The following is an 88203-nucleotide window of genomic DNA, read 5'->3' on the forward strand; positions in this document are numbered from 1 at the left end:
TGAGTAAATAAATGAGTTGAGTGAGTAAGCTCTATCCTTGTTATATCAAAGAAACGGGGCCAAATTATTTGCCCCGTTACTTATTCTGTTTAATCTCAATGAGTAGTTGGTAAGGCGACTCATTTCTCTCAATTACAGATACTTCTCAATCGGTAGTAATTGATAGAAACGAGACTGAAAACGCTGCCAACGACCTACTTCAGGTTCTGTCGTCCAGCTCTCCCCTTCCGAATACCAGCGCACCTTGCCTTCAACCAATTCTAGGTGCCAACTGTGCTCTTCGTTAATCACCTCATCAATATCATCGGCTAAACTCGCGGCGATCTCCTCGTCTTCAATCACCAACACAGATTCGGTATTGAGGTACGTTGAACGTAGGTTGAAATTGAACGATCCTATAGTTGCTACTTTGCGATCAAAGACCGCTGACTTCGAGTGCAGCCCATACGGCACTGCAGGGGCACACTTAGATTCGTCTTTGGTGGACTCTTGGCATAGATCGGAATCTGGCTTGAGCTCAAACAACTCGATTCCATGCTCAAGCATGTCTTTGCGGCGGCCAGCGTAGGCAGAGTGGTTAGTCACCAGATCGTTGGATTCCATCGAGTTAGTAAAGGCTTTTACTACAACCCCCTCTTCCACCAAATCTTGCCATGCCGCTAACTGGCGATCATCAAACACCAAGTAGGCCGACTCCAACAACACTTCCTGCTGAGACTGCTGCGCTAATTTAGCCAGCAACACCGCGGTCTGTTTTGGCACATCGGTATTGCCTTCATCTTCGGGTACGGGTTCATCAGACACAAAGTAAGCATCCACCCATTTCATTTGTTGGGTCACATTACCAAGCAGCTGTTTGGCTTGCTCCGTATTAGCCGGAAGCGCAGGATAATTGGCGTACGCTGGCGCTTCCACAGCATTGATCATGTCAACATAATCAATGGCCTCGCCGCCTAGTAAGGTGACTGGGTAAGACCAGCGGCTATCCCAGTACTTATCGAAGTTATCTGAAATCTGTTCGACGACTGCACCAGCCACCAATACGTCACGATCTCGGAAGTTAATTTCATCAGACAAATCAAAATACTCATCACCAATATTTCGACCACCAACGACCGAGAACGCGCCGTCTACCGTAAACGACTTATTGTGCATGCGTCGATTTAAGCGTGAGAAGTCGCCTAAAAAGCTCAACCATTTGCTTACACCACTTCGGCTTGGTGTGGGGTTAAAAATTCGAATTTCAGCATTGGGGTGAGAATCAAGGGCAGTGAGCAGGTCTTCACGTTCGTTCAGGTTGATGTCATCGAGCATCACTCTCACATGCACGCCTCTGTCAGCAGCCGCTAGCAGACGTTTCGCCAAGTAGTGCCCAGAATGATCCGAGTTCCAAATATAGTATTGAATATCAATGCTTTTCTGCGCGGTTTCAATTAGAGCCAAGCGCTGTGCAAGTGCATCCCAGCCTGAATCTTGAATCTGTACGGAGCTTTGCTCAACTTGATGTTGCTGCCAGTTTAAATGGGCAAGTTCGCTCAACGCCGTTTGACTTTCTTTGTTAGATAAAGCGTCCTGCGTTGACGTAGCTTGCTCATTTGACGCCGAGTCGTGCAAGATTTCTTCGGGCAGAAAAGAACATCCACCAACGGAGAAGGCGAGCAGCACTGACAGCGCAATACGTGAAATCGAAACCATGAACAAAGTATCCCTAAATGATGAACAACAGATGCTTCCTCATCTATCGAACAGTGTTTAATTATAACGGCAGTATATCAAAGAATAAGACCAGTCCGAGTCATGAATCTTAGAATTCATTTCAATTGATTGCTAAATAGGCTTCGTTTAATGAGAATGGCAACAGAATTTCGTTAGAGAAAAACGCCAGATGCCAATCAAATCTGATTTCACCGTCAATGAAAACCAGTGGACTTCACTACCCAACGGCGAGCTGTTCTGGGCACCGAACTTTATGCCGCGTTACGAGGCCGAGCAGCATTTCGACTCGCTCAGGCAACAAATCAAATGGCGTCATGACCAAATTACCCTCTTTGGTAAAACTCTGCCGATTCCTCGCTTACAGGCTTGGTATGGGGATGCCCCTTACTGCTATTCCAACCTCACCATGCAACCTGAACCATGGTTTGACGAACTGCTGAATCTAAAAATCCAATGTGAACAAGTGGCGAATGCGCCGTTAAATTCGGTATTGGCAAACCTATACCGCGATGGAAGCGACTCAAACGGTTGGCACAGCGACGACGAGCCTGAATTGGGAACACAACCGATTATTGCTTCTATGAGCTTTGGCGAAACACGCACGTTTCACCTTAAACACAAACAGAGTGGTCAGAAAATCTCTTTAGAACTCACACCAGGCAGCTTATTGGTAATGGCGGGTGACATGCAAAAGCACTGGCAGCACACGGTACCTAAAACGAAAAAGCCGAAAGGTGAGAGAATTAATCTCACCTTTAGGTATGTGTTTGAGAAATAGGTTCAATTTAAGGAAACATACTCTAGTATGCCAAGCCCGTCACCAGCACCAGAATTAGTCGCCTATAAACTCGTATTGGCTTGCAATAAACTCTTCAAATCCATGAGATCTAGCAGCCTTAAAACAACCATAAGTCTTGGATGATGAGCCATCTTTCATGTACCCAATCGAGCGATTTGCCTCATCCATCAGAAAATTTACCGATTCAGTGTAAGGATCATGCTTTGTTTCAAACGTTTCTTCGTTTTGAACAATCCTGTAGTTACCTCTGCCCATGAATGACAGCGATCGTTTAGTGAACTTCAAATCCTCAGCCAACTCGCTATCAGGATCCACAGCAACAAGGCAACTGACTAGCGCGTAATCTTTTAGATTATTTCTTGCTTCAAGTGTCTGCTCACTGACGTGACTCGGGGAATACGCACACCCGACCACAAACACTACTGCTACTGCCATTACTAGTTGTTTCAATCTTCTTTCACCTTTTCGATATACATGAGAATCGAGCTGCTATTGAGCTAAGTTAGCCGCCGTCTGCTTACCCATTTCAATCAATTTGTCGAGAATTCGCTCCCCATCTACTCGCAGCCCGTTATGTTCATACTCATTGGTGATCCACGCTTTGGCATTGGGCATCAGCGCGAGCGTCTCACGGCTAATATCCATTTCCACAAACATATCATCGGCGTACACTGCGCAGCTCACAGGTACGATATTCTTTGCCAGCACATCTGCACTATACAGCACTGGCCAATCGGATCTTTCTGCGAGCAGCTCAGCGGCTTGCTTAAGGGGTTGTAGGCTTATGTATTGATCAAACATCCATGGGAAAACCATCTCACCAGTAAAGTAAAACGCTTTTCCTTTCGAGTAGTTAAACTCATCTCGATTTTGGCGTACTCGATGCGCACTCCAATTAGAGGCGAAACCTTGACAGTAGATGGACTCATGAAGCAGCGCATAGATAGGGTTAGTTTGGAAATTTTGATCCATCAGCATGCTATTGAGAAATTCATAACGCAGCCGACGCACGCCATTAATCTCGATGAACGCGTTTTCTAGCGCATAGTAGGTCGGTAAAAAGGAATCACTGACGCCAAAGTTAATGCCGATTTGCTGAAACTGCTCGACAGTGAAATGCTGGCCATTCGGTAGTACTTCTTCTACTTCCATTAGGTGGTCAGCAATGTTTTTACACATGGTTTGCGCATTCGGGAACTGCTCAAAAAAGGCTTGGTTCTTATCCATTGTGCGCTTGAAGGTTGCCTCATACACATCGTCAGGGTGACGAGAGATAGACGGCACACCACCTGTGATATAGCTGGCCGTTAAGCTTTGTGGAAACAGAGACAAATAGGTTAACGAGCAGAAACCACCAAAGCTCTGACCTAGGATTGACCACTTATCTACACCCAGTTTCTCACGGATAAATTCGGCATCTCGAACTATGTTATCGGCGCGAAAATGCACTAGGTAATCGGCCTGTTGCTGAGGTGAAAGATGCGCTAAGGTTTGCTCGCTAATGACTGAGCTGTTACCTGTACCGCGCTGGTCCAGCAGTAATACTCGAAACTCTTGAAGTGCGCGCTTTACCCAACCATTGGTGCCATTTTGCCTTGGAGATGGAAAGCCAGGGCCTCCTTGAAAATACACAAGCCAAGGCTTTTGAACATCACCATCGCTTACCAAGGAAAGCTCGCGAGCGAATACCTCAATGGAATCTGATTTAGGCGCGTTGTAATTAAGAGGAACTTGAAAATAGTGCGGCGTGTATTTCACTCCCGCTTCGACAAAGGATTGTGCTTTGATCATTGTTGTTATTGCATCTGTAGCTGACTGAAGCGGTCATAGTAGCTTGTTCTCGTGTCACAACCAATACGCGCTATCTCTTAGTTGTGGACTTGAATGAGCCAAACACAACCTGCCTGCGTATTAATCTGGGAACTAATAAAGTACTAACTGAAACGGAGCCCATTATGTTCTCACTTTTTCGTAGAAACCCGACCAAGAAACTCAAGAAAAAACACTCGACATTACTAGAACAAGCAATGCAAGCACAACGACGTGGCGATATCAAAACCTACTCTTTACTCACTGCTGAAGCAGAAGACGTATTCGCCGAAATCAAAAAAATTCACTCGTCCGAGCGCTAATATTCACTGTTTCACCCCTCCCCCAGCCTAGCTACTTAAGCCCATTCATAACTGCACTACAATGATGCTTTCTCAGCGATGCTTGTATTGAGTTGGGCAGTAACCTCTACTGATACCTGGGCTGCGTAACTTCTCGTGTTTAGTTTTGCGCCCAGAGACCCTAGCTCGCCAGATTCGAAAGCTGCTCGGTTTTAATTGCTGGCGCATAAATCGGATGACTTCTGGCTCACTCATACCGAACTGCAGCTCAATCGCTTCAAAAGGTGTTCTATCCTCCACGCCATCTCAACAATTCGTGACTCATTCTCTTCTTTATCATAGGCCATCTTTTCAATACCTCTCTACACTAAGTAAAGCCCTAGAAAACAGTCCAATAGATACGCAGGTTGATTGTGATTCGTTCATTCGCAAAGGCAATTTACAGTGCAAATTCAGCAAATCATGAAGCGTAACAGGCGAAGTCCCCCGCAAAATTACTATGCAAACCTTATGAAACTAAAATGCGCACTTATTCTCCCATCTTTCAAATATTTATCTAGGAAACAATTTGATACATTGTTTGATGATTTTCAACGAGTTGCATATTTGGCAACCTCATTTAACTCGATGAAAATTCAATCAAGGAGACAACATGCAAGGTAGAGGCTTAGGACAGAGTTTGAAAGTGGAAGAGAGACGTAATTTACTTCATAAGATTATTAAAGGGGCGGTTTTTGGTTTACCCCTGCTAGGGATTGGCTTAACCATTAACAGCTCTGTGATCATGACAGATGCGGGTTATAGCTATGTGCATCAGAACAACATTACCGGCGAACTAGACGTTTTTACTGAGCCAGGCATTCACTTTCGAATGCCATTTTTATCAAAACTCACCAAGTACGATCAGGTCATCACCGTATCATTTGGCAATAATGCTGGGGAAGATTTTTACCAGCGTTTAGATGCCGTACAAGTAAGATTTGCCGACACCTACATTGGTGAAATTCCCGTCACTTACCGGTTCAAACTCAGTAATGACCCTGAGGCGATGAAGAAGATGCACAAAGAGTTTCGAAATAACAGTAACTTGATTGATGCTCTTTTGGTGAAGAACGCACGTAACGTGACCGTAATTACCGCCACCCAATACACGGGGGAAGAGTTCTTCCAAGGTGGGTTGAACCAGTTCAAATCCAAGCTTGGCGACCAGCTTCGTGAAGGTATTTACCTTACCGAGCGCCGTCAGGTGGAAGTGGAGCAGCTTGATCTAGCGCCCGTTGGCGCAAACCAAGCCAATGCGAATCAACTCCAGCGCACCAATCAATTGGTATGGAAAACCGTCCCCGTGGTAGACAATACGGGTCAACCGATCCGCCAAGACAACCCACTTCAGCAATACGGTATTCAGGTTACTCAGGTCACCATTGGCGACCCTCAACCAGAGAAACAACTCGATCAGCTACTGGCGGATAAAAAGCGTCTGGTGGCAGACCGTATCCGAGCAATTCAAGAGCAAGAGACCTCGAAGGCACAAGCTGAAACCGAACAGTTACGCAAAGAGATCCAACGTACTCGTGAAGTTCAAGATGCGCAGCGTAAGAAAGAGCTCGCCATTATTGCTCAGCAAAAAGAGGTAGAAGTTGCACGCCAAATCGCTGAGCGCGAAATCGTGGAAGTCGAAAAGACCAAGCGATTGGCAGAGGTTGAAAAAGAGAAAGAACTTGCGATTGCCGAAGCTAACCTTGCCATCCAAAAAGCCAATGCGCTTTCAGCCGAATTCGAAGCAAAAGCCATTTTGGAAAAAGGCCGCGCCGAAGCCGAAGTATTGAATGCTAAGTACGCGGCACTGGGTGCAAACCACGAGGTTTACCTAGCAGAGCTTAACCGCGACGTTGCTAATGCGCTGTATAAGAACCTGAAGAACTTCAAAGTTCAAATGCCACAAAACTACATAGGTGGTAGCGATGCATCAGGTTTGCATACCAACCTAGACGTAATTACAGGATTTGGGGCATTGGGCTTAATGGATCAAACCAAGAAAATCACTCAAACCCAAGAGCGTAAAAAATAGTCTTTTACCTATCCCTTAGGGCACCAATCTACACATCAATCGAAGGCTGGTGTTCATCACCAGCCTTTTTACTCTCACAAGCGCATTGTCATTCCATTTTTTAGGCAGCAACACAGACATCATTAATCAGTTCGACCTGCCTTTGTGTCACATTCTGCACAGCAACTTATTTTCCTGGTGAAATTTTCAGAATTTTCATCCATACAAGCTCTCTATAATCCCTGCTTTTACGTATATCCTGCACAACAATCCACATAAAATCTGGTCATACCAGCGTGCATTTGTTACAAATCATTAATGAGAGGGTGAATCATTCGCATTTCCGTAATAAAACGAAACAACTATTAATAAAAATGACAATAAAGACATTAGTATTTACCAAATAAATACAAAAGGCAGCAAAGTTCATCATGGAAAAATCATTTATAGCAAGGCAACCTATTCTCGATAGCAAAGGCAGCTTGATCGGCTACGAATTACTGTTTCGCGAGGGGAATGATAACCAATTTCCAGATGTTGACCCTGATTTAGCAACTTCGAAAGTCTTAACGAGTGTGTACTTCAACAGTGATAGCTGCGAGCGTGTACTCCAAGATAAGCTAGGGTTTATTAACTTCCCATACAATAGTCTTGTGAGGCTCATCCCTTCTCTATTACCTAAGCACAAGATAGTGGTAGAAGTATTGGAAGCATGCGAGCCTACCGATGAGCTCCTTTGCGCTCTGAAAGAGCTCAAAGGGCTTGGTTACAAAATTGCGTTGGATGACTTCATGCCCACACCTGCTTGGCGACGCTTTCTCCCTTTTGTCGATATCATCAAATTTGATATCACCGTAGTTCCTTTGAACAAAACAGCCAATTTGATCAAAAAGCTCAGCCACAAAATCTCATTCGTCGCTGAGCGAGTAGAGTCACGCGAAGATTATCTAAAATGCAAAGAGATAGGGTTTCACTATTTTCAAGGTTATTACTTTTCTAAACCAGAAGTCATCCAGCAAAAAGCGATCAGCGCCTCTCAGTTATCTATTCTAAAACTTTGCCAAGAGGTAGCCAAAGAAGAGCTTGAAATCAAACGCTTAGAGAGCCTTTTTGCATCAGATGTTGCACTTTCCTTTAAACTGTTTCGCTACGTTAACTCTTCTAATTTGAGCGTTGAGATCCGCTCATTTAGGCAAGCACTTGTCTATTTAGGCGAAGACAAAATTCGGTTGTTTGTCTCACTCATTGCACTTTCAGCTGACAAAAGCAACGAACCTAAACCGATTTACCTCATGGCAATTCAGAGAGCTTATTTCTGTTCACTAGTCGCAGAGCATTTAAAAATAGGCCGTACGGATGCTTATTTAGTGGGGCTTTTCTCTCTGTTAGATACCATGTTTAAAGTCAGCTTTGAAACTATCTTCGCCTCAATCAAAATAAGTCCTGCAGTCAGTAGCGCTATCCTAGAGCGGGATGGAGTACTCGGAAATATGCTGAGCTTAGTAGAAGCCTATGAAAAAGCGGAATGGCCATCAATTACCCAATTGAACAAAGAATTAGAAGTTTGTCCGCAGATATCGAGTGAATGTTTCACTGAATCTTTGAATTGGGGAAAGCCAAAAAGCAAGGCAAAAAGTAGCGAATGATTTTCAAGGACAATTATTTGCGCTACCTCTTAGTATCATACTGATTTTTGGTGGATAAATAGGCTCAAACTGAGGGAGTGATTATAGTGGTTTTTCCATATCGACAAGACAAGGAAGCACTATGGCGGTAGAAGATCAGCATCACCCTCTAACGGATTTCATTGAGTACCCACCTCAAGAGATGGCGACTCGCTCTGCCGAGAACTTTGCGCATTTAAAGCGTCGCCACTCCATTCGCAGCTTTTCCGATCGCCCTGTTGCCAAAGAAGTCATTGAAAACTGTATTCGCGCGGCAGGCACAGCGCCCAGCGGGGCTAACCACCAACCTTGGCATTTTGTCGCCATTAACAGTGCAGAAGTCAAAGGACAAATTCGTGAAGCGGCTGAAGAGTTGGAGCGCTCTTTTTATGAAGGGCGTGCTGGTCAGGAGTGGTTAGATGCATTAAAGCCGCTCGGCACCGGAGCCAATAAACCTTATCTAGAAAAAGCCCCTTGGCTGATTGCTGTGTTCTCGCAGAAAAAAGGGGGCTTAAGCAATGATGGCGAGCAAACCAACTATTATGTTCATGAGTCTGTGGGCATCGCGACAGGCTTTTTGATTCAAGCCCTTCACAATGCCGGCCTAGGGACGCTGACACATACACCAAAACCCATGAGCTTTCTAAGTAAGATATGCGGCAGAGACAACAGTATCGACCGCCCTTATATGCTGATCGTCACTGGCTACCCAGCAGAAGACGCGACCATTCCAGAACATGCAATGTGTAAAAAGTCACTCGAAGAGATCGCCACTTTTCTGGAAGATTAGTATTGGGAAACCAACGCACAAAAGTTGGAAAGAAAAGCTGGCTCATCGCCAGCTTTTTGTTTTCGGCACCCTATACATGCTCGATACACGCCAGTGTTTGTTCTCTAAGAGCTACAATAATAACAACACGATACGATTTTAAATCTAATCGCCTAAGCAGGGACGTTGCGAGACCCAAATCACTACAACTTTGCTCAATTTTAGCGATTGCGCTCTCGCAAATGATAATAGTTATCAATTATTATTTTAGTATTGAAAGAACACGATACAGGTAATGACGATGAAGGAACTTCTACAACAATGGTTGGAACGCGACCCCGACCCACGGACACGAGAAGAGTTACAAAAACTCGTCGACGAAAATCAACAGTCTGAACTGGAAGACAGATTCAAAACTCGCTTGGAGTTTGGTACTGCGGGCCTGCGTGGCAAAGTGGGCTGCGGCTACAACCGAATGAATCGCTTGGTCATTCAAGAGACAGCGACAGGATTAGGCCACTACCTTATCGATACCGTCAGCAACGCACGTGAACGCGGCGTGGTGATTGGTTACGATGGCCGCCCTGATTCTAAGCAGTTCGCTCACGATACGACATCGGTGCTGACAGCCTTAGGCATTAAGGTTTATCTCACTTACCAAGTTGCGCCAACACCCGTGGTGGCTTTCGGAATCGAGAAGTTCAACGCTGCCGCTGCTGTAGTAGTGACTGCCAGTCATAACCCACCAGAATACAACGGCTTTAAGGTTTACTGGGAGAATGGCGCGCAAATCATTCCACCGCATGATTTAGGTATCGCGGGTGCCATTGATGTCGCCGCAAGTAAACCTATTCCGCTGATGTCTCTGGACGACGCGCATTCAAAGCAGCTTTTAGAATGGCTCGAAGCCGATTACTACCAAGCCTACCGCGAAACCATGAATCAAAGCTCTCTGCTATCGAATCATACCGATCCAAGTGCCATCACTATTGCGTACACGGCAATGCACGGCGTTGGCGGGCAAATGGCTGAAACATTACTTAGTGATGCGGGCTTTAAACACTTCCACAGTGTCAAGGAGCAGCATGAACCTGATGGCACGTTCCCTACCGTTAACTTTCCAAACCCTGAAGAAGCGGGCGCAATGGATATGGTCACTGCTTTAGCCGAATCGGTTGGTGCCCAGTTGGCGTGTGCCAACGACCCTGACGCGGATCGCTTTGCCGTTGCGGTAAGGCTTCCTGAAGGAGGCTATCGCATGTTAACCGGGGATCAAGTGGGTGCGCTGTTCGGTCAGTATTTGCTTGAACAAAGTGGTGGTAAACCGAAATTGGTCGGTAACACCATTGTTTCCTCTAGCCTACTCAGCCGAATTGCGAAAGTTCACGGAGCCACTTACTACCAAACATTAACGGGCTTTAAATGGCTTACCAACATCGCAATGAACGAGCAAACCGAAGAAACGCCTTTCTTGTTTGCCTATGAAGAAGCGCTAGGTTACACGGTTGGTAATGCAGTTTGGGATAAAGATGGCCTATCGGCCATGGTCGCTTTTGCTCAGCTTGCTGCTGAGATTTATAGCAAAGGGCAAACCATCTGGGACAAACTTGAGTCACTCTATCGCGAACATGGCATGTACGTGAATGCACAACGCAGCATTGCCCTATCGCCAGATTCCCCACCCGTTGGAGATCAGCTCAGAGCGAAACCGCCTAAAGAGATTGGCGGGCGCAAAGTTAAAGTTATCGAAGATCTCAAAGCAGGACTTAGATTCGATATGACCACAGGCCGAACCGATGCGATTGCTCTGCCATCAAGTGATGTGCTGATCTACCGTCTCGAAGGTGATGCAAGAGTGATCGTAAGGCCATCTGGCACTGAGCCTAAACTCAAGTGTTACTACGAAGTGATTGAAGCGTTTGAGCAACAAGATACGTTTGCATCGGCACAGAAACAAGCCGACGATGCCATGGCGAAGCTGATTAAAGATCATCAAGCCAGCCTTTAATTCACTCATTAGTGAAGTATAAGTCCGCTTTCTTAAAGGCGGATTTATACTTTCGCACTTCATTCTCCTACTTTTCGGTGCCTTATGTCGCACTAGGTGAGCCATGAAAAGCTAACCGGTTACCATGTTGAAAAGTCGGTTCATATCTCGCAGGCGCGAAGCGTACACCATTCATCACTAGTAAAATAAATACAACTTAACCTATCTTTAATTATTTAAACCTGTATAGTTGCCCTTGCTCTGACAAAGAGTTGTTTCAAGATAAACATATTAAAGTAAGTTTTCCAGCGTCATCCCTAGCAAGTTTTTCTCTGTAATTTCCCTTAATTCTCTATCCCAAAATGATACTTATAGTCAGTGCACCTTAATTTAAATTTATATAAGGGGCATAGTATGTCTAATCAAGTAACTGGCACAGTAAAGTGGTTCAACGAAACTAAAGGTTTCGGATTTATTTCTCAAGACAACGGTGACGACCTATTCGTTCACTTCAGAAGCATCGTTGGCGATGGCTTTAAAAAGCTTGTTGAAGGAGAGAAAGTTTCCTTCACTGTAGGCAAAGGACCTAAAGGTCTTCAAGCTGAAAATGTAACACCATTGTAGTCTTACATTTTAAAAATTTTACTTCCTTATCATGCATGTGATAAGGAAGTTGCTCTGACAAAGAGTTGTTTCAAGATAAAATTATAAAGTAAGTTATCCAGCGTCATCCCTAGCAAGTTTCTCTCTGTAATACCTCTTCATTCTCTATCCTATAAATAATGTCTATGTACAGTGCACCTTAATTAAAATAACTAACAAGGGGCATAATATGTCTAATAAAACATCGAATAAAATCGTTTTCACTCAGAACAGCAAGAGCACTACAAACGTCAAATCTTCCATGCACAAAAATAAGCCGGTAGATCAGTTACTTCAAAGAATATCGAGCGGCCAGAGTGGCGTTGTATTGGAGGAGTTATTTTGAGATCTAATGGTAGAAAGAAAATTTGGTTCAAACTCAAAAATGGAAAATCAAACCAAAGAACTCGCGCACTTGAATCACATCAAATACTCTAGGCCAGAGTCTCTGACTAAACAGAGCTCCGACCTTATTCTTATTGTGCCCCTTCTCCGTCTTACATGAAAAAGGAGCTACCATAACACCTTAGTTACACTCTACTTTTTCAATGTTTGGCATCACCCAAGAGTGATCATACCAAGTGTCCGTTGCACCATAGATTCTGAAGAACGGGAAGAAACCTTCGCCTTCATTGGTTTGAATAGCGTTCGCCACGTTATCAACGTTTGGGCCCCAAATAATGGTGTAAGTACCGTCATCATTTTGTACTAAATCTTCCATAAAGCTGTTAACCCCCAATGAAAGTGGTCGTTCTGAACCATTGAGCGATCTGGCGCATTGTAAGTGACTATCGACCAGAAGTTCTTATAAGGGACTTCTGCTGGAATATCCAATTGGTAACAGTGTGAACCATTTAGAAACTCATCGTTTGAGTCCTTGTACGCTGCAACGTAAACGGCACCTGCCCCTTTTGGAGGATTCGCCATCGCTGCCGATGTAAATGTTGCTTGGTGTGCCCAAGTGATCTGCGCTACGGGATCAACCATGTCAAATGTACGGTGCGTCCAGTTTTCATCTTTTGACGTGTTCGGAAGCGCCCAGTTGCTATCTTCCCACTTGTAGGCGTTTTGCTCACGGTTAGTAAACGTCATGGTTAGGATGCGCTCCCAAGCAGTATCTACTGCTTCGTTAACCATATCCTCATCGGCTGTGCCATCAAAAAATCCAGCGTGATATAGGTGAGCGGTGTTATAGCTGTGCTTCTCTTCACCGTAACCGTTTAACTCGTAGTACATTTTAACCAAACGCGTAATGTCGTCACGATCGAACAGCATGTCTTGGTAACCACCATCTTCATAGACCGGCGCTGATGTATTATAGAACGTCGTCGCAGGTGGATTAGCCGCATCGTCTAATGAGTATGTACGAATGCCTTGTTGAAGATCACGCACTGCTCCTGGCATGCCTTCTTCACCCTGGAACCCTCGGATGAGCCAAACGATGGTATTGGTTGGTGATGGTGCATGAATCATCTCTTCAGGTACCTCGCCGTCCCAGCCCGGACCCGTTAGCAGATATGTACCACCTTGGCCGCGATCTGGGCCAGTCAGACCAAAGTCAGCAAATGATGTCCAACCCGGACCATTGGCCATGCCCATCACGCCAGCCGGTACTTCGAGCACAACCGCTCCGCCCTGTGCGGCTAGGTTTACTGGGTGTACTGCGTAGATAGTTTCAGAATTTGCCGTTAGTACGATTTGACGTGAGTCAACGGACGTTTCCATGATACCGATATTTTGTTCAGTCGAACCCGCGCCAAGATATGAATCATAGAGCGCCATGAATGCAGCTTCCGGTTGTAGGTCAACAAACGCACGTGTTAAGTTTTCACGGTCCATTTGAGCATAGACAGCTTGTGTATCTTGCACAGGGTAGCCGGCAGGGATGTCTGCTGCGATAGCGTTAAATGAAAGCGCTGCAATAGCCGCTGAAATAATCGTCTTTTTCATGGTAGTCACTCTAAATTCTTAATGGTTAAATTAGTCATGAATCTAGCGAATGAAGTACCCGCTGCGATTCGATAAATGCACTATACTCAGAATAAAATGAAAGTGAGGAAATATAGACTTGAAGAAAAGGAAAATTGATATTGATTTAAACTTGCTACGTATTGTTTTAATCATGTGCGAAATGAAATCACTCAAAGCGGTAGGACGTAAATTCAATCGGAGTGAAAGTGCAATCAGTAAATCGCTGGCAAAGGCCAGTGAAGAACTCGGGCAAACACTGTTTGTTCGAACAGCGGAAGGGTTAGTACCCACGCATTACACAAAGTCGATTTACCCTCAGCTCAAATCCGCCCTTATTCACGTTGAAAATGCTCTGGACTTGGAAAGCTTTGACCCTAAACAACATACGCACCCGATTCATATTGCAATGTTGGCCCAACCGATGCAAAAATACGGCGCACGGATCCTTGCCAAGCTCAACCAACTGTTTCCCAATACCCAAATTGAGCTGAGCATATGGAACAACAGCAGCCCCGAGAAAATCATCAACAATGACATCCAGTTGGGTGTTTATGCCTTCAACGAAGCGTTACCCTCTAATATTTATCAACGACCGATCATCAATGATGAGCTCACGCTGGTTGTTTCCCAAAAACACCGTGATGCCACTTGGGAAACCGTGAAAAATTGGTCATTTATCATGACTCGAACTCCCAGCTGGAACGATGACCAGTTCAAAATTCAAGCACTACTCGCCCAGCAGGACATCAAAATTTCAGCCCCATTTGTTGTTGATGATATCAACATCTGTATTGACCTTCTCCAGCAAGGCGAGTTTGCTGCTGCCTACTCGCAGCATTGCATTTTGGACTCGATGCAAGAGGTGCTCTTACCCTCATTTGCTCGACTGCCGATAAAGCTGACTTGCTGTATGAATTTAAGCGATCGTGACGCGCCTTTACAAAAACTGCTCCTTGATACTGTTCTCACGATCATGAAGGAAAAGTCGTCATTGAATGAAGATAAGCCATAGATTCATCTTCACTTATTTCCCTACATTGTATGTCCAATATCGTGGTAAACAGATCGCATAAACATAGTAATATGGACCGACTTGAGCGATCCCGAGCAGCATGTTGGACAAACTTCAATATCTATCATCAGCTTAGGCTGTGGAGTCTCAATCCCGAGCTTGGCAGGCTCTCTCACTTGTCATCAAGATTTGCCGAATAATAAAAAGATTGTTGTGCTCATAGATTACTTAGCTAAGTGTTTCGAGTATCCACACCATACGTACTTCTAAAACCTAGTTCGAAAAGCATCCTATGCTCTAGTAGTCATTAGCCCAATCCGTTATCAATAAAGGTTTTCGAATACGCTTTGTCTTCAGACATGATGTGGGTTCTGAGCCAATCTTTTAGAAACGACAGCAGCTCTTCGCCAATATCTTCGCCCGATTCAACTCGTTTTTGAAACTCAAGCACTTGCCCAACCAAGTTGTTGTGTTTTTCAATGTGGGCCTTGGTGCCAGAATAGCCCACTTGCTCAAACAAGATCTCTTCATACTTGAAATGGTTAGCGGTGTAGCCAATCAAACCTTGAACCACTCGTTTCACCGAAGCGAGGCCGTAGTTGTGTTTGAGTAAATGATTAAGTTCATTGATTAAATGAAGCAAGGTTTGGTGCTGACGATTAATTTCAGCTAAACCGATGTCTAACTCCGAACTCCACTCCATCAATTTGTCACGTTTCTTCTCTTCAGCCGTGACTTGGTTTTCATCGAGAGCAAATCGGTGCAGTAACGAATCAATCTCTCCCGATAGGTTTCGTACGGTTATACTGGCAATCAGAGTTTCTTGCGTCGCTCTTACATTGTTATCGGACTCTTCCGCAACCAAATGCAAACAGCGATTGAGCTCTTCGGTTTGTGACAATTGCTGCTCGGAAGAGCTCGCAATGTTTTGACCATTCAAACTTAGCTCTTCAATTTGCTCACTCAACGCTTTAAAAGAGAGCTCAGCTTCCGATGCGATATTGAGGGACTCTTCCATACTGGATTTATTCTCTTGCATGGTTTGTAGCACATCGTCGGTTTTAAGTTGAAGGTTGTTAATCTTTGTTCGGATCTCTTCGGTCGCTTCTTGGGTTCGCATCGCAAGGGATCGCACTTCATCAGCCACTACCGCAAAACCGCGGCCTTGCTCTCCGGCTCGGGCACTTTCTATTGCCGCATTGAGTGCCAATAGATTGGTTTGCTCTGCAATGCCGCTGATAGTCTCCATCACTTGGCTGATCTGAGTGGTCTCTTCCATCAAGGATTGGAAGTGCTCGTTTGAGTTGTCGATATGTTGATTGGCATTGGCCAAGGACTCTTCAAGCTTAACCATATCTTCGATGCCTTTTGCGGCCTTTTCTTTGGCTTCAAAGGCGAGCTGAGCGGTTGATTCACAGTTATGCGAGACCTGTTCGGTGATGCTAGTGAGCTGGTCTATAGCGTTCTTGGCAGTATCAACGTCTCTTTTCTGCCCTAGTGCACCTTCACGTGATAGTTCAGAGTCGGTCTGAACTTGATTCGCCACCTCAAGCAAACGAGCGGTGGATTTTCCCAAGGCACTCACGGTTCTTGAGACATCCTCACCAATACGATTAAAGGTCTTGTATAAAGGCTTGCCTACCGAACTGTCACTGTTAATACGAACCGTCAGATCGCCTTCCGACAAGTGCACTGATGCATCTCGAAGGCGTCTTAACATATCGTTGATGGCGACCAGTAAGCTGATCACAATCAATTGATAGATCAGATAAAGCGCCACGCTTATCCACGACTGTTCGTAAACCAAACTCACTATCAACGGGCTTGCAAGGCCAATCAATAATAGTGTCCACTTTGCACCCGAGTAGGTGCTCACTTTTTCAATCACACTGCCAAACATACGCCAACCTTTTGTCCTTTGATTTAACGTCGTAAAGACCCCGAGACTCCGCCTATAAAATTATATTAGCGACTACTTTAATAGTGAGCGACCGATGCCAATTGTTCAAAATTTGAGATCAAAAAAAGCGCTAAAATGTTAGCGCTTTATCTTAAATCGTTATCTCGGCTCGTTATCGTCTGATTAGCGCAATTTCTACGTCGCGATCAGCAATCATCCACCAACGATTACCATACTGGTTGTCGTAACCCACCATAGGGTAGTCTTCACAGCCCGCTTGCGGTTGCAGATCCAAGAAACTCTCTTGCCAAGAGCTATCAATGACACAATCTATTGGTGCCACCATCTCCCAAGAACCATCTACAAGCATGCCTAGTGCGACTTTGTCTGCATCAATATTAGTATTAGCCGTAAACTGAATGCCATAGCGGTCACCGACGATCTCTTCTACGTTCCAGTTTTGAGTTGCTGTAGGTGGCAGTGGATGCGGCTGCTTTGCCGTCCCATCAGGTTGAGAGCCATCTAGACCAACATCCGTTGTGAGATCCTTTGTCGCACCATAAGCACTTTGGTATACGCCACCATGCACTTGCATCCCGCTAACAATTAAGCGATCGGATTCTGTATTTCGATCCGCTTTCTGCCAGCTTAACGTCACGTGTTTCTTCATGTCGATCGTCGTAGCTGGAACAACCACATTACCCTGCCTTGCACCAGTGCCATCAAAACCATTGTCACCTTCAATAATACGATTCTGCGCGTTCAGGTTTGGATCCCAACCTTGGTTTTTCGTAAACAGGAAGCGGTAAGCCAAACGCTGCAAGTCGTTCATAGACTCTGCGCGCTTAAAGCCTTCGTGGAAGCTTAGTGTTCGCTGTGTGGTATCAACGCGGTTAAAGGTATTGTTTGTACCGCCAACCAGTTTCGCCGAACCACCATCGAAGCTCTGACAATCTGCCGTCTTGTACTCAACAATATGGTTTAAGATAGGACGTTGCCCCTCAGGAATTGAGTTCGGGTAAATCAACACTTCACAACGATCCAGTGTCCGGCTAAAGGTATCCATTAACGTCCATTGCGGGTTTGCTAGCTCTTTCGGGCCATCTTCGTTGCGCTCAATCGTATGTGGCGCTGAATAAGCGAAGTAATCAACTCGGTCTCCTGTGAAAGATAGCACTGGAGCGTTAACATCGTAATGCTCAGAGCCTTCCTTCATGGTGTCCATCTTATGTAGAACCACATCTTGAATCAGTTCGCGCTCACCGTAACGGTACTCATACCCCTTGTAAGAGGCGTTACCAGAGATGATTTGCGTGTAAGATGGCATGCGGTAGTTACCACCACTTGGCGTTGACGCCAAAGTATCAACACTTGAACGGCCACCAGGATCGTTCGAGCCGTAAACGCGCGCATGGATCTGGGAACGCTGATACATATGCTCGTGGCCTTGCACCCAGATGACATCGTGCTCGGCAAAGGTTTCACGGATCTCTTTGTGGATATCAAACAGGCGATTATCATCCTTCTCACCCTCTACGATCTGCTCACGTGTTTCACCATATTTCGCGCCGACTAAGCCGTCGTGACTGGCGATTACTACGTGATCAAACTTACCTTCATTGTCAGCCAGTACTTCTTGAATCCAGCCAAACGCGATCGGTAAATTGTAGTATGCCAAGCCAATCATCAACACGTTTTCACGGATGATGTAGTAGTTCAGCCATTCCGCACTTGGCATATGGATCGCGTCTTCTGGAATGAAGTGGCGCATATTTTCAATCCACTCCACTGTGTAAGCCCAACTCGTCTCATGGTTCCCCATCACGGGTAAGAATTCCATGCCTGCTTCACGATATTTGGTTGCTACGCCTACCCATTGTTCCCACTCGTGCGTTGAACCGTTATCCGTTAAATCCCCCACTGGAATAACAACATTCACTCCTTCTTCCTGCTGCTTAGCCAGTGCAGCTTCCATTGGGTGCACCGCGACATTCCAGCCGCCACCTTGCGTATCTGGCAAAAGACCTAGCTTTACTGAGCCCGGCACTAATTCAATGTCGTCTTTACGTGAAGAATCATCACTTGAGTTTTTACAAGCACTCAAGCTTGCGATGATGCCTAAAGCCACCGCTGTTTTTAGTTTGTTTTTTATCATTACTCACAACCAATTATGTTTTAATCGGCTGAGAAAACTACATTCCAATTATTACAAAATAATTAACTAAATAATAAATTAGAAATTAATAAAACTTTAATAAATTAAAAATACCATCCAACAAACCTTTAAATAAACCCTTTAAACATCGATGAAACTTATCATTAAATCACTAACAATTATAGGGCATTAATAACCCCTCTTTATTCACAGGCACAATATATCAGCCCAGAAAGAGCAGTGTACGAACTGAATGAAGAGGCGATGTGCATGGTTGCTGCTAAGTATCTAGGCCACGAAAGGTATAACACCCATAAGGATAGGTTTGAAGAGCTCACTGTCGAATACAGTGTGCCGGAGGACCTAAAGAAAAATATTATCGAATATAATCAATCTCAATATAATCACTTTATATCAAGAGCAGAAAAAAGATACGATGAAGATATATATCCTTCAATGCTTAAATCTGCGTTTACTCATAAATGTTTATTTATGAATGGATATGAAGCCAGAAGGCCATTTAACTCAGAACCACCAAAAATATAATTATAAATAGTTATTATTAATGAAATAATATAAATAAGGCAGATGATTTTATCTGCCTTATTTTAGATTATTCCTAGAGATTAACTTTTTAGGTTATCCAACAACTGCTCGCATTGCGCTTTGAGATGAATGAGCTCACCTTCACTCATCTTTGACAAACAGAACATATCCATAGGAACATGTTGAGCTTGCTCTTTTAGTGCCATACCTTCATCAGTTAGAGTGATCACCCGAACTCGCTCATCTTCTGCACTGCGCGTTCGCAGTACATAACCTTTAGCCTCCATTCGCTTGAGCATTGGCGTCAGCGTGCCCGAATCCAAGTGGGTTTTCTGCCCCAGAGTCTTTACGTTGATCTCTTTGTGCTCCCATAGCACCATCATCACGATGTATTGCAGGTAGGTGAGATCAAGCGCTTTCAACAGGGGTTGATACGCGCGGCTCATCGCATTCGATGCGCTGTATAACGCAAAGCAGACCTGATTATCCAACTTCAAATACTCGTCTTGCTCACTCATCTTAAACCTACACTTCAAATTACATTGTGCACAATATACTTGCACACTTTAAATTTATCAATTATGCTCATTTCAAAATTAAGTTGTGTGCAATATAATTTTGTACAACTTTAATATCGATTAAATGAAGGAAGAGCATCATGGCAACACTTTACACAACTTCTGCAACTGCAACAGCAGGCCGCAATGGTCAAGTTTCAACTGACGACAACCTACTTTCAGTTGCACTCAGCTACCCTAAAGAGATGGGCGGTTCTGGCGAAGCGACCAACCCAGAACAGCTTTTTGCAGCTGGCTACTCTGCCTGTTTTTCTAATGCGCTATTGCACGTTGCGAAAGAGATGAAGATCAAGCTCGCTTCTGCACCAACCAAAGCAACAGTGGGTATTGGCCCGAACGAGCAAGGGGCTTTGCCTTGACGGTAGCCCTAGCAGTAGAGCTAGACCTAGAGCAAGAACAGGCAGAAACATTGGTGAAAACCGCACACCAAGTTTGCCCATATTCAAACGCAGTGCGTGGCAACATTGATGTCGCTCTGTCGGTAAACGGCCAAGCGCTGTAATTAATAACAAATACAAGAAATCATAAGGATACGTCATGCGCGCAGTACGAATTCACCAATACGGTGGCACCGAGACTCTGAAACTTGAGCAAATTGAAAAACCACAGCTCAACGACGACGACATTTTGATCCAAGTAAAGTCAGCGGCCATCAACCCAGTGGATTGGAAGATCCGTGAAGGTTACTTAAAAGAGTTCATCCCTTATTCACTACCAGTGACATTAGGTTGGGATGTAGCGGGCATTGTCACCGAAGTCGGTGCAAAGGTGACAGGTTTTGCTATTGGTGATGAAGTGTTTAGCCGACCAAACATCGCTCGCGATGGTAGCTACGCCGACTTTATTGCGATAAAAGCAGACGAAGCTGTACTCAAGTCGCCTAAACTCGATTTCGCACAAGCCGCAGCCCTGCCACTTGCAGGCATTACGGCTTGGCAGTGTTTGGTTGATGTAGCCGACATTCAAGCTGGTCAGCGTGTATTGGTTCACGCGGGGGCTGGCGGCGTCGGTCACCTAGCGATTCAAATTGCGAAAGCGAAGGGCGCAACCGTGATTGCTACGGCTTCAACGGCTAACTTGCCACTATTGAAAGAGTTAGGTGCAGATGAAACGATTGATTACACGCAAGGTGCTTTGAGTGAGCAAATCGAAAAGGTGGATGTCGTACTCGACACCATGGGCGGCGAAGTACAAAAATCATCTTGGGCATTGCTCAACACAAATGGCATGCTCGTTTCCGTGGTAGAGCCGCCAAGCGAAGAAATCACGAAGGAACACAATGTTCGTGCAGCATTCGTATTCATCGAGCCAAGTGCCCGTATTCTTGGTGAACTAAACGCGTTGGTGGAATCGGATCAACTGCGTCCTGTCATTGAACATCGCTTCCCACTCGAAAAGATTGTAGAAGCACATGAGCAAAGCCAATCAGGCCGTACACGTGGCAAGATCATTGTTGATGTGAGTTAAGAGCAATACTTCTTAATAGCGCCATTCCTCATTAGCGCCCAACATACAAGTTGGGCGTTTATATTGTATCTTTTAGCCTTTTCCTATGATCAATGTAGGTAGAACAAAAAGCTAAAAATAACTCATATTAAAAACCGTACATTAGCCACAAAATACAGTAGTTACTAAAAGTTAACTAATTGCACTTATTATCTATAAGCGCCATAGGTACCGCAGATAGGCCTGCGTCATCTTGATAAACGTTTAAAAAGGAATCTTAATGAGCAACGTACTAACCATCAATGCACACGAACCTTCAATGTAGACAGAGAAGCTTGGCGTTTCAAGTAGTTAACAATTAGTAACCTAGGTGAGGTTTGGCTTAATTCAATCGTGCGATATCTGATCACGTCCAGCATGTTTGGCAGCATATAACAGGTCATCAGCGCGGTTTAAGATATCGCCAACGCTCTCCCCTGGCTTAAACTGAACCAGCCCAATACTGACAGTGAGCGTTAATCGCTCTGCTGGATCTGGAAGTTGTGCTTCTTTCAATTTACTCATTAGGCGCTTCAAAACAGCTTGCGCTTCTTCAAGTTCGGTTTCAGGAAACACGACTAGGAACTCTTCGCCCCCCACCGACCATAGAGATCCATTTTTCGGCCCACTTTTGGTGCAATCGAGCCAAACAACTTCAACACATCATCCCCAATAGCATGACCGTAGGTATCATTGATGAGTTTAAAATGGTCAAAATCAATCAGAGCTACCGACAAAGCCATACCCGAGTCATTGGCACGTTTAACCAACTGATGAAGCGCCTCCTCAACGAAGCGTCGGTTATTTAATCCCGTCAGCGCGTCGGTATTGGCCATGATTTTCATTTTCTCTGTGAGAATTTCCATTGCGCGGATATCGCGCGTTCTGGCCACTTCATGCCCTACCCACTCGGCAAACAACTTAACCAGTTCGTAGTCTTGACGAATAAACGGTCTACACGGCTTAGGGCTGGAAAAGTTTAGGGTTCCGTAGCGCTCACCATCGACAAAAATAGGCGCGTAGATAGGCTTCCAATCCAAAATTAATAAAGCATGGATGCGTGGCAATGGTACTGTGAGAAACATGGGGAAAACCTTGTACGTCGTTCGCCGCATAGACATGCGAGCAGTAGGTTCCCTCCAAATCGAAAGCCATGCCTTCTTCGAGTGCATCCTCTGGATGCACAGCGTGCTGTACAACGTAATTGGAACCCTCTATTTGACTAAAGATCCCAATCGGAAGGTGGAACAGTTCTGTGCCCAACTTTAAAATCGCTTTCACGCGATCTTCAAAACTAAGGTGACGAGAAGAGGTAATGGTGTGGAGTTTGTTCAAGGCCTCTTCGACCGCCAGCCTCGCAGACTCATCCGAAATTAACGCGACAAAACCGATCGGTTTGCCACTGGCATCTTTCAAAGGCCCACCGTGGGTCGAACCGAAAAATTCGCGACCATTTTTGTCACGGTATTTTACCGTCGTTGACCCTTTATTGTCAGTGAAATCGGGCCTGTAACGTGTATTACCTAAACGTTCATAGTCGCTCGCATAAGCATAAAGTATCTGCGTACTCTGACCCTTTAACTCAGAAGGAGAGTAGCCAAACAGATCTTGGCCTTTTTGATTCAAGTCGAGAATTTTACGATCCAACGACGCGACAATCGCCGCCTGATCAATGTATTCAAAACTTCTGATCAATACTGCAAGCTCTTCTTGGTTGAGGCTATTGGCTTCCTTTGCCGACATGTTCACCCTTAAACTCATTCACATAATCTATAGTAACTTTAGCGAACAACGCACTGATTCGACAGCTATTGATTCATTACTAATTGCGCTTAATAGATCTGGTGCACAAAAGTCGGAAGAAGAAAAACCATGGTATTATCATCCACTTTGATTCAATCAATCCTGATAATACCTCTCTAGGTCGTGGTGCCATTCAAAAAATGAGAAAAAGCGGTCAAAGCTATCCGTATTAATTGCTAGTACATTTGTAATCATTACCCTAATAACCCTATACAGCTTTCTGAAGGTGTAACAATTTAGATTCCTGTTACACACTGCAAATTCTGCACACAATTCATCTCAATTTTGTCTGAACTGCTGGGCAAATTTGAAGTCCAACAAACCAGTAAAAAGTCTTACAGCAACGATGGTCATAATGGCCTACACTTAGGGACTTGTTGGCTAAACTATTGAAGGAAAAAGGTTTGATCTTTACTACTACAGAAAACGTACCTGGCCATGAAATCACCGCTATACTAGGGGTGGTTACAGGGAACGTAGTTCAGTCGAAACATATCGGAAGAGACATCATGCTGGCCTGAAAGGCATCGTCGGGGGTGAGTTAAAGGGTTACACCGAAATGCTTACCGATGCTCGTAATACTTCTATTTCGCGCTTAGTGGATGAAGCTGCAAAGCTTGACGCAGATGCCATAGTGGGTATTCGCTTTACGACAAGCGCTATCATGGATGGCTCTTCGGAAATTCTGGCCTACGGTACGGCAGTTAAGTTAATTAAAAACTAAGGTGTGACTAAACGCTTTATGGCTATTCTAATAAGAAAATATCAACCTTCTGATGCCCCTGCGCTTTGGAAACTTTTCTATCACACGATCCGCTTTGTCAACATTCGTGACTACAGCCTCGTTGAAGTAGAAGCCTGGGCTCCAGACAACTTCAATTTTGAAATTTGGCAGAAAAAGATGCTGTCAATTGATCCTTTCGTTGCCGAGATAAACGACGAAGTAGTAGGTTATTGCGACCTACAAATCGACGGTAAAATTGACCATTTCTTTTGTCACCATGAACACCAAGGTGAAGGGGTTGGCCGGGCATTGATGAACCATGTATTTGAGATGGCTAAACAACAAGGACGTACACGTTTTTATTCAGAGGTGAGTATTACCGCCCGCCCCTTCTTTGAGCACTTTGGCTTTAAGACAATCAAAGAGCAGAAAGTCGAAATACGCGGACAGATGCTAACCAACTTCGTCATGGAAAAGTACAACTAGCCTTTTTCTATTTTACGAAACAGCTACCAATGAAAAAGCCCGCAGAATGAAACTCTGCGGGCTTTTCATTTTCTGTAGGCTTAGCCTACGAACTTGTAGAACACAGTCGCTAACGGCGGGATTCGCAGAGCTAAAGACTGATCTAGCCCTTCACTTTCAACTTGCTCTGTTTTCGCGGATCGAATCACTTCAAACTCACTGCCATGGTAGGCTTTGTCATCCGTGTTAAGTAGTAACTCATAACGTCCTTCAAATGGCACACCTAAGCGGAATGCTTCGTGTGGCACTGGGGTAAAGTTCGTTACGACAAGAACACGCTCACCGTCTTCGCTGATACGCTCATGCGCCAAAATGCTCGCTTGCGCAGCATCTTGTAAACGCCACTCGAAGCCTTTTGGCTCAGCATCAAGCTCAAATAGCGCTTTTTCATCACGGTACAGCTTGTTCAAATCACGCGTCAGGTTTTGCACGCCTTGGTGACGTTCAAACTCTAGCAAGAACCATTGCAATTGATCATCGTGGTTCCATTCAGCGGTTTGACCAAACTCTGCACCCATGAAGTTAAGCTTCTTGCCCGGCTGTGCATACATGTAGCCCAGGTAAGCACGTAAGTTAGCCGTTTGCTGCCACTCATCACCAGGCATCTTATTGTGGATAGAGCCTTTTCCATAAACCACTTCATCGTGCGACAGCGACAGCACGTAATTCTCGCTATGAGCGTAAACCAGCGGGAAGGTAATGGTGTTGTGATGGTATTGACGATGAATCGGATCTTCTTGAATGTACGAAAGGCTGTCGTGCATCCAACCCATGTTCCACTTGAAGCCAAAGCCCAAGCCTCCCATGAAAGTTGGCGCAGAAACACCTGGGAACGCAGTTGATTCTTCAGCAATCGTCATCGCATTCGGGAAGTGTTTGTAAACTTCTTCGTTCATCCACTTCAATGTTGCGATAGCATCGTAGTTCTCGTTACCACCATCGATGTTTGGTATCCATTGGTCGTGGCTACGCGAGTAATCAAGATAAAGCATTGAAGCCACCGCATCCACGCGGATGCCGTCAATGTGGAACTGTTCAAACCAATATAGCGCGTTAGAGACTAGGAAACGGCGGACGTGCTCACGCCCCATGTCATAGATGTAAGAGTTCCAATCTTGGTGCCAGCCACGACGTGGATCTGGATCGTGGAATAGTGGCGTACCATCAAAGTTTGCCAAACCGTGATCATCAGATGGGAAGTGTGCAGGTACCCAATCTAGCACAACGCCAAGGCCAGCTTGGTGACAAGCATCAACGAAGTACTTAAAGTCATCTGGCGAACCAAAACGACTGGTTGGCGCAAACAGGCCTACTGGCTGATAACCCCAAGAGCCGTAGAACGGGTGCTCAGACACAGGCATGAGCTCGACGTGGGTGTAACCCATATCTACTAGGTATGGTACTAATTGCTCAGCAAGCTCGCGATAGTTAAGAAATTCGCCTTGCTTGTTGCGACGCCAAGAACCCGCATGCAGCTCGTAGAAAGACAGCGCTTCTTTGCGTTTTTCCGTTACCGGTCTTGATTGCCATTGGCTATCTTGCCATTGGTAGCGATCGTGATTGTAAGTCACTGAGGCGAATGAAGGGTGCTGCTCAGCATAGAAACCCCAAGGGTCTGCTTTGTGTGGTAAGCCTTCACCGTTTGGACCTTTGAGTTCAAACTTGTACTGAGTACCTTCTGGTAGATTCGGAACGAAAATGCCCCAAATACCGTAATCTAAACGTTGCATTGGGCAGCGGCGACCGTCCCAATTGTTGAAAGCGCCGACAAGGCTACATGCTGATGCGTGCGGTGCGTAAACAAGAAAACGCGTACCTGATATGGTTTCTCCATCGCGCTCCAGTGTGACAAACTGAGCACCTAAGTGGTGGTACATCTCTTTTGGCGTGTGCAACGCATCATACTCGGCATACAGCGCATGATACTGATATGGGTCGTCTACAAGCTGTTCGTTGCCAGCCCAATCAACTGCCAACTGATAATGTGTAAAACGTAAATCTCTGTCGCTACGTAATACAAAACCTGAGGCACCTTCGCGCTCAAGTTCAATTCGAGGTTCCCCAGCAATCGCAAGCTCAACGCGATCCGCACCCGGCATCCAAACTCGTAGGCTCAACTCTTTGTCTGAAACATAAGGGCCTAAAAATGAGAAAGGGTCAGCAAACGAAGCGTGCGAAAGTTGGTTATACGCCGTGATCTTTTGGTCTTTAATCTTGGTTTCCAAGGTGTATCTCTCCCTAACCTAACTTCCAATTTGTTCTTTAAATATACCAACACGGTTTTAAGTTTAAGTATCCTAGTGTTAGCAAAAAAGCCCGCTAAAATAGCGGGCTAATAAAAGCATGGATACTGTACCGTATTATGCATTTAGTTTGAGTGACGTAGACGATAGTTTTTGCTACTCGAACATAAAATTAACGGCTAGCTTTCGCTCGCACTTCAGTCAAACGAGCCGCGATTCTATTCACCTCAGGGCGAGAGAAAATCTCATCCAAATTCATCGACAGTTTACGTCTCCAGTTCGGGTATTCATTCACCGTACCTGGAATGTTGACTGGCTTATCCATCTCTAGCCAATCTTCTAACTGTACGCTCAACAGCGTTGAAGCACCCGCAGCAACATGAAGTTGAAGGGCTTCGCTCAAGTATGAATCCATTGGAACCATGCTTGCGTCGCGGCCAACACCTTCTGGCAATAATCCGTGCCAAGCTACTGAATCAAGGATGCCCTGTTTACACTGTAAACGGTCATCGAATAGACCATCCAACTGTTCTTGATCTGGGTATAGGCCAATCTCTTTACCCATCTTCAAATCATCACAGTGCCAGAAACCGCGAAGTGTCGGCATATCGTGAGTACACAGTGCCGCCATGGATTGAGGCGCGTAATGGCTTGGTGAGATAAAGCCGCCGTCGTCTTCCGATGTTTCGAAGAAGAAAACTTTGTATGAATGCACGCCAGCATCACGAAGAATATCTACGATTTCATCAGGCACGGTACCTAAATCTTCACCGATAACCGAACACTGATGACGGTGTGATTCAAGCGCTAAGATTGCCAGCATGTCTTCAACTGGGTAGTAGATGTAAGCGCCTTTCGTCGCGTCTTCACCTTTTGGAATCCACCAAAGACGAAGTAGACCCAATACATGGTCGATACGCAGGGATCCACAATGCTTCATATTGGCGCGAAGTAGCTTGATGTAAGCATCGTAGCTAGTCGCTTTCAGTACTTGTGGGTTAAGTGGCGGTAGACCCCAGTTTTGACCCAGTGGACCGAGAATATCTGGTGGAGCACCGATACTTGCATCCAGTACTAGGTTGCCTTCATCCGCCCAAGTTTCAGAGCCTGAATCAGCAACACCGACTGCAAGGTCACGGTATAGGCCAACCGACATACCTTTCTCTTCAGCCAAAGCTTGCGCCTCGTTGATCTGGTTGTCTGCTACCCACTGTAGGTACATGTACAGGTGAACTTTGTCTTGGTTCTGCTTAATAAACTGCTGAACCGCTTTGTCTTCGAAACGGCGGAACTCTTCTGGGAAAACAGGCCAGCCCCAAACCGAATCGTCTTTTGCGTGCAGTTCTGCATGCAGCGCATCGAAGGTGGCTTGATGCAATAGGCTATCACCGCCTTGCTCAACAAACGCCAAGAAGCGCTGAGCGCGTTCGCTATTTTTATCAAGATGGCGCGCTTTAAACTCGTCAAATAACAGCGGTAGTACGCTCATTTTTAGGCTAGCGACTTCAGTGTAGTTAACCCAATGTGCATCACGCGCTTTTTGCAGACGCTGTTGGAATTCTGCACTGCCAACCATTTGCTGCGCTTTTGCGCTCAACGAGAACTCAGACACTGAGCTCACATCAATGTAAAGAATGTTCAACCAACGACGAGAAGACGGGCTGTACGGGCTTGCGCCTTCTGGGTTAGTTGGGAAAAGTGAGTGAATTGGGTTCAAGCCCACAAAGTCACCGCCGCGAGATGCGATATCCGCGACTAACTGTTTTAGATCGCCAAAATCACCTATACCCCAGTTGTGCTGCGTACGAAGCGTATAAAGCTGAACACTCGGGCCCCACATCTTCTTGCCTTGCTCAATCTTAGGCTGCTTGTAACAAGACTTAGGCGTGACGATCAGAGTCATTTCGTATGGCGCTTTACGGCGCTTACGTATGATGTATAGCTTGTGGTAACCAAGCTCAAGATTTTTCGGCAACTCAAATACTAAAGGGCCACCCTCTGCACGCTCATCACGAACGATTTGAGATTGAAGATAACCTTCAAGTACGTCTCCCTGCTCTGTCTCTAAACGCCAGCTAAACTCACTTTCACGAGCACTTACGCCAAGGTTTAGTGCCACTTCAACAGGCTTGTCTTGGTGGATGACTAATACCGGATCCAGTACATCTTTCTTGTGCATCTTCTCTGCTGATTTCAGCAAAGTTTCGTCATTTTTGGTGTCGTAGCCAAGCGAAGTTAATAGTGAGCGAATAGTCTCTTCTTCGACTTTCGCTTCATCTCCCCATGCACTTACATAGCTATCGGCAATTCTTGCCATATCGGCGACTTGTTTTAGTACGCTTTGTTCTTTCATCGCTCTCTCCGAAGGACTGCTTAACCTTCTTTTAGGTAGGGTTTTTCTGTTGTCAAAATCGACTGAGCCAAGGTGAACAGTCACCTTGGCTCTTTGCGAAACTTAGCGATTTACCGCTTCTAGTTTCCAAATGTTGTTCACGTAGTCTCGAATACTACGGTCGGAACTGAACTTACCGACTAAGGCGGTGTTCAGAATGGCTTTCTTCGCCCATCCCGCTTGGTCGCGGTATTGAGCATCCATGTCTTCATGCGCTTTCACGTAAGAGGCAAAGTCTGCTAGACATAGGTATGGGTCACCGCCGTCTAGTAGGCTGTCGAACGTTGCACGCAGTAGGCCCGGTTGACCTGGTGTGAATTCTTCACCAATTAGTAGGTCTAAAGATGCTTTTAGTAGTGGGTCTGCGTGGTAGTAGTCGTATGGGTTGTAACCTGCCGCTTGCGTGCGTTTTACACCTTCAACGTCTAGGCCGAAGATGTAGATGTTTTCATCACCTACTTCTTCACGGATCTCAACGTTCGCACCGTCCATCGTACCGATAGTCAACGCGCCGTTAAGAGCCATCTTCATGTTACCTGTACCTGATGCTTCTTTACCTGCCATAGAGATTTGCTGAGAAACGTCAGCGGCTGGAATCAACATTTCAGCCATGCTTACACGGTAATCAGGGATGAATACCACTTTCAGCTTACCGCCTAGGCGTGGATCGTTGTTTACTTTTTCAGCAACCTTGTTAATCGCAAAGATGATCTCTTTCGCTAGGTGGTAACCTGGTGCAGCTTTAGAGCCGAAGAAGACAACGCGTGGAGCCATATCAAATGTTGGGTCATTTAATAGGCGGTGGTATAGAGACAGTACGTGTAGCAAATCTAGTTGCTGACGCTTGTACTCGTGTAAACGCTTGATCATCACATCAAAGATGGCATTCGTGTCTAACTCAATACCCATGTTCTCTTGAACCCAATCAGCAAGGCGCTGTTTGTTTTCTTTCTTAACCGCCATGAATTCTTTTTGGAATTTCGCATCTGTCGCGTATTGAGAAATGCCTTCTAGCTGCTCTAGTTTCGCAGGCCATTCTGGGCCCACTTTTTCAGTGATCAGCTTAGAAAGACCTGGGTTACAGAACTTCAACCAACGACGTGGCGTGATACCGTTCGTTACGTTGTGTAGACGAGTTGGGTACATCTCGTGGAACTCAGGGAACAGGTCTGTTTTCACGAGTTGTGAGTGAAGTGCGGCTACACCGTTAACGGCGTATGAACCGATAACACATAGGTTAGCCATGCGAACCATGCGGTTGAAACCTTCTTGGATGATAGAAAGCTTAGCTTGCTTCTCACCGTCACCCGGCCACATTTTACGAACTTCTTGTAGGAAGCGGTGGTTGATTTCAAAGATAATTTCCATATGACGTGGAAGTAGACGCTGAATTAGCGACTCTGGCCATGTCTCTAGTGCTTCTGGAAGTAGTGTGTGGTTCGTGTATGCGAACGTGTTTGCACTGATTTCCCACGCTTTATCCCAAGATAGGTTTTTCTCATCGATTAGAATGCGCATCAGTTCAGGAATAGCGATGGTTGGGTGCGTATCGTTAAGCTGGATTGTCTCTTGCTTAGGCAGATCCGCGAGTGCGAAACCAGCCGCTTCGTGACGACGAAGAATATCGCGAACCGACGCTGCAGAGTGGAAGTACTGCTGCATTAGTCGAAGAGTCTTACCTTTCTCGTGGTTGTCGTTCGGGTATAGTACTTTGGTGATGTTACCGGCATCGATAAGGGCGTGCTGTGCTTCGAAGTAATCACCGTTGTTGAAGCTCTCTAGTGAGAATGGTGCGATTGCCTGACATTCCCATAGGCGTAGCGGATAAACGGTGTCTGATTCGTAACCTACGATTGGAAGATCCCAAGGCATGGCTTTAACCGTCATACCCGGAACCCATTTGCGAACTTCTTTACCGTTCACGTATTCCACTTCAACTTTTCCGTAGAAACCGATTTCTTGTGCAAGCTCAGGGCGAGCTACTTCCCAAGGGTAACCTTCAACACAGCGCCATGCATCTGGTGCCTCTTGCTGACGACCATCTTTGAATGACTGTTTGAATAGGCCATACTCGTAGTGTAGGCCATAACCTACCGTTGGGAATTCTTGCGCTGCACATGAATCCATGAAACAAGCGGCTAAACGGCCAAGACCACCGTTACCCAGTGATGGGTCACGCTCTTCTTCAAGAAGGTCAGTTAGGTTTTGACCCAACTCTTCCATCGCTTCTGTAATTTGCTCGTACAAACCTAGGCTGATTAGGTTGTTACCAGTAAGACGACCAATTAGGAATTCTAAAGATAGGTAGTTAACGCTTTTTGCGTTTTTGATCTTCTCATCTTGCTCTGTTGCAAGGAGATCGAAAGTCGTGATTTCTGCAAGTGCGCGGCCCATTGCTAGGTACCATGCACGGCTTCCTGCTGTTTCAACGGTTGTTGCGTAGGTAGCAGAGAGATGTTTCTTCACACTGTTTTGGAACGACACTTTGTCAAAAGCTTTTTGCTGCGTAGGTTTCATTTCGAAATCTCACTTGTTTTTCGTTTTAATCTGTCTAAGCCATATCCTGCATTGGCACTGTATTCAAAACATCCTCCCACCAAGGTGGAGGAGTAGGAGTAGAGCTCAGGGCGTAGAGGGTGGGAACAAAACAACCTCGTGATCAAACTCTCATTAACTTGGGCTGACGCCATTAAGACGAGTGAGAAAGATCACACCACCGCGGAATTTACCCTACCAACGGTGTATGAAACTTCTGTGTTAATAAAAACTGCTGATGAACAAATATGCATAATCGATCACATAAAATTTAAGGATATTCTGCAAATTTCATAGTTTTTCGTAGTCAGTGGGAATTTCAGACAGCCAAATGCCCACAAACAAAGTGATGAGCATCACATTTATAGGGCGTAGACTTACCCATTGTGTGAATTATCCGAAAATCTAGTGATAGAGACATCAACCCTTCCATTTCCATGGAGTAACATCCATGTCGTCAGATCAGATGAGCCATTATAAAAAAGCACTCTGCTCGACTGACCAACGTATAATGAACAGGGTTCGTGAGCTTTTCGGTGTAAGACACCGTAGAAGTTCAACAAACCTAATTATTGGGATGATTAATATGTGGATTCCTTCGAAACTCACTCGTCCAGGCCGCTTACATAATGCGATTGTTCGCCCACGTGTGTTGGACTTACTCCAACAAGCTCCGTGTTATAAGCTGATTTTATTTCGCTCGCCTGCCGGATATGGCAAAACGACAATGGCCGCACAATGGCTTTCAGACAAAGCTCATGTGGGCTGGTACAGCATTGATGAGAGCGATAACGATCCGTTTCGCTTCATCAACTACCTGCTTCAAGCACTCAACAAAGCCACAGATAACGCCTGTCCAAATGCACAAAAACTGGCTGAAAAGCGCCAATTTTCGTCGCTTCACACTCTGTTTAGCGAAGTGTTCGCCGAACTGAGTCATTTTGGTCAAGAAGGCTACTTGGTGCTGGATGATTATCACCTAATTCAAGATGATGAAATTCATGAAGCCATGCGCTTTTTTATCAAGCACATGCCAGACAACTTTACGCTGGTTGTTACCAGTCGCGCCGCACCACCATTGGGTACCGCAAACTTACGCGTACGCGACCTCATGATTGAGATCGGTAATGATTTACTGGCCTTCGATACCGAAGAGACACTCGCTTCTTTAACCAGCGCGTGACCGATGGCATCGATGATGACACTGCCGACAACCTGCGTAGCTACGTTGAAGGTTGGCCTTCCGCTTTGCAACTGATTGCCCTGCAAGCACAGCATCATAAACGCACATTGGCGCAATCGGCAGAGTCCGTTTCTCAATTTAACCATGCTCATTTATGGGACTACCTTGTCGAAGAAGTGTTTGACTTACTGGATCAAGAAACTCGCCAGTTCCTCATGCAATGCTCGGTGTTGGATCACTTCAATGATTCACTGGTAACCGCGCTCACCAAACGTGATGATGCATTAAGCATGATTGAATCACTCAACCGCTACGGTCTCTTCATTTATCCGCTTGAAGGAGAGCAAAACTGGTATCGCTTCCATAATCTGTTTGCCGATTTCTTGGAGCACGAGCGTAATGCGCGTATTCCACAGCAAGAAGCGATTTTGCACCAAGACGCAGCCAAAGCGTGGCTGCTAGAAGATGCGCCTCATCAAGCACTCAGTCATGCGCACAAAGCTCGCGATCCACAGTTGACGGCTGATATCTTGTCGCGTTTTGGGTGGAAGATGTTCAATAGTGGCGAGCTTAAAACCCTTGAGCAAGCATTAACCTTCTGAGCCCAGAACAGCTTTATAGCGAACCGAAACTGTGCATGTTGCAAGCTTGGCTAGCACAAAGCCAACACCGTTATAACGATGTCGGCGATCTGCTTGCCAAAGCCAAAGACGAAATGGCAAGGCTCAACGTACAACTCAGCAGTAAAGAGCAAGGCGAGTTCAATGCGCTCCGCGCACAGGTGGCGATCAACCAAAACGAACCGGAAAAAGCGCTTGAGTTGGCAGAGCTGTCACTGAGCCAGCCCGATGCCTCCATCTACCGCAGCCGCATTGTGGCAACATCGGTTGTTGGCGAGGTTAATCATGTCCTTGGCGATTTAAGTCGTGCTCTTCCTATGATGCAGCAAACTGAAAAGCTCGCAAGGCAATATCAGGTTTACCATCAAGCACTCTGGGCACTATTACAGCAAAGTGAAATCTTAATTGCTCAAGGCTATGTGCAAGCTGCGTTTGAGATCCAAGATAACGCATTCAAACTGGTCGAAGAGCATCAACTGCATCAACTGCCAATGCACGAATTCTTGCTCAGACTTCGCGCTCAACTGTTTTGGTGTTGGAACCGATTGGACGAAGCAGAAGAGTGCGCATACAAAGGATTAGACATCCTTGGTTCACACTCTGAAAGTAAGCACTTACATAGCTACTCTATGTTGGCTCGCATTGCCATTGGCCGTGGTGAGCTCGACAAAGCAGGCAAGTTTATCGATCAAATCGTCCACTTGCTTAAACAGTCGACCTATCACGTTGATTGGACAGCGAACGCTTCGCTGTCGTTGATCCTCTACTGGCAAGCCAAAGGCGACACTAAGTCAATTTCACACTGGTTAGACACCACCAGCCGACCAGAAGTGGCATGTAACCACTTCACTCAGCTGCAGTGGCGCAACATTGCTCGTGCGTACATTAATCTTGAAGAGTACGACAAGGCCCAAGAGACGTTGGACTTCTTGCAAGAGCAGGCTAAATCGCACAGCCTAGTCACCGATACCAATCGTAACTTGATTGTACAAGCTGTATTGCAAGTTAGCCGTGGCGACGAAGACCAAGCTTCAGCCTTGCTCAAAGAAGCCCTCGAGATGACCAACCAAACGGGCATCATCAGCAACTTCTTAATTGATGGCGCTAAGATTGGCCACCTACTGCAAGGGCTAACGAGTCAGTCTAAGCTTGGCGATTTAGAGCGACACCGTGCCCAGCAGTTGATGAAAGACATCTCAACCACGCAGCGCAGCCGCTCGGTGCATTTCGATGAAGACTTTGTCGAAAAACTGGTGAATCACCCGAACATTCCAGAGCTTGTGCGCACCAGTCCACTCACTCAACGTGAATGGCAGGTACTTGGGTTAATCTACTCAGGCTTTAGCAATGAGCAAATTGCCCAAGAGCTGGATGTAGCTGGCACCACCATCAAAACGCACATCCGCAATCTGTATCAAAAACTCAACATCGCGAATCGAAAAGAAGCGATTAAAACCGCAGAGAACCTACTGCAGTTGATGGGGTTTTGACGTTCTCTTTATCAAATTGACCATAGTAAAAGAGCTCTCATAATTGAGAGCTCTTTCTTTATCAATTTGCTGCAGCCTGCCCCATCGCCCATTCATTGAACACTTGGAACTTAGTGCGTGTCTCCATGCCCTTTGGACAAACAAGATCGTAACCCTTTCCTGAACTGATGGACGGAAATGGCGCAACCAAGCTACCGCTATCGATCATGGGTTTTACGAACTCTAATCGACCAAGCGCAACACCCATAGAGTGTATCGCCGCTTCCACTGCTAATAAGTTGTCGCTGTAGAGGTCACTGCGTTGTTCGCAGTCTGCCTTCATACCGACTTGATCCAGCCAGAAATGCCACGCCGACGTATCGCCACTATGAATAAAGTTCGCCTGAGCTAAGCTTTCGGGGTTGTTATCCAATTCCAACAACTTGGCGTAGTCTGGCGAGCAAACTGGTGTACGCGTCCCTTCAAACAAACGTTGACTGAAATGATTAGGGTATTGACCTGAACTATAGAAAATCGCGACGTCGTAAGGGTCGAACTGAAAGTCATTTTGATTCTGCTTTGTTTGCAGTTTGACGGCTAAATTAGGGTACTGGGCTCGAAAACTGGCAAGCCTAGGCATCAGCCATGCAGATGCAAAATACGGTGACGTCGCAATGTAGAGCTCACCACTGAGTTCACCGGTTTGAATATCCACAAGCTCTGAAAAGATAGAGTCGAAGGAACTGTTGAGCATCACCAACACGCGCTTACCTTCTGCAGTTAATTCAAGCTTGCGTGTTTTACGAATGAACAGATTGAAACGTAACAACCCTTCCAACTTTTTGATTCGATGGCTCACGCCACCTTGGGTTAAGAACAATTCGTCCGCCGCCAAGGTAAAACTCAGATGCTTCGCGGCCACGCTAAAGGTGTGCAAAAGAGAGAGCAGCTGCTGTTTATTGGACAGTAACGGCTTGTGAGAATGTAGAACCATGCATTAACCCCAGTAATTTATAGTGCACTCTAACTGGTTTGTAGCATACCCATTCTGGAAGTTAAATTAAATCACGTAATCCAATAGCACATAAGGTAACAAATATGACAAACCAAAAGAATCTTAAAGTCGTGGTCATCGGCAGTGGTTCAAGCTACACCCCAGAACTCGTCGAAGGCCTAATCAATCGCTACCACGAACTGCCGATCGGCGACCTTTGGTTAGTGGACATCGAAGAAGGGTTGGAAAAAGCCCAAATTATCGCAGACCTAACCAAACGTATGATTAAAAAAGCGGGCTGCAATATTCAGGTTCACCTCACCACAGATCGACAAACGGCTCTAAGAGATGCCGACTTCGTTTGTTCTCAGTTCCGCGCAGGCCGCATCGAAGCGCGCTTACGCGATGAGCGCATTGCTCTTAAATATCGCATGATCGGTCAAGAAACTAATGGCTTAGGCGGCTTCTCTAACGCGTGCCGAACCATTCCAATTGCACTTGAGATCGCAAAAGAGATGGAAGAACTGTGTCCAAACGCTTGGCTGCTCAACTTCACCAATCCATCAGGTATGGTGACAGAAGCCCTCACCAAATATTCAAGCATTAAAACCGTCGGCCTATGTAACGTGCCCGTGAACATGGAGCGTGGCGCGGCAGAGATGCTTGGCGTTGAGCGCAAAGACATCACGATGCAAATCGCAGGCTTAAACCATTTAGTGTGGGCAAGGAAAGTACTGCATGATGGTCAAGACAAACTGGCGGATTTAACCGAAGCGCTGCTGACTGGCGAAGACAAAATGACACCGAAAAACATCCCACCGTTTAAATGGGATGGCGACTTAATTCGTGACTTGGGTATGGTGCCGTGCGCTTACTTACGTTACTACTACCAATCTCGTGATATCTTGAGCAAAGAATTTGCGGCTTCAGAGAGCAAAACCAATCGCGCAGATTTGGTGGCAAAAGTGGAAGCGGAACTGCTCGAAATCTATAAAGACCCGACTCTAGATACTAAACCTCAACTATTGGAAGAGCGTGGCGGTGCGTATTACTCAGAGGCGGCTTGTGAACTCATGAGCAGTATTTACAACAACAAGCGAACCATCATGCACGTAAACACGCGAAACAACGGTGCCATCCAAGGGCTACCAAATGACTGTGCAGTGGAAGTGAGCTCTGTCATCACCAGTAGTGAAATCCTTCCGCTTCGAGTAGAGCCATTTGATACCGATACGTTGCGCCTCATTCAGTTAATGAAAGAGTTTGAAACTCTCACCGTCGAAGCGGCCATTAATGGTGATATTAATGCAGCAAAACGTGCACTGATTCTAAACCCAATTGTTGATAGTGGCAGCCATGTTGAAGAGGCCTTGCGCGAAACAATAAGAGAAAACCTAGACTTTATGCCTGCGTTTGCTCACTACGTTGAACAGTAAGCTAGACAGCAGTCTTAAACAGTAGCCGAGCGAAAGAGTAAGAATGAACAACAACCATCCACAAAGACGCACCAAGACGGAGGGCAACCTGAGATGAAATTGATCTTAAACGCAGATGACTTCGGCTTAACTGAAGCCGTCAACCTCGGAATTGTAGAATGCTTCAAGGCTGGCGTCGTCAAAGCAACCACATTAATGATGAACCAGCCGGGAACTCAGCACGCGATTGAACTCTACAAGCAAGGGTTGATTCCTGAAGTTGGGCTGCACTTTACAGTAACAGCGGGTAAGCCCTTAAGCGATCCAAAAGATGTCCCCAGCCTAGTGGACGAAGATGGCCATTTCTTAAGTAAACAGACGCTATTCAACAAATCGGATGTCTGTGTGAATGAGGTCGTATTAGAGCTGAAAGCACAATATCAAGCGGCCGTTGATGCAGGGCTTAAAATCAACCACATCGATAGCCACCACTTTGCGGGGGTTTACCGCCCACTTAAGCTAGGCTTCATCAAAGCGGCGAATGATATTGGGCTACCGGTCAGGCGTGTTGACAATATCATCCACGGTCAAGAGATGTTAAACGTCCCAACGCCCGATGCTTTTGATATGGGCTTTTTTGATGATGGTGTCAATATCGATCACCTCAAAGCCATGCTATTGGCTTACAAACAAAAAATGCCCAGTGGAACACTTGAGCTTATGTGCCATCCATCTCTGGCCAATACCGAAGAACTCAAACTGCTCAGTGGCTATGGTGACAAACGCATTGATGAAGTCAAAATTCTGACCTCACCAGAGCTAAAACAGTGGCTAATCGAGCAAAACATAGAGTGCGTGGGCTTCCAACACTTACACTAATACAATCAAAGAGAATGAGTCACAATCGTTAATAGTTAATGGTTAGAGATGGCTCATTCTCCCCTTCTCTTATCGTTTTTCACGTTGTGTTGTTGTGACATTTTCTTCGGGAAACTCTAAATTTTTTTAACCAACCTCTTGATTAAACCCCATTAAAGTTATGATTTATAATATTAAATACCCACAGTTATTATTATCTTAATTTCATTTCATTAGATTCTATATCTCAATTTACCGACACTATCAGCCAACACATAGAGTAGCTGAATAACGAGATGATTCTTATAGCTTCTCTGCGCTACCCGTTCTGTGAGGAAATTGGGGAAACGTGCTCAATGGATCGACCGAGTTCTCCCATTAATGAATTTCAGAGCTGATTCTGTCGATGATTTATTGAGGTATCTAATGAACAAATCCCTAGTCGCCATCCTTACCGCTTCATTGAGTGCGCCAACACTCGCGGTTCAGCACGACCATGAGCACATCAACTCCAATGAACTCCTAAGAGGCAATGGCAAAAAGGCGTCACAACATACCAAAGACGCCAACCACACGTTTGCCAAAACACTCAACTTTGACAATCAAGACGTGTTCACTAATAACGATCGCGGGCTGATAAAAGAGCTTGATGCGTCATCTCTAGGCCATTTACGTAACCGCTTTATGTACCTCCACTCAGGCCAGCAAGCTCACAATAGCGCACCAGATACCGTCAACCCATCACTATGGCGTCAAGCTCAAGCCAACTTTGCAGCCAATGGCTTGTATGAAGTGAAAGAGGGGATCTATCAGGTACGTGGTATGGACCTCGCCTCTACAACATTTATTCGCTCAGACAATGGTTGGATCGTCTACGACGTCATGTTGCATGACAAAGCCATGGACAATGCCATGAGTTTCTTCTTTGAGCACGTACCGGAAGGCGGCGATCTACCTGTTGTTGCGATGCTCTACTCTCACTCTCACATCGATCACTTTGGAGGATCTAGAGCCGTACTCGATCGCTTCCCTGAAGTGAAAGTTTATGCGCCACATGGTTTCATGAAAGAAGCCATTGACGAAAACGTGCTTGCAGGGAACGCAATGTCTCGCCGTGGCAACATCCAATATGGTGCAACACTTGGTCAAGCATCGGCCACCGGTGTAGTCGATGCAGCATTAGCAAACGGACTATCTACAGGCCCTGATCATATGATCACGCTTGTACCGCCTCACGAAACTTTTCCTGCTGGCGACGACGAGAAATTCCACGAGCGCACCATTGATGGTGTGAAGTTTGTTTTCATGGATACGGCTGGCACAGAGGCGCCGAGCGGTAACGTTGCTTATTTACCTGAACATCAAACGCTTTGGACAGGTGAGATGGTGTATCAAGGTATGCACAATGTTTACACGTTACGCGGTGCGAAAGTTCGCGATGCCCTAAAATGGTCCAAAGATCTTAATAAAATGATCAATGCTTGGGGCGGTGAAGTTGAATACTTGATGGGTTCCCACTCTGCACCGATTTGGGATAACGAAAACATCGTTGCTTACCTAGAAGCTCAGCGCGATAACTACGGCTTCGTGCACAATCAAACCCTGCGTTTGGCAAACAGCGGCATGGTGCTACAAGATATTGGGGCGAAGATCACCGATGAACTCCCAACCTCGCTGCAACAGCTTTGGCACACTAATGGTTATCATGGAACGTACTCTCACAATGCTCGTGCGGTGTACAACATGTACCTTGGTTACTTTGACATGAATCCTGCTAACCTAAACCGATTACCTGTGAATGAAGAAGCAGAGTTGTTCACTCAAGCTTACGGCGGGTGTGAAGCGGGTTATGAAACAGCTAAGTCGCACTTTGATGACGGTAACTACCGCTTCGCAGGCGTCATGCTTGATCACATTGTTCGTGCTTGTAGTGATTACTCTGAGGCTCGTCAGCTACTTGGCGACAACTGGGAGCAGCAAGGTTATCAAGCAGAGGGAGCTGGCTGGCGTAATACATTCCTAACAGGTGCACAGGAAGTACGAATCGGTACGGTGACTCAAGGTTCAGCTAAGGCAAACTCGGTGGACATCATCGCGAACATGACCATGGGACAAATCTTGGATTACACCGCCGTTCGAGTTGTCGCGAGCGAAGCTGATGGCCAAGACTTCTCAATCAATTTGCATCTGCCAGATATTGGTGAGAAATACCGCATCGATATGAAGCACGGCAACCTAAACAACCTATTGGTTGACGATTTCAGAGAGGCAGACACCACTATCACCATGAACCGCAAAGACATCACGCAAATCATGTTGGGAGAAGCCACATTAGAATCACTCTTTGCTGATCGCAAGGCGACGCTCAAAGGGGATAGCAAACCGCTGCAAATTCTAAAATCCGTCACAGTTGACTTCGATTCCTACTTCGAAGTTATGCCTAGACCGGCAGAAGGACAGGAAGTAGACGCTCACATCTACCGCTAAGTTGCGAGCACAATGGGAACCTGAATCCCAACCGAGGCGCATTTCGATGCGCCTTTTTTCGTGTTCACATTTTAGAATTTGAAACTCTACCCCATTCAAAATTGAGCTATCATAGGCACGTTTATCACCTCGAAAGTATTGCTCCTTATGCAGATCAACTCCTTCATCGCTCGCCAAATCGTAGAAAGAGCCAGTAAGATCATTCAGTTTCCCGTTAACGTTATGGATGAAACCGGTCAGATCATCGGTTCGAGTGATCCTTCTCGCTGCATAAAACCCATGAAGGTGCGCTGCTCGCCATTAACGATAATCGTACTGTTGAGATTAATGATGCTGTCGCCAATACCCTGAATGGTGTAAAAGAAGGCATCAATCTCCCTATCCTGTATCAAGAGAGTGTTATCGGTGTAGTCGGTGTGTCTGGCAAGCCAGAGAACGTTCGTCAATACGGTGAGCTGGTCAAAATGACAGCGGAGTTGATTGTTGAACAGGCCGCGTTAATGGCACAGGTGCAATGGAACAAGCGACACCGTGAAGAGCTGCTACTTCAGCTCATCAAAGGATCGGATCTCAACGAAAACCAGCTTCTCTCGATTGCAGAACGATTGGATCTGGATCTAGCCCAACCTCGCGTCGCGGCAGCAGTGCAAGTGGTACCTAAACAAGGGCAGCCACTTACCTTAGAGCACCTACAAAAACTGGTTCACCTGCTCGAATACCCGGAACGGGACAATATTGTGGGCATAGTGTCGGTGTCGATGAATGAAATTGTGGTGTTAAAACCTGTCACCATAATCGACGGAGAATGGGACAAAAAAGAAGAACAAAAACGCGTTAAGAAGCTGCTGTCACGCATCAAGCAAGTAGGTGAATTTTCAGTAAAAATTGCCTTGGGTGACTATTTTCCTCACTTATCCGGAATTGCTCGTTCCTACGAAACAGCCAAAGCCACACTCGATGCCAACTCAGACACAAAACCGTCAATATTATTCTACCAAGAGCATAAGTTATCGATTCTGATCAGTGTGTTAAAGAAAGACCAGTGGCGACATGATCAAATGCTCCAACCGCTTAATCGACTCCTAGAACAAGACACAAAAGGCGTGCTGATTAAGACGCTACGTGTCTTTTTTGAGCACAATTGCGACCTTGCTCACGCTTGTGAATCCTTACATATCCACCGAAATACCCTGCGCTATCGCCTCGATAAGATTGAAGAAATAACATCATTAAATATCAACAACTTAGATGAGAAGTTTCAGCTGTACTTGGCGTTAAAACTTATATAGACTGCATCAATAATTTGTGCAAGATTACAAATTTTAGGTAGTTCCATCATGATACATTTGGTTATTTGCATAAAGAAATCTCAAACACATCCTTTTATTCTGCTCGCAAATCACAATAACTAGCGGAAACAATAACCATGATAGAAGTCTCTACCTCGAGCCTTAACAGCCCTTGTTGTGGCCATTGGCCTAATCCTTAAAAAAGTCCCGCCAGCATACGGCATGATCATTGGTGCACTACTTGGTGGTGTGGTTGGCGGCGTATCGTTAACCGATACGGTGGCACTGATGATTGGCGGTGCGCAAGGCATCACCACTGCTGTACTGCGAATCCTAGCTGCCGGTGTTCTGGCTGGTGTGCTGATTGAATCTGGCGCCGCCACCTCAATCGCTGAAACCATCGTCAAAAAAGTCGGCGAAACCCGCGCACTACTTGCGCTAGCGGTTGCAACCATGATTCTTACCGCAGTAGCGTATTCGTCGACGTAGCCGTTATTACGGTTGCACCGATTGCCCTAGCGATTGCACGCCGTGCAGACCTATCGAAAACAGCGATTTTGCTAGCCATGGTTGGTGGTGGTAAAGCCGGTAACGTGATGTCACCAAACCCGAACGCAATTGCGGCAGCAGACGCTTTCGATGTGCCGTTAACCTCTGTAATGGCAGCTGGTGTCATTCCAGGTATCTGCGGCATGTTCTTCGCTTACTTCATCGCGAAAAAGCTCGTGAACAAAGGCACTAAAGTTCATGAAAGTGAAGTGGTTGAAGTTGACCACTCTAAGCTGCCAAGTTTTGGTGCAGCGATTGTCGCACCACTGGTCGCAATTGCCCTATTGTCACTTCGCCCAATTGCAGACATCAATGTTGATCCACTGATCGCACTTCCGCTAGGCGGCCTATTAGGTGCGGTTGTCATGGGTCGATTTAAAGACACGAACCACTTCGCTATTTCTGGCCTTAACCGCATGGCACCCGTTGCCGTAATGCTTCTGGGTACAGGTACGCTAGCGGGCATCATCGCCAACTCAGCACTGCGTGATGGCCTGATTGATGTTCTCGCTGCTTCAGGCATGCCTTCGTTCATTCTTGCACCAATCTCAGGCGCGATGATGGCACTGGCAACCGCTTCAACTACGGCTGGTACAGCAGTCGCAGCAAGTGTATTTAGCGGCACAATCTTAGAGCTAGGTGTTCCTGCACTGGCTGGCGCAGCAATGATTCACTCAGGTGCAACGGTTCTAGACCACATGCCACACGGCAGCTTCTTCCACGCAACAGGTGGTGCAGTGCACATGGATATCCGTGAGCGTCTGAAACTGATTCCCTACGAGTCAGCGGTTGGCCTGATGATCGCATTTGTCTCTGTGATGATATTCGGTGTATTTGGTCTTTTCGTTTAAGCACCAATACCCTATACACGATTCACCACCCGCTTTAATAAACACAATGTCGTAGGTGGCTAGCCTTTTAAAAGAGTAGCCGCCATATTGAAAAAATTAGTGTGCACTCGTTAAATAGCCCCCTCTATTGAACGCAGAGCAACGGAAGGTACAACGTTATGAAAATAGTAATTGCTCCAGACTCATACAAAGAAAGCTTGACCGCAATGGAAGTGGCGACAGCGATTGAAAATGGCTTCAAGGAAGTTATGCCGAACGCAGAATATGTAAAGCTACCCATGGCAGATGGCGGAGAAGGTACCGTTCAATCTCTCGTTGATGCAACCGGTGGTGACATCGTAAACGTCAGTGTCACTGGCCCATTAGGTGAGCCCGTGGAAGGCTTTTATGGCTTGATGGGTGATGGCTCAACAGCGGTCATTGAAATGGCCGCCGCGTCGGGTATTCATTTGGTCACGCAAGAACAGCGTAACCCGCTCATCACCACTACCTTTGGTACAGGGGAGCTGATCAAAGCCGCGCTCGACAAAGGTGTAAAACACATTATTGTCGGTATTGGTGGTAGCGCAACCAATGATGGCGGCATCGGCATGGCGCAAGCGTTAGGCGCTAAACTGCTAGATGCCAATGGCTCTGAGCTGGGCTTTGGCGGCGGCGCACTGGCAGAGCTTGCGCGCATCGACCTTTCTGGCATTGATCCAAGATTAAGTGATATTGCTTTGGAAGTGGCGTGTGACGTAGACAACCCACTGTGTGGTCCTAAAGGGGCATCCGCTGTTTTTGGCCCACAAAAAGGAGCAACGCCAGAGATGGTATCCACTTTAGACGCTAACCTCGCCCACTATGCTCAGGTCATTGAACAAACGACAGGTAAGGCAGTGAAAGACGTAGCTGGCGCTGGCGCAGCAGGTGGCTTAGGTGCAGCGCTTATTGGGCTTCTCAATGCAAACCTTCGCCAGGCATTAGCATTGTGATGGATGCGGTAAATCTTGCAGACATTATGAAAGACGCAGACCTTGTCGTTACAGGTGAAGGCAGAATCGATAGCCAAACCATCCATGGCAAGACCCCTATTGGCGTAGCACGCACTGCAAAACAGTTTGACTTACCAGTGATTGCGATAGCTGGCTCAACCGCAGCAGACTGCGCCGTAGTGTACGATCACGGCATTGATGCAGCCTACAGTGTTGTGTTAGGCGCAACAGATTTACCAACGGCGCTAAAAGAGGCCGCATTTAATGTTCAAATGACCTCTCGCAACGTTGCAAAAGCCCTCTCAATTACTCTGTAAACGTTCGCTCCACGACGTGACATAATCAAAACGCCTTACCATTGTAAGGCGCTTTTTTCTTACAAGCTCTACGGCCTATTCTTCTCTCAACCCCTCCCAATGAATGGGCCTTCATCTTTTATATCAAGTTCAATATATCACGCAGCTATCCACTCAATATAAAACTGCCGACAACCACAAAGACCCCAGATAACCAATTGAAATTAAAGATTAAAAACCTATGGTTATCAGCCTATTGAAATGCTTTCATTAGACTAAATTACCCAGTAATTAGACAATGATTTCGAAAAGAGAGAGAACAAAAGAGATATATCACTAACAAAAAATTTGCCAACTTACCCTTCTGGTTAACCTCAGAAACAAGGAGACATGAATGATGAATATTTCAAATATTTTAGCCTTTGTTTACTTAGTTTTGATTTTCGTAGCTGGATTAGCCGTTGGCGGATTCTTTTAAAGGAGAAACGCGTTGTGGAGATCCTAACCACACTTGTGAGTGGCGATTTTGATGCCATCCAAAGCTCAAAATACTTACTCATTATCTTAACCGTTATCCTTTTTCTCGAATCGGCATTCGTTTTTTTGCCACTACCGGGAGACAGCTTGGTTATCTTCGCAGGTGGAATGCTTGCCCTTGGTGTTCTGCCTATCGCTGAAACCATGTTGTATCTTGGCTCAGCAGCTAGCATTGGTGGATTAATTGCCTACTGGCAAGGCCGATACTTACGGGGCACTCGTTTTCACGATCACCTGGAAGCCATTCTTCCCGAGGGATCCTTAAACAGAGCCAAGGGGCTCCTGTTGAAATATGGCTTTTTGTCTCTGTTTGTATCTCGATTTATACCATTTGTGCGAGTGCTTACGCCTATGTTGATGGGGGTAAACAAACTGAGTGCAATCAAAATGTTTTTTTCGAACTTATCGAGCACCCTACTGTGGATGGCAACGCTACTCTTAGTTGGCAAATTCACCATGCTCAACCCAGTGCTTGAAAGCTATCAAGCAATACTGATCAAGGGACTGATAGGATTCAGCCTTACGCTCATGCTCATTGCAACGTTTGGCATCATCCTCCGCTATATTAATCGACGGTAAAGGTCTCCATACCTTTGTCATTTTTAAAAGCCACTTTGCAGAAAAGTCACTTTGAGGAAAATGATGAAAATCTCTAAAGACATCCAGATACTCGCTTTAGGCGTTATCACCGTATTCACTTTCTTATTTAAGGGTAACGAACTACTTACCCATGCACTCACGGCACCCATCGGCATACTCGCGACCCTGTTTCTATTAGTGGTCACAATAGTCATGATTTTTGCGGTAGTTAAACACGCCGATGCACTCGCGCACCGACTGGGCGAGCCCTACGGAACCTTAATACTAACTTTATCGGTAGTGCTGCTAGAAGTTGCAATGATTTCATCGGTCATGCTAACGGGCTCAGAAAACCCGGTCATGGCGCGAGACACCATGTTTGCGGTAGTCATGGGGGTAATGAATGGTCTTGTGGGTATCACGCTACTCATCGGCGGGCTTAAGTATCACTCTCAGCCTTACAATGTACACGGATTGAAGGCTTACATTGCTGCAATTATTCCAGTGGTCACCATCTGCTTAGTATTACCAAACTTTGTCTCACAAGATACGTCGGGTGGCATGTCAGGCATAATGATGTTTACCCTTATCGCTAGCTCAATATTGCTTTACAGTGTGTTCCTATTCGTTCAAACCAAGAGCCACACAGATTACTTCATTAACGATGCATGCAATGAGGAAGAAGAGCACCACGAGACACGATCAAACTGCTACCACGGCGCTTTTCTGGTGCTCAACCTAGCGGTAGTCATTGGCCTTGCAAAAAGCATCGCGATACCGATTGACAGCAGCATCAGTACCCTTGGCGCTCCGTCGGCACTAGGAGGTTTGATTGTGGCACTCATTATCCTATCGCCAGAAGGGGTGGGAGCGATTAAGGCGGCGTTAAACAACCAATTACAGCGAGCGATGAACCTCTTCTACGGTTCAGTGTTAGCCACTATATCCCTGACCGTACCCGCGGTACTGCTCATCGGGCTCTACATGAACGAAACGGTCATATTGGGCTTAGGCACAGCAGATATGGTACTGCTCACCGCGACGATTCTGGTGTCTATGGTCACCTTCAGCAGCGGGCGAACTAACCCACTTAATGGCGTGACGCACTTAGTTCTCTTTATGGCTTACATATTACTGATGTTCGACTAAACATCTCCTTGCAGCAACCACCGCTGCACAGCCAAAGAATGGTCCAAGGACAGTAATGACACGGATGTCACCCCTTTATCAACCAACGCTTATCTTTCTACAATCGATTTAGGAGTCACTATGTTTACTCGTACTATGAACACTCTATTTCGCCTCACCATTTTCGGTTCTCTCTTTATTGGGTTTGGCTTGCCTTTTTACGTTTACTTATAGGCCCCTAAGTCGCTGGACGGTCTCATAATCTGGCTTATCCTCATAAACCATAAAGATTGATATAGATTATTTTGTCATCAAGCCTTTATACTTCTTATTAGCTTTTACTTTTAATTCAATGGACACAAGTAAATGGCAAAAGACCTTTTTTCAAAATTAGATCTCAACCTACTACGTACCTTCTTGGTTTTAAATCAGGAGCGTAATATGCGCAAGGCAGCTGAGCGGCTGTATATCTCTCAACCTGCGGTCAGTAAAGCGCTCCAACGTTTAAGAGACTCTTTCGATGATGAGCTATTTGTTAAAACCTATCATGGTTTGAAGGCCACTGAGCTAGCAGAGGAGCTTGCTGAATCTCTAGAGCCAGTGATGACGGATCTTGCTCATGTGGTGAACTACTCCGGCGGGTTTGATCCAAGTGAAATAGATAGAACGCTGCGCATCGCTGTGTCACCTTTTTTACTCAAAGGTATTGCTCAACGCTTGTTTACTTTGATTAGAGAAGAAGCGCCAAACGCCCAAATCCAGTTTCTCAATTGGGGCAAATCGGCAGTGAAAGACATTGTAAACGGGAAAATTCACCTTGGTCTCAATTACACGATTGATCATCTGCCCAAAGAGCTCCTACACAAAACAATTGGACAGGACACATTCAAAGCCTATGTGAGGGAAGGTCACCCCTACAGAGAGCCCTCTGTCAGAGTTGAAGATGGACATTTGTTCGAGTTCTCTACGTTGATCTCAGCAGATTGGAACTACAAACAATCTGTTGCTGAAAAGCTACTCCACATACACGGTCACGAAGCAAAGGTAGGCTTTCGATCAGAACTCCCATCAGCGGTGATCGACATCACTAAAAGCACAGACATGTTGTTTCTTGGCTCCCGTTACTTAAGCCTTGATACTGATACTGGTCTAAGATCATTGGATATCTATTTTGGCGACACACCACTCAATACCGATATCAACGCCTACTACCACGATAAGTATAAGGCGAGCCAAACGATACTTTGGTTAAAGAAAAAGGTGGCGGAAGCACTTGCCCATAAATGATTCATTGATGTCGTGAGGTTGATTATCAACGATATAGAAAAACTATTTGTCGAATAAGCCGTATTATCTTCAATCAATTACGCGTATATGCTGTTCACTCAATGAATGAGAGGAATGATAATGAGCAAGACCATCTTACTAACTGGTGCCACTGACGGCATCGGCTTTGTTACCGCTGCCGAGCTAGTCCAGCAAGGGCATACCCTGCTCATTCACGGGCGCAATCAGCAAAAGCTCGACGATACCGTCTCTCGTTTAAAAGAAAAAACACCCGATGCTAACATTGAAACCTATTTGGCTGACATGGCTGACCTATCCCATGTCAGAGCCATGGCAGCTGCTGTAAAGAACAAACATCCACGCCTTGATGTTTTAATAAACAATGCAGGCGTATTTCGCGTGCCGATCACTCGAACTCCTGATGGACTCGATATCCGTTTTGTAGTCAACACACTCGCACCTTTCCTTCTAACTAGAGCACTGTTAGAAATCATGGATACAGGCTCGCGTGTCATTAACCTATCCTCTGCCGCACAAGCTCCGGTATCCATTGAAGCACTTAAAGGCAACCAATTATTGGACGATGGTCAGGCTTATGCTCAGAGTAAACTTGCGATTACCATGTGGTCGCGTCAAATGGGACATGATTTAAAAGGAACAGGGCCACTGGTTATGTCGGTCAACCCAGCGTCTTTTTTAGGGAGTAAAATGGTAAAAGAGGCCTACGGAATGGCAGGTAACGATCTCTCCATCGGTGCAGATATCTTAGTACGACTAGCTCTGTCTGATGAGTTCGCCAATAATCACGGCGACTACTTTGATAACGACGCGGGTGTTCTGAGCGATCCACACACTGACGCACTGGATGAAGCGAAAGTGGCTAAGGTTGTTGATACGATCAAAGCTTTGGCCCAATAGGTGGTGCTTATGCTTAATGCTTAGACTACAAACGTTTAAATCAATGCCGTCCTTGGTCAATTAATCCTGCTTATTCCCTAACCGAAAGGATTGATGTAAGTTGTAAAACAGGCATTAAGTGATAGGGATTATTTATGTTTTATTTCCAAAGTTGGTTAGTTGCAAGTATTAAGCTTGCGGTTGCCGCTTCTGTATTTTCTATCCTTCCCCTGTACTTAACGTCGTTGTCTGATTACCTGACGCTGTCAAAAATGCAACTTAACAGCGTCGCAACCGCAGAGCTTATGGGCTTCGCACTTGCTTGTGCAGTTAACTATCATGCGATCAAGCACGGCGTTCGTAGCAACGATAATCTGGCATTACTAAGCTTGTGCATTTGCAATTTACTCAGTGCCATGACCGCTGACTTCACCTTATTTTTCATGATCCGTACGATTGCCGGGGTGTTAGCGGGCCTAGTGGTGGTTCGCGCTTACGAAGTACTTAGCAATCAAGAAAATACTGATGCCGCTTTCGGTAAGGCCATCGCGATTCAAATGTTGTTCACCGCTGCGCTGTTTTTGATTCTGCCTTATTGGGTTCAAACCTATGGCCCGAGATCTATCTTATATGTCCTTAGCGCATTGGCGGCAGCTTGTTTATTACTCCCTCCTTTAAAAGCAGTAAAGGCAAGCGATTTTCAGCTATCTGAGCCGCTTGATTACTCGCTGATTTTTATCAGCTTAGGGGCGGTTGCCATGATCATGATGACCCACTCTGCAGTGTGGTCGACGCTCGGTTTCCATGCCAATGCACACGAAATCACTATGGAACAGCAAGGATATCTGTTTTCTATTGGTACCCTATTTAGCGTATTTGGGGCCATGTTGGCCACCCTTGACTGGGTACATGAAAAAAAGTCCAAGCTACTACCCATGGCTATCGGCCTACAATGTTTAATGGTTGGAGTGATCATTGCGGATGAATCAACAAATCGCTTTGTTGCCGCCACCTTCTTTTTCCAACTGCTTTGGAACTTCATGTTACCGCTAGTCCTTGGTTCCATTGCGTCGGGTAAACAGGCTCGAGTCATCATTGGCTTTGTTTTAGTGGCTCAAACCTTTGGCGCAGCACTAGGGCCAATGGTATTGATTTCGGGTTGGGTTCTACCGGAGGTCATTGTGATGTTGTTTATCACCTACTGGATGACGGCCTCTTTGATTAAGTCCAGTCAAACATAGAGGCATACGAACACAAAGTGGGTAAGCTCATTCTCCCTCTCAGTTGCCTCCCTCGGCTAGAACCTCTTACCTAAGCTACAGTTAACGGCACATCGATATTGGTAGCCTGACTGGAAAACCCAAACGTTTCACAACCTCGTTTTGTTTAAATTCCTAAGGTCATGCTTCACTATACATACATTGACTCTTGATCCATTAATTTGAGAACCGCCTCTGCTCGAAAGATCGTATTCCTCAAGAATGGCTTTTTACCTCTGTATACAAATGAACATCCTGCTGAGGAAATGGTATAGAAATACCCTCTTTATCAAAACGAACTTTCACTTGCTTCGTTATATCCCAGTAAACATCCCAATAATCTTCTGTGTCTACCCATGGTCTTACAATGAAATCAACGGACGATGTGTTCAACGTATGTACTTTAACAATAGGTTCAGGTGTCTCATGAACTGACGGGTGCGCTTGAACGATATCCTTCAGAACTGCTTCTGCATGGTCAATATCATCGCCATAACCAATCCCAAAGACCATATCTACACGTCTAGACCTTTCATGAGTCACATTCTTAATAACATCACCCCAAATTTTACCATTGGGAACAATAATGACTTGGTTATCAAAGGTACGAATCGTTGTACTCACGAGGCTCATGTGGCTTACCTTGCCGTCCACGCCACCAGCGAAAACAAAGTCGCCGACATCAAACGGTCGATAGATTAGGAGCATCATGCCAGCAGCAAAATTGGACAACGTATCTTGTAAAGCAAAACCGACAATGACACCTGCAACACCAAAGCCTGTAAGGATAGGCGCTAGATTGAGCCCTACTTGAGACAACCCAACTAAAATACCTACAACCCAGACAGCATTTCCCGAAACAGAAATAAAGAAATGCTGCATCAAATGAGACAAGTTAAGGTTTTGGCTTTTTACTGCTTTTGCCACGACCTTGCGAACAACTTTGACCGCTGAACGTGTAATCAATATAACGATGAAAAATACGCCAAGCTTAAACAACTGGTGGGGGCTTGCTCTACCAACCATTGAATAGCTTGTTCTGACCAATGGGCAAGTAATTCCAGTAACACTTGGCCTTCAAATATTTCGTGAGTAATGTTCCCAGATACTTCAAAAAGTTGTTTTTTGTAGATCGCTGTTTCTATATCGAGATTATCGGCTATGGTCACAAGGTAACGTAATCCTTCTAACTCGATCGAGAGCCGTTTATCAAGAATGATATCGTGCAACTGATGTCGTGTTTGTTCAGAATCGTTCTCATTAAGTAATTGAAAGGACGAGCTTGAAATCTGATTGCTATAATAATCAATAGCAGCAGATGCTAATTTTAACTGCTTCTCAACGTTATCTTGTAAGCGTAATTCTCCCACTTCGTCTTTTACACCTAACTGTTCAAGCCATTTGAAGTTGGTCAATCTTGCTTCATATACCCAGCCAAGATGGTCTTGCACCTCTTTGTAATCTTTTAACACCAATAATTTGGATTCTTCTGCTGCAGCCTCAAAACCTTTATTAAGGTCTGAAAGTCGCTCAATCAAGTACTCTTCCGCATCTAAAGTGTACAGTTGCTGCTGCCTTACTAAGGAGACTAGTTCTTTTTCAAATAACGACCGTTTCTTCATAAGACGCGCCAGAACAACCCTTAGTTCTTTGTTCTTATTAAAGATACTGAACTGAATCACATCTCTTTGCTCACCCTCAATACGGTTCAATGATTGTGATAGTTCTGATATTTCCTGGCTAATCGCTTCTATTTGGTCATTATAAATTTCATTCTTGCTATTTGTTTCTTCTGCCGTGATTAAACTCGACCACAAAGCCGTAAGCAGGAAACTGATGAACAATAATGATTTTGCGTAGATAGCCTTTTTATTTTCAAACAACATTACACATACCTGATACTAATCTAATTATTCTATGACCTTGTGGTAATTCTAAATCCCGCTATAACACCCACACGAATGCATCCCTTCAAGTTTGAACACCTTCCCTAGAAACGTTTGCCTAAGCTAAAACTGAATGGCACATCAATACCAGGATTAGGCAAAAACATATCCGCATTCGATAGGTGACGCCAAGACCAACTCACTTCCCATTCCTTGTTTTCACCCAGATAAGCACCAATCGTAATGTAGTCGTTAAACAGAAAGTGCGAGCCTTGTTCTTGATAACCGAGCTGATTTCCTGTCATGAGAGAAGGGCCTGCAGCTACGCCAATGTAGGTTTGAAAGCTTTCGTTTGGCTCGAAGTTATAGCGAATACTCGGTAATACCGTCACAACATGCAGCTCGCTGTTTTGTTCAATATTGGTAGTCAAAAAGCTGTAACCCACCCCATTCGAAATTCTACATTTGGGTTAGACTCGAATTGCTTCGAATGGAATGTGTAGTTAATATCGAGATTGCTATTCTTCTGAACATCAACGTATTTACCCGCCTGTGGACCATGTCCAATTCCTATATTCAGCTGACGCAAATCGTCTGACGCATTAACCTTGGATGCGAAGATACTAAACAGAAGTACGGACATAGCGTAGTAGGTGCACTCTTTAAGGGTTGTCATGATAAGTTCCTTAACATTGACTCTCGAACCCATGCACGTTCTTCAGGCGATGCGAACTGCCCTTAAAGCCATAAGCTAAGGTGATGCAGGGTTCAAAAAGGAAGTGGTTCCCCCTCCGAACGAAACCAGGATTTGGTTCACTTATAGAGGGGAATTGCTTAGAGAGGTTTATACTTTTTCGTTTTTCAGCAGGTCGTTAATTTTATCTACCATATCTAACAGGGCGTGTGCGTGGTTCTGAGTGACTGCCCCGCCTTCTGTATCAATCGAAGACATTTGGATGATAGTGACACCTGTGTCCTTGTTGCTGTAGAAGATCTGGCCACCGTAACCCATGTGTGCGAATCCGCCTTCGCCATTGAACACCATTTGGTGGCTGTATTTCCAATCAGACTCTGTACCAAACTGGTAGTTCGTTGCTTCTGAATCACCGTCGACCACATTTGCTATATAGCCTTTTGGAAGAATTCGCTTGCCGTTTATCGCGACACCGTCATTACCAATCGTTGAATAGATCTTCGCTGCGTCTCGCGCAGTAAAAGCAAGGTAACCCGATGCGTGGCCAAAGCCAGTTTGATCATTCAAGCCAATACCGTTGTGCTCAGCACCAACATGCTTATATAGGTAGTAGCTCACCGCCGAGTTGTAGTTCATTCCGGTGACCTCTTCAACAACCCAGCCCAGTACAGATGTCACTGCCGAGTTGTAGTGCGTCATATTACGTGGGTTGTTATGCGGGTCGTCAGATTTCAAGTCAGCCAAGAATCCGCGTGCGCCTCGTGGGTCTTTTTCACAGCCTTCACCCCAACACTCTGCAATGAAAATACGCTGACCTTCTGAGTTCGGATCTTGATAGTCTTCACTAAAGTGCATTGGGACGTCCATATTCAACGCTTGATGCACAGTCACACCATCAAACGCGCTACCTAACTCAGGAATGATGTCTTTGATCTTAGTTTTGAGTTTCAACTTACCTTCTTCAATTAAGTTCATGATCACCATAGCAACCATAGTTTTACTAGAGCTCATCATCGTGTGTTGATCGTCTGGGCCTAATTGACGTGGATAGGCTTCAAACACAATTTTGCCATCTTTCATGACCAACAATGCATCTGCACGTGTGTGGTACATGTAATCAGAAAGGTTGAGCTCTGGTAAATCACTCCACGGTTTGATGCGGAAGTCTTTAAGTAGCTCTTCGCCATTCTCAACGGTTTCTAACTCGACAGGCGCACCAAGCCTTTACTGATATACGCTGGATATGGGTGCACCTTATCAAAGTTCGCGTAGGTGTAATGTCTGTTCTCTGGGTTGTCCCATTGTGCTGTCGTAATCGACTCTGCGTCGTAGTTAAGTACCGGCTGAGAAGCAGGTGCATCCTGTAATGGACCTGCTACTGAATCTGGGCCTAAGTTATCCGCGCTTACAGAAAGACTACAAGTTAGTGCTAATGCCATTGCTAATACTGTCTTTTTCATAATGTTCTCTCCACTATTGAGTGATTTAATCTGTACTACTGAGTTGATGGGGTTATATTAAGTCGTGAACGATTACGAAATCTGAAAAGGACAATTAGGTCTTTTCATTAAATGGAATGGAGACACATCATGGCTGAGTTTGAAACACAAGGCTTTGAATTTTATGGAGAGTCTGAACAAGTTTTTCGGATGATGCTCATAGAAAGAATTGAAACCTTCATGGCACACGGAAAACTCAGCAAAAACACGTTAGCTGAAAAAGCTCATATTGCGAAAACGGCCTTTTATCAAAAGATGGATCGTGAAGCGACAAGTCAGTTCACTGTGATCGATCTTTTTCGCATTGCCAAAGTACTGGATGTTTCCATACTGCAATTAATGCCTGTTGATGAGATAGACCGTAAGCACGGTGGACAACTTCCAATTCCAGCTAGCTCTCTTCATTTTCTCGATCAAATGCTAGCAGCTCCTAAAGAAGAAATAGAATTAATGAGCAAACTTTACAACGTCTACTGTGAGCACAAAGACGAAAATAAGTCAGATTAATTAAGCTATTAACGCGAGCCTCATTGACTTACTTTTCTCTATCTATGCTGGGTACTTTTTCTACCTCCTAGCATCTATTCGTTCTCTCTATAGCTCCTACATTGTTGCTAATTCGACCTTTGAGTATGGTGCGGGTAACCACCCTCCACATCCATCAGAGGTCCATTATGTTTAAGATCTTTATTAACCGACCCAAGCTCGCCATTGTTCTTTCCATTTTTATATCCATAGCTGGCGTACTGTCTGCGCTTCAATCCCCGATGGGGCGATACCCAGACGTCGCTCCGCTGACGATTGCTGTAGACACATGGATGGATGGTGCGACAGCAGAAGTACTCACCAAGACAGTTGCACCTGAAATAGAAAAGCAGGTGAATGGCGTAGCGGGTATGCAGTACATGAAGTCCACCTCTAGTGCTGATGGCACCTATTCTTTGGAGATTGTGTTTGAGAATGGAACCGACGCTGATAATGCGGTGACATTAGTACAGAACAGGGTGAATCTCGCATTACCAGAACTGCCTGGTGATGTCATGCGAAATGGTGTGAAAGTAGAAAAGCTATCTAACGGTATGTTAATTGGCCTTTCAATCCAAGACCCTAACGGACAAGCCACCGACACAGAGATCAGTTCATTCGCAGGCGGTGAATTTAAAGAGGCGCTGCAACGTATTTCTGGTGTGTCAAAAGTGGATGTTTTAGGTGAGAAAAAATACGCAATGCGTATATGGTTAGATCCTAACAAAATGCGCCAATTTTCCGTTGATGTTGATGCCATTCAGCAAGCTATCGCGACTCAAAACAAGATCAGCCCTGCGGGTTCGTTGGTCGGTGACTTGCTTGAGTATCCTTTGACTGTCGATGGCGGCCTTACCACTCAAGAGCAGTTTGAAAACATCGTTGTTCGCGGTGGTGCTTTGCAGAGAAAAGTCTTCCTCAAAGATGTAGCAAAAATTGAATTAGGCGCAGAGGTTTATACTGCGAATGCATACTCAGGAGTGAACGATGGCTCGGTGGTATTCATTTATAAAACGCCAGATGCGAATGCGGTTGAGGTTGGCTCAGCGGTCGCAGAGCTATTGAAAGAGTTACCGACTGAGTATCAAATTGAGTATGTCTATGACGCGACAAGCTTTGTTCACGGTGCGATCGATAACGTATTAGAAACCTTGTTACTTGCCGTTTTGATCGTAGGCTCGGTGACACTGATCTTCATGCAATCGCTCCGTTTAACCATGATTACTGTCACTGCCATTCCTGTTTCTCTGATTGGTACCTTCACTTTCATGTACGCTTTGGGTATCGACATCAATATCATTTCTATGTTGGGCTTGGTCATGGCCATCGGTATTGTGGTTGATGCTGCCATCATTGTGATTGAAGCAGCAGAGCACGAGTTCCATAACAGCCCTAAAATCACAGTAAAAGAGGCGGTCGAATTGGCTCTTGATAAAGTTGTCGCACCGATCATCGCATCCGCTTTGGTACTCCTTTCTGTGTTTGCTCCTACGATCTTTATGAGTGGCATGACAGGTATTATTTACAGTGAGTTTGGCATCGTGCTGAGTGTTTCAGTGCTAGTGTCAACGGTTGTTGCTCTGAGTCTAACCCCAGCGCTTTGCGCTCTATTTATGAAGCCGCCGAAGAAAGGCAAATTGGCTCAAAGCGTCGAGAAGGTGATCGGCTACAAGATTTCTTCATTCACATTCTTAACCAAATGCTTTGTTCGCTTCCCTCTTATCTCGTTACTTCTATTGGGCGGTGGTGTTTGGTTGGCTGTTGAGCAGGGACAAGAGTTACCTCAAGGTATGTTGCCAGCAGAAGATACCAGTGCCGTGTTTGTGGTGGGTGGATTCGAGCCGGGTACCGCACTAAAAGTGACAGATCGTTATACCCTAGCCGCCGTTGAGGAGCTGCAAAAGATCGATGGAGTGAAAAACTCGATTGCAGCTTCTGGCTTCAACCTTCTCAATGGTAACGCGGATATGAGCAGCTTCTTGATTCTGCTTAACCTAGATTCCATTGATGAGCGTGAACTATCCGATGAAGAGATCACCGATAAAGCCAATGAAGTGCTTCAAGAGATGGAGGTCGAAGGTTTTGCGTTCAAGCCGCCAGTGATCCCTGAACTTGGCATGGTTGATGGTGTGAACATTGTTCTGGTTGATCAAAAAGGGCGTTCTCCTGAAGAGTTGAACCAAGATACTCAAACGATCTTGTCAAAGTTGAATGAGATGGAATCGGTATCCGTTGCGATGACACAGTTCGCTGTGAACAAACCTTCTGTCAAGCTAAACATTGACCGTAAGCGTATGCTGGAATATGGCATTAGCTACGCAGATTTAGTTGATGGTATGCAAGCTCACTTTGGTGGTCAGTATGTGAACACGTTCAACCTCAACGGTAGAAACTACAAGGTGATAATGCAAAACAGCCCAGAACATAGATTGAATGAAAAAGCACTGAACAATGTCTACATCAACTATGGAAATGGTCAAAGTCGCCCTGCTAATGAGCTGTTCTCAATCGAAGAAGTGAAGGTGCCGAACTTTATCAACCGATACAATGCGATGCAGTCGGTATCGATTGATGTTCTACCATCAAGCTCAACTGGCGCGGTGATTGCGGACTTGCAAGCGCTCGACCTTCCAGAAGGTTACTCGATTGAGTTCACTGGCACTGCCAAAGAGGAGATCGAGGCAGGCAGCCAAGCGGTGGTTATCCTCGCTCTAGCGTTGCTAATTACTTACTTAGTGCTTGCCGGACAATATGAGAGCTGGTTAATTCCGGCAGCAATCATGGCAATGGTCCCAACGGCGGTAATCGGCATTATCGGAGGAGTATCATTGCTTGGAGCTGAGGTGACGATATTCACTCAACTTTCGGCCGTACTCCTAGTCGGCATGGCGGTTCGAAATGCAATCTTGATTGTCGAGTACGCCAAAGAACTGCGTGAAGTTCAAGGCTTACCATTGAAGACCGCAGCCGTTGAAGCAATGCGCTTGCGTGCAAGAGCAGTATTTATGACTGCGTTCTCTTTCGCGGTAGGTCTGGTTCCATTGATGATGGCAGATGCAATTGGTAGCGGAGCACAACAAGCACTCGGCTGGGCATCGTTTGGCGGTATTGTTACCGCGACTTTCCTCGGGTGTATTGCTGCATGTATCTTCTTTGTGGTCTTCCAACTGATTCGAGAGCGTTTTAAATCACCACAGCTAGAGGTTTGTCCACAGTAATACCAACTTGTAAAAGCAACATGAACGCCTCCTGATACTCAGCCTAGTTTTCGAACTAGGCTGAGTTGTTTTATGAGTAGCTGAATGGGCCTATCAAACACACTTTTGGACAGAAACGTTTTATAGATTTTACTAAATTAGTAAATTACGGATAACTACAAGTAAGGAAAACCCCTGTGCTTGGTGCACAGTATTGATGAATAGTTATCACCGGTAGTTACCTTCTATATTTCTTAAATCGAACTAATTCTTTGGTCACATGCTCGAAGAAAGCTGTTAATACAACATTATCTTTCTTGTCACGATACAAAGCACATAAGTGGGCCGGTAGCTTTTCTCTGAGCTTGATAAAATGTACATTGCTCCAACGGTGATAGCTAAAACTGGTTGGAACGATAGACACCAGATTACTACTCGCTACAATCGAAACGAGAGTATTCGGTTCATACACTTCTTGAAAAATATTGATATAGTGTCCATGCGTTAAAAAAGTATCGACGATCAACTTTGACGATGCCGAATCTTGTCTTTGCATAAAGATAAATTGCTCATCTTTTAACTCTTCAATAGAGATCATCTTTCTGTCTTTGAAAGCATGATTGTTCGCGACCACTACGCACATTTCATCATCCACCATCTTTTCTGCGTTAAGCGGCGCGGTATTGATGGTGTCAGCAAATCGAACTAACCCAATATCGATCTTATGTTTACATAGGCTCGATTTCTGTTCCTCTGGCGTCATCTCAAAGATCTGAAAACCGAAATCAGGGTAAGCATCTTTAAAGCTTCTCAAGGCATCACCTAACCCTGCCCAAAAGAAAGAACTGATCAACCCAACATTCAACGATTTGTTTTCATTCCTACCTTGTTCAATCACCTTACGAACCGAAGTATCCAACACTCTGAAAATGGTTTGGCACTCTTCAAACAGTAATTGCCCCGTATTGGTTAGCTCGACAGTTCTTGTATCGCGGATAAACAGAGGGCTGCCAATGATTCGTTCCAGTTCTTTGATTTGTGCACTTAATGGCGAGTTGGAGATGTGAAGTTTTTTTGCCGCATTACCGAAATGCTTGTCTGTCGCGACTTGGTAAAAGTAGCGAAGCATCTTGAGAGTGATCTTTGATGAGTGATCTAGCATGGTTACCTCTGTGATCTTTATCACGTAAAGTGCACGATATGACGACTCTCTGATTCCGAAAACTAGTTGAGACGTCACAAAATTTAATCCATTGTTTAATAAGAACATTTATGTAAACAATAACAAACTGTTTGCTTAATAGCCTAAAATATCAAGTTTTGATGAGTTTATAATGGTTACATTATCCTGACAAACAGCATAATAAGTATTTATTTTGAGATATACCAGATGAAGTGAGTTCTAGATACTGCAACCAAGTAAGTAATCTTCAACAGGCGTTAATCATGGATATTTCATCAAACAATAAAGGTGTATTGGTCACAGGCTCTTACAACCTTGATATTGTCTCTCGAGTGGCATCATTTCCTCAAAAAGGAGAGACGGTTCGCGTCTTATCTAAAAAGTTTCTTTCTGGTGGTAAAGGCGCGAACCAAGCAACAGCATGTCGAAGAGTGACAGAAAATACTCACTTCTTTGCCAAAATTGGTCGTGATGATTTTGCCAAGCGAGCTAAGCAGCATTTGGAGGAGCAGCAGTTTGCTTCTCTCACGTTAGCCGAAACATACCATTCATCGACAGGTGTTGCGCTTATCACGGTTTCTGAACGTGAGAAAGACAACAACATTGTGTTGGATCTGGGTGCGAACCTGAAGGTAAGCGATGCAGATATTCAGGAAATCACCCCTCAAATTGAACAAGCATCCGTTGTGCTGGTACAGCTAGAAAACAATATTGAAGCGGTTTCCGCTGTGCTCCGTAAAGCGAAGGCACAGGCTAAAACCACGATTTTAAACCCTGCGCCTTACCATGATCAGGTCCACACCTTGCTATCACTGGTGGACGTTATTACCCCGAACGAAACCGAGGCTTCTGATCTAAGCGGCATTGCAATTCGTGATATTGAGACTGCCGAACAAGCGGCTTGTGTCATCCATCGTATGGGTGCTGCCAATGTCATTATTACTTTGGGAGGCAATGGCTGCCTTGCTTATGATGGCAGTGAATTTAAACGCTTTTTGGCATACCCAGCAGATGTTGTGGACACAAGTGGGGCAGGTGATGCGTTTAATGGTTCATTAGCAGCATTTTTATCACTTGGTAAAACCTTCTCGGAATCGATTAACTTCGCGACAGCCTTTGCATCGTGCTCTGTAGAGAATGAAGGCGCGGCAAACATGCCATCAATGGCTCAAGTTGAAGCTAAGTTAGCGACGGTAAGGAAGTAAAGATGCGCAACATTATTATTGATACCGACATCGGTGATGATGCAGACGATATTCTGGCACTAGGTCTAGCGCTATCGACCGATCAGCTAAACCTTATTGGCGTTACAACGGTATTCAAGAACACCCGACTAAGAGCAAAGATGGCAAAAAGTGTTCTTCAGTTAGCGAGTCGTGAAAACATCCCTGTGTATGCAGGGTGTGAGCATCGCATTAATGGCGAAGAAAACGACAACGAAGAGATCCCTTGCCAATACCAAGGGAAAATGGACAGTCAGTTGATTGAAACCGAGCATGCCGTTGACTTTATGGCTCACGCACTAATGCAGGAGAATCTCACGATTGTTGCGATAGGGCCGCTAACCAACGTTGCAACTCTTATCAAGGAGCATCCAGAGTTAATTAAAAATATTGATGAATTGGTTCTAATGGGTGGCTGTTATTATCGACACGTCAATGAGTGGAATATTATTTGCGACCCTGAAGCCGCCGATATTGTCTTTAACTCTGGCATTAATATTCGCGCTGTTGGTCTGGATGTTACAACCAAATGTCATTTCGATGGTGACTATCTTTCTCAGGCTCAAGATAACGCCAATACAGAGTTGAAGCAAATTCTAATTGAAAGCTGTGACGCTTGGTTTAATAAAACCGGATTCACTCCAATACTGCACGACCCTCTTACAGTATTTTCTCTTCTAGAAGAGAGTGATATTGAATATAACCAAGAAAAAGTTCGCGTTGAATTAAAGGGGCAGCACACCACAGGCATGACGGTGTGTACTGAAGACGGAATTTGGGGAAGAAAAACGAAAAACCCAAATTGCTTGGTTGCTAAAAATTTAAATTATTCACAGTTCGTTGAGTTTTTCCTAAATAGCGTGTTTCTAAAATAAAATATGAGGTCATTATGGCTATAAATAGAATGTCGGTCTTGGAGAAGATAGGCTTTGGTTCTGGTGATTCTGCAATCAACCTATCTATGATATCGGCGGGTATGCTGATTTATGCGTTTCACGTTCAAATTGTTGGTCTAACACCTGTTGATGCAGGTTGGCTACTTTTATTGGTTCGCATCATTGATGCGGTGACAGACCCTGCGATGGGCTGGGTAACCAATCGCTATAAGTCTCGTTGGGGACACTACCGTCATTGGATTGGTTTCGCTGCGATTCCAATGGGTATCTCAATGTACTTGATGTTCACCACAGTTGGTGATACTTACCAAGCGAAGCTATTGTGGGCATATGGCACGTATATCTTTAATACGTTGATGTTCACTATGGTTACCATCCCTTATATATCAATGATTGGTGTTGTTACTGACAACCCAGACGAGCGTATTACGGCGAACTCATGGCGTTTTACAATGGCGAAGACAGCAACACTACTATGTACGTCATTAGTGCCATTCTGGGTGACATCACAAGCGGATCAAGTGCAAGGCTATGCGACCTCCTTCGCTATTCTTGGTGCAATTGGTACAGCATGTCTATTGTTTTGTGCGTTCACAACTCGTGAGCACATTGATATTGAACCAAACAAAGTACCAGTTGTTGAGCAGCTAAAAAGTCTAGTGAAAAATGACCAATGGATCGTTCTTTGTTCAGCGTGTATCACGCTTATGCTTGCCTTCTTGGTGCGTGGCAACATCGCCTTTATCTATGGCACAGAATACGCAGGCGCAAGTTTTGGCGTTCAGATCTCTGTCTTCCTAGGCATGTGGTCGGTGGGTGGCATTCTTGCTGCCATCGTATCAAAAAAGCTAACCAAACGTTTTTGTAAGATTCAGGTGTTCCGCGTATCAATGTACGCATCCGCACTGATGGGTCTCTCAATCTACTTCTTGGTAGGGCAAGGTGAGTTTGTTGCGGCTGTTATTTGTTACTTCCTCTACTGCTTCTTAACAGACCTTAATACCCCAATCTTCTGGGCAATGATTTCTGAAGTGAGCGATTATGGTAAGAAGAAAACAGGCATTGATTCATCAGGTATTTCGATGGGAGCAATCTCATTCTGTCAGAAATTAGGTATGGGTCTTTCAGGTATTGTGACGGGTTACACTCTTCAATACTTTGGTTATTCATCGGAAGTTGAGAAAACACCAGAAGTATTAGCGGGCTTATCATTATCGCTTTCTGTCGCACCAGCAATCTTCTTCTTAATTACTGGCCTCATTATGCGAAAATATATCATCACAACTAATTACTACAACAAGATGATGGGTAAACCTGTAGATAAAAAAGATATTTCAGAAGCTCATCAAGAAATTACCGAATCAAATTATTAACCTAACTTTCTCACTAAATAAAAAACCTTAGTGAGCCAATAAAATATCAACAACAAAGACAAGAGACACTAGAATGAATAAAATATTGCCTCTATCTATGCTTGCAGCAAGCATGCTAATCCCTACTATTTCGATGGCGGAAGTAGCATTAGAAAATGAAGACGTGTTAGATAGTAACCCGGTATATTTGGAATTTTATACTCGCTATGAAGAAGAGCGTAATGTTGGTCTTCAAGGGCTTACTGGATGGATTACATTCTCAGATTTTTATGAAATTGAGTTTGGCGCTGAAGTAAATACCGACGGTTACTATGAATATAACTTGGGTAAATTTATTCCACTGACCGATAAGGCTTGGCTTCATACCTATGTCGGCTATACACAGTGGAACTATCGTTTATCTCTTCGCGGAGGATACAATTTTGATAATGGCTTAATGGTGAATGCGCGCGTTCGTCCTGAGTTCGGCTACGACGATTGGATCGGTATCGATGAAAGTGGCAATGAAGTTAACTACGGCACTAACCTGTCTGTTCGTACCGATCTATTTATTGGTTACAACTCCGATCGCTATGAGTTCTTCTACAACCGAGTTGATAACTTTGAAACAGATAAGGAAATTGCCGACACATTCCGTAATGGCACTCATATGGCGACAGACCACGAATTCCGTGTGACTTACACTGCAAATAAATGGCGACCATACTTCCAAACGACAGTCATGAAAGACGGTTTTTTTAATGGCACATCCTACGAAGACGATCTTCGTTGGCAAGTTGCTTTGCCTTACCTATGAACATTTGAAGAATTTCACTTTCAACATCTGATTATTAGAAGAAAACACCAAAGCCATTAGCGGCAGTCATTGTAAATGACTGCCGCGTTGATCGCATTTTTCTGTCTATGAACTTTATTGTAATTTTTTCTCATTTTTCCCTACTACTCTGCGCTGTAGGGAAACAATACCTAGCAAGTTACAAGTTATTAGAAAAAGTAGGTCAAACCCACATCCGCAAAGTTAAACGGATAAGAGTGCTAGCTTAAAAAAGGGCAAATTCTCGACAGAAGTGCTATCGATTGGTTTGAGCGCATTGATTTTTGGGGAAGCGGAGGAGCTTTGTTACGCTAATGAGGTGCAGAGCATTTCGTAAATGAGATCTGCTCGAACTGCATGAGTGTCAGAACGAACTGTTTTGCACTGAATATGGAATTGGAAACATCCGGTCATAAGCCAAGTTAAATCCCCAAGCATAGAACAGAGCGTAAACGACAAAGCCAATATCTAGGATGAACGCATCAATCAACGACAGACCCAGGCTCCAAGCTAAGATAGGGATCGTTATCAGGATCAAACCAAGCTCAAATAGCAGAGCATGGTTCAAGCGTTGACGCTTAGATTTTTGACAGTGTCCTTGAGTTTCAATCAAATACACATAGAACGCGTAGTTAAAGGCCATGTTCCACAACATCGCCAGCACAGACAGCGCCAACGCGACCAAACCAACCGTACTTTTATCTTGACTCATAAATAGGCTGCTAATTGGAACTAAGGTGCCTAACAACCCTAATTCAAAGAATAGCGTATGTCTGATGCGATCAAAATGAGTGCGGCCAATGGCTTGCTGATTCATGTCTTAACCCTCTTTTGTTTTGTTCTGTTTCGGCAATTATTAAGCTCAGATAGAAATAGATACAGTTAGAATCTATTGTCATTATGAATAGATAAGAAGATTCAATATTAGAGAGATATATCATTAGAACAATGTATCTAAAAGAGTAATAGAACCTATTTTGGGAATCTCGAACAACCCACGTAAATTTGACCACCTAGCCAGAGGAACTGGCGGTAAACATAGGGAGATCATTTAATATTCGAGGTAATCAAAATGAAAAAACTTATTCTAGCATCAACACTAGCCATTATTTCTGCATCATCATTCGCAGCGGATGACCACTCAGGTTTTCGCGTTGGCGCAGGTCTTGGTACGGACATTGGCAAATATCAACTTAAGAACCTAGGTGACAGCGGAAAGTTAAGCGCTGACCCTTCAGTGACGATTGAAGCGGGTTACGACTTCAACGAAATCTTTGCAGTAAACGTTAAAGGTTCAAGCATGGGTTTCACTGACTATGGTAAAAGCCGCAAAGGCAAAAGCGAGGGGACTGCCTACGAGCTAGCGGTGGAAGCAGAAGCAGGTTACACCTTTGACATTGATGGCCGAGTAGCCATCAAACCATACGTAGCCGTAGGCGCAGTAGGTTTCGACAAAGATACAAGTAATGTCTTTTTCGAAGAAGATAAAAGTGCAGTACGTGGCCGCGGTGCATTGGGCGCTCGTATGACACTGGACAGCGGTGTCTACATCGATGGCCGTATCCAAGCCACTGATTACACGACGAAAGGTGAAAAGTTTAGCGGTAAAGGCGACGAAATGCTCACTCAAGGCATGATTTCAGTCGGCTATAAGTTCTAAGAGACAAAAATTAAATAGAGTTAGAGGTAGTCGAGGCGATTACCTCATCCGCCCCCAAAAGGGGGCTTTTTTGTGCCTAAATTTCGACAAATTCGCTTCCTTCGGTTCAAAAATCGACAAGAAATCACTTTCAAAGGAACAAAAAACATTACACCCACACATATAACGGGGAGAACGATTATAACAAACACCACACTGATTGTGACAACCCTCCATATCTGCGCTATACCGATTTTCTATCCTACCCAATCAAACTTAGACACAAATACATTAGAACATCGAATAAATCAGACAAGTCAATCATTGACCGAACTACCATATCGACTACCTATCAGTTCTAACAATAGAACGTATTTTCTGATTTTAATTATTTAGACATATATTTCACCTCGTAGCTAGAGGAACTGGCGATAAGCATAGGGAGATTTTTTAATAATCGAGGTAATCAAACAAAATGAAAAAGCTTATTCTAGCATCAACACTAGCCATTATTTCTGCATCATCATTCGCAGCGGATGACCACTCAGGTTTTCGCGTAGGCGGTGGTTTTGGTACTGACATTGGCAAGTATCAACTTAAAAATATAGATGGCCACAAACTAAGTGCAGATCCTTCCGTCACGATTGAAGCGGGTTACGATTTCAATAAAATTTTTGCACTAAACGCTAAAGGTTCAAGTATGGGCTTTACCGATTACGCCAAAAGCAGCAAAGGTAAAAGCACAGTCTACGAGCTAGCAATTGAAGCAGAAGCAGGTTACAACTTTGACATCGGTGGGCGCTTATCAATAAAGCCATACATTACCGCTGGCGTCGTGACCTTTGATAAAGACACCAGTAATCTTTTCTTCGATGAGAATAATGCTCTTCGTGCTAGAAGCGCTTTAGGTGCTCGTATGACAATGGCCAACGGTGTCTACGTCGATGGTCGCATTCAAGGTACCGACTACACAGATAAAAACACTGAGTTCACAGGGAAGCCAGGACAAATGCTAACGCAAGGTATGGTCACCGTGGGTTATAAATTCTAAGTACTAACCATTTGATGGGAATTCGAGGTAATCGAGGCCGATTACCTCAGCCGCCCCCGAAAGGGGCATTTTAGTATCTAAATCTCAATAAACGACTCTATACATCAAAACCCAATTCCATATTGGAATCACTTGCGAGGATGATGACCTTACCATTCTCCTTCCTTCCCCAGATTAAGCCACTGCAGTTATATAGATTTACCTCACCAAAACGACAGGCATCGTGAATTTCCTAACTCAACACTTAGAAAATATGCATAGAACTGACGGTCATAATCAATGGGAAGCGAACGATTGTGACTCAAAAGCTCTACGTTGACGCACCAACAGCGACATTGTGGAGGAGCTTTTGCCGACATATCTCAATGATTAGTCGAGAAAAATACCACACCTATTCGATATGTATATATTTACCAACTTAATCTACCACCATTTCAGCGATATAAATACATTCATCAGCAGCGCAAATATAAACACTTCAAACAATTCAGACCTAAAAGAATGAATGCTTGAAACACCAAAACAAGGCGGTGTGACTCAGGTAGGCGACACAAAACGCCGAGTTTGAAGCAATAAGGTGGTCATTCAGATGAAAAAAACACTCCAAGCAACACTCATAGGGTTAACCCTGTGCTCAACAGCCAGCTACGCCGACAACGCTATAACTCAAACGGTTACTGACGATCACGTGGTGGCAGGTGACTTTATTCAAATCGCACTTCCAGCCACAGGTTTGTTTGCCGCCTGGCTAAACGACGATGCAGAAGGAGTAAAACAACTCACCTACTCACTCGCAACCACTGTCGGTATTGTACAGGCAGGCAAATTCGCTGTTGGGCGACTAAGACCTAACGCCTCTAACAATGCTTCGTTCCCATCTGGTCATACGGCTGCGGCGTTTTCTGGAGCCGCCTTTTTGCAGTCCCGCTATGGGGCAAAATGGGGAATTCCTGCTTACCTAGCCGCAAGCTATGTCGGTGTAAGCCGTATCCATGGCAACCGCCACTATGCCGATGATGTATTAGCCGGGGCTGGTATCGCGTTTCTCACCAATCAATTTTTTGTTTCTAGATACACACCCGAAGGGTCAGTGTAGGGGCAGCGCCGCTCAAAGACGGCATGATGTTGAATGTCAACATCACTAACGATGCACTTAATTACTCATCGAATCGAACGAGACCGGCACAAACAAGATACAAACCATCACGTCAGTCATTTACATTGGACATTGGTTTTAACCTACACGACTCGATTGGTGACCTAGGCGCAGGCGACATAATTGATAATCCAGATCCTGTTGACCGCTACCAGCCTTTTTCCAAAGCAGCGTACCAATATCAGCTCAACAAGACATCCTCTATTGAGGTTCAAGTCGCACCAAATGAAACACGTCGAAACGGGCTTGTAAAACAAAACTTCACGCTTGATGGACACACATACAACGAAGGTAATAAAGATAACGAAGGTGACGATGTCATCATTGCATTGCGCCAATGGAGTGCCGGTGCTTCATACCTAAAAGACTACACCGTAAGTGACCAAATCACCTTAACTGGAGGCATAGGTTTATACGCCTACTACGTCGAACTAGAAGCAGACTTATAAATGGTGGTGCGCACAGTAAAGTGAATTCCACACCAATTCTGCCTTCTTTAACAGGGAAAGTAGCTTATCAGTTCAATCCAAACTGGTCACTTAAAGGACGCGCAGACTATCAAGCCATTAACAAAAACCGAGTGTGGATGGCAGAAGCAGGTGTTCAGTATCAGCTCAACCCCGAGTGGGATATCGAACTGAAATATTCACATACCAACAACCGTTGGGAGAGTTCTTCCACGCAATACAAAGCCGACTCTGTCGTGTTTGCTGTTACTAATCATTTTTAAGAGGCCACCACCATGAAAACCAAACCATTTGCCATTGCGGCTCTCGCATCTGCCCTTTTTTCAACCTTCGGCCATGCGCAAGATTTTAATGCCATCAATCAAACTGTAAACGACGATTATGTGGTTGCCGGTGATTACTTGGCTATTGGGATACCTGCGGCTGGTTTTGTCGCTGCATGGATCCATGATGATTGGGAAGGTGCAAAGCAGCTAACCATTTCCGGATTAGGTACCCAAACAATTACAGAGCTAACCAAAAAAGCCATAGGACGGCACCGACCAAACACAAACCTAGGCAAAATCAGCACCAAGTCGTTCCCTTCAGGTCATGCCGCTGGTGCATTTTCTGGGGCGGCATTCCTACAAACTCGCTATGGCGCAGCATGGGGCATTCCAGCTTATGCGGGGGCGGCATTTGTTGCTGCCAGCCGCGTTCATGGTAATCGTCACCACGCGGATGATGTGCTCGCGGGTGCGAGTATTGCGTTCTTAGTGAACCAATTTGTCGTGTCGCCTTACGTGAATGAAGGCGTGGCTTTCAACCTTACGCCAAATAAAGACAACGGACTGACGTTTGGTGTGTCGATATCCAACCAAGCTCTTGAGTACGACCAAGGCCGTGAGCGGGGTGATGGCAAACTTAAACAGAGAAGTCGTCACAGATTCCAATTTGATATGGGCTTCAACACACTTGATTCAGTGTCGCAAATCGACGCTCATGGCCAATTGCAAAACAGCCAGTTGGTTGATGAACATCAACCTTTCGCCGCGGTTCAATATGATTATGCTTTGGACAAAGAAAGCTCGTTTGAAATCAATGTAGCACCGAATGAAACTCGACGATACGGTATCGCCAATAACGGGCTCACTATAGGAGACACCACTTATGAAGATGGCGATAAAGTTTACATGGCATTTAAACAATGGAGTTTGGGGGCTTCCTATCTAAAGCACTATCAGCTCACAGACCAGCTAAAAGTTTCCGGTGGTCTAGGACTCTATGCCCACTACTTAGAGGTGCAGTCTGACAAACTCCAAGGAGGGAAGCATGACAAAGACAACCTACTTGAAATCATGCCTGCGGGCTCTATTAAAGCGAAATACTCGATTATTGGTGGTTTATCCGCTTTGGCCTCTGCTCAATACCAATGGGCAAACAAAAACTCAGTAACCACTACCGAAGTAGGTTTAGTTTACGAAGTGAATCCAGAGTGGGAGTTCGGAATAAAATACACGACTTCGCGTAATCAATGGCGAAGTATCAATACCAAATATGACAGTGACTCCGTAGTGATGAGCTTTGCCAACCGTTTTTAATTTACTCGATAAAACTCATGAATAAGCACTTGGTAATCCAAGTGCTTTTTATTTTAAAACAAACCTTTAATCAGCGAATTACGATTGTTTTCGTTCTAGATATCAAGCGCCTCTATTCCTTTATCTGCTCCTTTATCTATTCAAAAATCGAATGGTAACTAACTTATAACTATCGGTGATTTGGCTAATAATAATCCCAACTTAAACGCAAATGAGACAACACTCATGAAAAAATCACTATTAGCTTTAATGCTCGCTAGCGTAAGTGTAGGAGCACTTGCAAACGACACACCAGCTCAGGAAGAGGTTAACTATGGTGATCCAACAGCAAGTTTTTCTACGGTAGGTATCAGTGGCGCACAAGATAAAGGCCAACTCAATTTGATGTACGGTGCAGGTTCAAACATTTTCCAGCTCGACCTTGGATTTGATAGAACTAAAGATGCAGAGGGTAAGCGCCCTGAATCTAAAGACGTATTTAACTACCGCGGTCGCTACTTCCATGTAACTGAAGGCTTAGGGTACTCAGTCGATGTACTTGGTGGTGCAGACAAAACAACCGTATTAGGTGGTGCCATCTACAAAATGCCGTTAACCGACAACATCACTGTATTCCCAATGCTATCAGCGGGTTACACTGCATCTAAAGATGGCAAAAACGCAGTGGGTCTAGAGAAAGACAGCGCACTTGCTCAAGCCGGTATCTACGGCATGTACGGTTTTGATGGAGGCCACTGGCTATACGCAAACCCGAAATCAACTTATCACGCAGAAGGTGAGACCTTCACAAACCAGATCGAAGTAGGCGGCGGCTACATGGTGGCTGATAGAATCTCTGTCGGCTTCAAGGTAGAACACACTGCTAAAATCAAAGGCAGTGAGAAAAATGGCCTAGGAATTGGCAACGATACTAAAGCCGATACCGTCACTTGGTTGCAAGCGAACTACTACTTCTAAGTCGCTGGTTCACAAAAACAGAAAGTGAATAAAATCGGAAAGTTTACAACGTCAGAAAGAGGCTCCTAATCCAGGAGCCTTTGTTTTTTGGAGAGCGCACGCTTTCAGTTAAGAGGCCTTCTTCTGTTTGCAGGTTTGGTCCCAATAGGTTGGCGTACCAAAGTACTCGGTAAAGAAATCGATAAACACGCGTACTTTAGGCGCGAGTAAACGGGTACTGGGATAAACGGCCCAAATCGCTGAGCTAGTCACCAATGGCGTGTGGTCCAAGATCGACACCAATTCACCACTTTTCAGATGCTCATACGCACACCATGTCGAGCTCACCGTGATACCTAAACCATGAACACTGGCATCGCGCACCGCCTCACCGCTGTCAGCTTTGAACTGGCCTTTTGGCTTAACCTGAATCTCCCCAGACTGTGTCTTGAAAGTGAATGATTCAAGCCCTGGCATGGAGATGAAAGAATGTTCTAGCAGATCTTCGGGATGTTGTGGTGTGCCATGCTTGGCGAGATAGTCAGGCGAGGCGACGACTAAACGCTTATCGTCCGCAATCTTTCTCGCCACCAGCGTCGAGTCTTGAAGTGGTGCATTTCGAATCGCAATATCGAAGCCACCTTCGACTAAATCGACAATCGAATCCGACAAACGAAAATCCACTTTAAGCTCTGGATATTCAGCCATAAACTGCTTAAAAGCGGGAATCAGATGCATTCGGCCAAAAGAGGCAGGTGCGGATACGCGAAGTGTCCCTGTTGGGCGAGCACTGCCCGCCCCTACCGAAGCGCGCGCCACTTCCACACTGGATAAGACTTCTTCAGCATGAGGCAGAAACGCCATACCTTCTTCGGTGAGCGAAACTTTACGCGTGGTTCGATGAATCAAGCGAATGCCCAAAGACTCTTCGAGCTTGTTAATGTACGAGCTCGACACCGCCGCTGACAGGCCGAACTCTTGCCCCGCGGCACTAATATTGTGTGTTGTCGCGACGCGTACGAACAACTTTAAATGATCAATGTTCATCTCTTTCCCTTCTCGTCAACGCTGGAGCTCTGCGCCAAGAATCTGTTTTATCACAGATAGTAGCACCAATCCTAATGTCTTCATTTAATATAAAAAAACTGCCAATGGCAGCTTTTTATTTCTTTATCCGTAGAGGGCTTAGTTCAAACCTTATTCTTCATGTATTTCATTAAACCGTTGTCACAACATCATCCATTGGTAGACGCGCTTTTGGTAGACCATGGTTATAGTCTTCACCTGATTTGTGGTAACCAATTGCAAGCGCCACTTCACAAACGTGACCATCAAGTTCATCTTTGAAGATCTCGCCAATTAAGCTTGAGTCCACCCCTTCCATCGGCGTTGAATCAATGCCAAGACGTGCGAGTGTGTGCAGAAGGTTACCCAGTGCAATGTACACCTGTGCTTTAGTCCAATGACCGTTGAAACCTTCTTCGTCGGTGTTCATTTCAGCGAATGCGTAAGCGCCCATAAACATGTCGTACATGTCTGCAGGTAAGTGACCAGACGCCACTTCTGCGTCCACACGTTTTGCGAATTTTTCTTTGGTAAACGCAGGGTCGTACGCAAGCAGAATTGTATGAGACGCTTCTTTCGCATGCGGCTGGTTAAACTGGTGCATGTTGGCAAATGAGTCATGGAAACGTTGCTTAGCTTCGTCACTTTCAACCACAATGAACTTCCAAGGCTGAGAGTTGATAGAAGAAGCCGACAAACGAATCGCTTCTTTAATTACGTTCATATCGTCAGCAGAAATGCGCTTGCTTTGATCGAATTTCTTCGCAGTGTAGCGGCGATTTAGATCTGAAATAATTGGATGACTCATGACTCTACCTATCTGTTTTTATTTAATAAATTGGGCAATAAAACACAGACCCTGTCTGCCAAAACCCATAAAGTGGCGCTATCATAGCCGTACGAACTATTATTGATAATACCTATGTATGAGTAATCACTTTTTAGATTTTGTTGATAATAGTAAATTCAAAGCTCTTCCCGTTGATCAGCATGCATAGACATAGAAAGGCAAACCAAAACCCACAAAAAAAGCGCCCATTGGCGCTTTTTAACTATTGAATACGGCGAGAATAAGAAAGGCTAACCGGTGAACTCTTCAGATTCAGGACGTTGAGTAAACTGCACACCGTTTAGGAAATTACACAGCAGTTCATCTTCGCACTCTTTAAAGTTCTTATTGTTTGGCTTACGAAAATAGGCACCAATCTCGTATTTACTCAGACTCACGCCAACCACTTCCAGCACATCCAATACATCATCGGCTTTCATGTTTAGAGCAATACGCAGCTTCATAAAGATCATGTTGTTGGTTAATGTCGCTTCCGGCTTAGGCTGCTCTCCGTCTTTCTTTCCACGTTTAAGGTTAATGAAACCATTTAGAAAAGTCGCTAGCTCTTTATCTTTCACCTTAACGCAAGATTTCTCGCTTTCATCTTTGAGCCAGTTGGCTACAAGATCATGAGCAACAGGTGCATCTGCTTGCTCAAAGGCTTTCATTATTTGGGAATTTTTAAGATTGAGAGCGTGCTGAATTCGACGCAGAATTTCGTTATTAGTCACTTAGGAATCCTAACAGAGTTAATAGGTAACGCGGGTGCTTTCCTAGACAACGACCTAATCAGGAACAATCACCCACATTTGTTAGGAGCGACTCTAACAGAGAATGAGCACTATCTATATAAATAACGTCATGGCATAAAGCTTGGTTTGGGGCTCGCACCCATCAGAGTTTAGCCTTCGCTATCGATGCAAATCTTTATCGCATTAGGTCGCCAATACTCGAACTCGCAGTCCATTAACTCGCCATCTTGATTGTAGTTAACGCGACATATCTTCATAACTGGTTGGCCTGCCGCTAAGTTAAGCGCCTTAGCTACATACGCTGGAGCCGAAGTTGGAATGACCTCAAAACGTGAGCGTTTAGTCTCGTAGCCATATTTATCTCGGTAAATACCTGTCAGAGAGCCAGCTAGGTTTTCCTCCAAGATCCCCTCAAATAATGACGATTTCAGTACATTTTCTACGAATAACACACCACGGCCATCAATCGTTCTCAGACGCTCAATCACATAAATTGGGGTGATTTCCGAGATATCTAATGCCTCGGCATACTCACCGACTGCCATTTCTTTACGAACATTAATTAGCTCAGTTTGAGCGGTACGTCGCTGCTCGGCAATCATCTGATGAAAGTGGCTGCGAGAGAGTGGATTGTAACGAATACGCGATGGGGAAACATACCAGCCCCTTCTCTCTTCACGATAAATAAGCCCTTCAGTTTCCAAAGAAACAAGGGCGTCTTTAATGGTTATTCGAGTCGTGGAAAATAACTCACTCAGTTCGCGTTCAGAGGGTAACTTCTGCCCTTCGTCCATGATTCCATTATTAATTTGTTCTCTTAGCGTCGTTTTAATTTTGCCTAATTGCGTTCCAAATTGGCTGATGCTGCCTGCTCTCATTTCTGATCTAGTCCATAGCACTTTATGACTAGCAAGATACGACTCACAGGTAACAGATTTATGACAAGGCCAAAACGAAGAACTGCAATACAACTGCCACATAACCGAAGGAAAACTGTCAATTAAGTCGAGCAAAAACGTCACATTGAGTCCCTAGCATAATCATTGAACTTACTGACCTAGTCCAGAAGGATAGAGACAATGAAAACTTTGCTAGCACCTGTGGCACTGATTGCCGCAACACTATCAGTACCAGCAATGGCAAAAGATGCCGACCTAGATTCACTGATTAAAGCGGCTCAAAAAGAGGGCGCGGTTTACAGTGTGGGCATGCCTGACAGTTGGGCAAACTGGAAGGATACGTGGGCAGACATCAAGTCGAACTACGGCCTAAAGCACCAAGATACAGACATGAGTTCGGCGCAAGAGATCGCTAAGTTCGAAGCAGAAAAGCGCAACGCGACGGCGGATATCGGTGATGTTGGTTTTGCCTTTGCCCGCGTTGCAGTGAAAAAGGGCGTGACTCAGCCATACAAGCCACAAACATGGAGCGATATTCCTGAGTGGGCAAAAGATGAAGACGGTCACTGGGCACTTGCTTATACTGGCACTATTTCATTCATTTCAAACAACAACCTAGTTAAGGATGCGCCAAAAACTTGGGATGACCTGCTAAAAGGTGATTACAAAGTAACGGTGGGTGATGTGGGCGTGGCAGCGCAAGCAAACAACGCAATCCTAGCCGCAGCCTTTGCCAAAGGCGGCAATGAGTCGAACCTAGATCCGGCCATCAACTTCTTTGCAGAATTGGCAAAGCAAGGCCGTTTGTCTTTCACGGATCCAAGTATTGCTAACCTTGAAAAAGGCGAAGTGGAAGTCGCTATTCTTTGGGATTTCAACGCGTTGAACTACCGTGACAGCATCGACCGTGAGCGTTTTACGGTTAACATTCCACAAGATGGTTCGGTAATCTCTGGCTACACGACCATCATCAACAAATACGCGAAAAACCCAAATGCAGCTAAGCTGGCTCGTGAGTACATCTTCAGCGACCAAGGCCAAATCAACCTAGCAGAAGGTTACGCACGCCCGATTCGCACGAACGTGACTCTGCCTCAATCGGTACAAGACAAGCTAATCTCGAACGACCAGTACAGCAATGTACACCCTGTGACGGATTTCTCTGCTTGGGAAAAATCAGCACGTCGCCTACCACGTCAGTGGCAGGAGAACGTACTTATCCACCAGCAATAAGAGTCAACCACTATGAGCAATAAGGTTATCCTTGTTGTTCTAGATGGACTCAACTATCAGGTAGCCCGTGATTGCATGGGCTACTGAATGGCCTTCTAGAGCAGCAACGCACATCCCTCTATCAACTGCAAAGTGAACTGCCGTCTTTATCTCGACCACTTTATGAATGCATCCTTACGGGTGTTCGGCCAGTCGACAGCGGCATTGTGAGCAATGACATTTCTCGTTTATCACATCACGACTCAATCTTCAGCTTGGCAAAATCCCAAGGCAAAGTGACCGCCGCTGCCGCCTATCATTGGGTAAGTGAACTCTATAATCGAGCGCCATACAACGCCGTGCGCGACCGCTTCACGGATGACGAATCCATGAATATTCAACACGGCTGTTTCTACCATTGGGACCACTACCCAGATGAAGCCTTGTTTCTAGATGCCGAGCATTTACGCCGCTCGCACCAGCCAGATTTTCTACTGCTTCACCCAATGAACATTGATGACATGGGGCACAAGCACGGTTTGGATTCTCATCAATACCGCAATTGTGCGCGCAAAGCGGATGCACTGTTGTCTCATTATATCGATGCCTGGCTAAGTGATGGTTACCAAATTATGGTGACTAGCGATCATGGGATGAACAACGACAAGTCTCACGGTGGCATTCTTGCCGAAGAGCGTGAAGTTCCGTTGTTTGTCATTGGCGATCAGTTTAGTCACCAAGCGTGCCAAGTGAAGCAAACCGAACTTTGTGGCTCTGTATGTCAGCTATTAAGGCTAGACCACACTAAGCCGTACACGCAGGAATTGTTAGCCCTATGAACAGTTCAACCCTTTCTCACAATGTCAAAAAAGCCAGTGCAAGCCAGCCCAAATATCAGACATGGTTAACACGGCTTAAGCCTGCGTTATGGCTTGCACCATTTGCGCTGTTTTTCTATCTGTTTCAGCTGGCCCCTATGATTTGGGTGCTGATCAACAGCTTCATCTATGATGGAGAATTCGCCCTAGAGAATTATATTGAAGTGCTCGACTCTGCCTTCATGATGCAAGCATTCAGTAACAGTTTATGGCTCTCTTTTTGGTCGAGTGTTATTGGGTTGGCTATCGCCACATTATTAGTGTCGTCTCTGCGTAGGGTCGATTGTAAAGTGCGTGATGGGGTGATTGCCTTTACCAATATGAGCAGCAATTTCTCTGGAGTGCCACTGGCGTTCGCTTTCATCATTATTCTCGGCACCAATGGCGCGATTACACTGCTGCTAAAGCAATATGGGCTGATTGGCGATTTTAACCTGTATGGCAAATGGGGCTTGCTCGCCATTTACATCTACTTCCAGATCCCGCTGGCAGTACTGCTGCTCTACCCTGCGTTTGATGCCCTGAGCGATGATTGGCAAGCCGCGGCCGCGCTGATTGGCGCAAGAACGTCACAATATTGGGCGAGAGTTGCCCTGCCTGTGTTGTCACCCGCCCTTTTGGGCACCTTTATCATTTTAATTGCCAACGCCATTGGGCTTATGCCAGCGTTTATGCCCTCACCAATGGAAACTACAACGTCATTACTGTACGTATCGCAAGTTTAGTCTCCGGAGATCTGTTCCTAGAGCCTAACCTAGCGGCGGCAATCTCAGTGATTCTCATGGCAATGCTTGCCTTTATCACCATCATCAACCAATGGTTGATCAGCAAAAGCTATACGGCAAAACACAGCGGAAAAAGAGAAGGGAAATAAGCGTATGCACAACATCAACTCCCGCTTTCAGCAAGCGACTTTCCATAAAGCGGTTGTCTATTCCATTGTGGGTATCATACTCATCCCGATACTGGCAACGTTTCTGTATTCCATTTCATCGAGTTGGGGCGCCACCGTCACACCCGATGGCTTCACGTTAGATTGGTATATTAGGCTGCTGACAGACACACGATTTTTGCAAGCCTTTGGCCGCTCATTGTTCATCTGCGTGGCCGCCCTGTTACTGAGCGTGGTTTTGGTTTTACCGGCTATTTTTGTGGTGTTCTACTACTTTCCAAAACTCGACAAGTTAATGAACATCCTCATTCTACTGCCGTTTGCGGTGCCGCCTGTGGTCTCATCGGTAGGCTTGCTTCAACTGTATGCCGACAGCCAAATATCGCTTATCGGCACACCGTGGATCTTGATTGGTACCTACTTCACCATCGCGCTGCCTTTCATGTATCGCGCCATTGCCAACAGTTTCGAAGCAATCAACTTACAAGACTTAATGGATGCGGCGCACCTGCTGGGCGCAAGTACCACCAAGGCGTTTCTACTCATCATTATTCCGAACCTGCGAAAAGGGTTATTGGCTTCGCTGTTTCTGTCCTTCTCATTCTTACTGGGAGAGTTTGTCTTTGCCAACATCCTTGTTGGTACGCGCTATGAAACCTTACAAATCTACTTGTACAACATGCGTCAAACTAGCGGCCATTTTACTTCGGCCCTAGTCATGACCTACTTCCTGTTCATCTTCTTACTGACTTGGCTAGCAAGTCGCTTTAGCCGAGGAGCCCAATCATGAGTTATGTAACCACCAGCCAATTAACCAAACGTTTTGGCGATAACACCGTTTTTGAAGCGATCGACTTTACCATTAAGAAGGGTGAGTTTGTCACGCTTTTAGGCCCAAGCGGCTGCGGTAAATCCACTCTCCTTCGTAGCCTAGCTGGGCTTAACCCCATTGATGGTGGACAAATCTCGGTCGATGGTGAAGACATCACCCACCTTGCGCCACAACAGCGTGGGATTGGCATGGTGTTTCAGTCCTACGCCCTGTTTCCTAACATGACGGTAGCAGGCAATATCGCTTTCGGCCTAAAGATGAAAAAGTTAGATGCGAAAAGCATAGAGCGCGAAGTGGCCAAAGTCATTGAGCTTGTGGACCTGAAAGGTAAAGAGAAGCACTACCCCCATGAGCTTTCTGGTGGTCAAAAGCAGCGCGTAGCTCTTGCCCGTGCACTGGTTGTTAAACCGCGTATTTTGCTACTGGATGAACCGCTTTCGGCGCTGGATGCCAAGATCCGCAAGCATTTACGTCAACAGATCCGCGATATTCAAAAAGAGATGGATCTGACCACTATTTTTGTCACCCACGATCAAGAAGAAGCGATGATCATGTCAGATCGCATCTTCCTGATGAACAAAGGCGAGATCGTACAGGCAGGCACACCTGAGCAGATCTATACCCATCCTGCCAATGAGTTCGTCGCCAGTTTCATGGGCCATTACAACTTAGTTGAAGCAAGCAAAGCCAAGCAGCTATTTAACATAGACACTGACTGGAAAGTCGCCATTCGCCCCGAATCTATCTACGTTAAAGAGCAAGGCCGTCAGTACGGTGAGCACATCTCCGCTCCGCAATCGGGCACGATTAAAAGCCACCAGCTACTTGGCAATGTGATTCGCTATCAAGTCAGTGTTGATGAATGCGACCTTACCGTCGATCTGCTCAACCGCTCTTCCGAGCGCTTGCTCGCTAATGGCAGCAAAATGGAACTACTCTTTAATCTAAACGAAATTCAACCTGTGAGAGCCTAAACATGTCCAACCCTTTGTATGTTTTTGATATGGACGAAACACTCATCAACGCCGACTGCTCAATGTTATGGAACGCATTCCTAGTTGAAAAAGGCATCGCCACTGATCCAAACTTCCTGGAAGAAGATCAGCGTTTAATGGGGCTTTACGCACAAGGCGAATTGGATATGGAAGACTACCTAGCCTTCGCTATGGCGCCGATAGCACATTTGCCTATCGCCGAAGTCCATCAACTGGTGGAAGAATGTTTGGATTCCCATGTGATGCCGACGCTGTTTCAATCGGTTAAGACGCTGCTTGAACAGCTAAAACGCGATGGCATCGATATTTTGATTATCTCAGCCAGCGTGTCATTTCTAGTGGAGGCAGTCGCTCGTCGGTTGGGGCTAACACAAGCGCTCGGCATTGATATGGTTGAAAAACTGGGCTGCTACAGCGCGCAGATCTCAGGGGTACCTAGCTATCGCGAAGGGAAAGTCACCCGCCTTGAAGCTTGGTTAGAACAGCAGCCCAAAAGCTACTCTGAGGTACACTTCTATACCGATTCAATCAACGATTTACCTCTGTGCGAATACGCCGATTACGCCTATCTGGTCAATCCATGCCCGCAGTTAGCTGAGTTCTCACATCGTGATAACTGGACGGTATTGAATTGGGATTAGGCTATTGAGCCAAACCCTAAAAACTAAAAAAGCGCCGTTTGGCGCTTTTTTATTGATTTGCTTGAGTTTAACCCAAGATTAAAACGTTTTTGGTGCGTAGCCCGTCATTACCGATAGGCGCAGCTCTTTACCAATTTTAGTCATTGGGTGAACCACAACTAGACCTTTCACAGACTTCTTCAGCTTACCCATATCCGCTTGTTCAGCTTTGGTAATTTCACGTGAGAAAGGCATGTCTAGCAAAGCTTTACGCTCTTTGTTCAAGTCGAAGCTCTGCTTGTGTTTTAGTTGATTTACTTTTTTGGTTAATTTCTCAATTTCATCCGTGAACTTGCTTACCATTTCGCTATCGCGACGAGATTTCGCAGCGTCGAGTTTACGACGACAAGTGTCCAAGCGGTTGTTTAATTGCTGGATTTCTTTTTTTACAGTCATGGTCTTTAACTCTTTCTATGTCAGGGATGAAAACAAGTGGGCGCGGAGTATATCATAGCAACTCACTTCGCCCTACCACCATTTTAGTAGGCTACAATAGATAAATTAACAAAGACTTATGGAAAAGCCTGATGAAAGGACTCTGCACTGCTGCCACCTTACTCTTAACCACTTTAACGATCTCATCGTTAAGTGCCGCCGAAAATAACATCAATATCACCTTTATAGAGCCGCAAGGTCAGCAAGAGGTTGACGCCAAGGCACTGATTCAAAGCAGTGGGGTAAACGATATTTTCCTTGAACTGGGCGCGGAGCATTTTCAGTTTAACAAACCTCTAGAGCTGCAATATGGCAGTGAAGATGGGCCTTTGTATGATCCAGAGGCGCACACCGTACACATGCCATACGAGTTTGTGACCAGTTCATTCAACTACTTCAGCAAAAACGATTACGAGAAGAACTTTGACCGCACAGCTCAAGATGGCACGGTCGACATTCTACTCCACACATTGTTACACGAAGCCGCACATGCTTACATTGCTGATCAGTCCATCCCTATTTTGGGCAAAGAGGAGGATGCGGCCGATAACTTTGCCGCCGTGCTGATGCTCAACTATTTGGAAGAGGGCGACACCATGACCATTAGCGCGGCAGACTTGTTCGCCTTTGAGTCCGACGATAAGCCCGATTACTACCAAGTCGACGAATACATAGGAGAGCATAGTTTCGATCTGCAGCGTTACTTCGCCACACTGTGCTTAGTGTACGGAAGCGACCCTGAAAAACACGCTAACTTGTTGGATGAAGTGGAAAAAGAGTATCGAATGGAGCGCAAAGACTTCTGCATTTATCAGTTTGACGTGATCAACGCTAACTGGCATCACTACTTTACCCCTGAGTGACTTCAAGAAAACTCTGACGCCATCAAAGCTACTACTTCTCTCCGAATCAGGTTAGGGCAAGCTGTTACAACGCGCTCCCCCACTATTTTTTCCTCACAACTTCTATCGCAAAAGCGCATAGCTCCAATCTTTCACTTTCCTCTTCAAACCGCCACACTCTCTTATGAATGGTAAGAAAGACTTTTTCTAACCTATACAGACTCAAATAGTGAGCGAGGACCGCCCAGCTATATCAATAAAACTGGAATCCCATTACGACTTAGCGTCGATTTAAGCAGGAAAAACAATGTTTAAAAAACGACTTCTTCCATTAATGCTATTGCTCACTGCTTGTAGTCAGCTGCCTGACAACTCTCACTTTCAGGCTAAAACAAGCGAAAGTTCTATGCAGAGCACGACTGCTTCACTATCTCAATCCCAAACTCATAACCAAACTGGCGTCACCTTGCTAGAAAACGGTTTAGATGCGCTCGCCACCCGCTTGCACCTTATTGATCAGGCCAAAATCTCGATAGATGTTCAATACTACCTCTATCATGCCGACATATCGGGGCACATGTTTACTTTAGCGCTCTGGCAAGCAGCTGAACGTGGGGTAAAGGTCCGCCTATTGCTTGATGACATCGCATTAGGTGGCAAAGACAACATCTTGTTGGCCATCAGCAGTCATCCCAACATTGACGTAAAGCTCTTCAATCCGTTCTATCGTTCTGAACCTAGGATTACTCAAATGCTCACTCGCTTTGGCGGCGTCACTCGGCGCATGCACAACAAATCCTTAGTCATCGATGACCGTATCGCTATTATTGGAGGCCGAAACATTGGCGACGTTTACTTTGATGCTAGCCCTAAAACCCAATTTAACGATTTGGATGTTCAACTTTGCGGACAGGTGGCCAATGAGTTACGCCTTGTATTCGATGAATACTGGAGCCATGAACTGGCCTACCCAACAGAGCTACTGTTCGGACAACGTGCAGAATCTAAAATATCGAAAGAGAGAGAACGATTACTTCAGCCAGAGTTCATCACCTTGCATGAAAAGCGCTACTTCGAACAGTTACTGTCAATTACACTAAAGAGAAAAAACGATGCCCCATGTTCTTCAAACCAGTATCAGGGCAAAGTACATATACTCGTCGATAAGCCCGTAAAAATTCTCAAACCCAAAGAGAGAAAGGAATTTCACCTTGCTCCAAAGCTGACTCCATTTCTAAGTGATCTCAAGCGGGAATTGATTATTGTCTCACCGTACTTTGTTCCAGAAAAAGATGATCTCGATTTCTTCGCAGCGCTTATTCAGCGTAACGTCAAAGTCACGATTTTGACCAACTCATTGAAGTCAAACGACGTCCCCCTTACCCATGCTGGTTATCTTAACCATCGTAAGAACCTGCTATCCATGGGGGTTGAACTGTACGAGTTCGACAGCAAATCAGCGTTACACCCACAAATCAAACTCAGTCTTCATTCGAAATATTTTATTGCAGACCGGGAGTCAGTGTTTATCGGTAGTATGAACCTTGATCCTCGCTCGATTAATGAAAACACAGAGATCGGTGCTGTAATCAAATCAGTCCCGCTTGCCGAAGATATGGCCCAAACTTTTGAGCACGTAATCGCGAGTTCAGCTTTTGCCGTCACATTAGAAGATGACCAAATCTCTTGGCACAAAAAAGCGGCTCATGAAGACGAATTCCATCATGAGCCGCACAGTAATTTTTGGGAGCGTTTTTTGCTGAATGCCGCGCGTTTTCTTCCGGGAGAATCTCAACTATAGGGTCTGTTGCTTCGCTGTCAGGAGATCTTTTAGGTAACTGACAACAGGGCCATCTTGTTTGTTTCCTTTCCAGATCAAATCTGCGCCATAGAACATCCCTGTGCGCTGGAACTCAGGTTGGAACTCGACCAATGTACCCATGGCTTGTCGTTCAATCGCCATTGATTTAGGTAAAAAGGCCCAACCTAATCCTTGCTCGACCAAACGCACCATGTCATCTTGATCAAATGCTTGCCAGATTTCTTGAGAAATTTTACCCGTTTTTTTCAGAACACTGTTCTCTAACATACTGGTACACACAATTTGACGCTCGGTAATCAGGGTTTCGTTATCTACCTCGTCCATATCTGAAAAACTCGAGTCGGGACTACACACACATACCCACTCGATCTGTTCAATGACCATGAACTCTAAGTAATCAGGCACCGCCTTGGAGGCAAGATTTAGCGCGAGATCCAACTCTCCATCTTGGACTGCAGTGACCAAAGACTCGCCGTACATTTTTTGTAGCTGCACCTGAGTAAATGGGAACTTCTGAGCCATCTTTTCCAATGCACTATCAATCACGGAAAGCGGAACCAAAGGGTCGATACCAATTCGAATAGTATCTTCCACCTCTTCCAAAGTGCCTTGCGCATAACTATGAATGCGCTCAGCTTGACGAATCAATACCTTAGACTGCTCATACAGGTGCTCACCCTGAACCGTTAACTTCGGGTATTTGGTTGAGCGATCAAACAATGTCACCCCTAAATCTAGTTCCAGATTGTTGACTCCAATACTCACTGAACTCTGACTTTTACCTAAGTGACGTGCGGCGGCAGAGAATGAGCCTTTTCGGCGGCGGCGATGAATGCCGTTAACTGTTCAAGATTAAGCATAGTAGACCTATTATTAATTCAGTTGGGTTTGTTGTTTACACATTAATAAAACATATAGGTTCAAGTCAACATAAACTCTTCGCTTCGTGATGTAAAATTACCTTTTTTTATTCGATTTTCGAATAGGTGTTAATTACAGGTATTCGATATTCAGCTCTAACATAGTCTCAACAGCACACAACTCAATTGAGCTGAAAGGAGCGCATTATGAACAGTACGACCACAATTTTAGTTGGACTAACGGCAGTAATGGGAACGTTCGCATTAGAGGTGTCTGCGAATGAAAGTATGGATATTAGCGCCATGTTGCCTATTGCTTTTAATGCTCAATCGGTGTTGGCGACCTCTCATGATTCAACACAACCTCTCAACGTGGAATACCAAGCACTGCTTGAAAACATTGAAGTAGGTGGTCACTACATCTCTTTGAAAGCCAGTGGAGAGGAAAAGAAAAGCGGCGTATCGACGTCCTCTGAACTCATCGTAAGCGATGTTTATCCAACAGCTCTTTACGATGGTCAGCGATTCCTAGAAAATCAAAACCAAAGTCCAAATAATCAAATGCAAAGGCCTGAGGAGTTTCATTACCCAAATCAGAACTACTTTTAAGCGCTACGACTATAGTTCAAGATAACAAACATCGCTTATAAGGAAGCCCTATCTTAGGGCTTTCCCCGATCCTGAACCATAGGTTGAAACCATGTTCGGCTACACTAAACATCAAGTTGCCAATTTAGTGTTAGCTCTCGCCAGTTGGTCATCTCAACATCGGCATATGAACTCAAACTGTGAAGACCAATAAAGGCTTGCTCACCAACTTCTTTCACTCTAGAGGTTAAATCGTCAATACAGCACTGAACAACTTCCACACCGTCTGCATTTTTTGATAGACAACTTGAAGGTTCAATCATGCGATCTATTTTCCCTCGCCAAACGGGGTGGCGGCGAAGATATGCGTATACGAGCCAAGTGGTATAAGCGGATCGCCGATAACCAAATCCAACCCACCCGTTATATGGCTCAGTCTTCACTTTTAGCTTATACAAGGCCTGCCAATTTTCGCATTCAAACCATTGACATACCGCTTCACGGGGCAACACTTGCCAACATTCATCGAAATTTTGGGTAATCTTTTGAACTCGGAATTCTGGCCCTTGCTCTTCCACCTTCCATAGCTGAGTCTTATCCTTTGGATCTAAAAAATGCATTAACATAATAAATTCCATCCAAATAAAAAGCGCCATACAGCGCTTTGTTAACTAAAATTCTGTTACTACCAAGCTGTCCCAAATTGGATGTAGAGCGTCCACTCTTCTGGGCCTTTGGCAATATCAACCCCTGTTTTCATTCCCAAATGGCGCGCCATGAGGTAACGGAAGCCCGCACCTTGCATAGCGAGTGTTGGGACATCATCAAAGCTCTGTTGCGCATCGGTTGCTTTTGCCACACCAGTAAAACCGAGTAACGTCCAACGCTCATTAAGGTGATAATTAAGCTCTACCTCAGCTAGCGCGGTTTCATCACCTTGGTATCGCATGGCGGGCATACCGCGCATGTCAACATAGGGGCGCGCATAGAAAGGCGCTTCACCATCCAACGCTTTCATATCAGCACGAATCGCGAGGCCCCAGTTATCAAACAATGGGTTGTAGTTATGCACGTAACCGTGAACCACTTTGTAATCGAAATCGCCACCGAATGCAGGGTTATGAAGCTTGTATGCCACACCAGCTTTAGTGCCTGCGCTTGGCGAAATTTGGTTGTTTCTATCATCGTAAGTCAGCTTTAAAGTGACATTAGCGTCTTTACTGTTGAAATTGAGTGAGTCGATACCCGGCAACACCTCTTGCACATCAAAACTTGTCTCACTGTTTATATAGGTGTAGCTGCCACCAACAAAAATGTTGGATTCTCCAATCCGCACATCCACGTCTTGCGTAAAATACAGGCCTTCCATATTAAACTTGGCGGGATCTAGCCCATCAGCCACGTGATAGTCCAAATTAAAAGAAGCCCCAAACAAACCACCAAAATAGCGCACTTTGTCATCAAACCAATTACCCGAGTGAAAGCCCCCTGCGACATAACTCCCGTTACTGGTTGCACCAGCGACAACACCAGAAACACTCAATGGCATATCACGAGCTGCCTCGGGATCGGCTTTACGTTGCGCTTTTTGCTCCTCCGTTTCATGGAAAAATAGTAAGGCTGCTCCACCACCAGCTCCCACCGCAGGTTCGGTAATCGCAAAAGGCAGTGGCATAAATCCATGGCTATTATTGAGTACCCATTGACTTGCATCGAGCTGGCCATCTTCTGGATCAACAAATTGTTCAAATAGGCTAGCTTGGGTAGAACTAGTCATTATTGCTATCGCTGTAACAAAGGCTGCTTTTTTAAAGGTCATAGTGAATGCTCTGAATTGTTGTCGTTAATGACATACTAAAAGCAAACATCTAATAGTGAGAGTTAGTAACTATGCGTTATTAAAATAGGTTGTTCAGGTTTAAGCTAGAATTTGTATGATGGCACTTCGATATGTAAAAAAGTCTCAGGTACACTCTTGCACTGTTTCGCCAGCAGTCGACTTTGATTGATAGCAGAAAATATCATCACTTCCATAGTTAGCGAACTTACATCAAGGCAAGCATGGTAGAGAAAAAAGTATGCAGTTAACACACTTATTTTCATCAAGATCAATAGGCCAATTTTCACGGTTAATTATATGTTTAAATTGCACATCAACCATCTGATAATCCAATAGAATCTAACTATTACCAATATAATGCATACGATAATATAAGCCGAACTAATGTAGGAGAACCATTAATGCCATTGGGGTTCAACTCGGTCTTCTTACATTAACATTACCAAGGCTAGCATGCCCATAGCTCTAACAGTTGTTTAGGCTTTAATTATATACCTAGCTCGAATTATATATTTCAACCTACTAATAAAATTTTAATAAAGTCGATAACAAAACTTATTCTTACCAGCTAATAAGACTTATTTATGACCACAAGAAAATACACCATAGTTAATGTGCATTTATATAGAAATATTTATGACAAGCACACGATTGGACTAGAGTATGACGGCACCATGTACCCAATACCAACAACACTTGCCACTCTAGAAACTGCTCGTGAAGTTGTGCTGAATTCAAATAAATTTAAGCCGACAAACAAACTAAATTCATTTGCTCTTACAGAACTAAAATATTCATTTAAAGTTATAAGAGAGGTCGTATGTTGTTAAATGAAAATCGTATCACTGACATTCCATATATTAATCACCTTGGAAAGCATGATTATTGTAGTTTACTCGAAATTCCAGAATATAAGCTTTACCATGTTGCCTGGATAGATAAAGGCAAAGCCAAAGGCATGCACTTTGCCTGGAGCCCCGAAGAAGAGATTATTATAGACCATGGAATGCTTCCTATCATGATTAGAGAAACCCTGACAGAAGCAATTAAGCATAGTAGGGCAAACTGATCCCCCTTAGTTTTTACTCCCTTTACAACGGAAACTACATATGGTTTCCGTTTTTTTTTGCCTGCCATTAGTGCTCCATAACAACAACTTATTTACCCCGACTAACTTTGATATCCCATGATGTCCTTATCAAAGGCGCTATTCGCCCATCCACGGGCTACTTCTAACAACACTAATACTCACTCATCACCGCTCATCCAGGTTCAATTCAGCAAAAGCTAGCCAAATAATAGAAAGGGTTGTTTATTCCATTGGCTGGATGAATCAAGGAGTCGGTACAAATCAAAAAGGCTTTCTAAGGAAGAGTTCCCTGACAAACACGGGGAATACTTTTTATACCACTGCTTCATAGTCTTGCGGATACAACAAAGCCTCTCCGCTTGAAGAGGCTTTGTTGATAAGTGAATGCAGGAGCGTCGAGGCTGCTACTGTTGATTAAACACAGAATTGAAAGCAGATACCTCTAATCTTTTAACAAGATTATCCGCCAAAGGGGAGCTCGGGGACACTTCATGACTTAGTATCTTATCAATATCAACCTTAGGGCCATACACTGCACGGTTCAACGTGTTATCTGGGGTTATTTGCACAGAGTCCATACTGCCGCCAAAGTAGGCACCTCGATTTTCGGAGATCATCAAGGCTGAAATACCTTCAGCTCCCGCAACCAATTTACCGCTAACTCCTTTGATGATGGTAAGATCAGCACTTGCACCCAATCGAAGTGGTTTCTTCATAATATCTTTCACCACATCATCACTTAGAATTACCCCTATACCTTGTACTTGTTGCATGCCAGCCAGCAAGCCGAACATCAAGCTGCTATATCGAACAAATACAGGCGCACTCCACTGATGGTTCTGACGGGTTAGCATGATTCCTCTCCCCCACTGAGCACCGACAATAAAACCAAGTTGATGACTGCTTGGGAAAATAACGACCGCTTTTGCAATGCCTGTAGTGGTTTTTACCGAATCCCAATACTCGTTTTCGTCAAAGCGCATGAACTGTGAATCGGCTTGCTGCAGAACATCAGTCGCTTTCTCATACATACGCTGTTGAGCAGAAGATAAATGTTTAGGTGGTTCAATTTGACTTGGCACCTCGCTAGCGAAACACGCTACGCTGCTCAATGAGCTCAATAGAAACATGGTCGCTAACTTAATGATTTTTAGAGTGTAATTTTTAGATTTAGACATACCATGCCCCTATTAAACATCATGTATTAAAAAGTCGAACTCATAGTCTTAAAGGAAAGCTGCAATATACTCTCGTTATTGCGACTCTGGACTTTCTACTCTGGTTTGACTATTTC

At 45.0% G+C, this 88203-nt stretch carries 69 protein-coding genes and 11 pseudogenes; 49 read left to right on the top strand and 31 right to left on the bottom strand.

The features are described 5' to 3' along the window. Nucleotides 1–132: 132 nt before the first annotated feature. Nucleotides 133–1695, bottom strand: coding sequence for a phospholipase D family protein (locus UA76_RS03715; RefSeq protein ID WP_047043196.1), 1563 nt, complete (start codon nt 1693–1695; stop codon nt 133–135). 190 nt (nt 1696–1885) lie between these two features. On the opposite strand from UA76_RS03715, the gene UA76_RS03720 reads away from it, so the two are divergent. Next, the gene (locus tag UA76_RS03720; RefSeq protein WP_047043198.1) at nt 1886–2494 is read left to right on the top strand and encodes an alpha-ketoglutarate-dependent dioxygenase AlkB family protein; all 609 of its coding nucleotides are present in this window, start codon (nt 1886–1888) and stop codon (nt 2492–2494) included. Nucleotides 2495–2548: 54 nt separating this feature from the next. On the opposite strand, the gene UA76_RS03725 is transcribed toward UA76_RS03720, so the two are convergent. Next, the gene (locus UA76_RS03725) at nt 2549–2965 is read right to left on the bottom strand and encodes a hypothetical protein (protein ID WP_238322166.1); all 417 of its coding nucleotides are present in this window, start codon (nt 2963–2965) and stop codon (nt 2549–2551) included. A 39-nt stretch (nt 2966–3004) separates the two neighbouring features. Further along, nucleotides 3005–4303, bottom strand: a complete 1299-nt coding sequence (locus UA76_RS03730; RefSeq protein ID WP_157617557.1) for an alpha/beta fold hydrolase — start codon at nt 4301–4303, stop codon at nt 3005–3007. Between the two features lie 167 nt (nt 4304–4470). On the opposite strand from UA76_RS03730, the gene UA76_RS23580 reads away from it, so the two are divergent. Further along, a complete protein-coding gene (locus tag UA76_RS23580) occupies nt 4471–4647 on the top strand; it encodes a DUF6435 family protein (RefSeq protein WP_157617554.1) in 177 nt (58 codons plus the stop codon). 72 nt (nt 4648–4719) lie between these two features. On the opposite strand, the pseudogene UA76_RS03735 reads toward UA76_RS23580, so the two are convergent. Continuing rightward, nucleotides 4720–4973: pseudogene (locus UA76_RS03735) on the bottom strand (TIGR03643 family protein). A gap of 305 nt (nt 4974–5278) precedes the next feature. On the opposite strand from UA76_RS03735, the gene UA76_RS03740 reads away from it, so the two are divergent. The 5 genes from UA76_RS03740 (at nt 5279) to UA76_RS03760 (ending at nt 11720) form a co-directional block, all read left to right on the top strand. Beyond that, entirely contained in the window at nt 5279–6697 is a 1419-nt protein-coding gene (locus UA76_RS03740) for an SPFH domain-containing protein (protein ID WP_047043204.1), read from the top strand. 410 nt (nt 6698–7107) lie between these two features. Further along, nucleotides 7108–8322, top strand: a complete 1215-nt coding sequence (locus UA76_RS03745; protein WP_047043207.1) for an EAL and HDOD domain-containing protein — start codon at nt 7108–7110, stop codon at nt 8320–8322. Between the two features lie 121 nt (nt 8323–8443). Beyond that, the gene (locus UA76_RS03750; RefSeq protein ID WP_047043210.1) at nt 8444–9130 is read left to right on the top strand and encodes a nitroreductase family protein; all 687 of its coding nucleotides are present in this window, start codon (nt 8444–8446) and stop codon (nt 9128–9130) included. A 280-nt stretch (nt 9131–9410) separates the two neighbouring features. After that, nucleotides 9411–11117: a phospho-sugar mutase gene (locus tag UA76_RS03755; RefSeq protein WP_047043339.1), complete on the top strand. Its 1707-nt coding sequence runs from the start codon at nt 9411–9413 to the stop codon at nt 11115–11117. A gap of 393 nt (nt 11118–11510) precedes the next feature. Next, a complete protein-coding gene (locus UA76_RS03760; RefSeq protein WP_047043212.1) occupies nt 11511–11720 on the top strand; it encodes a cold-shock protein in 210 nt (69 codons plus the stop codon). A 544-nt stretch (nt 11721–12264) separates the two neighbouring features. On the opposite strand, the gene UA76_RS03765 is transcribed toward UA76_RS03760, so the two are convergent. Continuing rightward, nucleotides 12265–12459: a hypothetical protein gene (locus UA76_RS03765; RefSeq protein ID WP_047043214.1), complete on the bottom strand. Its 195-nt coding sequence runs from the start codon at nt 12457–12459 to the stop codon at nt 12265–12267. Beyond that, nucleotides 12447–13688, bottom strand: a complete 1242-nt coding sequence (locus UA76_RS03770) for a DUF1254 domain-containing protein (protein WP_047043217.1) — start codon at nt 13686–13688, stop codon at nt 12447–12449. Before UA76_RS03770 ends, UA76_RS03765 begins: the two co-directional genes overlap by 13 nt. A gap of 118 nt (nt 13689–13806) precedes the next feature. Here UA76_RS03770 and UA76_RS03775 point away from each other — a divergent pair, with 118 nt between their 5' ends. Next, nucleotides 13807–14721 carry a LysR family transcriptional regulator gene (locus tag UA76_RS03775; RefSeq protein ID WP_047043220.1) on the top strand — a complete coding sequence of 305 codons (915 nt, stop codon included), beginning with the start codon at nt 13807–13809 and terminating at the stop codon, nt 14719–14721. Nucleotides 14722–15028: 307 nt separating this feature from the next. Here UA76_RS03775 and UA76_RS03780 read toward each other — a convergent pair whose 3' ends face one another. Continuing rightward, the gene (locus UA76_RS03780; RefSeq protein ID WP_047043224.1) at nt 15029–16621 is read right to left on the bottom strand and encodes a bacteriohemerythrin; all 1593 of its coding nucleotides are present in this window, start codon (nt 16619–16621) and stop codon (nt 15029–15031) included. A gap of 172 nt (nt 16622–16793) precedes the next feature. Further along, complete coding sequence (locus UA76_RS03785) at nt 16794–18776, bottom strand: metallophosphoesterase family protein (RefSeq protein WP_047043225.1); 1983 nt, start codon at nt 18774–18776, stop codon at nt 16794–16796. A 270-nt stretch (nt 18777–19046) separates the two neighbouring features. Between UA76_RS03785 and UA76_RS03790 the strand changes: the two genes are divergently transcribed. Then, nucleotides 19047–19322, top strand: coding sequence for a hypothetical protein (locus UA76_RS03790; protein ID WP_157617555.1), 276 nt, complete (start codon nt 19047–19049; stop codon nt 19320–19322). 80 nt (nt 19323–19402) lie between these two features. Here UA76_RS03790 and ohrR read toward each other — a convergent pair whose 3' ends face one another. After that, nucleotides 19403–19840: a transcriptional regulator OhrR gene (ohrR, locus tag UA76_RS03795; protein WP_047043230.1), complete on the bottom strand. Its 438-nt coding sequence runs from the start codon at nt 19838–19840 to the stop codon at nt 19403–19405. A gap of 140 nt (nt 19841–19980) precedes the next feature. Here ohrR and ohr point away from each other — a divergent pair. After that, nucleotides 19981–20402: pseudogene (ohr, locus tag UA76_RS03800) on the top strand (organic hydroperoxide reductase Ohr). A 35-nt stretch (nt 20403–20437) separates the two neighbouring features. Continuing rightward, nucleotides 20438–21367, top strand: coding sequence for an NADP-dependent oxidoreductase (locus tag UA76_RS03805; protein ID WP_047043231.1), 930 nt, complete (start codon nt 20438–20440; stop codon nt 21365–21367). A gap of 366 nt (nt 21368–21733) precedes the next feature. On the opposite strand, the pseudogene UA76_RS25570 reads toward UA76_RS03805, so the two are convergent. Continuing rightward, nucleotides 21734–22500 (bottom strand): annotated as a pseudogene (locus UA76_RS25570) (sensor domain-containing diguanylate cyclase). Further along, nucleotides 22382–23128, bottom strand: a complete 747-nt coding sequence (locus tag UA76_RS24385; RefSeq protein ID WP_238322169.1) for a PAS domain-containing protein — start codon at nt 23126–23128, stop codon at nt 22382–22384. Before UA76_RS24385 ends, UA76_RS25570 begins: the two are co-directional and overlap by 119 nt. Before the next feature lie 521 nt (nt 23129–23649). Here UA76_RS24385 and UA76_RS03815 point away from each other — a divergent pair. Beyond that, a pseudogene (locus UA76_RS03815) lies at nt 23650–23912 on the top strand (heavy metal-binding domain-containing protein). Nucleotides 23913–23930: 18 nt separating this feature from the next. Then, nucleotides 23931–24398 (top strand): GNAT family N-acetyltransferase, encoded by a 468-nt coding sequence (locus UA76_RS03820; RefSeq protein WP_047043233.1) that lies wholly within the window; start codon nt 23931–23933, stop codon nt 24396–24398. Between the two features lie 80 nt (nt 24399–24478). Here UA76_RS03820 and glgB read toward each other — a convergent pair whose 3' ends face one another. From glgB to UA76_RS03835, 3 genes are all read right to left on the bottom strand, one after another. Further along, entirely contained in the window at nt 24479–26662 is a 2184-nt protein-coding gene (gene glgB, locus UA76_RS03825; RefSeq protein WP_047043235.1) for a 1,4-alpha-glucan branching protein GlgB, read from the bottom strand. A 190-nt stretch (nt 26663–26852) separates the two neighbouring features. Then, entirely contained in the window at nt 26853–29033 is a 2181-nt protein-coding gene (gene malQ / locus UA76_RS03830) for a 4-alpha-glucanotransferase (RefSeq protein ID WP_047043237.1), read from the bottom strand. A 102-nt stretch (nt 29034–29135) separates the two neighbouring features. Next, nucleotides 29136–31589 (bottom strand): glycogen/starch/alpha-glucan phosphorylase, encoded by a 2454-nt coding sequence (locus UA76_RS03835; RefSeq protein WP_047043238.1) that lies wholly within the window; start codon nt 31587–31589, stop codon nt 29136–29138. A gap of 604 nt (nt 31590–32193) precedes the next feature. Here UA76_RS03835 and malT point away from each other — a divergent pair. Then, nucleotides 32194–34900 (top strand): annotated as a pseudogene (gene malT, locus UA76_RS03840) (HTH-type transcriptional regulator MalT). Between the two features lie 61 nt (nt 34901–34961). On the opposite strand, the gene UA76_RS03845 reads toward malT, so the two are convergent. Next, the gene (locus UA76_RS03845; RefSeq protein WP_047043240.1) at nt 34962–35873 is read right to left on the bottom strand and encodes a LysR substrate-binding domain-containing protein; all 912 of its coding nucleotides are present in this window, start codon (nt 35871–35873) and stop codon (nt 34962–34964) included. A gap of 104 nt (nt 35874–35977) precedes the next feature. On the opposite strand from UA76_RS03845, the gene UA76_RS03850 reads away from it, so the two are divergent. The 11 genes and pseudogenes from UA76_RS03850 to UA76_RS03900 all read left to right on the top strand — a co-directional run bounded on the left by UA76_RS03850 (nt 35978) and on the right by UA76_RS03900 (nt 50261). Then, on the top strand, nt 35978–37309 hold the full coding sequence (locus tag UA76_RS03850; protein ID WP_047043242.1) for a 6-phospho-beta-glucosidase: 1332 nt from the start codon (nt 35978–35980) through the stop codon (nt 37307–37309). Between the two features lie 93 nt (nt 37310–37402). Continuing rightward, nucleotides 37403–38167 (top strand): carbohydrate deacetylase, encoded by a 765-nt coding sequence (locus UA76_RS03855; RefSeq protein ID WP_047043243.1) that lies wholly within the window; start codon nt 37403–37405, stop codon nt 38165–38167. Between the two features lie 405 nt (nt 38168–38572). Continuing rightward, complete coding sequence (locus tag UA76_RS03860; RefSeq protein ID WP_047043246.1) at nt 38573–40633, top strand: alkyl/aryl-sulfatase; 2061 nt, start codon at nt 38573–38575, stop codon at nt 40631–40633. A 147-nt stretch (nt 40634–40780) separates the two neighbouring features. Then, nucleotides 40781–41922: pseudogene (locus UA76_RS03865) on the top strand (sugar diacid recognition domain-containing protein). A 137-nt stretch (nt 41923–42059) separates the two neighbouring features. Continuing rightward, nucleotides 42060–43322: pseudogene (locus tag UA76_RS03870) on the top strand (GntP family permease). Between the two features lie 206 nt (nt 43323–43528). Next, a pseudogene (locus UA76_RS03875) lies at nt 43529–44613 on the top strand (glycerate kinase). Between the two features lie 471 nt (nt 44614–45084). Then, entirely contained in the window at nt 45085–45708 is a 624-nt protein-coding gene (locus UA76_RS03880) for a DedA family protein (protein ID WP_047043342.1), read from the top strand. A 60-nt stretch (nt 45709–45768) separates the two neighbouring features. Beyond that, entirely contained in the window at nt 45769–46857 is a 1089-nt protein-coding gene (locus UA76_RS03885; protein WP_047043248.1) for a calcium:cation antiporter, read from the top strand. Between the two features lie 345 nt (nt 46858–47202). Next, a complete protein-coding gene (locus tag UA76_RS03890) occupies nt 47203–48123 on the top strand; it encodes a LysR family transcriptional regulator (protein WP_047043253.1) in 921 nt (306 codons plus the stop codon). A gap of 120 nt (nt 48124–48243) precedes the next feature. Continuing rightward, complete coding sequence (locus UA76_RS03895; protein ID WP_047043254.1) at nt 48244–49041, top strand: SDR family NAD(P)-dependent oxidoreductase; 798 nt, start codon at nt 48244–48246, stop codon at nt 49039–49041. A 134-nt stretch (nt 49042–49175) separates the two neighbouring features. Next, the gene (locus UA76_RS03900; protein ID WP_047043256.1) at nt 49176–50261 is read left to right on the top strand and encodes a hypothetical protein; all 1086 of its coding nucleotides are present in this window, start codon (nt 49176–49178) and stop codon (nt 50259–50261) included. A 234-nt stretch (nt 50262–50495) separates the two neighbouring features. Here the strand turns inward: UA76_RS03900 and UA76_RS25575 are convergent. The 5 genes and pseudogenes from UA76_RS25575 to UA76_RS24410 all read right to left on the bottom strand — a co-directional run bounded on the left by UA76_RS25575 (nt 50496) and on the right by UA76_RS24410 (nt 54319). Beyond that, a pseudogene (locus tag UA76_RS25575) lies at nt 50496–52165 on the bottom strand (mechanosensitive ion channel domain-containing protein). Between the two features lie 104 nt (nt 52166–52269). Then, nucleotides 52270–52596 (bottom strand): acyloxyacyl hydrolase, encoded by a 327-nt coding sequence (locus tag UA76_RS24400; protein WP_238322172.1) that lies wholly within the window; start codon nt 52594–52596, stop codon nt 52270–52272. Next, on the bottom strand, nt 52593–52841 hold the full coding sequence (locus UA76_RS24405) for a hypothetical protein (protein WP_238322173.1): 249 nt from the start codon (nt 52839–52841) through the stop codon (nt 52593–52595). Before UA76_RS24405 ends, UA76_RS24400 begins: the two co-directional genes overlap by 4 nt. A 168-nt stretch (nt 52842–53009) precedes the next feature. Beyond that, nucleotides 53010–53939: a serine hydrolase domain-containing protein gene (locus UA76_RS03915; protein ID WP_238322174.1), complete on the bottom strand. Its 930-nt coding sequence runs from the start codon at nt 53937–53939 to the stop codon at nt 53010–53012. Between the two features lie 119 nt (nt 53940–54058). Continuing rightward, nucleotides 54059–54319, bottom strand: coding sequence for a hypothetical protein (locus tag UA76_RS24410; protein WP_238322175.1), 261 nt, complete (start codon nt 54317–54319; stop codon nt 54059–54061). 129 nt (nt 54320–54448) lie between these two features. Here UA76_RS24410 and UA76_RS03920 point away from each other — a divergent pair, with 129 nt between their 5' ends. Beyond that, the gene (locus UA76_RS03920; protein ID WP_047043258.1) at nt 54449–54865 is read left to right on the top strand and encodes a hypothetical protein; all 417 of its coding nucleotides are present in this window, start codon (nt 54449–54451) and stop codon (nt 54863–54865) included. A 167-nt stretch (nt 54866–55032) separates the two neighbouring features. Further along, nucleotides 55033–58101 (top strand): efflux RND transporter permease subunit, encoded by a 3069-nt coding sequence (locus UA76_RS03925; protein WP_047043260.1) that lies wholly within the window; start codon nt 55033–55035, stop codon nt 58099–58101. A gap of 217 nt (nt 58102–58318) precedes the next feature. Here the strand turns inward: UA76_RS03925 and UA76_RS03930 are convergent, their stop codons facing one another. Then, complete coding sequence (locus UA76_RS03930; protein ID WP_238322176.1) at nt 58319–59320, bottom strand: LysR family transcriptional regulator; 1002 nt, start codon at nt 59318–59320, stop codon at nt 58319–58321. Nucleotides 59321–59526: 206 nt separating this feature from the next. Here UA76_RS03930 and UA76_RS03935 point away from each other — a divergent pair, with 206 nt between their 5' ends. The 4 genes from UA76_RS03935 (at nt 59527) to UA76_RS03950 (ending at nt 63551) form a co-directional block, all read left to right on the top strand. Beyond that, complete coding sequence (locus tag UA76_RS03935; RefSeq protein ID WP_052771942.1) at nt 59527–60468, top strand: ribokinase; 942 nt, start codon at nt 59527–59529, stop codon at nt 60466–60468. Between the two features lie 2 nt (nt 60469–60470). Beyond that, a complete protein-coding gene (locus tag UA76_RS03940; protein WP_047043270.1) occupies nt 60471–61361 on the top strand; it encodes a nucleoside hydrolase in 891 nt (296 codons plus the stop codon). A 14-nt stretch (nt 61362–61375) separates the two neighbouring features. Continuing rightward, nucleotides 61376–62755 (top strand): MFS transporter, encoded by a 1380-nt coding sequence (locus tag UA76_RS03945; RefSeq protein ID WP_047043276.1) that lies wholly within the window; start codon nt 61376–61378, stop codon nt 62753–62755. A gap of 73 nt (nt 62756–62828) precedes the next feature. Further along, nucleotides 62829–63551: an oligogalacturonate-specific porin KdgM family protein gene (locus UA76_RS03950; protein WP_047043278.1), complete on the top strand. Its 723-nt coding sequence runs from the start codon at nt 62829–62831 to the stop codon at nt 63549–63551. 382 nt (nt 63552–63933) lie between these two features. Here the strand turns inward: UA76_RS03950 and UA76_RS03955 are convergent, their stop codons facing one another. Next, complete coding sequence (locus tag UA76_RS03955) at nt 63934–64386, bottom strand: PACE efflux transporter (protein ID WP_047043279.1); 453 nt, start codon at nt 64384–64386, stop codon at nt 63934–63936. Between the two features lie 255 nt (nt 64387–64641). Here UA76_RS03955 and UA76_RS03960 point away from each other — a divergent pair, with 255 nt between their 5' ends. The 7 genes from UA76_RS03960 to UA76_RS03990 all read left to right on the top strand — a co-directional run bounded on the left by UA76_RS03960 (nt 64642) and on the right by UA76_RS03990 (nt 70419). Next, the gene (locus UA76_RS03960; RefSeq protein ID WP_047043282.1) at nt 64642–65229 is read left to right on the top strand and encodes a porin family protein; all 588 of its coding nucleotides are present in this window, start codon (nt 64642–64644) and stop codon (nt 65227–65229) included. A gap of 454 nt (nt 65230–65683) precedes the next feature. Further along, nucleotides 65684–66259 carry a porin family protein gene (locus UA76_RS03965; RefSeq protein WP_047043287.1) on the top strand — a complete coding sequence of 192 codons (576 nt, stop codon included), beginning with the start codon at nt 65684–65686 and terminating at the stop codon, nt 66257–66259. A 589-nt stretch (nt 66260–66848) separates the two neighbouring features. Beyond that, nucleotides 66849–67355, top strand: coding sequence for a phosphatase PAP2 family protein (locus UA76_RS24415; protein ID WP_047043289.1), 507 nt, complete (start codon nt 66849–66851; stop codon nt 67353–67355). Between the two features lie 23 nt (nt 67356–67378). Next, the gene (locus UA76_RS24420) at nt 67379–67864 is read left to right on the top strand and encodes a hypothetical protein (protein ID WP_238322177.1); all 486 of its coding nucleotides are present in this window, start codon (nt 67379–67381) and stop codon (nt 67862–67864) included. Between the two features lie 20 nt (nt 67865–67884). Continuing rightward, entirely contained in the window at nt 67885–68145 is a 261-nt protein-coding gene (locus UA76_RS24425) for an outer membrane beta-barrel protein (protein ID WP_047043291.1), read from the top strand. 12 nt (nt 68146–68157) lie between these two features. Further along, complete coding sequence (locus tag UA76_RS03985; RefSeq protein WP_047043292.1) at nt 68158–69462, top strand: phosphatase PAP2 family protein; 1305 nt, start codon at nt 68158–68160, stop codon at nt 69460–69462. A 225-nt stretch (nt 69463–69687) separates the two neighbouring features. Continuing rightward, on the top strand, nt 69688–70419 hold the full coding sequence (locus UA76_RS03990; RefSeq protein WP_047043294.1) for a hypothetical protein: 732 nt from the start codon (nt 69688–69690) through the stop codon (nt 70417–70419). A 108-nt stretch (nt 70420–70527) separates the two neighbouring features. On the opposite strand, the gene UA76_RS03995 is transcribed toward UA76_RS03990, so the two are convergent. From UA76_RS03995 to UA76_RS04010, 4 genes are all read right to left on the bottom strand, one after another. Continuing rightward, nucleotides 70528–71445 carry a LysR family transcriptional regulator gene (locus UA76_RS03995; RefSeq protein WP_047043297.1) on the bottom strand — a complete coding sequence of 306 codons (918 nt, stop codon included), beginning with the start codon at nt 71443–71445 and terminating at the stop codon, nt 70528–70530. Nucleotides 71446–71614: 169 nt separating this feature from the next. Next, nucleotides 71615–72271, bottom strand: a complete 657-nt coding sequence (locus UA76_RS04000; RefSeq protein WP_047043302.1) for a nitroreductase family protein — start codon at nt 72269–72271, stop codon at nt 71615–71617. A gap of 272 nt (nt 72272–72543) precedes the next feature. Beyond that, nucleotides 72544–73023, bottom strand: a complete 480-nt coding sequence (locus UA76_RS04005; protein ID WP_047043305.1) for a YehS family protein — start codon at nt 73021–73023, stop codon at nt 72544–72546. Between the two features lie 170 nt (nt 73024–73193). After that, nucleotides 73194–73922, bottom strand: a complete 729-nt coding sequence (locus UA76_RS04010) for a UTRA domain-containing protein (RefSeq protein ID WP_047043306.1) — start codon at nt 73920–73922, stop codon at nt 73194–73196. 201 nt (nt 73923–74123) lie between these two features. Between UA76_RS04010 and UA76_RS04015 the strand changes: the two genes are divergently transcribed. From UA76_RS04015 to UA76_RS04040, 7 genes and pseudogenes are all read left to right on the top strand, one after another. Further along, complete coding sequence (locus UA76_RS04015) at nt 74124–75176, top strand: ABC transporter substrate-binding protein (protein WP_047043309.1); 1053 nt, start codon at nt 74124–74126, stop codon at nt 75174–75176. Between the two features lie 12 nt (nt 75177–75188). Beyond that, nucleotides 75189–75277, top strand: a pseudogene (locus tag UA76_RS25580) (alkaline phosphatase family protein); the annotation flags it as partial. Between the two features lie 24 nt (nt 75278–75301). Continuing rightward, entirely contained in the window at nt 75302–75994 is a 693-nt protein-coding gene (locus UA76_RS04020; RefSeq protein ID WP_420340896.1) for an alkaline phosphatase family protein, read from the top strand. Next, nucleotides 75991–76907: pseudogene (locus tag UA76_RS04025) on the top strand (ABC transporter permease). Before UA76_RS04020 ends, UA76_RS04025 begins: the two are co-directional and overlap by 4 nt. A gap of 4 nt (nt 76908–76911) precedes the next feature. Beyond that, nucleotides 76912–77715, top strand: coding sequence for an ABC transporter permease (locus UA76_RS04030; protein WP_047043312.1), 804 nt, complete (start codon nt 76912–76914; stop codon nt 77713–77715). Then, nucleotides 77712–78731, top strand: coding sequence for an ABC transporter ATP-binding protein (locus UA76_RS04035; RefSeq protein ID WP_047043315.1), 1020 nt, complete (start codon nt 77712–77714; stop codon nt 78729–78731). The genes UA76_RS04030 and UA76_RS04035 overlap by 4 nt, the downstream gene beginning before the upstream one ends. A gap of 2 nt (nt 78732–78733) precedes the next feature. Next, nucleotides 78734–79393 (top strand): HAD family hydrolase, encoded by a 660-nt coding sequence (locus UA76_RS04040; RefSeq protein ID WP_047043318.1) that lies wholly within the window; start codon nt 78734–78736, stop codon nt 79391–79393. A gap of 78 nt (nt 79394–79471) precedes the next feature. On the opposite strand, the gene UA76_RS04045 is transcribed toward UA76_RS04040, so the two are convergent. Continuing rightward, nucleotides 79472–79828: a YibL family ribosome-associated protein gene (locus UA76_RS04045; RefSeq protein WP_047043321.1), complete on the bottom strand. Its 357-nt coding sequence runs from the start codon at nt 79826–79828 to the stop codon at nt 79472–79474. 131 nt (nt 79829–79959) lie between these two features. Here UA76_RS04045 and UA76_RS04050 point away from each other — a divergent pair, with 131 nt between their 5' ends. Both UA76_RS04050 and UA76_RS04055 read left to right on the top strand, forming a co-directional pair. Next, a complete protein-coding gene (locus UA76_RS04050; protein WP_047043323.1) occupies nt 79960–80730 on the top strand; it encodes a DUF4344 domain-containing metallopeptidase in 771 nt (256 codons plus the stop codon). Between the two features lie 286 nt (nt 80731–81016). Beyond that, nucleotides 81017–82510 (top strand): phospholipase D-like domain-containing protein, encoded by a 1494-nt coding sequence (locus UA76_RS04055; RefSeq protein ID WP_052771944.1) that lies wholly within the window; start codon nt 81017–81019, stop codon nt 82508–82510. Here the strand turns inward: UA76_RS04055 and UA76_RS04060 are convergent. Beyond that, nucleotides 82505–83296, bottom strand: a complete 792-nt coding sequence (locus UA76_RS04060; protein ID WP_238322178.1) for a LysR family transcriptional regulator — start codon at nt 83294–83296, stop codon at nt 82505–82507. The genes UA76_RS04055 and UA76_RS04060 overlap by 6 nt on opposite strands. A gap of 302 nt (nt 83297–83598) precedes the next feature. On the opposite strand from UA76_RS04060, the gene UA76_RS04065 reads away from it, so the two are divergent. Then, nucleotides 83599–84000, top strand: coding sequence for a hypothetical protein (locus tag UA76_RS04065; RefSeq protein WP_047043326.1), 402 nt, complete (start codon nt 83599–83601; stop codon nt 83998–84000). Between the two features lie 104 nt (nt 84001–84104). Here the strand turns inward: UA76_RS04065 and UA76_RS04070 are convergent, their stop codons facing one another. After that, nucleotides 84105–84605 (bottom strand): hypothetical protein, encoded by a 501-nt coding sequence (locus UA76_RS04070; protein WP_047043328.1) that lies wholly within the window; start codon nt 84603–84605, stop codon nt 84105–84107. A gap of 59 nt (nt 84606–84664) precedes the next feature. Beyond that, on the bottom strand, nt 84665–85756 hold the full coding sequence (locus UA76_RS04075) for a BamA/TamA family outer membrane protein (protein ID WP_047043348.1): 1092 nt from the start codon (nt 85754–85756) through the stop codon (nt 84665–84667). 883 nt (nt 85757–86639) lie between these two features. Between UA76_RS04075 and UA76_RS04085 the strand changes: the two genes are divergently transcribed. Further along, the gene (locus UA76_RS04085) at nt 86640–86888 is read left to right on the top strand and encodes a hypothetical protein (RefSeq protein ID WP_047043332.1); all 249 of its coding nucleotides are present in this window, start codon (nt 86640–86642) and stop codon (nt 86886–86888) included. Between the two features lie 425 nt (nt 86889–87313). Here UA76_RS04085 and UA76_RS04090 read toward each other — a convergent pair whose 3' ends face one another. Next, the gene (locus UA76_RS04090; protein ID WP_047043334.1) at nt 87314–88087 is read right to left on the bottom strand and encodes a lipid-binding SYLF domain-containing protein; all 774 of its coding nucleotides are present in this window, start codon (nt 88085–88087) and stop codon (nt 87314–87316) included. Nucleotides 88088–88203 lie beyond the last annotated feature (116 nt).

Origin of the sequence: Vibrio mexicanus, from assembly GCF_001012815.1 — a bacterium.
GTDB classification, from domain to species: domain Bacteria; phylum Pseudomonadota; class Gammaproteobacteria; order Enterobacterales; family Vibrionaceae; genus Vibrio; species Vibrio mexicanus.

What these genes read in the sequence shown, in the direction of transcription:
- UA76_RS03920 (WP_047043258.1), top strand. Translation starts at nt 54,449, where the DNA reads ATGGCTGAGTTTGAAACACAAGGCTTTGAATTTTATGGAGAGTCTGAA.
- UA76_RS03950 (WP_047043278.1), top strand. Translation starts at nt 62,829, where the DNA reads ATGAATAAAATATTGCCTCTATCTATGCTTGCAGCAAGCATGCTAATC.
- UA76_RS03770 (WP_047043217.1), bottom strand. Translation starts at nt 13,688, where the DNA reads ATGAAAAAGACGATTATTTCAGCGGCTATTGCAGCGCTTTCATTTAAC.
- UA76_RS24420 (WP_238322177.1), top strand. Translation starts at nt 67,379, where the DNA reads ATGATGTTGAATGTCAACATCACTAACGATGCACTTAATTACTCATCG.
- UA76_RS03845 (WP_047043240.1), bottom strand. Translation starts at nt 35,873, where the DNA reads ATGGTTCTACATTCTCACAAGCCGTTACTGTCCAATAAACAGCAGCTG.
- UA76_RS04015 (WP_047043309.1), top strand. Translation starts at nt 74,124, where the DNA reads ATGAAAACTTTGCTAGCACCTGTGGCACTGATTGCCGCAACACTATCA.
- UA76_RS04010 (WP_047043306.1), bottom strand. Translation starts at nt 73,922, where the DNA reads ATGAGAGCAGGCAGCATCAGCCAATTTGGAACGCAATTAGGCAAAATT.
- UA76_RS03820 (WP_047043233.1), top strand. Translation starts at nt 23,931, where the DNA reads ATGGCTATTCTAATAAGAAAATATCAACCTTCTGATGCCCCTGCGCTT.
- UA76_RS03955 (WP_047043279.1), bottom strand. Translation starts at nt 64,386, where the DNA reads ATGAATCAGCAAGCCATTGGCCGCACTCATTTTGATCGCATCAGACAT.
- UA76_RS03945 (WP_047043276.1), top strand. Translation starts at nt 61,376, where the DNA reads ATGGCTATAAATAGAATGTCGGTCTTGGAGAAGATAGGCTTTGGTTCT.
- UA76_RS24385 (WP_238322169.1), bottom strand. Translation starts at nt 23,128, where the DNA reads ATGTCGGCAAAGGAAGCCAATAGCCTCAACCAAGAAGAGCTTGCAGTA.
- UA76_RS03835 (WP_047043238.1), bottom strand. Translation starts at nt 31,589, where the DNA reads ATGAAACCTACGCAGCAAAAAGCTTTTGACAAAGTGTCGTTCCAAAAC.
- UA76_RS04075 (WP_047043348.1), bottom strand. Translation starts at nt 85,756, where the DNA reads ATGACTAGTTCTACCCAAGCTAGCCTATTTGAACAATTTGTTGATCCA.
- UA76_RS03715 (WP_047043196.1), bottom strand. Translation starts at nt 1,695, where the DNA reads ATGGTTTCGATTTCACGTATTGCGCTGTCAGTGCTGCTCGCCTTCTCC.
- UA76_RS03760 (WP_047043212.1), top strand. Translation starts at nt 11,511, where the DNA reads ATGTCTAATCAAGTAACTGGCACAGTAAAGTGGTTCAACGAAACTAAA.
- UA76_RS03785 (WP_047043225.1), bottom strand. Translation starts at nt 18,776, where the DNA reads ATGATAAAAAACAAACTAAAAACAGCGGTGGCTTTAGGCATCATCGCA.
- UA76_RS03765 (WP_047043214.1), bottom strand. Translation starts at nt 12,459, where the DNA reads ATGGAAGATTTAGTACAAAATGATGACGGTACTTACACCATTATTTGG.
- UA76_RS03780 (WP_047043224.1), bottom strand. Translation starts at nt 16,621, where the DNA reads ATGTTTGGCAGTGTGATTGAAAAAGTGAGCACCTACTCGGGTGCAAAG.
- UA76_RS03915 (WP_238322174.1), bottom strand. Translation starts at nt 53,939, where the DNA reads ATGAAAGATGGCAAAATTGTGTTTGAAGCCTATCCACGTCAATTAGGC.
- UA76_RS03805 (WP_047043231.1), top strand. Translation starts at nt 20,438, where the DNA reads ATGCGCGCAGTACGAATTCACCAATACGGTGGCACCGAGACTCTGAAA.
- UA76_RS03885 (WP_047043248.1), top strand. Translation starts at nt 45,769, where the DNA reads ATGATGAAAATCTCTAAAGACATCCAGATACTCGCTTTAGGCGTTATC.
- UA76_RS03895 (WP_047043254.1), top strand. Translation starts at nt 48,244, where the DNA reads ATGAGCAAGACCATCTTACTAACTGGTGCCACTGACGGCATCGGCTTT.
- UA76_RS03745 (WP_047043207.1), top strand. Translation starts at nt 7,108, where the DNA reads ATGGAAAAATCATTTATAGCAAGGCAACCTATTCTCGATAGCAAAGGC.
- UA76_RS04055 (WP_052771944.1), top strand. Translation starts at nt 81,017, where the DNA reads ATGTTTAAAAAACGACTTCTTCCATTAATGCTATTGCTCACTGCTTGT.
- UA76_RS03720 (WP_047043198.1), top strand. Translation starts at nt 1,886, where the DNA reads ATGCCAATCAAATCTGATTTCACCGTCAATGAAAACCAGTGGACTTCA.
- UA76_RS24405 (WP_238322173.1), bottom strand. Translation starts at nt 52,841, where the DNA reads ATGACAACCCTTAAAGAGTGCACCTACTACGCTATGTCCGTACTTCTG.
- UA76_RS03740 (WP_047043204.1), top strand. Translation starts at nt 5,279, where the DNA reads ATGCAAGGTAGAGGCTTAGGACAGAGTTTGAAAGTGGAAGAGAGACGT.
- UA76_RS03860 (WP_047043246.1), top strand. Translation starts at nt 38,573, where the DNA reads ATGAACAAATCCCTAGTCGCCATCCTTACCGCTTCATTGAGTGCGCCA.
- UA76_RS24415 (WP_047043289.1), top strand. Translation starts at nt 66,849, where the DNA reads ATGAAAAAAACACTCCAAGCAACACTCATAGGGTTAACCCTGTGCTCA.
- UA76_RS03995 (WP_047043297.1), bottom strand. Translation starts at nt 71,445, where the DNA reads ATGAACATTGATCATTTAAAGTTGTTCGTACGCGTCGCGACAACACAC.
- UA76_RS04085 (WP_047043332.1), top strand. Translation starts at nt 86,640, where the DNA reads ATGTTGTTAAATGAAAATCGTATCACTGACATTCCATATATTAATCAC.
- UA76_RS04030 (WP_047043312.1), top strand. Translation starts at nt 76,912, where the DNA reads ATGCACAACATCAACTCCCGCTTTCAGCAAGCGACTTTCCATAAAGCG.
- UA76_RS04000 (WP_047043302.1), bottom strand. Translation starts at nt 72,271, where the DNA reads ATGAGTCATCCAATTATTTCAGATCTAAATCGCCGCTACACTGCGAAG.
- UA76_RS04070 (WP_047043328.1), bottom strand. Translation starts at nt 84,605, where the DNA reads ATGTTAATGCATTTTTTAGATCCAAAGGATAAGACTCAGCTATGGAAG.
- ohrR (WP_047043230.1), bottom strand. Translation starts at nt 19,840, where the DNA reads ATGAGTGAGCAAGACGAGTATTTGAAGTTGGATAATCAGGTCTGCTTT.
- UA76_RS04035 (WP_047043315.1), top strand. Translation starts at nt 77,712, where the DNA reads ATGAGTTATGTAACCACCAGCCAATTAACCAAACGTTTTGGCGATAAC.
- UA76_RS04065 (WP_047043326.1), top strand. Translation starts at nt 83,599, where the DNA reads ATGAACAGTACGACCACAATTTTAGTTGGACTAACGGCAGTAATGGGA.
- UA76_RS03850 (WP_047043242.1), top strand. Translation starts at nt 35,978, where the DNA reads ATGACAAACCAAAAGAATCTTAAAGTCGTGGTCATCGGCAGTGGTTCA.
- malQ (WP_047043237.1), bottom strand. Translation starts at nt 29,033, where the DNA reads ATGAAAGAACAAAGCGTACTAAAACAAGTCGCCGATATGGCAAGAATT.
- UA76_RS03940 (WP_047043270.1), top strand. Translation starts at nt 60,471, where the DNA reads ATGCGCAACATTATTATTGATACCGACATCGGTGATGATGCAGACGAT.
- UA76_RS04090 (WP_047043334.1), bottom strand. Translation starts at nt 88,087, where the DNA reads ATGTCTAAATCTAAAAATTACACTCTAAAAATCATTAAGTTAGCGACC.
- UA76_RS03900 (WP_047043256.1), top strand. Translation starts at nt 49,176, where the DNA reads ATGTTTTATTTCCAAAGTTGGTTAGTTGCAAGTATTAAGCTTGCGGTT.
- UA76_RS24410 (WP_238322175.1), bottom strand. Translation starts at nt 54,319, where the DNA reads ATGAAAAAGACAGTATTAGCAATGGCATTAGCACTAACTTGTAGTCTT.
- UA76_RS03790 (WP_157617555.1), top strand. Translation starts at nt 19,047, where the DNA reads ATGGTTGCTGCTAAGTATCTAGGCCACGAAAGGTATAACACCCATAAG.
- UA76_RS03985 (WP_047043292.1), top strand. Translation starts at nt 68,158, where the DNA reads ATGAAAACCAAACCATTTGCCATTGCGGCTCTCGCATCTGCCCTTTTT.
- UA76_RS03925 (WP_047043260.1), top strand. Translation starts at nt 55,033, where the DNA reads ATGTTTAAGATCTTTATTAACCGACCCAAGCTCGCCATTGTTCTTTCC.
- UA76_RS03890 (WP_047043253.1), top strand. Translation starts at nt 47,203, where the DNA reads ATGGCAAAAGACCTTTTTTCAAAATTAGATCTCAACCTACTACGTACC.
- UA76_RS03965 (WP_047043287.1), top strand. Translation starts at nt 65,684, where the DNA reads ATGAAAAAGCTTATTCTAGCATCAACACTAGCCATTATTTCTGCATCA.
- UA76_RS04040 (WP_047043318.1), top strand. Translation starts at nt 78,734, where the DNA reads ATGTCCAACCCTTTGTATGTTTTTGATATGGACGAAACACTCATCAAC.
- UA76_RS03935 (WP_052771942.1), top strand. Translation starts at nt 59,527, where the DNA reads ATGGATATTTCATCAAACAATAAAGGTGTATTGGTCACAGGCTCTTAC.
- UA76_RS03990 (WP_047043294.1), top strand. Translation starts at nt 69,688, where the DNA reads ATGAAAAAATCACTATTAGCTTTAATGCTCGCTAGCGTAAGTGTAGGA.
- UA76_RS04050 (WP_047043323.1), top strand. Translation starts at nt 79,960, where the DNA reads ATGAAAGGACTCTGCACTGCTGCCACCTTACTCTTAACCACTTTAACG.
- UA76_RS23580 (WP_157617554.1), top strand. Translation starts at nt 4,471, where the DNA reads ATGTTCTCACTTTTTCGTAGAAACCCGACCAAGAAACTCAAGAAAAAA.
- UA76_RS03855 (WP_047043243.1), top strand. Translation starts at nt 37,403, where the DNA reads ATGAAATTGATCTTAAACGCAGATGACTTCGGCTTAACTGAAGCCGTC.
- UA76_RS04045 (WP_047043321.1), bottom strand. Translation starts at nt 79,828, where the DNA reads ATGACTGTAAAAAAAGAAATCCAGCAATTAAACAACCGCTTGGACACT.
- UA76_RS03755 (WP_047043339.1), top strand. Translation starts at nt 9,411, where the DNA reads ATGAAGGAACTTCTACAACAATGGTTGGAACGCGACCCCGACCCACGG.
- UA76_RS03750 (WP_047043210.1), top strand. Translation starts at nt 8,444, where the DNA reads ATGGCGGTAGAAGATCAGCATCACCCTCTAACGGATTTCATTGAGTAC.
- UA76_RS03960 (WP_047043282.1), top strand. Translation starts at nt 64,642, where the DNA reads ATGAAAAAACTTATTCTAGCATCAACACTAGCCATTATTTCTGCATCA.